Origin of the sequence: Gracilibacillus suaedae (genome assembly GCF_017599345.1) — a bacterium.
Classification (GTDB): domain Bacteria; phylum Bacillota; class Bacilli; order Bacillales; family Amphibacillaceae; genus Gracilibacillus; species Gracilibacillus suaedae.
The window spans coordinates 115343-212561 of record NZ_JAGFVL010000057.1 but is presented as its reverse complement, the minus strand read 5'-3'; the positions used below and the strand labels follow the sequence as shown (position 1 = coordinate 212561).

The 97219-nt window shown below is 38.1% G+C and carries 84 protein-coding genes, 2 pseudogenes and 2 riboswitches (1 of these 88 only partly in view); of the genes and pseudogenes, 11 read left to right on the top strand and 75 right to left on the bottom strand.

Annotated features, from left to right (window positions below):
- Window positions 1-10: 10 nt before the first annotated feature.
- The 6 genes and pseudogenes from J5J03_RS17740 to J5J03_RS17715 form a co-directional block, all read right to left on the bottom strand.
- Window positions 11-292: pseudogene (locus J5J03_RS17740) on the bottom strand (transposase); the annotation flags it as partial.
- A gap of 329 nt (window positions 293-621) precedes the next feature.
- Window positions 622-1293, bottom strand: a complete 672-nt coding sequence (locus J5J03_RS17735; RefSeq protein ID WP_208591383.1) for a deoxynucleoside kinase — start codon at window positions 1291-1293, stop codon at window positions 622-624.
- Between the two features lie 450 nt (window positions 1294-1743).
- Window positions 1744-3177 (bottom strand): DEAD/DEAH box helicase, encoded by a 1434-nt coding sequence (locus J5J03_RS17730; RefSeq protein WP_208591382.1) that lies wholly within the window; start codon window positions 3175-3177, stop codon window positions 1744-1746.
- Between the two features lie 155 nt (window positions 3178-3332).
- Window positions 3333-3533, bottom strand: coding sequence for a cold-shock protein (locus tag J5J03_RS17725; protein ID WP_208591371.1), 201 nt, complete (start codon window positions 3531-3533; stop codon window positions 3333-3335).
- A 247-nt stretch (window positions 3534-3780) separates the two neighbouring features.
- Window positions 3781-4677, bottom strand: a complete 897-nt coding sequence (locus tag J5J03_RS17720) for an alpha/beta fold hydrolase (RefSeq protein ID WP_208591369.1) — start codon at window positions 4675-4677, stop codon at window positions 3781-3783.
- A gap of 65 nt (window positions 4678-4742) precedes the next feature.
- Window positions 4743-5366 (bottom strand): TetR/AcrR family transcriptional regulator, encoded by a 624-nt coding sequence (locus J5J03_RS17715; RefSeq protein WP_208591367.1) that lies wholly within the window; start codon window positions 5364-5366, stop codon window positions 4743-4745.
- A 297-nt stretch (window positions 5367-5663) separates the two neighbouring features.
- On the opposite strand from J5J03_RS17715, the gene J5J03_RS17710 reads away from it, so the two are divergent.
- Window positions 5664-6452, top strand: coding sequence for a hypothetical protein (locus J5J03_RS17710; protein WP_208591363.1), 789 nt, complete (start codon window positions 5664-5666; stop codon window positions 6450-6452).
- Between the two features lie 5 nt (window positions 6453-6457).
- A complete protein-coding gene (locus tag J5J03_RS17705; protein ID WP_208591404.1) occupies window positions 6458-6934 on the top strand; it encodes a hypothetical protein in 477 nt (158 codons plus the stop codon).
- Window positions 6935-7040: 106 nt separating this feature from the next.
- Here J5J03_RS17705 and J5J03_RS17700 read toward each other — a convergent pair whose 3' ends face one another.
- Window positions 7041-7256, bottom strand: a complete 216-nt coding sequence (locus J5J03_RS17700) for a DUF6429 family protein (RefSeq protein ID WP_331460521.1) — start codon at window positions 7254-7256, stop codon at window positions 7041-7043.
- 248 nt (window positions 7257-7504) lie between these two features.
- Complete coding sequence (locus tag J5J03_RS17695; RefSeq protein ID WP_208591362.1) at window positions 7505-10225, bottom strand: P-loop NTPase family protein; 2721 nt, start codon at window positions 10223-10225, stop codon at window positions 7505-7507.
- Between the two features lie 538 nt (window positions 10226-10763).
- Between J5J03_RS17695 and J5J03_RS17690 the strand changes: the two genes are divergently transcribed.
- The gene (locus J5J03_RS17690) at window positions 10764-11678 is read left to right on the top strand and encodes a glycine betaine ABC transporter substrate-binding protein (protein WP_208591361.1); all 915 of its coding nucleotides are present in this window, start codon (window positions 10764-10766) and stop codon (window positions 11676-11678) included.
- 721 nt (window positions 11679-12399) lie between these two features.
- On the opposite strand, the gene betA is transcribed toward J5J03_RS17690, so the two are convergent.
- Window positions 12400-14085 (bottom strand): choline dehydrogenase, encoded by a 1686-nt coding sequence (gene betA / locus J5J03_RS17685; protein WP_208591360.1) that lies wholly within the window; start codon window positions 14083-14085, stop codon window positions 12400-12402.
- 61 nt (window positions 14086-14146) lie between these two features.
- A complete protein-coding gene (gene betB, locus J5J03_RS17680; protein WP_208591359.1) occupies window positions 14147-15613 on the bottom strand; it encodes a betaine-aldehyde dehydrogenase in 1467 nt (488 codons plus the stop codon).
- Between the two features lie 210 nt (window positions 15614-15823).
- Here betB and cudC point away from each other — a divergent pair, with 210 nt between their 5' ends.
- The gene (cudC, locus tag J5J03_RS17675; protein WP_208591358.1) at window positions 15824-16399 is read left to right on the top strand and encodes a choline uptake/conversion transcriptional regulator CudC; all 576 of its coding nucleotides are present in this window, start codon (window positions 15824-15826) and stop codon (window positions 16397-16399) included.
- Between the two features lie 746 nt (window positions 16400-17145).
- On the opposite strand, the gene J5J03_RS17670 is transcribed toward cudC, so the two are convergent.
- The 12 genes from J5J03_RS17670 to J5J03_RS17615 form a co-directional block, all read right to left on the bottom strand.
- Complete coding sequence (locus tag J5J03_RS17670; protein WP_208591356.1) at window positions 17146-18126, bottom strand: tRNA dihydrouridine synthase; 981 nt, start codon at window positions 18124-18126, stop codon at window positions 17146-17148.
- Window positions 18127-18361: 235 nt separating this feature from the next.
- The gene (gene rlmD / locus J5J03_RS17665; RefSeq protein ID WP_208591352.1) at window positions 18362-19747 is read right to left on the bottom strand and encodes a 23S rRNA (uracil(1939)-C(5))-methyltransferase RlmD; all 1386 of its coding nucleotides are present in this window, start codon (window positions 19745-19747) and stop codon (window positions 18362-18364) included.
- Between the two features lie 190 nt (window positions 19748-19937).
- The gene (locus J5J03_RS17660; RefSeq protein ID WP_208591348.1) at window positions 19938-20852 is read right to left on the bottom strand and encodes a diacylglycerol kinase; all 915 of its coding nucleotides are present in this window, start codon (window positions 20850-20852) and stop codon (window positions 19938-19940) included.
- A gap of 262 nt (window positions 20853-21114) precedes the next feature.
- The gene (gene gatB / locus J5J03_RS17655; RefSeq protein ID WP_208591346.1) at window positions 21115-22548 is read right to left on the bottom strand and encodes an Asp-tRNA(Asn)/Glu-tRNA(Gln) amidotransferase subunit GatB; all 1434 of its coding nucleotides are present in this window, start codon (window positions 22546-22548) and stop codon (window positions 21115-21117) included.
- Window positions 22548-24017, bottom strand: coding sequence for an Asp-tRNA(Asn)/Glu-tRNA(Gln) amidotransferase subunit GatA (gene gatA / locus J5J03_RS17650; protein WP_208591344.1), 1470 nt, complete (start codon window positions 24015-24017; stop codon window positions 22548-22550). Before gatA ends, gatB begins: the two co-directional genes overlap by 1 nt.
- 12 nt (window positions 24018-24029) lie before the next feature.
- The gene (gene gatC, locus J5J03_RS17645) at window positions 24030-24320 is read right to left on the bottom strand and encodes an Asp-tRNA(Asn)/Glu-tRNA(Gln) amidotransferase subunit GatC (RefSeq protein ID WP_208591343.1); all 291 of its coding nucleotides are present in this window, start codon (window positions 24318-24320) and stop codon (window positions 24030-24032) included.
- 252 nt (window positions 24321-24572) lie between these two features.
- Window positions 24573-25742 carry a CamS family sex pheromone protein gene (locus tag J5J03_RS17640; protein WP_208591340.1) on the bottom strand — a complete coding sequence of 390 codons (1170 nt, stop codon included), beginning with the start codon at window positions 25740-25742 and terminating at the stop codon, window positions 24573-24575.
- A complete protein-coding gene (gene ligA / locus J5J03_RS17635) occupies window positions 25742-27754 on the bottom strand; it encodes an NAD-dependent DNA ligase LigA (RefSeq protein WP_208591338.1) in 2013 nt (670 codons plus the stop codon). The genes J5J03_RS17640 and ligA overlap by 1 nt, the downstream gene beginning before the upstream one ends.
- Window positions 27755-27772: 18 nt before the next feature.
- Window positions 27773-30016, bottom strand: coding sequence for a DNA helicase PcrA (pcrA, locus tag J5J03_RS17630; RefSeq protein ID WP_208591336.1), 2244 nt, complete (start codon window positions 30014-30016; stop codon window positions 27773-27775).
- Between the two features lie 15 nt (window positions 30017-30031).
- Window positions 30032-30712 (bottom strand): heptaprenylglyceryl phosphate synthase, encoded by a 681-nt coding sequence (gene pcrB, locus J5J03_RS17625; protein ID WP_208591334.1) that lies wholly within the window; start codon window positions 30710-30712, stop codon window positions 30032-30034.
- A 565-nt stretch (window positions 30713-31277) separates the two neighbouring features.
- Window positions 31278-31943, bottom strand: coding sequence for an ABC transporter ATP-binding protein (locus J5J03_RS17620; protein WP_208591400.1), 666 nt, complete (start codon window positions 31941-31943; stop codon window positions 31278-31280).
- A 46-nt stretch (window positions 31944-31989) separates the two neighbouring features.
- Window positions 31990-33483, bottom strand: coding sequence for a nitrate/nitrite transporter (locus J5J03_RS17615; protein WP_208591332.1), 1494 nt, complete (start codon window positions 33481-33483; stop codon window positions 31990-31992).
- Window positions 33484-33773: 290 nt separating this feature from the next.
- Between J5J03_RS17615 and ahpC the strand changes: the two genes are divergently transcribed.
- The gene (gene ahpC / locus J5J03_RS17610; protein WP_208591329.1) at window positions 33774-34337 is read left to right on the top strand and encodes an alkyl hydroperoxide reductase subunit C; all 564 of its coding nucleotides are present in this window, start codon (window positions 33774-33776) and stop codon (window positions 34335-34337) included.
- Window positions 34338-34583: 246 nt separating this feature from the next.
- Window positions 34584-36110: an alkyl hydroperoxide reductase subunit F gene (gene ahpF, locus J5J03_RS17605; RefSeq protein ID WP_208591327.1), complete on the top strand. Its 1527-nt coding sequence runs from the start codon at window positions 34584-34586 to the stop codon at window positions 36108-36110.
- A 92-nt stretch (window positions 36111-36202) separates the two neighbouring features.
- On the opposite strand, the gene J5J03_RS17600 is transcribed toward ahpF, so the two are convergent.
- From J5J03_RS17600 to modA, 6 genes are all read right to left on the bottom strand, one after another.
- Complete coding sequence (locus tag J5J03_RS17600) at window positions 36203-37189, bottom strand: Gfo/Idh/MocA family protein (RefSeq protein ID WP_208591325.1); 987 nt, start codon at window positions 37187-37189, stop codon at window positions 36203-36205.
- A 165-nt stretch (window positions 37190-37354) separates the two neighbouring features.
- Window positions 37355-37651: a YerC/YecD family TrpR-related protein gene (locus tag J5J03_RS17595; protein WP_018932368.1), complete on the bottom strand. Its 297-nt coding sequence runs from the start codon at window positions 37649-37651 to the stop codon at window positions 37355-37357.
- A gap of 18 nt (window positions 37652-37669) precedes the next feature.
- On the bottom strand, window positions 37670-38719 hold the full coding sequence (locus J5J03_RS17590; protein ID WP_208591323.1) for a DUF3048 domain-containing protein: 1050 nt from the start codon (window positions 38717-38719) through the stop codon (window positions 37670-37672).
- Window positions 38720-38844: 125 nt separating this feature from the next.
- Window positions 38845-40587 carry an adenine deaminase C-terminal domain-containing protein gene (locus tag J5J03_RS17585; RefSeq protein ID WP_208591320.1) on the bottom strand — a complete coding sequence of 581 codons (1743 nt, stop codon included), beginning with the start codon at window positions 40585-40587 and terminating at the stop codon, window positions 38845-38847.
- Window positions 40588-40682: 95 nt separating this feature from the next.
- On the bottom strand, window positions 40683-41333 hold the full coding sequence (gene modB, locus J5J03_RS17580) for a molybdate ABC transporter permease subunit (RefSeq protein ID WP_208591318.1): 651 nt from the start codon (window positions 41331-41333) through the stop codon (window positions 40683-40685).
- A complete protein-coding gene (modA, locus tag J5J03_RS17575; RefSeq protein WP_208591311.1) occupies window positions 41308-42075 on the bottom strand; it encodes a molybdate ABC transporter substrate-binding protein in 768 nt (255 codons plus the stop codon). Before modA ends, modB begins: the two co-directional genes overlap by 26 nt.
- A 78-nt stretch (window positions 42076-42153) precedes the next feature.
- Between modA and moaC the strand changes: the two genes are divergently transcribed.
- On the top strand, window positions 42154-42639 hold the full coding sequence (moaC, locus tag J5J03_RS17570) for a cyclic pyranopterin monophosphate synthase MoaC (RefSeq protein WP_208591310.1): 486 nt from the start codon (window positions 42154-42156) through the stop codon (window positions 42637-42639).
- A 213-nt stretch (window positions 42640-42852) separates the two neighbouring features.
- Here moaC and J5J03_RS17565 read toward each other — a convergent pair whose 3' ends face one another.
- On the bottom strand, window positions 42853-43842 hold the full coding sequence (locus tag J5J03_RS17565; RefSeq protein ID WP_208591309.1) for a LacI family DNA-binding transcriptional regulator: 990 nt from the start codon (window positions 43840-43842) through the stop codon (window positions 42853-42855).
- An 83-nt stretch (window positions 43843-43925) separates the two neighbouring features.
- On the opposite strand from J5J03_RS17565, the gene J5J03_RS17560 reads away from it, so the two are divergent.
- A complete protein-coding gene (locus J5J03_RS17560) occupies window positions 43926-44762 on the top strand; it encodes an HAD-IIB family hydrolase (RefSeq protein WP_331460520.1) in 837 nt (278 codons plus the stop codon).
- 445 nt (window positions 44763-45207) lie between these two features.
- On the opposite strand, the gene J5J03_RS17555 is transcribed toward J5J03_RS17560, so the two are convergent.
- From J5J03_RS17555 to J5J03_RS17465, 19 genes are all read right to left on the bottom strand, one after another.
- Window positions 45208-45717: a MogA/MoaB family molybdenum cofactor biosynthesis protein gene (locus tag J5J03_RS17555; protein WP_208591305.1), complete on the bottom strand. Its 510-nt coding sequence runs from the start codon at window positions 45715-45717 to the stop codon at window positions 45208-45210.
- A 54-nt stretch (window positions 45718-45771) separates the two neighbouring features.
- Window positions 45772-46632, bottom strand: coding sequence for a hypothetical protein (locus J5J03_RS17550; RefSeq protein WP_208591303.1), 861 nt, complete (start codon window positions 46630-46632; stop codon window positions 45772-45774).
- Entirely contained in the window at window positions 46616-47551 is a 936-nt protein-coding gene (locus J5J03_RS17545) for a WD40/YVTN/BNR-like repeat-containing protein (RefSeq protein ID WP_208591300.1), read from the bottom strand. The genes J5J03_RS17550 and J5J03_RS17545 overlap by 17 nt, the downstream gene beginning before the upstream one ends.
- A 468-nt stretch (window positions 47552-48019) precedes the next feature.
- On the bottom strand, window positions 48020-48868 hold the full coding sequence (locus tag J5J03_RS17540; protein ID WP_208591298.1) for a VOC family protein: 849 nt from the start codon (window positions 48866-48868) through the stop codon (window positions 48020-48022).
- A 116-nt stretch (window positions 48869-48984) separates the two neighbouring features.
- Complete coding sequence (gene purD / locus J5J03_RS17535; protein WP_208591295.1) at window positions 48985-50241, bottom strand: phosphoribosylamine--glycine ligase; 1257 nt, start codon at window positions 50239-50241, stop codon at window positions 48985-48987.
- A 139-nt stretch (window positions 50242-50380) separates the two neighbouring features.
- Window positions 50381-51916, bottom strand: a complete 1536-nt coding sequence (gene purH / locus J5J03_RS17530) for a bifunctional phosphoribosylaminoimidazolecarboxamide formyltransferase/IMP cyclohydrolase (protein ID WP_208591293.1) — start codon at window positions 51914-51916, stop codon at window positions 50381-50383.
- 2 nt (window positions 51917-51918) lie between these two features.
- On the bottom strand, window positions 51919-52491 hold the full coding sequence (gene purN / locus J5J03_RS17525; RefSeq protein ID WP_208591290.1) for a phosphoribosylglycinamide formyltransferase: 573 nt from the start codon (window positions 52489-52491) through the stop codon (window positions 51919-51921).
- Entirely contained in the window at window positions 52484-53512 is a 1029-nt protein-coding gene (purM, locus tag J5J03_RS17520) for a phosphoribosylformylglycinamidine cyclo-ligase (protein ID WP_208591289.1), read from the bottom strand. Before purM ends, purN begins: the two co-directional genes overlap by 8 nt.
- Before the next feature lie 104 nt (window positions 53513-53616).
- Complete coding sequence (gene purF, locus J5J03_RS17515; protein WP_208591288.1) at window positions 53617-55029, bottom strand: amidophosphoribosyltransferase; 1413 nt, start codon at window positions 55027-55029, stop codon at window positions 53617-53619.
- Window positions 55005-57233, bottom strand: a complete 2229-nt coding sequence (purL, locus tag J5J03_RS17510; protein WP_208591286.1) for a phosphoribosylformylglycinamidine synthase subunit PurL — start codon at window positions 57231-57233, stop codon at window positions 55005-55007. Before purL ends, purF begins: the two co-directional genes overlap by 25 nt.
- The gene (gene purQ, locus J5J03_RS17505; protein WP_208591284.1) at window positions 57217-57900 is read right to left on the bottom strand and encodes a phosphoribosylformylglycinamidine synthase subunit PurQ; all 684 of its coding nucleotides are present in this window, start codon (window positions 57898-57900) and stop codon (window positions 57217-57219) included. The genes purL and purQ overlap by 17 nt, the downstream gene beginning before the upstream one ends.
- Entirely contained in the window at window positions 57897-58148 is a 252-nt protein-coding gene (gene purS, locus J5J03_RS17500; RefSeq protein WP_208591282.1) for a phosphoribosylformylglycinamidine synthase subunit PurS, read from the bottom strand. The genes purQ and purS overlap by 4 nt, the downstream gene beginning before the upstream one ends.
- Window positions 58145-58858, bottom strand: a complete 714-nt coding sequence (purC, locus tag J5J03_RS17495) for a phosphoribosylaminoimidazolesuccinocarboxamide synthase (RefSeq protein WP_208591279.1) — start codon at window positions 58856-58858, stop codon at window positions 58145-58147. Before purC ends, purS begins: the two co-directional genes overlap by 4 nt.
- 13 nt (window positions 58859-58871) lie before the next feature.
- Entirely contained in the window at window positions 58872-60167 is a 1296-nt protein-coding gene (purB, locus tag J5J03_RS17490) for an adenylosuccinate lyase (RefSeq protein ID WP_208591276.1), read from the bottom strand.
- Between the two features lie 13 nt (window positions 60168-60180).
- Complete coding sequence (gene purK, locus J5J03_RS17485) at window positions 60181-61308, bottom strand: 5-(carboxyamino)imidazole ribonucleotide synthase (RefSeq protein WP_208591274.1); 1128 nt, start codon at window positions 61306-61308, stop codon at window positions 60181-60183.
- Entirely contained in the window at window positions 61295-61786 is a 492-nt protein-coding gene (gene purE, locus J5J03_RS17480; RefSeq protein WP_208591272.1) for a 5-(carboxyamino)imidazole ribonucleotide mutase, read from the bottom strand. The genes purK and purE overlap by 14 nt, the downstream gene beginning before the upstream one ends.
- Before the next feature lie 402 nt (window positions 61787-62188).
- A riboswitch (purine riboswitch) is annotated at window positions 62189-62287 on the bottom strand.
- A 309-nt stretch (window positions 62288-62596) separates the two neighbouring features.
- A complete protein-coding gene (locus J5J03_RS17475) occupies window positions 62597-63283 on the bottom strand; it encodes a hypothetical protein (protein ID WP_208591270.1) in 687 nt (228 codons plus the stop codon).
- 123 nt (window positions 63284-63406) lie between these two features.
- On the bottom strand, window positions 63407-63571 hold the full coding sequence (locus tag J5J03_RS17470) for an NETI motif-containing protein (protein ID WP_208591268.1): 165 nt from the start codon (window positions 63569-63571) through the stop codon (window positions 63407-63409).
- Window positions 63552-64172 (bottom strand): DUF2179 domain-containing protein, encoded by a 621-nt coding sequence (locus J5J03_RS17465; protein ID WP_208591266.1) that lies wholly within the window; start codon window positions 64170-64172, stop codon window positions 63552-63554. The genes J5J03_RS17470 and J5J03_RS17465 overlap by 20 nt, the downstream gene beginning before the upstream one ends.
- A 102-nt stretch (window positions 64173-64274) precedes the next feature.
- Here J5J03_RS17465 and J5J03_RS17460 point away from each other — a divergent pair, with 102 nt between their 5' ends.
- Window positions 64275-64706 (top strand): Hsp20/alpha crystallin family protein, encoded by a 432-nt coding sequence (locus J5J03_RS17460; RefSeq protein ID WP_208591263.1) that lies wholly within the window; start codon window positions 64275-64277, stop codon window positions 64704-64706.
- A 122-nt stretch (window positions 64707-64828) separates the two neighbouring features.
- Here J5J03_RS17460 and J5J03_RS17455 read toward each other — a convergent pair whose 3' ends face one another.
- The 13 genes from J5J03_RS17455 to J5J03_RS17395 all read right to left on the bottom strand — a co-directional run bounded on the left by J5J03_RS17455 (window position 64829) and on the right by J5J03_RS17395 (window position 78745).
- The gene (locus J5J03_RS17455) at window positions 64829-65545 is read right to left on the bottom strand and encodes an ABC transporter permease (RefSeq protein WP_208591261.1); all 717 of its coding nucleotides are present in this window, start codon (window positions 65543-65545) and stop codon (window positions 64829-64831) included.
- A complete protein-coding gene (locus tag J5J03_RS17450; RefSeq protein ID WP_208591260.1) occupies window positions 65542-66462 on the bottom strand; it encodes an ABC transporter ATP-binding protein in 921 nt (306 codons plus the stop codon). The genes J5J03_RS17455 and J5J03_RS17450 overlap by 4 nt, the downstream gene beginning before the upstream one ends.
- Window positions 66463-66474: 12 nt before the next feature.
- Window positions 66475-67407: a sensor histidine kinase gene (locus J5J03_RS17445; RefSeq protein ID WP_208591259.1), complete on the bottom strand. Its 933-nt coding sequence runs from the start codon at window positions 67405-67407 to the stop codon at window positions 66475-66477.
- Complete coding sequence (locus J5J03_RS17440; RefSeq protein WP_208591258.1) at window positions 67397-68092, bottom strand: response regulator transcription factor; 696 nt, start codon at window positions 68090-68092, stop codon at window positions 67397-67399. The genes J5J03_RS17445 and J5J03_RS17440 overlap by 11 nt, the downstream gene beginning before the upstream one ends.
- A 46-nt stretch (window positions 68093-68138) precedes the next feature.
- Window positions 68139-69485: an alpha/beta hydrolase family protein gene (locus J5J03_RS17435; protein WP_208591257.1), complete on the bottom strand. Its 1347-nt coding sequence runs from the start codon at window positions 69483-69485 to the stop codon at window positions 68139-68141.
- Window positions 69486-69777: 292 nt separating this feature from the next.
- Window positions 69778-70908 carry a Gfo/Idh/MocA family protein gene (locus J5J03_RS17430; protein ID WP_231710814.1) on the bottom strand — a complete coding sequence of 377 codons (1131 nt, stop codon included), beginning with the start codon at window positions 70906-70908 and terminating at the stop codon, window positions 69778-69780.
- A 20-nt stretch (window positions 70909-70928) separates the two neighbouring features.
- Window positions 70929-71897, bottom strand: a complete 969-nt coding sequence (locus tag J5J03_RS17425; protein WP_208591255.1) for a sugar phosphate isomerase/epimerase family protein — start codon at window positions 71895-71897, stop codon at window positions 70929-70931.
- 328 nt (window positions 71898-72225) lie between these two features.
- Entirely contained in the window at window positions 72226-73323 is a 1098-nt protein-coding gene (locus J5J03_RS17420) for a Gfo/Idh/MocA family protein (RefSeq protein ID WP_208591253.1), read from the bottom strand.
- Window positions 73324-73336: 13 nt separating this feature from the next.
- On the bottom strand, window positions 73337-73987 hold the full coding sequence (locus tag J5J03_RS17415) for a ThuA domain-containing protein (RefSeq protein WP_208591250.1): 651 nt from the start codon (window positions 73985-73987) through the stop codon (window positions 73337-73339).
- Between the two features lie 2 nt (window positions 73988-73989).
- Window positions 73990-75573 (bottom strand): glycoside hydrolase family 43 protein, encoded by a 1584-nt coding sequence (locus J5J03_RS17410; protein ID WP_208591249.1) that lies wholly within the window; start codon window positions 75571-75573, stop codon window positions 73990-73992.
- Between the two features lie 10 nt (window positions 75574-75583).
- Window positions 75584-76405 carry a carbohydrate ABC transporter permease gene (locus J5J03_RS17405; RefSeq protein WP_208591248.1) on the bottom strand — a complete coding sequence of 274 codons (822 nt, stop codon included), beginning with the start codon at window positions 76403-76405 and terminating at the stop codon, window positions 75584-75586.
- Window positions 76405-77334, bottom strand: coding sequence for a carbohydrate ABC transporter permease (locus tag J5J03_RS17400; RefSeq protein WP_208591246.1), 930 nt, complete (start codon window positions 77332-77334; stop codon window positions 76405-76407). Before J5J03_RS17400 ends, J5J03_RS17405 begins: the two co-directional genes overlap by 1 nt.
- A 70-nt stretch (window positions 77335-77404) precedes the next feature.
- Window positions 77405-78745, bottom strand: a complete 1341-nt coding sequence (locus J5J03_RS17395; protein ID WP_208591244.1) for an extracellular solute-binding protein — start codon at window positions 78743-78745, stop codon at window positions 77405-77407.
- A 342-nt stretch (window positions 78746-79087) separates the two neighbouring features.
- Between J5J03_RS17395 and J5J03_RS17390 the strand changes: the two are divergent.
- Window positions 79088-81079: pseudogene (locus J5J03_RS17390) on the top strand (YjhG/YagF family D-xylonate dehydratase).
- Between the two features lie 281 nt (window positions 81080-81360).
- Here the strand turns inward: J5J03_RS17390 and gucD are convergent.
- The 13 genes from gucD to J5J03_RS17325 form a co-directional block, all read right to left on the bottom strand.
- Complete coding sequence (gene gucD / locus J5J03_RS17385) at window positions 81361-82815, bottom strand: alpha-ketoglutaric semialdehyde dehydrogenase GucD (protein WP_208591240.1); 1455 nt, start codon at window positions 82813-82815, stop codon at window positions 81361-81363.
- A complete protein-coding gene (locus J5J03_RS17380; RefSeq protein ID WP_208591239.1) occupies window positions 82812-83711 on the bottom strand; it encodes a fumarylacetoacetate hydrolase family protein in 900 nt (299 codons plus the stop codon). The genes gucD and J5J03_RS17380 overlap by 4 nt, the downstream gene beginning before the upstream one ends.
- Window positions 83712-83819: 108 nt before the next feature.
- A complete protein-coding gene (locus J5J03_RS17375; protein WP_208591237.1) occupies window positions 83820-84584 on the bottom strand; it encodes an IclR family transcriptional regulator in 765 nt (254 codons plus the stop codon).
- Window positions 84585-85094: 510 nt separating this feature from the next.
- Complete coding sequence (locus J5J03_RS17370; RefSeq protein ID WP_208591235.1) at window positions 85095-86396, bottom strand: NCS2 family permease; 1302 nt, start codon at window positions 86394-86396, stop codon at window positions 85095-85097.
- Window positions 86397-86493: 97 nt separating this feature from the next.
- Window positions 86494-86596, bottom strand: a riboswitch (purine riboswitch).
- A 71-nt stretch (window positions 86597-86667) separates the two neighbouring features.
- The gene (locus tag J5J03_RS17365; protein WP_208591233.1) at window positions 86668-87228 is read right to left on the bottom strand and encodes a DUF3267 domain-containing protein; all 561 of its coding nucleotides are present in this window, start codon (window positions 87226-87228) and stop codon (window positions 86668-86670) included.
- Window positions 87229-87515: 287 nt separating this feature from the next.
- Window positions 87516-88385 carry a metal ABC transporter permease gene (locus J5J03_RS17360; protein WP_208591231.1) on the bottom strand — a complete coding sequence of 290 codons (870 nt, stop codon included), beginning with the start codon at window positions 88383-88385 and terminating at the stop codon, window positions 87516-87518.
- Entirely contained in the window at window positions 88331-89041 is a 711-nt protein-coding gene (locus tag J5J03_RS17355) for a metal ABC transporter ATP-binding protein (protein WP_231710802.1), read from the bottom strand. The genes J5J03_RS17360 and J5J03_RS17355 overlap by 55 nt, the downstream gene beginning before the upstream one ends.
- Before the next feature lie 73 nt (window positions 89042-89114).
- Complete coding sequence (locus tag J5J03_RS17350) at window positions 89115-90749, bottom strand: metal ABC transporter solute-binding protein, Zn/Mn family (RefSeq protein ID WP_208591230.1); 1635 nt, start codon at window positions 90747-90749, stop codon at window positions 89115-89117.
- 217 nt (window positions 90750-90966) lie between these two features.
- The gene (locus tag J5J03_RS17345; RefSeq protein WP_208591226.1) at window positions 90967-91971 is read right to left on the bottom strand and encodes a ZinT family metal-binding protein; all 1005 of its coding nucleotides are present in this window, start codon (window positions 91969-91971) and stop codon (window positions 90967-90969) included.
- A 280-nt stretch (window positions 91972-92251) separates the two neighbouring features.
- Entirely contained in the window at window positions 92252-92665 is a 414-nt protein-coding gene (locus tag J5J03_RS17340) for a Fur family transcriptional regulator (protein ID WP_208591225.1), read from the bottom strand.
- A gap of 104 nt (window positions 92666-92769) precedes the next feature.
- Window positions 92770-93210 (bottom strand): Fe-S cluster assembly sulfur transfer protein SufU, encoded by a 441-nt coding sequence (gene sufU / locus J5J03_RS17335; protein WP_208591224.1) that lies wholly within the window; start codon window positions 93208-93210, stop codon window positions 92770-92772.
- 71 nt (window positions 93211-93281) lie between these two features.
- Complete coding sequence (locus tag J5J03_RS17330) at window positions 93282-93668, bottom strand: (2Fe-2S) ferredoxin domain-containing protein (RefSeq protein ID WP_208591223.1); 387 nt, start codon at window positions 93666-93668, stop codon at window positions 93282-93284.
- A 622-nt stretch (window positions 93669-94290) separates the two neighbouring features.
- Window positions 94291-95160, bottom strand: coding sequence for a LysR family transcriptional regulator (locus J5J03_RS17325; RefSeq protein ID WP_208591222.1), 870 nt, complete (start codon window positions 95158-95160; stop codon window positions 94291-94293).
- Between the two features lie 100 nt (window positions 95161-95260).
- Here J5J03_RS17325 and J5J03_RS17320 point away from each other — a divergent pair, with 100 nt between their 5' ends.
- Entirely contained in the window at window positions 95261-96424 is a 1164-nt protein-coding gene (locus J5J03_RS17320) for an MFS transporter (protein ID WP_208591221.1), read from the top strand.
- Window positions 96425-96771: 347 nt separating this feature from the next.
- Here the strand turns inward: J5J03_RS17320 and J5J03_RS17315 are convergent, their stop codons facing one another.
- Window positions 96772-97219: the final stretch of an acyltransferase family protein gene (locus tag J5J03_RS17315; RefSeq protein WP_208591219.1), read on the bottom strand. The gene runs 704 nt beyond the window's last position; 448 of the gene's 1152 nt are visible here — the last part of the coding sequence; its start codon lies beyond the right edge, outside the window — the gene reads right to left on this strand; its stop codon occupies window positions 96772-96774.

Below are 97219 nucleotides of genomic sequence, written 5' to 3'. Positions count from 1 at the left end.
ATCACATCTACTTTCGTCCCATGATCAGCGCGGCCTGCTTTAAAATATCATTTTCCATGGCCAGTTTTTGATTTTCATTACGAAGTTTGATTAACTCTTCTTGTTCTGGTGTGCGATTGTCTTTTTCTTGGAACGATCCACTTTCATGATACTGTCGAACCCACTTATCAAAGGAGGAAGGCGTCAGTTCATATTCTTTAATAATTTCTGCACGGGGTTTACCAGATGCATGCAGTTGTACCATTTGTTCCTTAAATTCTTTGGAAAAGCTTCTTCTCATTCTTCTGGTCATTTTAAAACTCCTCGGCTTTTATTTGAACCAAGTGTATCTGACCTTAACTAACTTGTCCAATCAAGTGTAACCGGTTCAAATAGCATACCACTCCATGTATGGTGCGGCATGCTATGATTAGCTATTTAAGTTTTCTCCATCAAAGGTGAACTACTTACAATCTAACCTGCATTTTTATTCAAACCCTTAAAAACTCTAGTAACAAAGCACGTGAGGTCTTTTCATTACAGGTGAAGTACTATGAAAGTGAAAAACTATACAGTAAGCCCCTTCGCACTCTCACTAACATCGTTTATATCGATAGTCACTTTATACTCATATTTTAGCTTCTATACGTTTAGTACATCTAGTTCTTTTTTAATTTGAGCTATGACATATTCACGATCGGATAGATTGTTCTCAAAATCTAATTGATCCACGTTAATTTTCAAAACAGGCGATGCGTCATATGCTTCAAAATATTCTCTATACTCTTTATTTAACCTTTCCCAATACGCATCTTCTGTATCGACTTCATAACTTCTTCCACGTTTATTAATACGACGAATCGCTTCATCTGTTGATATTTCAAGGTATATCATCAATGCCGGTGGCTCGCAGTGTTCAATCATATTTTTGAATAGGTCTAAATAAATGTTAAATTCCTCTTCAGACATTTCACCATTATCCTTTAGCATTTTGGCAAAAATAACATCTCCATAAATAGATCGATCCAGCACTGCTTTGTTCAACTTACTAGCATTTTTTATATGTTTGAAACGTTCATTCAAGAAGAATACTTGTAAAGGAAAGCTATAACGCTCACGGTCATAATAAAATCTATCTAAAATTGGATTATTCACAACAGGTTCTTCAAATGGTGTATACCCTAACTCTTCTACAACTATATCCATTAAAGTTGTTTTCCCTACACCTACTACACCATCTATCGTAATCATTTTCCATCCATCTCCTTCTGTCCTTTTTAACCTTTTTAAACAATCTTGATAAAAGCTTTTCATTCTATTTAGCCCCTTTAAAAAAATCTAGAATCCGTATTACATCGAAGCTATGTAAATAATAAAGCGAGACTATGATCAGTTTGGGTTTTGACCCCCATTGAGCACTTAAAGCTTGAAGTGAGGGCTTACAGACGTTTAGCATCGCGGTAAAATAATAGCATAAGAATATATAATTATACCGAGATTCTATTGGTTTTGATATAAACATGCTTCTAGTCTAAGTGTTGAAAAGCAACTTATATATTATAACACAGACTGTTTATGTGAAAATAACGTTTTTGAGAAAGAAAATATAGCTCGGATTGGAAGGAGAGTAGAAGATAATAAAAAGGAAAGTGCATAGAATGACTTTGCGCTTTCCTTCTCTTTATGTTATTTAACTCTCTAATAATAGAGTTAAAAGATGTAATTACGTATTAGGGTATTTCTATTTCCTCGCTTTGCTTACCTTTAACTTCTTACCTTTAACTTCTTACCTTTAACTTTGGTATGTTCCATTGCTTCCAAAACTAAAGATCCTTTGCCATTAAGAATATCAACATAGGACCAATTATCTTTAATGGAAATGATCCCGATATCATCTGCTGTGACATTTGGGATATTGGATATAGTACCAACAAGATCCACAGCCCGGATTTTCTTCTTTTTGCCACCATTAAAATGCAGCTTCATAATATCTTGGTTGATTCTAGCTGTTTTATTATTTTTCACAATCCGTCGTTCCGTCATTTTTTGATCGAAGGCTTCTTTTGCTTTCTTTACTTCCTCTTTGGAAGGTATCTCCCGTTTACGAAGCTCAAAACCGATATACCTCTCAATTGATTGCAGGTTTTTGTTTTCATAAGCAGCCACAAAGGTGATCGCTTTCCCTTTATTACCTGCACGGCCTGTTCTACCTGTTCGGTGTACATAACTTTCTCTATCGATTGGGACATCAAAGTTAATAACGAGAGACACATTATCTACATCTATGCCTCTGGCAGCTACATCTGTTGCTACAAGGTAACGAAATTCACCCAATTTGAATCCTTTCATTACCGCAAATCGTTTATCTTGCTCCAGTCCTCCATGAATCTGTTCACAAGAATAGTTAGCATGTGCTAACATACTCCACACTTCGTTTACCTTATCTTGTGTATTGCAAAAAATAATACAACTATCTGGATTTTCTACCACGGTCACATTTTTGAGAAGTGACACCTTCTGTTCTTTTTCCACTTCGATCAAACTATGGTCAATACTGCTTGTAGTGACTTCTGTAGTGATTTTTATTGTTATAGGAGATTGCATATATTGATGACAAAGCTTTTCAATTTCTTTCGGCAAGGTAGCTGAATACAACATAGTTACTCTGTTTGCTGGTACTTTTTTTATAATAGCTACTACCACATCTAAAAAGCCCATTTTCAGCATTTCATCTGCTTCATCTATTACCAGATACTTTATTTCCTCTAATTCTAATGTCTCTTTTTCAATATGATCCATTACTCTACCTGGTGTACCAACCACAACATGTGTTTTTTGTCTCAGTTCATCCTTTTGGATAGCAAACGGTTCTTTACCATATACAGCCAATGCCTTCACGCGCTTAAACCTGCCAATGTTCGTTATATCTTCACGAACTTGAGTAGCTAGCTCTCTTGTTGGAGTTAGCACCAATGCTTGTGGATTATTTTCTTCCCAGTCTATTTGCTGACAGATAGGAATAGCAAAAGCAGCAGTCTTCCCACTACCAGTTTGAGATTTCACAATTAAATCTTGATTTTCCAATACTCTTGGAATGACTTCGCTTTGTACCTTTGTAGGCGTATTGTACTTTAATACAGCTAATGCTTTTCTTATTTCCTCGCTTAATTGATAACTTTCGAAGTTTCTTTCATTCATACGTTAACCTCATTTATATTAGATTCACCCATAATATTTGTCCAAACCATTAATCATATACCACTAGAAAAAAAGGACACTTGATACGACAATATAGAAACATATTGTACTTGATTCAAAAAGAAAAAGGGCTCTGTGATAGAGCCCTTTAGTCATTATGCTTTATGAACGTTAGTAGCTTGAAGTCCACGTTGACCTTCTTCTGTATCAAACGTAACTGCTTGACCTTCTTCTAAAGTTTTAAATCCTTCACCTTGAATGGCTGAGAAATGTACGAATAAGTCTTCGCCACCTTCTACTTCGATAAAACCAAACCCTTTATCTGCATTAAACCATTTAACTGTACCTTGTTGCATATTTGTTTCCTCCTGTGTGGATATCCCCACCATTTATTACTATTATTGTTCAATTTAGATAAAAGGTGAAAAGTGTAACATTTACTCTTTTCTCTCAGACCGAGACCGAACAAAAATAAGTCTTATTTAGAATAGCAGATAATGTTTGAAATAGCAACTAATATTTGGATACAAGTTCTCTCTTCGTTGGGAAAATAGTATAACATCCCTATTGAGCAAAGAAGATCACTTAATATAAAAAATAAGTTCACTTACTCTCTGTACTGTCTACACTATCGAGTAAGTCCCAGGCCGCTTCGACCACTTCATCTGGACAATCTGTATGAATCGTGGTATGTCCGGCAGTTTTAAGTATTCGGTGCTCCCCACGCGGAATTGATTTTGCTAATTTTGTATAGATCGTATTTTTAACTTTATTGAATGGATCAATAGTATCACGGAGAAATGATTTGCTCGTGATCGGGGTCATGAATGGGTCAATTCCCATCGCCGTAAACACAATCAAAGGAATATCCGGTATGTCACCTCCTTCATAAACTTCTTTATAGAGCTCGCTGTTCAGATTTTTTCTTTCCTTAATCGTTTTCTTTAATGTCCTAAGATGATATTTAATCAGTGGCTCACGTATCGAATCTGGCCAACTAGCGAGCATCTGGTCAAATAAACTTCGAAAGGTCTGCTTGTAGGTTAGGAGTGTACGAAGAATAGGGAAAATCTGCTGAAATAAGTGGCGTTTCTTTAACTTTGGTGTATTGGTGAGAAAGTCTTCATGAGGCGGTTCTAGAAGAAGCATTCCGGCTACCTCATCTGGAAATCGTTGAGCGTATCGGCGTGCGTATATTCCACCTAATGAGTGACCAACGAACAGATAGGGAGCAGGTACATCAGCGATACGCAAGAGTTCTCGCAATTCGTCAGTGACCTCAAGTGCATTTCGAGGAAGTTTAACCCGATCACTCCAACCCGTTCCCGCTCGATCATAGATCACTGATGTTGTTCGCTGACTAATTTTATTATGGATATTTAAATAGTCAAGTCCGATCATGCCTGCTGCCGGTAAAAATACTACTGTTGGACTTCCAGTCCCTGAACATTCGAGTAACAAGCGTCGTTCTTCCACATTGTATAATCTTCCAATCGGCAACTTATCTCCCCTGTGTGTGTTTGTATAATCTTTCATCACTTTATCAATCCTCCCTTAATTAATTTCTATTTATAATAGATTTTCCTAAGTTCATTAAGGTAACCATCAAGTTCTGCAACAATATTGTCATAATCCAATTCAAAGACTTCTGAGTTTCTAATGTCCTCTACTATTTGATTTGTAAAACCAATATTTGCCCAAAAAATAAGCTGTTTGCATCTTTCAACGTCCAATCCCTCTCTGAATTTAGATTCATCAACGGTATCAAACATTGTCTCAAGACATAACAATTGTTTCTCAATAACTCTTTTTTCCAGTTCCTTATTAATTTCTTCAGACTTAGTTATAGCATTAATCTTAATAAATTCGAAAATCCAAGGATGCTTTTGCAATAATTCAATCTGGAGTAAATATGATTGCCGTAGTTTTTCGAAAATATCCTTCTCGTTAAAGTTCATTAAACTAAGGTATTCTTTATTTATCACGTCAGCACAATAATCATAAAGAAATAGAAATAGATCTTTTTTACTGTTTACATAGTGGAACATTAACCCTTTTGAAATCCCCGACTCCATTGCAATAACATTTGTCGAGGCATCATCAAATCCTTTGATAGCGAATTCTTTTAATGCTGCATTTAAAATAATATCTCTTCTTTTTGATTCCAGATTCAAAATTTTTGGAAGCATGGTAACCACCTCACTTATACATTTATCTGTTAGATCAATTTCATTATACATATATTTACCTGATAGGTCAATACAGAACAGTAGACACTACTAATGTATTTGCTAAAGAACGGAATAAAAATCGGAAGAATTCTTGAATGATACATAAAGACATGTGCCGAGGCGGCCAATAAGGCCACCATTCCAAAAAGAAGAGCGTTCAACTGTATAGTCCAAGCCCAAAGCAAATCTAAAGAGGTATACATTTTGTATTTAATGTAAATCATTGTAATGATAACTTTTTTAGGTGGATTAAAAATGCAAAACTACAATAATGACAATACAGCAAGGCGTTACAAGGCACATGTCAGCATGTTAGGAACAACACAAGTTCATCTAAGAAATCCATATATTATTGCTTGGTGGAGTGCGGCATGTCCAGGTTTCGGACATTTATTACTTTCCAAATATATACGTGGCTATTTATTGTTTATCTGGGAAGTTATCGTCAATGTCCAAACGAATCTTAACCTTGCAATGATTTATTCATTTCAAGGGAAAATTGACATGGCTAAAGAGGTTTTGGATACACGATGGCTTCTTATTTATATCCCTGTTTACCTTTTCGCCATTTGGGATAGCTATCGAACAACAATAGACCTAAATAAAGTTTACATATTGGCTGAAAGAGAAAATCATCGCTACAATTCATTTGTTTTATCACCATTAGAGATAAATTACTTAGACAAAAGAAGTCCAGTATTAGCTTTTATCTGGTCGTTATTCATGCCTGGTCTAGGGCAACTATATATTCATCGAATTTTAACAGCAGCTTTTGTTGTGATTTGGGCTGTGATCTTCTTTTATCAATCTCATGCGCTTGAAGCAGTGACATTTTTGTTTTTGGGAGAAATCCAAAATGCAACAACAGTGTTAAATCCAGAATGGTTATTATTTTTTCCGTCTCTGTATGGCTTTGCTACTTATGACTCCTATTCAGCAACAGTTGAAAACAACAAACTCTACGACAAAGAACAAAGAACATATTTAAAAGCCCAGTATCAAGACCCTGAATTCAAGATTTTAAAAGGACAAAAAGTGAAGTGATTAAAATGCAACTTTTTTCAACATTTGAAAATAATTCCTACTTGGAAATAGCTATTTCCACACTAGAGAAAAAAGGAATTATGAAAGAAAATATATATGCTATTCCTCTTGATAATCGAGAAGAAGAACGAAAATTATTTGATACACTGCATCGTTCAGACGGTACCTCTCTTATTGATATTGGTGTAGCACTTGCTACAGCCTTCTCTGTAGTTGGAGCTAGCGTTGGTTTTGAGCTAACTTTAGGGCCAATATATTGGGGATTAATTGGTGCATTTACCGGGTTTGTAGTCGGGGTTGTTATTCGTCTTTTTAGTGAGCGGGTTCTCAAAAAGAATAAAAGATTATTGAAGGGAAAACATTCAGAAATTATTGTAATAGTTGAGTGTGAAGAAACACAAGCAGAACTAGTAGAAAATATTCTTTGGAATCATTTTGCAATTGGAGTAGCAAAAGTTACCTCTGGATGGAAAGTCAAATAAATGTGTGGAGACTTATATCTGATTTGAAAAAACTATTCCATATGATTTCTCCTTTCGTCTCAAATATTAATGTTTATGCTTTTAACATTGATATAGTCGCCATTCACTATTTGAAATACTTTTTCATCAACTCTTTCGCCTCTTTTACACCCGCCTCTGTTAAATATACTGATTTTGAGCGAATACTTCCTCTGATAATATCCTCATCTGTTAACTCATTTAAAATAGTAAAATCATATCCTTTCCAAGATCTTCTCATCTCTTCTGGAATATCCTCTTCCTCCCATGAAGTTAAATATAGCAATAAAAGTGTAAGTTCCACGATTAGATATCTAGCCAGGCAATAAAGTGAGACTATGCTTTCAGCTACTTTTCGTGTACTTAGGTAATTAACTAAGTATCAAAAAGTAACTTTTTCAAATGCACCCAATGAACCACATTATTATCTAACCATGACCGACTAAATCTAAAGAATCGAATGAATCATTATAATGTAGAACCCTTGGCAAAATTAGATATTTTACCAAGGGTTCTTAAAAAGGCAATTACCAGCCACTAAGATTGTTTGGACTAACTATTTTCATAGATTCGTTCTCTTGTTGCAAACATCCATTCATATTGACGTAGCTTTAATTCAAACAAGGTAAAGGGATTGCGGTATACCTCTGGTTTTTGCTGCATATCGCTTAGGATATCTTTATTTTCTTCAATCTCATCATATGTTTCTGCTAAGACTGCATCTAATTCATCATACGGATCTGTGAAGAATATCTTAATATCCCGTTCCAAAGATTTCCCAAATATTTTGAATTGCTGCATAAATTCATCAATAAGTATTTCAGTTGTTTTGCTGTAGTCTTTCCCTTCAACATATTGTTTATATTTATCATGGACTGTTTCATTATTTTTTGATAATGCACCTACAAGCTTCCCTGCACTTCTCCATAAAAATTGTGAAATGGTAGCATTGCTTATAAAAGTCGCATTTGTCAACTGTATATTTCCTCTTGTCATCCGGTTCATATCCCGATGCCAGTCATCTAGTACCCTGCTGTCACACTCGAAATATATCTTGTCTTCACCATATAGCTGATTAAAACTCTCGCACATTTCACCTAAGTACTTCTTGCTGTCATTCAACTCCATTTCACTATTCTCAATCCATTTTTGGAGTTTTAAATATAAATCTGGTAAAACTGTTTCTTCAATATAATTATTGATTCGCTTATTTATTTCATCGTTAAGCACAATATGAATTTTTTTAAAATCACTATCTTCCTTAATCACTTCAGAACTTTGTCGAATCAATTCTGGAATCTTTATCGTCAAATCCTGTTTCCATTCTTCTATAATTTTGCTGTATGACTTTTTAATAACTTGAACCGTATTCTCTTCTATATCACTTAACTGATTTTGAGCGCCCTTAAGTTTGGTGACTATCTCTTCATTCCATTTAATGTTATCGATTAATGAATTTTCGACTTCTTCACGTTTTAAAAGCAAATACTTAATCGATTTCCTCACATAATACAGAATCTTTGTAGCACGCTCTTCCTCTAGGCTATGTCCACCCATTATTGATTTAGTAAAAGCAGAAAACTCGTTTATTTGATTATTTCTGTCTCCATATGTAGAATAAGTGAATGCTTTTGCATTTGAGAAATAAGAATCGATTCTGGATATTATTTTCTCAGTCCGTTCCATCACTTCCTGACTGTTAGTATTTCGGTCCATATTGCATAATAGAAAGTGAATAGGGAGTTCTGGTGCCTGTTCCCTGATTTGAACAGCCATATCCAGTTCATTACCTGTCAGATTGGAGTCCGCATTTAAAACAAACAATAAGCTGTCTGCTAAATACAGATAATGATTGCCATCAGTCTGCGGGGTATCAATTAAGGTAAGTTTATTTTCATTTAAAAACTGTACCGGCATCTTACAAGAAATAAATGTGTGCTCGTCTTTTGTTGCTTCTTTAAAATCGTTATGTTCAGCTATGCTTCTTTCTTCTTCATTCGTAATGGCATGAATTTTCGCATTGTCTGCATCTTTATAAAGGATGGTACCATTAGCAGGCTCTTCTGAAACCTCCTCATCAAGCAACATGTTCACAAATGACGCCTTCCCACTCGTCTCTGTCCCTGTAATCATCAGATGGTATTGATTTAAATCCTGCAGTTCGTGAACGATCCATTCGAAACGTTTATCCAATAGCAAGCCTTCACCCTCTGCCCATTTGATGATCGACTTGAAAAGCTTGAATCCATCTTCTATACCATTCTGATCACGAGCAGCCCGGCTTAACAAACTTTCCGCCTTACTAATAATAGAAGCTTCCATGTCGGATGGATACATTTCGTTCCACGCTAGTACAGCTGATGAAGCTATCGCAGCCTCTGAAGCCGTAGATACTTTCATCCAATTGGTTAAATGACTTGGAATTAAATAAGAAAATTCTCTTACCAAAAACGTACCATTCATTAATTCAAAGTATGTTTCCCTAAACTGATTAGAAAGCTTACTCCAAACACAGGAAGGTCCCGGCTCAATGTTTAGCAGTAGATCGTTGATTTCTTCCAGCCAAGGGAAATATAAATCAGTTTGTTTATAACTATTCCAAAGTGCTGTTGCTAAACTTTCAAAGCGATTCAAATCAATGTTATATAGAGTCATTAATACTTCACTAAAATAGTTTGGCTTTATTTTTGCAGTATGCCCATCTTCTACATATTCTTCTAAAACCACAAACCACGATAATGATTCTGTTCGCATTGCCTCATTAACTGCAAGCTCAACAGCATTCTCCCAATCTTGTTGGTCTTCGAAGAAAACTCGTGCCACATCAGTTACATCAGGATAGTCTGGATTTATATCCACCGCATGCTTAATCGATTCAACTGCCTTTGCATGCTTGCCGAGCTGTATGTAGAGTGAAAATAGTTGTAGAAGGACCTCTGTTTTTAGAACCTCAGAATCTGTCTCCACTGCATTATAGTAGTCCTCCGCAATGGCAAGTAAATTCATTTTAGCATGAGCATCTGCTATATTTTTCTGTGCCCAAGGCTTTAATTCATTAGAAACGTTTTCCCATTTAAAAATGGCCGCCTCATAATCTTTATACAGAAAATAAACCTCTCCCTGAGCAAAGCGGATATACGATAGATCAGGCATTTCGTTTTGCTGCTCATCTATATATAATTCACCTAAAACCTGGATTGGATCTACATTATGAATACCTTCTATAAATTTATGATAATAGGATTTACTAATTAGTTGTTTCTCCATTGTCATCCTGTTCCCCCATATTGCCTTATTTAAAACGTGCTAAATATAAAGTGAGACTTCCATCAGTGGGGGTTTTTACGGACAATTAGCACCGTGATAACCCCCCATCCTATATTCTAACAAACAAAACCCAGCACAATGTTTCAATTCATTATCATTTAGAATACAATTTTGTATCGCTCCTCAAATGAATATAATGAATCAATAAAAAGAGTTCCTAGAAGTGTTTTAATGACTTTGCTTTTAGTATGAATTGACCGAAATCACATTTTACCTCTTGAACATTTAGCTTAAACACGTTAGTATAAAGTATGTAAAGAACGTTTTAAAAAAATTTAACAAAATTTATTAAGGAGGGGTATGATTCATTTGCTATAATATCGAAAAAGTATGTATTCTTAAATAATAGTTTAAGAATACTATGACATGACTTCTCTCTCCTGAATAGGAGATAAGTTTATGTTTACTTTGTATTAAAATATTTCTTAACAATTTTTATATTTGAAATATTTTAAATAAATAGATAATAAGGGAGTTTTCAACAATGAACAAATGGAAGAAAGAGCTAAGTATTCTTTTAGCACTATTAGTGGTTGCTGTACTGACAGCATGTGGGGACACCAATGATTCATCGAACAGTGACGACCAAACAGAGGGAGACGAAGAATCACCTACAGAAGTAAATGAAGAAGAAATAACAATTGGTCAAATTAATTGGGCTGAAAATATTGCCGTAACCAATATGTGGAAAGCAATTTTAGAAGAAAAAGGGTATAACGTTAAGTTAAACGTATTAGACATGGGTGTGATGATGCAAGCATTAGAAAGTGGTGATCTGGACGCTCATTTAGAAATTTGGTTACCTGTTCAAGATGCTAATTATCTAAAGGAATATCAAGATACAGTGAATTTCTCTGAAGCTACTTGGTTTGATAATGCTAAAGTTGGACTTGTAGTTCCAGAATATGTAGAAGAAGTAAATAGTATAGAAGATTTAAATGAACACAAAGATCTGTTTGAAGGACAAATTGTTGGTTTTGACGCTGGTGCAGGTACAATGGATGTGACGAAAGAATTAATTGATGATTATAATCTTGATTTTGAATTGTTAGCAAGCTCTGAAGCTACCATGTTAGTTGAGATTAGAGAATCAGTAGAAAGTGAAGAACCAATCGTAGCACCACTGTGGACACCACACTGGGCATTCTCTAAATATGACTTAAAATTCCTAGAAGACCCACAGAACACGTACGGTGATGTTGAAAAAATTCACCATGCTACAAGAGAAGGATTTAGTGAAGATTATCCAAATGTTAGTGAATGGTTTAAAAATTGGAAGATGAATGACGAGCAAATTGGTGAATTAATTAATGATGTGGAAAATGCTGAAGAACCACTCAACGGAGCTAAAGAATGGATCGATGAAAATCAAGAATTGGTTGATGAATGGGTAGAATAAAGAAAAAGGTAAAGGAAGCTAGTCTCTCTTAATGGTGAGACTAGCTTCTTTTTTGTAGTTAAATTGGCACATTTCTCACAGACCCTACTATACCTTAATCCAAGAAGGTAGATACTCAAAAATCAAAATGCAAGCGGGACAACTGAATAAATGGACCAATAACCGCTCCTCCAGGGATATCTTGTTCTCTTCCTTGGATATAAGTCTTTATCCAAGGAAAGAGCGATACTCGCCCAAGTAAGAAAATCAGAACAAAACCCGCTCGAAAAAGTGGATCTTCAGGCCAAACAATTCCCACAGGAGTGAAAGTGAGCGGCTTACGCTAAGATCTGCTCTACAACGCTAGCATGAAGTTATACGGTTGCTTTTATAATGACAAATAGCAATTTTTCACTTTGTCCATTGTAAAACTTCTAACAAGAATTGTTGCACCTCCTCACAGCGGAGACTCCTGTGGGGATAGCACGAACCGAAAATCTACTTTGCAAAGTTAGTTGAGGCCATGCCCGTTGAAAGTAATTAGTTGGAGCGTTGCAAATATACATCAAACATTTCAAAATAACTACTTCGTTTAACCCGGTCATTACGCTAATTTTATGCTTTCTCCATATAAAAAAGAGCATTAAATTGCTTTCTTTTGCAATTTAATGCTCTACATCTATTTCCAATAAAGGGGGGAATATATTAAACATAAGTTCTTCTTATAGAAACATTACTTGTCTTAACGATTAACTGTGCCTGCATCAGCTGGATCGACACCATGACGGTAATAATCCGCATGAATCGGCTCTAGTGGCTTACGTCCAAGGATTAAGTCCGCTGCTTTTTCCGCCAACATCAATACAGGAGCATGGATATTACCATTAGTAACGTAAGGCATTGCAGATGCATCAGCCACTCTTACATTGTCAAGTCCATGGACTTTCATCGTATTCGGATCTACTACTGCCATAGGATCTGAAGCTGGCCCCATTTTTGTCGTGCAGGACGGGTGCAGCGCAGTCTCCGCATCCTTCGCCACCCAATCTAAAATCTCTTCATCTGTTTGAACAGATGGACCAGGGGAGATTTCTCCTGAATTATAAGGTGCCATTGCTGGCTGAGATAAAATATTTCGAGAAACTCGAATTGCTTCAACCCATTCACGTCGATCCTGTTCGGTTGAAAGATAGTTATAAACCATACTTGGATGGTCTTTAGGATCATTTGAACGGATCTTTAATGAGCCGCGTGCATCAGAATACATAGGTCCAACGTGTACTTGGAATCCATGATCCGTTTCTGCTTTTTGCCCATCATATCTCACTGCTACCGGAAGGAAGTGGAACATTAGATTTGGATAGTCCACATCTTCATTCGAACGGACAAATCCTCCACCTTCAAAATGATTCGTTGCTGCTGGACCTTTGCGACCGAATATCCACTGCAAGCCAACCCAAGGCATCCGCCATAACTTCAAGTTAGGCTGTTCAGATACTGGTTGCGGACAAGCGTGTTGGATATAAACTTCAAGGTGGTCCTGAAGATTTTCACCAACACCAGGAAGATTCACTTTCGGTTTGACACCGACTGAACGTAAATGTTCTGCGTCACCCACACCTGATAGTTGTAATAGTTGTGGCGTATTAATCGCACCACCGGCAAGGATTACCTCACCTGCCTTCACTTGATGCATCTTTCCATTGCGTCGATATGTCACACCCTCTGCTCGTTCACCATTTATGTCAATATTGGTAACGAAAGCACGCGTTCTTATCGTGAGATTGTTACGGTGTTTGTATGGGTGTAAATATGCACGTGAAGCAGACATCCTTCTACCTTTATACACATGCTTATCAAATGGTCCGAACCCTTCTTGTCGATAACCATTTACATCAGGTGTTCGATTGTACCCTGCTTGGACAGCTGCATCAAAAAAGGCTTGGAATAACGGATTTTTGGCAGGGCCGCGTTCCAATTTAATCGGACCATCATGGCCACGAAGGTCATCATCGGGATCTGCTGCTAAAGCATTTTCCAAACGTTTAAAATACGGAAGACAGTGTGCAAAATCCCATGTTTCCATACCAGGATCGGCTCCCCATCGTTCATAGTCCTTTGGATTACCTCGCTGATAAATCATGCCATTAATCGAACTTGAACCACCAAGCACCTTACCACGAGCATGCTTAATTCGTCGACCACCCATATAAGGTTCAGGGTCAGATTCATATTTCCAGTCGTACAAGCTTTTTCCAGATGGGAATGGCAATGCTGCTGGCATTTGAATCAATAAATCCCACGGATAGTCACTACGACCTGCTTCTAATATAAGAACATTGTATTTTCCGTCTTCACTTAGTCGATTACCAAGTACAGAACCTGCACTGCCACCGCCGATGATTACATAATCAAATCTTTCACTCATTCTAAGAACCTCCTTATTTAAATATAAAATGAGCATATTAAAACAAAATTCAGTTATAACATTATTTAAACCAATCAAGTGGCTCAGGATTGAGATTACGGTAAATATGTTTCGTTTCTGTGTACTCTTCCAATCCCATTTTGCCTAACTCACGTCCAATTCCAGACTGTTTATATCCGCCCCATGGAGCCTGTGCAAAGTATGGATGGAAATCGTTGATCCATACTGTACCCATTCGTAATGCAGACGCAACACGTTCCGCTTTATCAACGTCAGTCGTCCATACTGCACCGGCAAGGCCATAGATCGTGCCATTAGCCAGATGTACTGCTTCTTCTTCATCTTTAAAACGTTCAACCGTTAGAACAGGGCCAAATACTTCCTCCTGTACGATGCGCATATTGGAATGACAATCGATTAAAATAGTCGGCAAATAGAAGAAGCCGTTTTGCAGTTCGGGATCATCTGGACGAGAACCACCAACCAAGACTTTGGCTCCTTCTTGTTTTCCAATTTCTACGTATTTTTCAACTTTTGCTCGGTGTTCTTCTGAAATTAATGGTCCAGACTGCGTTTCCTCATTAAATCCATTTCCCAATTTAATTCGTTTAGCTCTTTCGGCAAGTGCTTCGACAAAGCGATCATGAATCGAATCTTCTACGAGTAATCTAGCCCCTGCCGAACAAACCTGACCAGCATGGAAGAAAACAGCATTTAAGGCTTGATCAAGTGCAGTGTCAAAATCAGCATCCGCAAATACAATGTTGGGATTTTTCCCTCCAAGTTCCAGTGCAATCTTCTTCACATTGCCACTTGCTGTCTGCATAATCTTCTTACCTGTATCAATTCCACCTGTAAAAGATATCAGGTCAACGTCATGGCTTTCGGCTAGTTCGTTACCAACTGTTGCACCCTTACCGAGAACAAGGTTAACTACACCATTTGGAAATCCGACTTCTTCCATTAATTCTGTCACTTTAATCGTTGTTAACGGCGTGATCTCACTTGGTTTCATTACAATCGTATTTCCTGCAGCAAGCGCAGGAGCAATTTTCCAGGCTGCTTGTAAAAGTGGATAATTCCATGGCGTGATTTGACCGCAAACTCCGACCGGTTCACGAACCACTTTACTTTGGCTATTCGGAATTGGTGAATCAATGATTTCTCCACTGTCTTTATCAGCTAAACCAGCAAAATAACGAAAAACCTCGGCGATATCTGCCATATCTGCACGGCTTTCTTCAATCGTTTTACCAGTATCTAGAGATTCAAGTTCTGCTAGTTCCTCACTATCTCTTTCTATTAATTCAGCGATTTGAAGTACTTTTTTACCTCGTTCATTAGCAGGGGTGTGCTTCCAATCCCCATGATCAAAGGCTTCACGTGCTGCAGAGATTGCTAGTTTCGCATCTTCAGCGTTCCCTTCAGCGACGGTTGCAATAATTTCCTGATTGAACGGGTTGATGATGCTCCTACTCTCTCCGGCGCGAGCCTCATTCCATCCCCCGTTGATGAACATTTTTTTCATAAATTCTCCCCCTCACATTAATTATGTTAAATTATTTTTTAACGTTTTTAACATTTTAAATATAACATAGTGTTATTTCTTTGTAAACTAGTGGCTATATTCGATTAAATAATTTTTGACATTCACACAAGATAAGTTATAGTTGAAATTAAAGTAGTTAAATTCATATTTAACCATTTGAATTTTAATAATAAGAAATGAGGGATATCATTGGAAGATGAGAAACAACAAAAGGCAGAAGCATTACTTGAAGATGCTGAGCGCTTAGTCATTGACTCGATTGCTGAAACAATGGATCTATACGGTGTCACACCATCCATCGGAAGATTATACGCAACTATGTATTTCAAGCATGATCCTTTGACTCTTGATGATATGAAAAACGACCTTGGAATGAGTAAACCGAGCATGAGTACCGCAGTCCGCAAGTTACAAGATATCAATATTGTAAAGAAAGTCTGGAGAAGAGGTTCTCGTAAGGATTTATTTATGGCAGAGAAAAATTTCTTCCAATACTTTTCCCATTTCTTTGGGGATAAATGGGAAAGGGAAGCAAAATTAAATCTCACATCTATCAATGATGCTATAGAAAAACTGCAGGAAGTACTTAATATAGAGGAAATCGATGTAGATATGAAACATCGAGCTGAACAAGATTTACAGCAACTCAAGGAATATAGGAACTATTGCCACTGGTTGGAGAGACTTGTCGATTCTGTTGAATCTGGTGAGATTTTTGAATTCTTACCGATTGAAGATACGGATAGTAATCGTGATGAGTCATAACTTAATGTTCTCAAAATGAAAAACAAGGCTAGGACATAACTAATACATTCCAAGCTAAAGACGAACGTTGACAAGAGATCTAACTTATTCAAATGTTGCTTGTTTGTTCGAAGTAGCATAATATCCTTAAACATAATTTCTAAATATATAGTGACGATAACTACCACTCCGACTACCCACTTCCCTTCCCGAGATATTGGCGATTATCCTCGGAAGAGAAGATTTTTTCCTCGGAACAGAGGTGGCCCTTCCGGGGATATCTCCTTCCCTTCCCGGGATATTGGCGATTATCCTCGGAAGGGAAGACTTTTTCCCCGGAGCAGAGGTGGCCCTTCCGGGGATATCTCCTTCCCTTCCCGGGATATTGGCGATTATCCTCGGAAGGGAAGGTTTTTTCCCCGGAACAGAGGTGGCCCTTCCGGGGATACCTCCTTTCCTTCCCAGGATATTGGCGATTATCCTCGGAAGGGAAGACTTTTCCCCTGGAGCAGAGGTGACCCTTCCGGGGATATCTCCTTCCCTTCCCGGGATATTGGCGATTATCCTCGGAAGGGAAGACTTTTTCCCTGGAGCAGAGGTCACGTTACTGCGCAGTTTATGTTTTAGCTGTTATAAAAATCATAAGCTCGCATTTAAAAAGACCCGAACTATTCCATTTGTTATGGAATTCAAGTTCGGGTCTTTATTTGATTTAGATACTTGTGTCCGAGCCTCGTTCTAACATCACCTTTGTTTTAAACCTTCTATTATTTCTCCACCCCTTCAAAATTCTTTAACTCAAATTTATCAAGCAATTCACGCACTTCGTCGGTAGACTCTGTGTCCATCAATTGATTTCTTAATTCACTCGCTCCTCTAAATCCTCGGACATATATCTTAAAAAAGCGACGAAGTGGTTTGAACAGACGTGATTCTATTTTCGAATATTTATCAAAAAGATCCAGATGTAATCTCAAAAGATCGAGCAATTCTTTACTACTCGGATCTCTTGGTTCCTTTTCAAAGGCAAATGGATTATGAAAAATACCACGTCCAATCATCACCCCATCAACACCATATTGCTCGACAAGCTTCAATCCGGTTTGACGATCCGGGATATCGCCATTGATCGTCAAGAGTGTATCTGGTGCCACTTGATCACGAAGTTTTTTAATCTCCGGAATTAATTCCCAATGAGCATCTACTTTACTCATTTCCTTTTTTGTTCGAAGATGAATGGAAAGATTAACAATGTCTTGTTTCAAGATATGTGTGAGCCAATCACGCCATTCTTCCAGGTAAGTATAACCAAGCCTTGTCTTCACACTTACAGGCAATCCTCCTGCTTTCGCTGCTTGTATGATATCTGCTGCAACTTCTGGACGACGGATGAGCCCACATCCTTTGCCACTCTTTGTGACATTAGGTGCTGGACAACCCATATTGATATCGACACCCTTAAACCCTTCTTTCGCCATACCAATGCTCATTTCCCGAAAGTATTCAGGCTTGTCCCCCCAAATATGGGCGACCATTGGCTGTTCATCCTCTGTAAATGTCAAACGCCCACGCACACTTTGTTTTCCGTCTGGATGACAATAACTTTCCGTATTGGCAAACTCGGTAAAAAACACATCCGGTCTAGCTGCTTCACTCACTACATGACGAAAAACAACATCTGTCACATCTTCCATTGGTGCTAATATAAAAAACGGCCGTGGTAATTCACGCCAAAAATTGTCTGTCATCATCAAATTCCTTTCATTATCTATTATCAGATTAAATCCTTATTCCAAAATAAAAAGTAAAAATGTTTTTACTGCTTTTATACTTATACCATGATTTAGCACTATATTTCAAACCGATTTTAATTGTAGATTTTTCACTTAGAAATGTCCATTTATTTAAATTTAATACGATAAATGCATTTATAAGGATTTCGAAAGGAAAAGACCCCAAGCAAATTGGGGTTGAACTACAACTTTAATTAGACAATTTTATTTCGAGCTTCACTACCGCTTCAATATGGGTCGTCTGCGGAAACATATCAACCGGCTGCACTTCTTTTGTCTCATATCCTCCATCCTCTAATATCCTTAAATCTCTTGCTAAAGTAGATGGATTACAAGATACATATACAATTCGCTTTGGTTTCATTTGTAACATTGCTTGCAATAATGCTTCATCACAGCCTTTTCTTGGTGGGTCCACCACAATAACATCTGGCTGCAGGCCTTGTGCTCGCCACCATGGCATTACTTTCTCTGCTTGTCCCACAAAAAATTCTGCATTATCAATATGATTTAATTTCGCATTTTCTTTTGCGTCACTTACTGCCTCCGGAACAATTTCGACACCATATACTTTTTTCGCCTTTTGTGCTAAAAATAGCGAGATTGTTCCAATGCCACAGTAAGCATCAATCACGGTTTCATTTCCTGAAAGATTGGCATATTCCAATGCTTTATCATATAATTTTTTCGTTTGTGGTGGATTTACCTGGTAAAATGACTTAGCAGAAATAGCAAATTTGATATCACCAATCTGATCATAAATATATTCTTCCCCCCATAGTACTTTCGTTTTCTTACCAAGAATAACATTAGTACGGTCAGGGTTAACATTTTGAACGATCGATTTAACATGAGGATTTGTTTCCGTTATTTCCTTAATTAATGTATCTAACCCATTTACTTTTTCTCTTCTTGTTACTAATACAACCATTGTCTGCTTTGTTTCTTGGCCAGACCTCACCATAATATGTCGTAAAATACCGCGGTTGTTTTTTTCATCATAAGCTGGAATCCCTAATCGGTTGGCAATTTCACGAATTGCCTCTACTATGCGATCATTAACTTCTTCCGTGATAATGCAACGAGCCATATCATCAATGATTTCATGACTTCTTTTTCGATAAAATCCTGTGATTAATTCACCATTCTTCGATCCTACTGGAATTTGCACCTTATTACGGTATCGCCATGGGTCATCCATACCGATTGTTGAATGAATCGGAATATCTTCAATATGTCCGATCTTTTTCAAAGCGCTTTGTACTTGATTTCGTTTCATGTCGAGTTGCATCTCATAACTCATATGCTGTAATTGACAACCACCACATTGATAATACACATTACACGGTGGTTTGACACGATCTTCACTTTCCTCTGTCACTTCGATTAATCGACCAAATCCGAAATTCTTCTTAACTTTAATAACTTTCACTTCAGCTGTTTCACCGGGTAATCCATACGGAACAAAAAGTGGATAACCATCTATCTTGCCAACTCCAGCACCTTCGTGTGTTATATCTTCAAAGGTTAACTCGATTGTTTGATTTTTCTTCACAGGCGGAGCTGTTTTTGTCATATTATCAACGTCCTTTATTTCTGTTAAACTGCCTTCTTTCAGCAGTCAACATTCTTTCTTATCATATGTTGTCCAAATTTTATCACAGCTAACGACAAATGGAAAATTCCGTGTCTAATTTGATCATTTCCTGGGAAATATTTTATCGAAAAATAAAAGGTACACTCTCCGACAGAATGTACCATTTTATCTATTCAATTTTTGCTTGTTTTTCGATAAATTCCTCGGAAACAAAAAACTCAATATGCTGATACAGGTTTTCAAATTCGCCAGGCAACAAGCCGCCGTACTCTCCATCTAAATTAAGTTGCATCTTTTCTTCTGTATGGACTTTAATTCGATTCGCTCTCGTGTAAAAGATGTTTTTGTCTTCTAAGTGTGCGCCTTTTGTCGCAAGACTGGCAATGCGAACAAATTCGGCTAGATTCGTCTTACGAAGTATGACTAAATCAAAATAACCGTCATCCATTTTAGCTTCTGGTGCAATCTTTTCAAAACCGCCTACCGAGTTTGTATTAGAGACAAGGAAAAGCATAATCTCATCGTCAAACCATTTTCCATCATACTCAATTTGAACTTTGGTTGGCTTCAAAGATGGAAGCATTTCAATGCCTTTCAAATAATAAGCGAGCTGGCCGAGCATCGTTTTTAATTTGCTCGGGACTTCATAGGTTAATTCTGTTAGTTTTCCGCCACCTGCAATGTTCATGAAGTAATGATCATTTACTTTACCGATATCAAGCATGCGAGTATGGTGCTCGAGAATCACACTAACAGCTTTCTGAATTTCACGAGGAATCCCCAATGCTCTTGCGAAATCATTGGTTGTCCCAACTGGAATAATCGCTAACTGTGGCCGATACTCCTGCTCCGCCATACCATGAATAACTTCATTAATGGTACCATCCCCACCTGCAGCAATTATCAAATCGAATTTACGATCTACTGCAATTTTCGCAGCATTCGTCGCATCACCTTCACATTTAGTCGCGTGGGCTGATGTTTCATATCCAGCTTCTTCAAAGCGCCTTAATACCTCTGGCAGCTCCTTTTTGAAAGCCTCACGACCAGACGTTGGATTATAGATAATGCGTGCACGTTTCATACTCATTCTCCTCTAAGTGTTACATTCTACCTTAATCATAATCATTTTGGATAAAAATGCAAATCTTTACTCAATGATACCATATTTATATGGCCACTTTTGACCATTTTATGGCCACTTTCAAGGGTTTTATGGTCACTTTTCGTACTTTTAAGGTCACTTTTTTGCATTTTATGGTCACTTTCGACGATTATATTGCCACTTATAAATATATCCATTAAATAGAAGGCTGTGCGCTTTAACACAGCCTTCCTCATTCATATTATCGTTTTTCGATTTCTTCTTTGATGATTTTATTTACCATTGGTGGGTTGGCTTGTCCTTTTGTTGCTTTCATAGTTTGACCAACAAGGAAACCAAGTGCTTTGTCTTTACCATTTTTGAAATCAATGATCGATTGTTCGTTTTCATCAAGAATTCCTGTGATGATCTCGCGAAGTTGACCTTCATCAGAGATTTGTACGAGCCCTTTATCTTTGACGATTTTTTCTGGGTCTCCACCATTTTCAACAAGCTCTGCGAAGACTTTTTTCGCCATTTTAGACGAGATCGTACCATCCTCGATCAGTTGAATCATTTTTGCAAGAGCTGCTGGAGTCATTTTTAAGTCATGGATTTCGACTTGTTGTTTATTCATATAAGCAGAAACTTCACCCATTAGCCAGTTCGATGCTTGCTTAACATCTGCACCTGCTTCAATCGCTTCTTCAAAGAAGTCAGACATTTCTTTCGTACTTGTTAATACGCCTGCGTCATAAACTGGCAGGTCTAACTCTTTGACATAACGTTCACGACGAGCATCTGGCAATTCAGGGATTTCGGCACGGATGCGTTCTTTCCATTCATCATCAATATAAAGTGGAACGAGATCTGGTTCAGGGAAATAACGATAGTCGTCAGAACCTTCCTTCACACGCATGAGAATCGTTTCTTTCTTTTGTTCATCGTAACGACGAGTTTCCTGAAGAATTTCTCCACCATTTAGCAGTACTTCACGCTGACGTTTTTCTTCAAATTCCAATCCTTTTTGTACAAAAGAGAAAGAGTTTAAGTTTTTCAATTCTGTTTTTGTACCGAATTCCTCTTGCCCTACTGGACGGATCGAAATGTTGGCATCACAGCGAAGGGAGCCTTCTTCCATCTTACAATCGGAAACACCAGTATATTGGATAATATTTTTTAGCTTTTCTAAATAAGCATAAGCTTCTTCCGGTGTGCGAATATCTGGTTCAGATACGATTTCTACTAGCGGTGTACCTTGACGGTTATAGTCCACTAGTGAATAACCGTCATCACCATGGGTTAATTTCCCTGCATCTTCCTCTAAATGAAGACGAGTGATGCCGATTTTTTTCTTCTCACCGTTTACCTCAATTTCAATCCAACCATTTTCACCGATTGGTTGATCAAATTGAGAAATTTGATAAGCTTTTGGGTTATCTGGATAGAAATAGTTTTTACGGTCGAACTTTGTATCTGTTGCGATATCACAATTGATTGCCATTGCAGCTTTCATCGCATAGTTTACTGCTTCTTCATTTAAAACAGGTAATACACCTGGGTATCCTAAGTCAATCGGGTTTACGTTCGCATTCGGCTCAGAACCAAATGCGTTCGGACTTGGACTGAAGATTTTGGACGCGGTTTTTAATTCGACGTGCACTTCTAAACCAATAATTGTTTCAAAATTTGTCATTACTTGTCACCCCCTAAATTAGGACGTTTCTTGTGATGATCTGTTGCTTGCTCATAAGCATATGCTGTACGATAGATGGTTGATTCATCGAAGTGTCTGCCAATGATTTGCAAACCGATTGGTAAGCCATTGCCTGAGAATCCACAAGGAATCGACATACCTGGAAGTCCAGCAAGGTTTACAGGTGTTGTTAATACATCATCTGTATACATCGTCAATGGATCATCGATTTTCTCTCCGATTTTATATGCTGGTGTTGGAGTTGTAGGTCCAATTACTACATCATACTCATCGAAGATTTTTTCGAAGTCATTTTTGATCAGTGTGCGTACCTTTTGAGCTTTTTTGTAATAAGCATCGTAGTAACCGGAGCTTAATGCAAAGGTACCTAGCATAATACGACGTTTTACTTCATCACCAAAGCCTTCTGCACGAGATTCTTTGAACATATCAATCATGTCGACGTTCTTCTCTGTTCGCTTACCATAGCGAACGCCATCGAAACGTGCTAGGTTGGCACTTGCTTCTGATGCTGCTAGTAAGTAATAGGCTGCAACCGCATATTTAGAGTGTGGTAATGAAACTTCTTCCCATGTTGCACCTAATTCTTCATATTGTTTCAACGCTGCGAGAACCGCTTCTTTTACTTCCGGGTCAACCCCTTCTTGTAAGTACTCCTTCGGCACTGCAATACGTAAGCCTTTCACATCCTCTTTAAATGCATCACTATAATTTGGAACATCTACATTAGCAGAAGTCGAATCCATGTTGTCATGACCAACAATTGCTTGTAATAAATGAGCATTGTCTTCTACTGTTCTTGTAATTGGTCCAATTTGATCAAGTGATGATGCGAACGCCACAAGGCCAAAACGGGATACTAGACCATATGTAGGTTTCATACCAACTACACCACAGAATGCAGCTGGTTGACGAATGGAACCACCTGTATCAGAGCCAAGAGAGAAAAATACTTCTCCTGCTGCTACAGCTGCTGCTGAACCGCCACTGGAACCACCTGGAACATAATCCGTATTCCATGGGTTACGAGTATTTTCATAGCTAGAATTCTCTGTTGAAGAACCCATCGCAAACTCGTCCATGTTTAATTTCCCGATGTTAACTGTATTTTCTTTATTTAATTTCTGGATAACCGTTGCATCATACAATGGGTCATTCAAGTTATCGAGAATTTGACTCGCACAAGTTGTGCGCAATCCTTTTGTTACAATATTATCTTTAATTCCGATCGGCATCCCGTATAGAATCGATGCAGCTGAATCTATCTTTTCGTCTAATTCTTTCGCTTGTTTTTTTGCTTCTTCTTCATTCAGTGTCAAAAATGCTTTGACTTGACCATCTACTTCATTTATACGATTATATGAAGCTTCAACTAGATCACTAACAGTAATTTCGTTGTTATGTAGCTTTTCTTGTAGTTCTTTTAACGTATAATCAAAAAGTGACAAAAGAAACCCTCCTTATTCAAGAATTGATGGCACACGGAATTGACCATCTTTTTGATCAGGTGCATTCTTCAATGCATCTTCTTTCTTAATCCATTCTTTCGGCTCGTCCTTACGCATCACATTCTTCAGGTCTAATACGTGAGTGGTCGGCTCCACATTATCCGTATCCAACTCGTTTAACAGCTCAGCGTAATTAATGATATCTCCTAATTGTTGAGTAAATGTTTCTACTTCTTCGTCTGTTAATGCCAGACGTGCTAGATTTGCGACATGTTTAACTTGTTCTTTTGAGATTTCTGTCATCTTGATTCACCTCCATAAATAGTTACAACTAATGCATTTATTAGTAAAATCCATAACGTTTACCACGGTGCTAAACGTTTGTAAGACCCCCACTTTAAGCTTCCAGTAACACTTGGAAGCCAAGTGGGGGTTAATAGACGCTAACACCCTGAAAAGTTTCGCTAATGATCAGTGGGAGAAAAACCCTTAATAATCATATTCTCACTTTATTTTACCATTAATCCTATCATTGAAAAACTTTTTTGAATAGGATTAACGGTATACATGGACAAACCCTTCCTCTTCCCCTGCATCTCTTACAATTAAAGCTTCTTGCTTCTCACCTGAAGTGATATTTATCTCTAATTGATAGTCGGTAGGGAAGCCTGACAAAATAAGTCCATATACATATTGCGTAAATCCAATTAATTCGGCCTTTCCATAAAATTGAACGGGAATTTCTACTGTTAATTTACGTAACTCACCATTTTGGAAAAAACCCTTTCCAATTACACTCACATAATTCGGAAAATAAGAAGCGATATCCGATTCAAAGTCCACTAAAGTGGCTCTTACATCTGGATAAGTACTTTTTCCATAATCAGATGGAAACAGGACATTCTCTTCATTTAAGTCTTGCCAACCATCAATAGATGAACTGTCACCAGCGACATTTGTTTTAGCTACAAAATTACCAGGGACAAGAGAATTTTGCGACTCTTCGCGGAAGATTGTTAACATTATCGGTACATTTTCTAAACCTTCCATCTGCCGGACTCGTTGCACCACTTGATTTGCTATTTCTTGTGCTTCTGTCATCATATCATCTTCTGAAATTTCTTCTTCATAATAGGGGGAGTATGTACCGTCATCAAATTGTGTTCTAAATCGATAAACAGATTTCATCGCAATTCCGATCGAAATCCCTGCTAACTCCACAGAATCATCTTCTGTCTTTCTTAAATAATTTTGTTCTAAAATATGTGACAGATATTTAGGATTGTCTTTTTCTTCTTCTATTAACTCCTCATCTTCTTTAGATTCATCTGCTTCTGGGTTCAATCCCTGTGGATTATCCTCTTCATCATAGCGATCTAGCCAATTATATAAAATGTCATCCGTCAAATATTGACCTTCTTGAAAATAATAAGTATCCGGATCATACACTTCCATTGAGTGACGACGTAATCCTTCCTCTAGTTCATCGATATCTAGTCGATTTGCCACTTGGTTCGTGATTACACCTCTTGCCTGACTTAAATTAGAGTCAATTAATACTCGATAATTATCCTCCAAATTATATTTGGGGACTATGGCTGTCTCTTCTAACGATTCATCGTCGATACTTTCATCAATTACGGCCTCCTCCTGCTCCCCAAAGTCAGGTGCACAACCAGCTAAAATTAATACAACGATGAAGAGGCTAGCTAGTATTTGCTTCATTATGCTTCCTCCTCTAATACTTCTTGGAGTTTTGCCTCATCCCATATTTCAACCTCTAATTTTTTCGCTTTATCTAATTTAGATCCAGCATCTTCCCCTGCAATCAGCAAATCTGTCTTTTTACTTACACTTCCTGTAACATTACCACCAAGTGCTTCAATTTGCTGCTTTGCTTCTTGCCTTGTATAAATCTCTAATTTACCAGTCAAGACAACTGTCTTACCAGAAAAAGGACTATCTGATGCCGTTTCATTTACTTTTGGCCCTTGGTAGGTGAGGTTTAAGCCTAAATCTTTCAACTCGGAAATAAGTTGTTTTACTTGGTCATCTTCAAAATAATGAACAATCGAATCCGCCATTTTATCGCCGATTTCATCAATCGCAATTAAGTCTTCAAAATTTGCTTGCTGCAGACGGTCCATTGTTTCAAAGTGTTCTGCTAAAGTTTTTGCTGCTTTGGAACCGACAAAGCGTATGCCTAGACCAAAGAGCAATCGTTCCAATGAGTTTTCTTTGGAATTTTCAATGGCAGTTAACAAGTTTTCTACTGATTTTTCACCCATACGCTCTAATTTCAGTAATTCTTCACGCTTTAACCGATAAAGGTCGGCAATGGTGTGAATATACTCAGCATGGAAAAGTTGCTCAATAACCTTTTCTCCAAGTCCATCGATATTCATCGCAAGTCTTGAAACAAAGTGAATCAAACCTTCTTTTAATTGCGCCGGACAATTTGGATTAATACACCTTAGTGCAACTTCTTCCTCTAAACGAACGAGTTCATCTCCACATGATGGGCATGCTTCCGGCATCGCAAAAGGCTCCTGTTCCTTTGTTCGCATATCATCGACTACTCGGACCACTTCAGGGATAATGTCACCAGCTTTTTTGATTACGACTGTATCCCCTATACGGATATCTTTCTCCTTGATTAAATCTTCATTATGCAATGATGCACGTTGAACAGTAGTACCAGCCACTTTAACCGGCTCTAGTATAGCTGTTGGTGTAACAACGCCGGTTCTTCCAACACTTAGTTCGATATCGGTTAGCTTCGTCACCGCTTCTTCTGCTGGGAATTTATAAGCAATTGCCCAGCGCGGACTTTTCGCAGTGAAGCCAAGCTGTTCTTGGGCTTCGAGGTTATCTACCTTTATCACAATACCATCGATATCATAGGATAGGGTCGCTCTTTTTTCTACCCATTCTTCGACATATTGAATCACTTCTTCAATACCATGACATTTTCGCCATTCTGGATTCGTTTTAAAACCTAACTCTTGTAGATAGTTAAGACGATCACTATGAGCTTCTAAGGAACCCGATTCCCACTCTCCTACCGCATATAAGAAAATATCCAAATGACGTTTGGCCGCGATTTTCGGATCAAGCTGACGCAATGAGCCTGCCGCAGCATTTCGTGGATTGGCAAAAGGCTCTTCTCCATTTTTTTCACGCGCTTCATTTAAAGAAACAAATGCTTTCTGAGGCATATATGCTTCCCCACGCACTTCAATCGGGGACTGATCCTTAATTCTAAGCGGAATACTTCTGATCGTTTTTAAGTTACTGGTAATATCCTCACCAGTAGTGCCATCACCACGGGTAGCCCCTTGGACAAAAAGACCATCCTGATAACGCAGAGAAATCGCAAGACCATCAATTTTCAATTCACAAACATACGTAACATTGTCAGTATCTAGACCTTCACGAACACGGCGGTCAAAATCTTTTAGCTCTTCTTCGTCAAAAGCATTACCTAAACTTAACATCGGGACACGATGAGTTACTTTTTTAAATTGCTCTAATGGCTCTCCACCAACACGTTGAGAAGGTGAATCAGGTGTAATCAAATCAGGGAATTCAGCTTCTATTGCTTTTAATTCCTTCATTTTCGCATCATATTCAGCATCTGAAACACTCGGGTTATCTAACACATGGTATTGGTAGTTATATTCGGTTAATTCTTCTGTTAACGCCGTTAATTTCTGACGTGCTTCTTGTTCTGTCATTGGACGAGCACCTCCTTTTTACACTTTCGTAATCGGGGCAAATTTGGCGAGTAGTCGTTTAATACCAGTTGGTGCCGGGAAAGCAATGTCTAATTCCATCGCATCACCAGAACCTTCCACTTTGACAACTGTTCCCTGTCCCCATTTTTTATGATTAGCTTTGTCACCAACATTCCAAGCTTCTTTCTCCCCGCCTGTTGTTTGATTGACATGACGCATTGGTTGACGTTTCGGTTTTTCTGGCTGCTTTTCAAAAGGTAAATCCTGGTCTTGAATCGCTATTTTCCCAAAGGAGCCAAACGTCGATTCTTGCAATTCTTCTTTTCCTTCTAATAAGTCGGCAGGGATTTCATCAATAAAACGACTTATTGGATTCATATTCGTTCGACCAAATAATGTCCGCATCTTCGCGTGGGATACGTGAAGTAGCTCTTCAGCTCTGGTTATTCCTACATAGGCGAGACGGCGTTCCTCTTGCATCTGCTCTTCGTCCATCATCGACCGGCTATGTGGAAAAACACTTTCTTCCATACCGATCAGAAAGACTACAGGGAACTCTAACCCTTTCGCTGCGTGTAAGGTCATCATCGTGACACTGTCATCTGCTGTCGGATCATCATCCATACGGTCAATATCTGAGATCAATGCTAAGTCTGTCAGGAAATTGACTAATGTTTTATCCTCATTGGTTTCCTCAAAATGTTTCGTAACGGTTTTGAATTCTTCAATGTTTTCTAAACGTGTCTCTGCTTCAATGCTGCGTTCATTCTGGAGCATTTCTTCGTAGCCCGTTTTTTCAATTACCTGTTCGACCATATCAGTTGCGGATAGAAATTCCTGCTGTTGTTCCCAGTTTTTGATCATTTGGCCAAACTCCATTAACGATTTTGCAGCTTTAGCACTGACACCGACAAAATCTACTTCCTGCACGGCTGTGTATAAGGAAATGTCATTTGCCGTAGCATAAGCCTGGAGCTTGTCTATGCTTGTTTTTCCAACACCTCGTTTTGGCACATTGACAACACGGACAAAGCTGATGTCATCATCTGGGTTGACAATCAAACGTAAGTAGGCAAGCAAATCTTTAATCTCCTTACGATCATAGAACTTCGTGCCTCCGACCATTTGATACGGAATATTGGCTTTCATAAAGGTTTCCTCAATCGCACGGGATTGAGCATTCGTCCGGTAAAGAATCGCAATATCTTTATGCTTATATTTATTTTCCTTGATTAATTCTTCAATCCGCTCGGCAACAAATAATCCTTCTTCTCGTTCTGTAGAAGCTTGGAAATAACGAATTTTGTTCCCGTCTTGGTTCTCTGTCCATAGATTTTTCGGTTTTCTGCCTGTATTATTTTCAATTACTTGATTAGCAGCCTGGAGAATCGATTTCGTTGAACGATAATTTTGCTCTAGCATAACAACACGTGCAGACGGATAATCTTTTTCAAAGGAAAGAATATTAGAAATATCTGCACCACGCCATGCATAGATTGATTGATCGGAATCCCCAACTACACAAAGGTTTTGAAAACGTGCTGCCAACTGCTTTACTAAGGAATACTGGGCATGGTTGGTATCCTGATACTCATCAACATGAATGTATTGAAAACGACGTTGATAGTATTCCAAAACCTCCGGTACTCGTTTGAAAAGGTGAATCGTCTGCATAATTAAATCATCAAAATCTAGTGCTTGATTTTTCCGTAATCGCCGCTGATATTCGGTAAATACTTCGGAAACCTGACGATCAAAAAAGTTGTTTACTGATTCTGCAAATTTTTCAGGTGTTATTAGTTCGTTTTTCGCACTACTGATCGTACCTAGGATCGCTCTTGGTTCAAATTTTTTCGCATCAATATTTTTATCCTTTACGATATTTTTGATTACCGTTAGCTGATCACTGCTATCTAAAATCGAAAAATTACGACTATAGCCAATTCTGTCAATATCTCGCCTTAGGATACGTACACACATCGAGTGGAAGGTTGATACCCACATATCCGCTCCATATGGTCCCACAAGTCCTGCAATCCTGTCTTTCATTTCACGTGCTGCTTTATTGGTAAACGTAATCGCTAAAATGTTTCTTGGTGATACTTCCTTTTCATCTAATAAATAAGCAATACGGTGGGTTAATACTCGAGTTTTCCCACTTCCGGCACCTGCCATGATTAACAAAGGTCCTTCTGTATGCTGTACAGCCTCACGCTGTTCTGTATTTAATCCTTTTAATAAGTCGTGCATCATCCGACTCATTGTAACACCGTCCTTTTACTTTGTTGCTTTAACCGTTTTTAACGCTTCCTTCGGATTATCATATAGTGCATTACCGACCACAATAAGATCGGCATATTCACTCATCTTAGCTGCTTGTTCTTTTGTTTCAATCCCACCGCCATATATTAGCTTTGTTTTATCAAGTTCTTGACTGATCGATTGAACTAGTGACGGATCACCATATGTACCACTATATTCTAAATAGAAAAAAGGCAAGCGGAATAAATGTTCTGCCATTCTTGCATAGGCTATCACTTCGTCTTGTGTCGGCAAATTGCAATCAGCATGCTGAAACACTTTTGATTCTTCATTCATAATACAGTAGCCTTCAGCAAACATCTCGTCCCAATTAATGATATCGCCATATTCGACAACTGCTTGATGCTGGATATCCATCATCCATTTTTTATCTTGCGTGTTTAACACCAGTGGCACGAAATAATAATCATAACCTGGTGTTACCGATTCAATATTCGATATTTCTAAAATAACAGGCACTGTATAACGGCGGATTCTACTCAATAATTGCAACACACCATCCAATGTTACATCGTCTGTACCTCCAACCATGATCGCATCTGTTCCTGATTCACATATTTTATCTATCATTTCTTCAGAGATCTCTTTAGCGGGATCTAGCTTGAAGACATGTTTCCATTCGTCGATATTATACACCTTATAATCCTCCAATAATGACGATTCTATATCCATTATTTCATTATAGCAAAAATATACACCTTTTTAGAATGATATAGGAAAAGAATTTAAGAAAACATCTAATCTTTTTATAGGAGTTGATAAAGTTAGAGGAAAGGTCGGAGCTACGGGGATCTTACGGACACCTTCAATTAATATATAGGAGAACTGTCCGTAAGAGGCTTTCTAATAGACAAAACTATTCACTTGCTCTTTAAAGTGTCTGTAAGATTCATTCTTATGGACACACAAGAAAAATTCAATCAAGCTTCTTCACCACGATGCTTGTTGAGTGGACATTTAGTGCGTTATTTGACTGTATAGTACTCTTTTTTTGGTCTTGACGGACATTTAGTACCTTATTCGATTACTTTTAGTAAAAATGAACTTTATTTTCGATGAATAACGGAATAGATGTCCGCTAGCATCCTAAAAACGCCGCTTTTGTCACCAATAACGGAACAAATGTCCGCACTCATACTTGGATTTCCCGGAGGTATGGTCTCGTTACTTCGTAGCATCTCGTTTGCGAAACGTGTGTATTTTAAGCAAGCTGTTTCTTCTCGTCTTTTATAACCATTCCGTCCTGCAATATGATCGTTCGTTTTGTGTAATCTATTAATTCGTCCTCATGCGTGACGAGAATAATGGTAACACCAGATTGGTTTAGTTCTTGCAAAATATCCATGATTTCAATCGTCGTTTTGGAATCTAAATTACCAGTTGGTTCATCTGCTAATAATAATTTCGGTTTATTAGCCAACGCCCTCGCAATTGCTACGCGTTGCCGTTGTCCACCTGATAGTTGGCTAGGCATATGTTGCATACGTTCCCCGAGTCCCATTCGTTCTGCCAAGGCTTTTGCACGTTGTTTACGCTCTTGTTTTTCGATATTTTGATATAACATCGGCAGCTCTATATTTTTCCATACGTTTAATCTAGGTAGTAGATGAAATGATTGAAAGATAAAACCTAAATATTGATTACGGATATCTGATAGCTGATTAACATTTAAATGCTGTACATCCTCATGATTCAACCAATATTCACCAGAAGAAGGCTGGTCCAAACAACCTAATATATTCAGTAAAGTCGATTTACCTGAACCAGAGCTTCCCATTACCGCCGTAAATTCGCCTTCTTCAATTGTTAAATCGACACTTTTTAATGCATCTACCTTTTTTATAAAAGTTGTGATACCAATGGTTATATACTTTCTGCCTTATGAGAAAAACCAGCTACCAATAGATAACTGGTCACTCATATAATTCACTAAATACCCCGACATAATTAGTTATATTATCCCCTGCATCTTTTAGTACACTAATGGACAACCATTGCGTATAGAGTTCACCGTTTTTCCGTTTATTAGTAATTTTGCCCTGCCAAATTTCTTTTTCTCTCAATCCTTGCCACATCTCATCATAAAAACCCGGATCTTGCTGTCCAGAGCTTAGAATATTGGGATTTTGACCAATTACCTCTTCTTCGCGATAACCAGTTATTCGTTCAAAGGCACGGTTTATCTTTGTAATTCTGCCATTTTCATCTGTCACTAAAATGCCTTGCCCTGCATTATTCACAATATAGTTGGACAAATTCAATTTATCGGTATAATACATCCAAATAATGATGATTAAACTCGCCAGTGCAAACTGGGATAGTGCCATAAAACCAATTGCATAGTGACCATTGATATCATAAACCAAGGTAAGAATAATCGGTGGGAAAAATCCACCTAACCCTCCCATGGCAGCCACAATACCATTGACGATGCCAGCTTGTTTAGTGAAATATAAAGGAACTAGTTTAAAAATCGTCCCATTGCCAATACCAGCAAATAGTGCCACCGATAAACTGCCAATTGTATATAGCAGTATCGTTGGTGAAAAAGATAACAGAATACCGGAAATCGTCAAGCCTGTAAAAACGAACATTAACACTTTAAATGGATTAAACTTATCCCCTAACCAGCCCCCAACAGGTCTGAGTAATGTACATAATGCAATGAAACCTGCTGTTCGTAATCCGGCATCAACTTCAGATAGTTGAAATTCCGATACTAAAAAGTTTGGTAAATAAACGGTTAAAGCAACAAAGGACCCAAATGTTAAGAAGTAAAAGAAGCTTAAAAACCATAGTTTATTATTTTTATAAACTCCTAACACCTGTTGTTTTAATGAAGTTTGAACTTTTGGTTCTTGGCGATCTCCCCATATGAAATTGAGCACCGCAAACAGTAATAAGGGAATAATAAGTGTAAATACTGCCATGCGCCAGCCAAACATACCAGCGATAATTGGTGCACCAAATGAAGTAATCGCCGTCCCAATGTTCCCAACACCATAAATACCATTCACGAATCCGTGTTTTTCTTTCGGATAATATTTCGGTAACGACGTAACCCCGACAGAAAATACCGCCCCACCAATACCAAGGAATAATCCTGATAGAATTAAATCTGTGAAACTATTTGCCATCCCTAAATAACCAACTGGCAGGATTAGAAACAGTAAACTTAACACAAATAAACCCCGTGCTCCAAAACGATTAGCATAAAAACCTAGCGGGACTCTTAACACAGAACCTAAGATAACAGGAACTGCGGTAACAAACGATATTTGTCCTGCTGTTAAGCTAATATCTTGCTTAATAAAACTCATTAGAGACGAGAGTAATACCCAGACCATAAAGCCGACGACGAGGCTAAGCGTTTGTATGGGTAGTTGCATTTTTCTCACATTTGTCATGTTCGCCCATCCTTTCCTACACTGTTTTGTTATTGTCATGATATCTACTCTATTCAATGAAGTGTGTGATCTTTTTCACATCTGCAATTAATAATTGTTAAATTGTGTATAATTCGTGAATTTTACGTTCAAAATGGTAGAATGGGTAGATTTTTTACGAATTTATGAAATAACACTTGTATCATTACACATATAAGGTAATTTATTTTATAATAATTGTTGTGTAATGAATACTTTTTTCAGAGAATAAGTATTCAAAAATAAAAAAATACACAAGGAGGACAATCATTATGTCATTAATCGGTAAAGAAGTACTACCATTTCAAGCGTCTGCATTCCGTCAAGGAGACTTTGTAGATGTAACAGAAGAAAATTTCAAAGGTCAGTGGAGCATTGTTTGCTTCTATCCTGCAGACTTTACCTTCGTCTGCCCTACAGAACTCGAAGATTTACAAGCACAATATGCTGAATTACAAAAATTAGGTGTAGAAGTATACTCTGTTTCTACGGACACTCACTTTACACATAAAGCATGGCACGAAAGCTCTGACGCAATCGGAAAAATCGAATACACAATGATTGGTGATCCTTCACACATCATCTCTCAAAACTTTGATGTACTCCGTGAAGACGCTGGTTTAGCTGATCGCGGAACTTTCATCATCGATCCTGATGGTGTCATCCAAGCAGCTGAAATCAATGCAGAAGGTATTGGCCGTGATGCTAGTACACTAATCAATAAAATTAAAGCGGCACAATACGTGCGTAACAACCCTGGTGAAGTGTGCCCAGCTAAATGGGAAGAAGGCGGCGAAACACTTAGACCAAGTATTGATCTAGTAGGGAAAATATAAGAAAAGCGCAGAGCGTCCGTATAGAAACGTAGCGACTTCAGAATCAACTGAGATAAAGGAATCACGGTGAGCCTTACGAACCGATGATGACTTTCACCTAAAGGCATAAGTGCGACTAGGCCTCTGGTTTCACCAGTCGGCAAGTCTTCTTTATCTTAGGGCGATTCGTGAAGTCGCATAGTTTCTGGGCGCTTGCGTAGACATCTCATATATTCTTTCTCAGAAATATAAGAAAAGAGGGTCAAAATGCTTGATCAAGAAATAAAATCACAGCTTAATGAATACTTGAAACTGTTGGAGAATGATATTGTCATCAAGGCAAGCGTCGGATCTGACAATGTTTCAAAAGAGGTAGACGATCTAGTAAATGAAATTGCAGGTATGTCTGATAAAATCACAATAGAAAAAGGCTCTTTTGACCGTACTCCTAGCTTTAGCATTAATCGTGCAGGCGAGGACACTGGCGTTATTTTCGCTGGTGTCCCACTTGGTCATGAGTTTACTTCTCTAGTGTTGGCATTATTACAAGTAAGTGGACGTCCACCTAAAGTGGATGATTCTATTATTGAACAAATCAAAAAACTAGAAGGTCCGCTTCACTTCGAAACATATGTAAGCTTATCATGCCAAAAGTGTCCTGATGTCGTTCAAGCACTTAACATTATGAGTGTTGTACATCCTGACATTACCCATACGATGGTGGAAGGATCTGCTTTTAAAGAAGAAGTAGATAGTAAAGACATCATGGCTGTTCCTTCCGTTTATTTAAATGGCGAACAGTTTGTTGATGGTCGACAAACAATTGAAAGCATCCTTGAAGCACTAGGAAGCAGTGCTGACATTTCCGAGCTAAATGATAAGGATCCTTATGATGTATTAGTCGTTGGTGGAGGACCTGCTGGTTCCAGTGCTGCTATTTATGCTGCTCGTAAAGGTATCCGTACTGGTATCGTGGCAGAGCGCTTTGGTGGACAAGTACAAGACACACTTGGTATTGAAAACTTCATCACCACAACTTATACAGAAGGTCCTAAGCTAGTTGCTAACATGGAGGAACACGTTCGTGATTATGATGTAGACATCATGAACTCGATGCGTGCGAAATCTTTAGAGAAAAAAGATCTCTTTGAAGTAGAACTAGAAAACGGTGCAACACTTAAAAGTAAAACCGTTGTACTTTCAACTGGTGCTCGTTGGCGTAATATCGGCGTTCCTGGCGAAGCAGAGTTCAAGAACAAAGGTGTTGCCTACTGTCCACATTGTGATGGCCCAATTTTTGAAGGAAAAGATGTTGCCGTAATCGGTGGTGGAAACTCTGGTGTCGAGGCAGCCATTGACCTTGCTGGTATTGTAAAACATGTTACCGTACTTGAATTTTTACCAGAGTTAAAGGCTGATCAGGTATTACAAGAACGTCTGCACAGCCTACCAAATGTTACAGTACTTACAAATGCAAGAACTTCTGAAATCTATGGTTCTGATAAAGTCGAAGGATTAAAATATGTAGACCGTGAATCAGAAGAAGAGAAACAAATTGAACTTGCAGGTGTCTTCATACAAATTGGTCTCGTACCAAATACAGAATGGTTAAAAGACACAGTTGAATTAAATAAATTTGGTGAAATCGTTGTGGATGATCATGGCACAACAAGTATCCCTGGAGTATTTGCAGCAGGTGACTGTACAAACAGCGCTTATAAGCAAATCATTATTTCAATGGGATCTGGTGCTACTGCGGCATTGGGCGCATTTGATCATTTAATTCGGAACTAACATAAAAGAGGCTGTCACAAGTATTCGGTGACAGCCTTTTACATTTCTTACGGACAACATGTAAAGTTCAATCCTGTTTTTGTCCGTAATATTTATTTTTTATCAGCCAAAAATACAAGGCTGATTTCTTTTCGTGCCTGATCTAGTATTCGCATCGTTGTAAGGGAATGTTCCCATGTATTGATGTCATTTTCCAGCTTTTTTTGCTCAATTGATTCGATAAATGATTTTGCTTCATAATACATCGTGTTTTCTTCTTGCCCAGCTTCTAAAATCTCTTCAGAACCATCTTTGTACACGATTTTTACATTATTCATATCAGAAAGTTTCTCAATAACAATAGATCCTTTTTCCCCTTGAATTTCGGATGGGATAGCAGAGTTCGTAATTTTAGAAAACATACAGACACCGTTCAATGAAGGATAGTCCACTGTCACGGTTCCTTCGCCGTCAACCCCCGATTCCAGCATATATGCTGTTGCTTTCACACGGTCTGGCCCGCCAAATAAAGCGACCATCGGATAAATGCAATACACGCCAATATCCATTAATGACCCGTTTGATAATTCCGGTTTAAATGCGTTTAATACAATTCCTTCTTTGTATTTATCATAACGAGAGGAATATTGACAGAAGTTCGCAACATAACGGCGAACCGGGCCAATTTTAGCTAAACTTTCTTGAATAAGCTTAAAATTAGGAGTATGTGTCGTTTTCATTGCTTCCATCAGCGTGACGTTTTGTTGTTTGGCAGTATCAATCATCGCTTGTACCTCTTGCTGATTAGAGGCAAAAGGTTTTTCAACAATAACGTGTTTACCACCTTTCATACAAGCTATCGCATGTTCACAGTGATAAGCTGTCGGCGAAGCAATATAAACGGCATCGACTTTGTCACTGTCTGCCAACTCCTGAATAGTTGTATATGTATGCTCGACATTATACTTACTCGCAAACTCTCTTGCTTTTTCTTCCGTGCGTGAATAAACAGCATTTAACTCAAAATCAGCTAATTTACTTGCTCCATCAATAAAACGATCGGTAATCCAATTCGTACCTATTACTCCAAAGCGAATCATATATATTGCCTCCATTTTGTTGTTATTTTTTCTGGACACTTCCAAAGATTATCTGGACACTATTTCACTTTTTCTGGACACTTTCCACTGTTATCTGGATACTTTCATCATTGTTCTGGACACTACCTAAAAAGAGTCCCTTCAGCTAAGAAGGCACTCCTAATTTTACTCTTTTTCCTTCAAACGATCCAACACCATACGGTATCCATCGGTGCCATAAGCAAGGCATCTCTTCACTCGAGAGATGGTTGTCGTAGATGCGCTTGATTCTTCTGCAATAGCGGTGTATGTTCTGCCTTCGTCAAGCATTTTCGCTACTTGTAATCGTTGTGCCAATGATTGAATTTCATTCATTGTTGCAATATCATCAAAAAAGCGGTAGCACTCTTCCCGGTCTTCCAGCGATAAAATAGCATCAAATAATTGATCTAATTGTTTGCCACGCAATTTATCGATTTGCATGGTATACATCTCTCCTTTTTACTCCGCTGTGTTTGAAAACTCAACACCATCAATACCAGGGCTTGTAGGAATCACATTGATCCAAGTTTGTCCTGGAACTAACGGAACAGGCTCTCCATCTTTCGTTGGGATTATTCTACCATCTTTTCTTTCCCATTGCACGTCTTGCACTTTACCTTGCTGTAGTAATAAAGCATTTCCGCCGGAACTAAAATCAATCTCACGGCGTCCTTGATCATCAATTACTTGATGAGCTGTTTCCATGATTAATACATTATCCAATTGAATAGGCGAACTGTCGGCATATTCTACTGTCTGTACACCATCACTATATCGAAAATATTTTTCTGTTGTCTCATCATATTGGTACCTTACACTATAATTACCGTAATGAAAGCTAACATCAGAAGCATCTTCACCTTCTACAGACTCGTCCTCCAAAAATGCCATCGGTTGATAATCTGCTTCAAGCGAATATCCCTGTTCCTCTGCCCGATCGTAGATACCGTCAAATAGTGTATACGAATTATGCGGCGGGTTACGATCAGTTGATCTTTCAAATAACACTTTATCATTATCATAATACATACCATTTAATCCTTGCACTGCACCTGATTGAATCATATTTTCTATATGATCTGCAGCACCATGATAAACATAAAGCGCATTATAATCGTTTGCTAGATTAAAATAGTATGGTCTTGCACTTCTAACAGGACCAACACGATCAGGTATATGACTTTGATAGAGAGCCATAAAACGAGTAACATTGCCTTCTGCCAAAATTTCAAACACCATATCTGCCTGAGAAAGGCCTGTTTGTGGTCTTGCTTTTGGGTGATTGTTGACCATAACAGCAATTAATCGATCCGTCACATCCTCCTCCGCTTCAAGCCCCGTTAGCGGGTATACATGCTCTGGTTTCTCCGGTTCTTCAGGCTCAACCGGCTCCTCTTCCACACTTTCCTCTGGTTCTTCCTGATCTTGTTCGTTTGTCGTTTCTTCATCATTAGAACATGCTACAAGTGAACATAATAAAATAATAAAAAGTACACACCATTTCTTCATCCAAAAGGCCACCTTTTCTAATCTCTAAAAATAGTTTAAACGGAATATCGGCATGCTTATTCGCTGCATGCCGATAGAACTAATTCTATTATAGAGGAAAGTTGACTAATCGCCAACCTCTTTTCTTAACGCATAATCGCTGGAAAGAGTATATCTTTCTTCTTTACATCGATTATGCCTAACGGTGTAATCCGTACAAAAGGTAAATGCATCGACGATAAGAAAAGTAAATTGTAAGGTGGATCTTCATATTGATAGCCGTGATCGATTAAAATTTCCTTTAATTGTTTATCTTCTTCTATCAGTTTTGGCATCTTGCCTTTGTACATCATGCCAGCAATTTGCAACGGTAATTCAAAAACAACTTTTCCTTCATGCACAAGGACAATTCCACCGCCAATTTCCTTCATTCTTGAAAACGCTAGTAACAGATCTGATTTACTTTTCCCGATTAACACGATATCACCGGTTAACGAATAGGAACTGGCCAATCCACCTAATGTTTTCGTAAACCCTTTTATAATGGTGTTTACTCGCCACTGTCCTTCACGGTCGATTAACATCAGGAACGATTCATCTTTTGAGTTCGTAATTTCTTCCGTATTGGCGTCAATCGTAATTGGATATGGTTTCATGATGACATCATTAACCATTTTTAAACCGACTGGCATCGAGAATTGCAAGTCTTTTTCTGTTAACTGCCAATCTAATCTAAGTTCTCCTAATCCGTATTTATCCCAATCGATTTCGATATCTTGCTCAACCAATTGTCCGTCTTTTTTCAACCACATTCCTTTAGCAATAACAGATTCCGGTGTGGCATTATTAACTTCTGATAATATATTTAAATGTGCTACTCGACCTGGTGCTATCCCACCGAGTCGTTCTTCTAAATGGAATTGCTCAGCTGCATTATATGTCCCCATCATATATGCTTCAATCTCCGGAACTCCACTATCTATTGCGATTTGAATACATTGATTAATGATACCATTCTCGTAAAAAGCAGGTGTAGAGCCGTCTGTAGTCATCGTTAGAAAATCATAAGAATGGATCCCGAGATCCTGTAATTCTCTTAACAACTTTGCCAAATCAGGGCGTACCGAAGAATTGCGCAAGCCTACGCGATACCCCATTGATAAACGGTTATATACTTCTTCTCCTGATAATGCTTCATGATCTGAGCTAACACCAAGAAGCTTTAACTTCACTAATGTATGCTCAGAAGCACCCGGGAAGTGCCCCTCAACCGGCTTGCGAAGTCTCTTTGCTTCCTGCATCCAATGGAGAATACGGTCATCATCACGCATCACTTGGGGCCATGCCGTTAATTCTCCTCCTTGCACAACTGCTTCATGCTGTAACCATGCTTGCACTTCCTCATCCTTAAAAATCTCTTGTTCCTCATTAATTTCAGACTGCGAGTCAAACCTTGCCCACCAATACATCGATACGGGGAGCTTCATGAAATCCTCTAACAATGTAAACGCTTTCTCTCTATTGGTTAAATAAAGCCATGGTAAGTTGTCATTCATCAATGTTGTTGTTCCTGTTTGGCCGGCATACATAGCTAATTCATAAGGGTTATAAAGTTGAAATGGATGTGCGTGTGGTTCAATATAACCTGGGACCACATATTTACCTGTACAATCTACTACTTCAACATCTGTTAAAGATGTAGGTAATTTTGAACCAACATATACAATCCTATCATGGTAAATCCAAATATGAGCCTCCAACCATTTTCTTAAAAAAACATTTAAGTAAAGCGCATTTTTCAGAATTAATGTTGGTGACTCTTTACCATCAATAACAGCTACTTGCTTACGAATTTCTTTATTTCTCCATCTATATAAATGATCATTCATCATAATCTCCTCAACTTCTTTTTTGATTTCCTTTTATTCTAACATGCATTGATAGCGTTTGCATTGTGTATTTTTTACAAATTTATGACTATTTTTTAGGCAGATTTACGTATAAAAAGAAGCATAACAAAGGATACGACAATAATAGATAAAACCCACGCCCATGCAAGTGTTATTTTATTGGATTCAAAGGCTACATAAATCGCCATTGGTATTGTCTGTGTTCGTCCAGGAATATTTCCGGCAAACATTAATGTAGCTCCAAATTCGCCTAATGCTCTGGCAAAGCTAAGAATCACACCTGAAAGAATAGGTCTCTTGATTAATGGTAAAGTGATATACCTAAAAACATTCCATTCGTTGGAGCCATCTACTCTTGCCGCATCTTCTATATGACGGTCCACAAATGTTAAACCTGTTTTAACAGATTGATACATAAGTGGAAAAGCAACTACTACCGCTGCGATTACTGCAGCCCAAATGGTAAACATTAGTGACTGATTAAACAATAGATTCGTTACTTTACCTAACAAACCGTTTTGACCAAATAACATGATTAAAATAAACCCGATTACTGTTGGGGGTAAAACAATTGGTAATAATAATATTGTTTCAATTAACACTTTTCCTCTAAATTTTTTCTTGGACATCACCCATGCTGCCGAAACTCCTAAAATAAAGACAACCAGTAATGCTATACTCGCAACTATTAGTGATAATTTAATCGGTTGAAAAAATGTTTCCATCTGTGTCACCATCTATTTCTTGAAATCCGTATTGTTGAAAAATGTCGAGTGCTTTTGCTGATTGTAAGTAGTTATAAAAAGCTTCTACCGCTTGAGAATCCTCGATGATACCAACTGGGTATATGATTGGTTCATGCTTTCCCAATGGCAGTGTTTCATTGATTTGCACCTTATCAGAAATTAATGCATCTGTACGATAGACAATGCCAGCATCTACATTACTAGTTTCTACATATTGCATGACTTGTCTAACATCTTTGGTAAAAATGAGTTTCTCTTTTATTTCCTGATATATCCCTTGTGCTGTCAAAGCTTGTTTTGCATAGTTGCCAGCTGGAACGGTCTCCGGTGTGCCAATCGCCATTTGATCAAATGATCCCACAGTAGTAGCTGGTTGATCACTTTGTGGCTGAATCCACACCAGTTCATTCGCTAATAAAGCACGAGCATTCTCTTCCTTGATTAATCCTGCTTGCAACACACGATCAAAATGTGGAACAGATGCCGAAAAGAAAATATCTGCTGGTGCCCCTTGGATAATTTGCTGACTCAATGAGCCTGATCCGCCCAAATTGAGCGATACATTTATATGAGGGTTTTCCTCTTCGAATTGTTGTACAATCTCTTGTAATGTGTCTGTTAAGGATGCTGCTGCCGAAATCGTTATTTCTTCCTCTTCCTGCTGGCATGCCGTTAATAGACTAAGAGCTAATAATATGTATAGTATTCGTTTCATTTTCATCGGTAACCCTTCCTGTCATGATCTTTCTATTATAACATGTTTTTTTATAGTATAATGATGGCGAAGGTTGGTGATAGCATGGCTGATTTTTCTCATATAAATAAACAAGGTAGAGCAAAAATGGTGGATATAACAGACAAACAGATAACAAGCAGAACTGCCATTGCCCGCTCAAGCATTTTGGTAAATCAAGAAATCTACACGAAAATCGTGGATCAAACTATCGGTAAAGGGGATGTCCTTTCTGTTGCACAAGTAGCAGGAATTATGGCAGCAAAGCAAACATCAACAATTATTCCGATGTGTCATCCGTTACCATTAAGCGGGGTCAACATTCATTTTGACTGGAAAAACGATGAGGATACATATGAGCTAGTGATAACAGTAGAAGCCAAGACTAAAGGAAGCACCGGGGTTGAAATGGAAGCTTTAACCGCTGCTTCTGTTACGGCATTAACGATTTATGATATGTGTAAAGCAGTTGATAAAGGTATGGTAATTGGGCAAACTTATTTAGTTGAAAAAACTGGTGGGAAAAGTGGGGTATATAGGAGAAAAGAGTAATCACTCAATATGATGTTGAGTGATTTTTGATTTCAGTTAAAATCTCGTTTTTCAACTAAAGAGTGATTCGAATGGTAAAAAGCGTAATGGGTTAAACTCCGTTACGCTTTTTACTAAACTGTTAATTGAGGTTGAAAATTAAATATTTCACCCCTAAACCGAACTCGTTACGAAAAATAGCAGTTGTTATTCCTGAGTGTATAGTGCTAAACATTAGCTAGAATTTCTATTAATAAATTCTCCATTATATACCTTTTTGATAGGGGATTGTTTTACACCACCATTAATTTTATTTACTATGTGATTTACTAAGTCATTAGACATATCCTGAATATGATTACAGATAGTGGAAATTTGTGGATTCGTAACTAGTGATATTGGGTGATTATCAAAACCAACTATTGATAAATGTTGAGGTATTTGAATGTTATTTCTAATAGCCGATCTTATTAATCCAGCGGCAACGAAGTCACTTCCAGCGATAATGCCTTCTATTTCTAAATTATCTCTAAAAAGTCTTTTACCTAATATGATTCCATCTTCTATATTGGATATGTCATTAAAAAGAAAGTCTTTGTTGTGCTTTAATCCCTTTTTATTGTGAGCTAAAATAAATCCCTTTAATCTTGCTTGTTGTAAAGGGGAAGAAATATTGTCCGAACAGAAGCCTAATTTTGTAAACCCTTTACTTAGGAGATATGATGTTGCTTTCATTGTTACCTCTTCCTCATTTAAACAAAAAACGTCAAAATAGTCTCCTCGAAAATCTTCATTACAAGCAACGATTATTTTATTTCCTGTATATTCAGCAATTTCTACCTCTGGTAATGTAGAGGAAGTTAAAATAAGGGCATCATATTCATTTTTTTGAAGTTGATTGTATACCTCTCTTTCTATATTTTTGTCTAAAAAAGTTTGATGCACGACAGTTTTAAAACCACTTTTATAACAATCAGCAGATATATAGCTAACTAATTGACTAAAATAAGGATGATTTAGATCAGGGATGAGAATAGCTATACACTTTGTTTGCTTTTGCCGAAATTGTTTAGCAAGAGAATTTGTAACATAATTATGCTCTTGCATAACTTTAATTACTTTGCTTTTTGTTTCAGTTGATACATAAGGGTGATTAGAAATTACCCTTGAAACTGTTGATTTCGAAACACCACTTAGACGAGCAATATCATATATTGTTACCATTTTGCACCTCTAAAAAAAATATTGACATGGGACCAATCCCAGCAATTATATTATAACAAAGTAAATCAATGGGGTGGTTAATAGTGAATTATAGGATTAATAAATCTTTTCCAACTTCTCATGAGGTAAATTATCTAATCTTTTTTGATTTTGATGAAACTTATTTCCCTCATGATTGTACAGATGAATTGTTGAATAATTTATATGAATTGGAGGAGTACCTTAATAATCTCGTACATAAACGATTCGTCAAAATCGGTTGGATAACTGGAAGCGACCTAAATCAAATTGTTCATAAAATGGAGCGGGCAAATATTTCTTATAGTCCCCATTTTATAGCAAGTAACTTAGGTACTGAAGTATATAATGTAAGAGAAAATGGAGAATTGCTAATTAATAAGGAATGGGAAAACAGATTAACAAAAGCTAATTTCTCAAACGACAAGGTAAAAGAACTTATTAATGAATTGGACAATGTATATAAAATTAAACTTGTAGAGCAAACTCAGTTTGGACAAAAACGTTATAAGTTTAACTACTACTATTTTGAAAAATCCAAGACGCAAAGCCAATATGATTTAAAGATAATTAGACATTTAGCTAAAATAAACGGTATAGGAATAAATATAAACCAATGCAATCCAAAAGCAGGAGACCCTGAAGGTGCATTTGATGTTGATTTTATCCCTCATAATACAGGAAAAAAAGAAGTAGTAAAGTTTATGATTAACTATTATCAAGTGCCTTTAGTTAACACAATTGCTTTTGGAGATAGTGGTAATGATATAGAGATGCTAAAAACAGTAAAGCATGGTTATTTATTGGGTAATGCCACCGAAGAAGCCAAAGGATTACACGATAAAGTAACAGTATCTCATTATTCTAGCGGGATACTAGAAGTCCTTAAAAACATTTTCTAAACCTTTGTTTAGATGATACCTAAAGTTGTTTAAGGAAATCTCAGTACAAATCGGTAAGGAAAATAAAATGGTTTGTACTTGTCACATAAATATGGGGTGTGAGAGTGGTATAAGTATGACAATTTGCAATGGGGGTAGAATGTCTAAAAGAGAATAAATTCAAAAGACTGAAGGAAACTAGCGAGTTATATTTGTTAACTTACGACAATAGCTCTGTTACACAAGCGTTACAGACAGCCAAAATACCTTATACTTGCCTAATTAGGGAATTACCACGATTTTATGATTTATTTGGGTGGTTCAAGAGCAAAAACCTTCTATCTCAACCACTCTTGACCAATAGAAAGGGCTATTGTCGCACAGTTAAGGATAACTCCCTTATCTGAATTCAAAAGGTTAGGATTGCGTTTCACTCTCAATTGGGATTTACGGACGATTAGTACCGTTAGATATCCTTATTGATCTCCCTCATCACATGTCCCAACTCAGGTATAATCAATTTTTCCATCGCTAATTTAACAGCTCCTGAGGAACCTGGCGTAGCAAAAATGGCTTTATCTCGGACTACACCTGCTGTTGCACGAGAAAGAATCGCTGCTGAACCGATATCTTCCGTGTAACTTAACATCCGGAAAATTTCTCCGAACCCAGTTATTTCTTTATCTAGCATATTCTCGATCACTTCAATAGTCACATCACGTTTGGCAATTCCTGTACCACCATTGATTAAGATTGCTTCAATGTCCTTCTGCTGAATACCTTTTTCAATCGCTTGTTGAATTTCTGTTTGTTCATCTTTGACGATATTATAAGCATTGACTTGATGATTATGTTCTTCTAAATATTGATGCATCAACTTACCACTTTTATCGGTATCTTTTGTTCTTGTATCGCTGACGGTAATGATTTTACATCTTACTATTTTAGGCGCTTCTGTTTTGTGTACTTGTGACATGCTATTAAACTCCTTTTTTATAGAAAACTGTTTCGTTCATTTTATCATAGAAAACTAGAGTAGTGGTGCCTCTCCTTGGTACTGTAATCGGATTACTTTATTATCTACAAGTTTTGCTGGGTATAGAATAATTTCACCAGTAGGAGGATCTATTGTGTTTTGATCAAAGTTAAAATCATCCCCTAATCCAATCGTCCATACAGCTTCGTTATTTTCCGTTAACACGATAGCCAATGTACCATATTGATGTACCTGTTCCCATTCAAACAGATGTTGGTCATCATGATGGACGACCATGATCCCCTCTGAACTAGCAGTTACTTCCGTATTCTCCCCTTTCCATTGTCCGTGAATTTGAGCTCCAACATAAGAATAGGATAACCCGTCATTTCGATCACCATATGTACCTACAAATTGCTGAATATGCTTCTGATTATCTTCATACGTAAAAACAGCAATATCATCCGCTAACCATTTTATCTCTCCTGCTGTAGCAATCGAACTGGGCAACGCTTCTTTCGGACGAGCTAATATCCGGTAATAACTACGATAATAGACCGCTTCATTCTTATCGGTATTTTTCTTCAACGAGAAAACTTGCTTCATATCTGGTGAAATACTTGTGATATTTTCAATCTTTTGATTGCTTTGATACATCAGATAACCATTTACACTAATGATCATTATCGTTATCACGACAAGAATACTATTTCCCATTTTCTTAAATGATAGTAGTAGCAACAGACTGATCGCTAGACTAACGGCAATGATCATATTAAAAATATAAAGTAAGCGGTTATCAATGTACTCCGCCTGATAGTATGATTGAACAATTAAACTACCTATTTGCAATACGCTTAATGAGGTAGCAATTAACAATAAGCTGATCCCGATCCACTTAGCCCATTTCTTCATTTTCTGGCACAACCTCCTCTGCAAACTGCCATGTATGTCCATTATCCGTTGAAATAAATTTTGCTCTAATCAATCCGTCTTGGTAGTAATCACCATTGGGTCCTTGATCCATTATTAAGGCAAGGTGATCCTCTTCTTTATATGGTGCTCTGGCAATGACAAAGACTCTATCATATTGAGAAGGCATATTAAATACTGCCTGTTCCCATGTTTCCCCTTGGTTATTTGTCACAAATAAATCTGGCGCCTCAGGGTTTATCGTACCGTAGGACATGAAGCCTGTCTCCTCATCAACAAACCCACCATCCGCTACTAGTCTTGTTGTATTCGGCATATTGATAGATTTCCAGCTTTCACCTTGATTAGTAGATATATATATCAATGATCTCTCCTGTGACATCGTTCGATTATTAGATAAAATAACATACCAGAATTGATCATCCATGAATTCTATTTTTCTGAACCTGATGACAGGAATCCCATTATCTACAATGCTCTCCTCCCATGTTTCCCCCTGATTCTGTGAACAGATCACTTTTATTCCACCTTCTGAATAAAGAAAAGCAGCATTGTTCTCTGTTAGAATAAAACTATTCTCGATTAACTCTGTTTCTCCGCCTTGATATTCTCCTTGGAAGAGTAGATCCTTTTCAACAGGAACAGTCGTCCATGTATTACCGTCATCATAAGTCATTTGTAATTCATCATTTTGAAGGCTATAACCTATTGTATCCTCCTCATTTACCTTGATCGGAACTAGTGGTTCCTTTTCTTCGGGTGTATTGCTTTCCTCTTGTTGTTGGTTCTGTTCAACATTATAGTAAGGTAAAGGGACTGGTTCGCGACTTTGCTCATAAAAAATGGTTAAGATAATCGTTAGAACGATCATACCACTAAGTGCTATTAATACTTTTTGCATAATGTGATCCTCCTTAATTGAATTATACAACATTTTCTTACATCTAAGGGAATCGTTAGCTATTTCTACTTATTCGAAGGCAAAAAAAATCAAAAAAAGAAAATACTGTGCTTTTATAATGAATGTGAGAGGGGGGGGAATTCCTATTGTCATACACAATACAATGAAGCTATAAAAAAACAATTGACTGGATCGAACAGCACCTTCAAGAAGAGATTCATATTGACGATGTTACCAGAGTCAGCCATTTCTCTAGGTATCGCTTTCATCGTATTTTAATGTACCTACAACACATTTAGAGATTAATGTGGTACTGCTGAGCCAACCAACCTAAACTTTGAAGAGTAAAAAAAGCTTGGTGCAGACCAAGCTTTTTTTTACTCTTCTATAGCATTATTATTTATGATGGATACTTTTCTCTGATTTACCACTCTTCTGTCCTTCATATCGCTTATGACGCCAGTTCTTTTAAGAAGTAAGAATAATCTTATTCCCAGACGGGTCTTTCGTAATAGCTTGGTTTTCTTCTTCCTTAACAGAAGCACCAATTGCCTTCAAATTTTGTACCGTATGATGGACCGCTTCTTTTGTTGGATAGGTGATCGTATAAGATTGCAAACCGACACTATTTTCTGAAGGTTGTGGGGCACCAACTCCATTCCATGTGTTCAAACCAATGTGATGATGATACTTCCCTGTTGAGATAAATAATGCTTGATTACCGAATTGGGATACCGTTTCGAAACCTAAACCTTTTTCATAAAAATGTTTGGTATTTTCCATTTCTGCAACATGCAGATGAATATGGCCCATTACAGTCTCTTTTGGTAGTCCTTGCCATCCGCCTTTTACTCCTGCTTGTAAAAGGTCTTCAAAATTCAATGGATCGACAGCCATTGCTACTTGATCACCTTGCCATGTCCAACCAGCAGGCTCTCTATCACGGTAGACTTCAATTCCGTTTCCATCTGGATCTGAGAAGTATAACGCTTCACTTACTAAATGATCAGACGACGCCAAAGGTAATCCAACATCTATACTATGAAAAACAAAGTTTGCGAGGTCCCTTCTTGTTGGTAGTAATATTGCAAAATGGTACAAACCTGTTGTTCGTGTCTGTTTCGGCTCGACATTTTCGGGTTGTTCCAAGGTAAGAATACTTATCTTACCATCTGCAGTTAGTTCAGCTGTTGTGTTGTTTATGTCTAATATATCAAACCCGATAACTTTTTGATAAAAAGCAATCGATCTATTTAAATCCTGCACTTTGATGGTGACATTACTGACAAATGTGATCGGTTTTCGATGAAAATTCATTATTTGTCTCCTTTATAGGTTATTTTATGTAAGTAATTATACTTTTGTAAGTTCTTAATATCAAGAAAAAGCTACTAATCTGACATGACTAGTAGCTTTCCCTTTTGTTCGTTATTTTATTGTTTGGAGAAGCCTATATCCTTTCGGTAGAAGAAATCATCATTTTGATCAAATCGTTCCAGGTATTGATAAATCTCTTTTTGTGCTTGCTCCGGACTGTCCTGGATCGAACCTACTAAAAGAACTCGACCACCTGTAGAGGAGAATGAGCCATCTTCTGTACGGCCTGTTCCAGCATGGATTACATAAACTTGATTATCCTCCGTAAGATCTGGGAGACTTACATTTTTAGCATATGAACCAGGATAACCCTTCGATGCAACTACTGTACCTATCGCATAGCCTTTCTTCCATTTCAACTGCGGATCCTTTCCAGCGGTTACATCCTCAATCACTTGGATCAAGTCATTTTCCAACAGTGGCAGAACAACTTGTGTTTCAGGATCACCGAATCGTGCATTAAATTCGATTACTTTAGGTCCTTCTTTCGTCTCAATCAATCCACCATAAAGAACACCGGTATAGGTGCGGCCTTCCTTTTTCATTCCTTTGGCAACAGGCTTTAAGATTTTTTCCACTGTAAACTCAATATGCTTTGGATCTAAATCCGGTACTGGTGAAAAAGCACCCATTCCACCGGTGTTGGGCCCTTCATCATTGTCATAGGCGCGTTTATGATCACGAGCAGGTACCATCGGATAGACATTTTCACCGTCAACAAAAGCAAAAAGGGAGAATTCTTTTCCTTCTAAATATTCTTCAATCACAACTCTGCTTCCAGCTTCTCCAAATTTATTGTCAATCAGCATGTTTTCAACAGCGTCTAACGCTTGTTGCTCTGTCATGGCAACGACTACACCTTTTCCGGCCGCTAGTCCATCTGCCTTAATTACAATTGGCGCACCCTCTTGTTGGATATACGCCTTTGCTTTTTCTACATCAGTAAATGTCTGATATTTCGCTGTCGGAATATCATATTGTTTCATAAATGCTTTGGCAAAGTCTTTACTTCCCTCAATAAGAGCAGCGTCTTTTTTAGGGCCAAATACTTTGAGGTTTTTGTCACGAAAAGCATCTACTACACCTTTTGTTAAGGGAACTTCAGGACCGACAATCGTCCAATCGATTTGTTCCTTTTGCGCAAATGCCACTAATTCTTCAATTGCATCATCTTTGATTGGCACACATGTTGCATCTTGAGCGATACCGCCATTTCCAGGTGCGGCGAAAATTTCTGTTACACGTTCACTACTCTTTAATTTCTTTACGATGATATGCTCGCGGCCACCGCCGCCGATTACTAATACTTTCATGGGAGGCCTCCTTTTTCTGTAAATGATTTGGGGAACATTCTCATGTGGACACTTTTTCCGGTTTTCGACTTGTTTTGTCCGTGAGAGGGCTTCAATACTGGCGAAAAAGGATTCTCAACCTATTGAGAATCCTTTTTGCTTAATGCTTGAAGTGACGCATTTTTGTGAAGACCATTGCGATACCATGTTTGTTACATTCATCAATGGAATCTTGATCACGTTTGGACCCACCTGGTTGGATAATCGCTTTAATCCCTGCTTTTGCGGCATTTTCTACAGTATCCGGCATTGGGAAGAAAGCATCTGATGCCATGACAGCACCCTGTGCTTTTGCTCCTGCTTGTTCAAATGCAATACCAGCAGCGCCTACACGATTCATTTGTCCAGCACCTACACCTAATGTTTGATCACCTTTTGCAACGACAATTGCATTTGATTTTACGTGTTTCACGATTTTCCAAGCAAAAAGAAGCTCATCGATTTCATTTGCATCCGGTTTACGATCCGTCACAACTTCTATATCTTCCGCTAACACTTTTCCGTTATCACGATCTTGTACGAGAAGACCCCCGATGACACTGACTACTTTTTTCGTATCATTCTCATTTACTTGCATTGGTGTTTCTAGTAAGCGAATGTTCTTTTTCACCGTTAAGATTTCGATCGCTTTCTCAGAGAAACTTGGCGCGATTACGATTTCTAGGAAAATTTCTTTCAATTGGTTGGCGGTTGCTTCATCCACTTCACGGTTTAATGCTACGATTCCACCGAATATGGATACTGGATCAGCAGCATACGCTTTTTTAAATGCTGCTGAGATGGAATCACCAACACCTACACCACATGGATTCATATGTTTTACCGCTACCGCTGCCGGTTGCTCAGGGAATTCAAGGACAACTTCTAAAGCTGCATTTGCATCCTGGATGTTGTTATAGGATAATTCTTTACCATGTAATTGCTTCGCATTGGCAATGGACGCACCTTTAACATTTCCTTCTTTATAAAATGCTGCTTTTTGGTGTGGGTTTTCACCATAGCGAAGAGATTGAACTTTTTCGAAAGTTTGGGTAAATGTTTCCGGGTCTTCTTCACCTGTAATATCGACAAAATAGTTCGCAATCATGGCATCATAGTTTGCGGTATGACGGAATACTTTTGCTGCTAATTGTTTACGGAACTCAACTGTTCCACCATTATTCCCTAAATTCTCTAGTACTCCATCATAATCAGACGGATCCACTACTACCGTGACATCACGGAAATTTTTCGATGCGGATCGAAGCATTGTCGGGCCACCTATATCAATATTTTCAATCGCGTCTTCTTCTGTTACCCCTTCTTTTGCGATTGTTTCTTTAAATGGATAAAGATTGACAACGACAACATCGATCGGTGCGATATCACGTTCTTCCAATTGCTTGACATGAGAATCTTGGTCACGACGTGCAAGAAGCCCTGCATGGATATATGGATGTAAGGTTTTAACACGACCATCCAAGATTTCATCAAAATTGGTGATTTCCGAAACACCTTTTGCAGGCAGACCAGCATCTTGTAACGCTCGTAATGTACCACCTGTTGAGATTAATTCGTAGCCTAATTTGTCTAGCCCTTTAGCAAAAGGTACTAAATTACTTTTGTCAGACACACTTAGTAAAGCACGTTTTTTCAACGTTATTCTCCTCTCGTGATCAGTTTTTGAATCGTAGCTGGGTAAAGTTGATGTTCTACTTGTTGAATGGCTTTTTGCAATTCTTCTCTGGTCATGCCATCTTCAACATCCACTGCTTGTTGTGCGATAATCTTTCCCGTATCCATACCTGAATCGACGTAATGAACCGTAACGCCTGACACTTTCACACCCGCATCAAATGCTTGTCCGATTGCGTCCAGTCCAGGAAAAGAAGGTAAAAGTGATGGATGGATATTGATGATCTTTCCTTCAAAAGGTTGTAACAACGTATCACCAATCAAGCGCATGTAACCTGCAAGGATGACCCAATCGATCTTTTCTGTTTGGAGCACTTCTACAATTTTCGCTTCGAACATCTGCTTATTCCGATATTGTTTTGAATCAAACACAAAAGCAGGTGTTCCATTTTGTTTTGCCTTCTCGACTACTTTTGCATTCGGTTTATCACAAACTAGTAAGGATACTTCTGCTTCAAGTGTACCATTTTCCGTCGCCTCGATAATAGCATCGTAATTACTGCCAGTCCCTGATGCAAACACTGCTAATCTAGTCATTAGAGAATGTCACCCCAGTTTCTTCTGTCACCTCACCGATAATAGCTGCTTGTTCACCAATATCTTCTAATAATTGCAGCGCCATATCTGCTTCATGTGCTTCAACGATAACCGCCATGCCGATACCCATATTAAAAACACCGTACATTTCTTCTTCTTTTAAATCTGCTTGTTTTTGTAAATAATCAAATATAGCCGGTTTTTGCCATGAGTCTTTTTTAATTCTTACACCTAGATGTTCTGGAATAGCACGTGGTAAATTCTCATAGAAGCCACCACCAGTAATATGACTGATTCCTTTAATGGTGAGGTCTAATTTTAATTGTTGGATTGCTTTCGTGTAAATTTTTGTAGGCTCTAAAAGTGCTTCACCTAATGTTCTATTCAATTCCGATACTTGATCTTGGTAATTTAATCCTTTATTATCGATAATCTTACGGACTAAGGAAAAACCGTTGGAGTGTACACCAGATGAAGCTATACCAATGACTTTATCACCAGCTTCTATCTTTTCCCCCGTAATAATTTGTTTTTTATCCGCAATCCCAACCACGAAGCCGGCGAGATCATATTCATCCTCATCATACATCCCTGGCATTTCTGCAGTTTCGCCACCGATTAGTGCAGTACCCGCTTGGACACAACCATCTGTTATCCCTTTTACAATTTGCTCGATTTTATCCGGCTGGTTCTTACCACAAGCAATATAATCTAAGAAAAAGAGAGGATCGGCACCTTGAGCAACAATATCATTGACACACATAGCTACAAGATCGACGCCAACCGTGTCATGTTTATCCAACGTAAAGGCAAGCTTCAGTTTTGTTCCGACACCATCTGTTCCAGAAACTAAGACTGGTTTTTCATATGAGAATTTACTTAAGTCAAACAGGCCGGCGAAAGCACCGACTCCTCCGATCACTTCAGGGCGATTCGTCTTTGCGATATGTTTTTTCATTAAATCAACTGCTTTATATCCTGCGTTCACATCCACGCCTGCATCTTTATAAATATCACTCATTCTTATAGACTCCTTTTTGGTGCGGAATTTTTATGGCCACTTTTGGTGATTTTATGGCCACTTTCAAGCTTTTTATGGCCACTTTTTCTCGTTTTATGGCCACTTTAATCTTTATAAGCAGGAATTACTGTATCTGGGTAAATCTCAGTTGGATAATTTCCAGTAAAGCATGCTTGGCAAACACCATGTTGCATACGATCACGATCTTCTACAATCGAAGCTTCTAATCCTTCCGTTGATAAAAAAGATAACGTGTCTGCACCGATGATTTCACGCATTTCTTCGATCGAATTATTCGCTGCGATTAACTCCCCTTTTGTTGATGTATCAATCCCATAGTAACATGGGTTTTGTATCGGAGGGGACGCTATACGAACATGAACCTCTGTTGCACCTGCTTCTTTTAACAGGCGTACAATACGGCGACTAGTAGTACCACGAACAATGGAATCATCTACCATCACGACACGTTTACCTTCTACAATCCCACGAACAGCGGATAACTTCATTTTGACTCCTTGCTCGCGTAGCTCTTGTGAAGGCTGGATAAACGTTCTGCCAACATAGCGGTTTTTAATTAAACCTAACTCATAAGGAATGCCGGTTGCTTCAGAAAAACCGATTGCTGCTGATATACTAGAATCTGGTACACCAGTTACAACATCCGCTTCAATCGGTGCTTCATTTGCTAATTGTTTTCCCATTGTTTTACGACTAGCATGAACATTTTTCTCATTCAAATCACTATCAGGGCGAGAAAAGTAGACATATTCCATTGAGCAAAGTGTACGTTGTAATGGTGATGTAAATTCTTTCGTTCGAAAGCCATCTTCATCAATGATTATCAATTCACCAGGACGTACTTCACGCTCATAAGTTGCACCAATTAGATCAAATGCGCAAGTCTCAGAAGCTATGACATATGCATCGCCTAAACGTCCGATCGATAATGGGCGTAAACCGCGTGGATCTAATCCAACAAACATCTGATCCTCTGTCAAAATCGAAAAAGCATATGCTCCCTTAATCATCCCTAATGCAGAAGCGATGGCGTCTTCTAACGGAAGATGACCACTCCGCTTAATCAAGTGTGCGATCACTTCAGTATCAGAAGTTGTTTGTAAAATACTCCCCTGTGCTTCTAGTTGACTTTTCAGTTGATGGGCATTTACTAGATTACCATTGTGTGCTAGTGCCATACTTGTCGTTTGCGAGCGGAAGACTAATGGTTGAACATTTTCGAAACCACCGCCACCTTGTGTTGCATAACGAACATGACCGATTGCTGCATGGCCTTGTAAACGAGAAAATTGATCTTCTGAAAAGACGTCATTGACAAGACCAACGCCTTTATGGACATTTAATTTTTCACCATCTGTCGTGACAATTCCTGCACCTTCTTGGCCACGATGCTGGAGCGCATGGAGCCCGTAATATGTCATTTCGGCTGCTTTCTCATGTCCCCAGATCGCAAATACACCACATTCTTCGTTTAAGCCTTTGATTTCAGCAAGCACGGGATAGCTCCTTTCCACAGCTGTTGTAAAGTTGTTACATCTTCTGTGATTGCTTCTTTCTCACCATTGCGCACAACTAATTGATTGGTCGCTGTTACCGTTCCTACTAATTGCGCATCTTCTACTTTCGCTTCAAATGCCTCGCGATCTTTCTCCGGAACTGTTACAACAAAACGTGATTGTGATTCACTGAAAAGTGCTGCTGTAAGGTCACCTGCTAATTGAACGTCTGCACCTAATTCTTTATCATTAAATAGACTTTCTGCTAAAGCTACACCAAGTCCACCTTCTGCAATGTCATGAGCAGATGAAATAAGACCTGCGCGAATTGCTACTAACAATTGCTCTTGATGTTTGGTTTCGATATCTAAGTCAATCGCTGGTGCTTTACCAAAGTATTTACCTTCCAACAGGTTTTGCAGTTCACTACCTCCGAACTCTGCTTCTGTTTCACCAATTACATAAATCAAGTCACCTTCATGTTGGAAGTGAGACGGTGTAATATGGTCAAGGGATTCGTGTAATCCAACCATACCTACAACTGGTGTTGGGAAGATTGCCTGACCGTTAGACTCGTTATAAAGCGAAACATTACCACTGATAACCGGTGTGTTCAGTCTAAGACTGGCTGCGCTCATTCCTTCTACACTTTTCTCCATTTGCCAGAAGTTTTCTGGCTTGTCTGGATTACCGAAGTTCAAACCATCAGTAAGTGCTAGTGGCTTCGCACCAGAGGCAACGATATTTCGTGCTGCTTCTGCTACAGCAATTTTACCGCCTGTTTCCGGATCTAAATGAATGTAACGAGAATTACAGTCAGTAGTCATAGCGATTGCTTTGTCATATCCACGAACACGTACAACTGCTGCGTCAGAACCTGGTGAAAAAACCGTATTCGCCTGTACCATTGAATCATATTGATCATAGACATATTCTTTACTTGCGATCGTTGGTTGTTGTAATAACTGCTTTAATGTCTCAGCATGATCTTTGACCTCTGGTTGATATGCAGGCATTCTTTGATATTCTTCGTAAAAGCTTGGTACTTTTGATTCTTTATGGAAAATCGGTGCATCTTCTGCCAAATTGTCGACAGGAATGTCTGCCACGACTTCTCCTTTATGCAATAAGCGAAACATGTTATCGTCTGTAACCTTACCTACTGCTACAGCTTCTAATCCGTATTTCTTGAAGATGTCGACAATTTCCTGCTCTTGACCTTTTTTTACACATAACAGCATACGTTCTTGTGATTCTGACAACATCATTTCATATGCCGTCATGTTTTCCTCACGTTGCGGGATCAGGTCTAAGTTCATTTCCATCCCCATTCCAGCTTTACTTGCCATTTCACTAGCGGATGATGTCAGACCAGCTGCCCCCATATCTTGAATTCCCACTAATGCATCAGAATGAATCACTTCTAAGCATGCTTCAATTAGTAATTTTTCCATAAAAGGGTCACCGACTTGAACGTTGGAACGTTTGCTTTCAGAGTCTTCCGATAAATCTTCTGATGCAAATGTAGCACCATGGATACCATCACGACCTGTTTTCGAACCAACATACATGATCGTGTTACCAAGCCCTGCTGCGATTCCTTTTTGAATATCTTTTGTATCAATTAGGCCAACACACATTGCATTAACGAGTGGGTTACCTTCATAGCAATCATCAAATTGTACTTCTCCCCCAACAGTAGGTACTCCTACACAGTTGCCGTAGCCAGCGATACCGTGCACAACTTCATCAAAGAGATATTTGACACGACCCGTGTTAAGATTACCAAAACGTAGTGAGTTCAAAGACGCAATCGGGCGAGCACCCATCGAGAAAACGTCACGGATAATACCACCGACACCTGTTGCCGCCCCTTGATACGGCTCTACTGCTGAAGGGTGGTTATGGCTTTCAACTTTAAATACGACACCTTGACCATCACCAATATCAACAACACCGGCACCCTCACCAGGACCTTGCACGACTTGCGGTCCTTCTGTCGGAAATTTCTTTAATAAGGGTTTAGAAGTTTTATAACTGCAGTGTTCTGACCACATGACGGAGAAAATACCAATCTCGGTAAAATTCGGGCGACGACCCATAATGTCTTTTATCATGTCATACTCTTTATCTGTTAACCCCATTTCTTGATAGACTTTATCTTGTTCTATCATTTCAGGAGTAATCTCAGGCGCCTGCAACATAACGTTCCCTCCAGTTTTCCAGCATTGATTGGAATAGTTTTAATCCATCATCACTATTTAGAATAGCTTCTACCGCACGTTCCGGGTGAGGCATCATTCCTAGGACATTTCCTTGTTCATTGATGATTCCGGCAATATCTGCGACAGAACCATTTGGGTTATTTTCATATGTGAATACAATCTGATTATTTTCTTTTAATCTAGCAAGCGTCGCATCGTCACAATAATAGTTTCCATCATGATGTGCGATCGGAATCGATACGACCTCGCCTTTTTGATATTTCGAAGTAAAAAGGCTGTCATTGTTTTCCACAATTAAGTTTTCAAAATGACACATGAATTTCAGATTCTTATTGCGTAGCATCGCACCTGGCAATAAACCTGATTCTAGTAAAATTTGAAAGCCGTTGCAAACGCCAAGGATCGGGACACCTTTATCTGCTTGTTCTCGTAATTGCACGACGATATCGGATGTAGACGCGATTGCTCCAGAACGAAGATAGTCACCGTATGAAAATCCACCAGGGATTAAAATAGCATCATAGCCTTCCAAATTTGCTTCCTGGTACCAAAGCATATCAGCGTCTTCGCCCAGGGCATCCTTGGCTGCATAGTACATATCGCGGTCACAGTTGGAGCCAGGGAAGACAATCACAGCAAATTTCACTGGACTACCCCCTCTTCTACTGTAAATTTATAATTCTCGATAACTGGATTTGCGAGTAGCTTGTTACACATTGCTTCAATCTCTGCTTCGATATTTGCATCATCATTAACGGTTAATTCCAAATACTTTCCTACACGAACCTCTTTGACATTGTTATAGCCTAATGTATTTAAAGATCCTTGTACTGCTTTACCTTGTGGGTCTAATACACCTTCTTTTAATGTAATGTGTACCTTTACTAGTTTCATTGTTTTGCCTCCAGTCTCGATAATATATTGTCATATACAGTAACTAAATCACCTAAGTCTTCACGAAATACGTCTTTGTCCATCTTCTCACCTGTTGCGATATCCCATAGTCTACAAGTGTCAGGACTTACTTCGTCAGACAAGACAATCTCACCACTCGCATTGCGACCGAATTCCAATTTGAAATCGACAAGCTGTAAATTAATTTCTTTGAAGAAAGCTTGCAATTGTTCGTTTACTTGAAGTGCCATATCTTTAATTTTTATCAGGTCTGCTTCAGTTACATCTGTTAAAAGTAATGCATGATCATCATTGATTAACGGATCACCAAGTTCATCCTTTTTATAAAAAAGTTCCACTAACGGTGGATCAAAAATAGTTTTCTCCTCAATTCCTGTACGGCGGACGATGCTTCCCGCTGCAACATTACGAACGACAACCTCAAGCGGAATAATCGTTGTCTTTTCTACTAATTGTTCTGTCTCATTTAACGTTTCTTTAAAGTGACTAGTGATCCCCTGCACTCGGAGATATTCAAACACTTTAGCAGAAATCAAGTTATTATAACGACCTTTCCCTTGAAATTCTGCCTTTTTCTCGCCGTTAAAGGCTGTTGCATCATTTTTATAAGAAAGGACTAATAAATTCGGATTATCCGCTACTGTAAATACTTGCTTTGCTTTTCCTTCATATAACAGCTTGTCTTTCATTGGATTCAACTCCTTATGCCAGGCTTATTTTTTTGAAAATTTGATCAACATTTTTCAAGTGATACGTATAGTCAAAGCAATCGTCTATTTGTTCTTTTGATAATGTACTAGTGATACGCTCTTCTTGTTCGATCAGCGTGCGGAATGGTGTGGCTGTCTCCCAAGCCTTCATCGCATTCGGCTGAACCATATCATATGCTTCCTCACGACTCATGCCTTGATCAATAAGTGAAAGCAATACACGTTGGGAGAAAATAACCCCATACGTACGGTCGATATTTCGTTTCATGTTTTCCGGGAATACCGTTAAGTTTTTCACGATATTGCCAAATCGGTTGAGCATATAATTCAATGCAATCGTCGCATCTGGTAAAATAACGCGTTCTGCAGAAGAGTGAGAAATATCACGTTCATGCCATAAGGATACATTCTCATAAGAAGTTGTCATGTATCCACGAATAACACGAGCCATCCCTGTCATATTTTCAGAACCGATTGGATTACGTTTATGCGGCATTGCGGATGAACCTTTTTGACCTTTCGCAAAAAATTCTTCCACTTCTCTTGTTTCTGTTTTCTGTAAACCACGGATTTCCGTTGCGAATTTTTCGATCGAACTAGCGATTAATGCCAATGTCGACATATAGTGAGCGTGGCGGTCACGCTGTAATGTTTGGGTCGATACTGGTGCCGGCTGCAGCCCTAATTGTTCACAAACATATTTTTCAACGAACGGATCGATATTCGCATAGGTACCAACCGCTCCTGACAGTTTTCCTGTTTCGATCACTTTTGCTGCTGCATCAAAACGTTCGAGGTTACGTTTCATTTCTTCATACCATAGCGCCATTTTCAAACCGAAAGTTGTCGGTTCTGCATGAACTCCGTGTGTCCGCCCCATCATAACGGTATTTTTATGCTCGATTGCTTTATCTTTTAAAATGTCAATGAAGTTAACAATGTCACGACGAATGATTTGATTCGCTTGTTTTAATAAATATGATAGTGCCGTATCTACAACATCCGTTGAAGTAAGACCGTAGTGTACCCATTTCTTCTCATCACCTAATGTCTCACTAACAGCACGGGTGAATGCTACCACATCATGGCGAGTCTCTTGTTCAATTTCAAAAATCCGTTCGATATCAAAAGAAGCATTTTCTCTAATTTTTTTGACATCTTCTTTTGGTATAATGCCCAATTCACTCCATGCCTCACATGCTAATATTTCCACTTCAAGCCATGCTTTAAAGCGATTCTCATCTGTCCAGATATTTCCCATTTCTTCTCTTGTATAACGTTCGATCATAAAATGTTTCCTCCTAGTTTTCGATTATCTTTTTTTCCACTAGTTCATTATATATGATTAAAGGATTGTCCCCAATAAAAGTTACATGCCCCATTTTACGCAATGGCTTGTTTTCTGCTTTTCCATACATATGAATGTGTGCATGTGGATTGTCATTTAATTGAGTGAAAAATGGTTCTACATCTTTTCCAAGCAAGTTAACCATTACAGCACCGCCATGAGAGTGAATTGGTATCAATGGTAATCCGCAAATTGCACGAACATGCTGCTCAAATTGTGAGACATCACATGCCTCGATCGTGAAATGTCCTGAATTATGTGGTCTAGGTGCCAATTCATTTATTAAGATATCTTCCCCACATACGAACATTTCGATCGCGAACGTTCCGACAACACCTATCGTTTCTGCGATTGCTTTCGCTGCTTGACGTGCTTTCTCTGCAATTTTTTCGGAAACTCGACCAGGTGCAATTGTTGCATGTAAAATATGATCCCGGTGAATGTTTTCTGCTACTGGAAAATAAGTGATCTCGCCTGATTGTGACCTTGTAAAAACAATCGAGATTTCTTTATCAAAAGGTACCCACTTTTCTACGATTAAACGATCTGCCTGTTGTAACATTTCAACTGCTGTTTCGATGTCTGCTGGATTAGAAAGTTTCACTTGACCCTTACCGTCATATCCTCCTCGGCATGTTTTAACAACAGAAGGATAACCAATTTGTTCAACTGCTGTCTGTAATTCTTCGGTGGTTGTGACAATCGCAAAATCGGCTACTGGCTGATTACTGTCGACCATTGCTTTCTTCTCTAATTCACGGTCTTGGGTAACCTTCAGTGAGTTGGCACCTTGTGGAAGAATAGCTGCATCTTCTAAAATTTGGGCTGCTGTTAAATCTACATTTTCAAATTCGTATGTCACGACATCACTTTTCTCTGCTAGTTGTTTAACTGCAGCTAGATCGTCATATGCTGCAACAATTTGTTCGTCAGCAACTTGTGCTGTCGGGCAACCTGGAGTAGGATCGAGTACGATAACGTGATATCCCATATGCTTGGCTACTGTTGTCATCATTCGTCCTAGTTGTCCCCCACCGATAATTCCGATAGTAGATCCGAATAACAATTTATTGGTCTGCAAGATTGTCCCTCATTTCTGCTACTTTTTCTTTTAGTTGATTTTGATGGTTGGCTAGTCGTGATGCTGTCTCTTGGTCAGTTGTACCGATAATTTGAGCTGCGAGGATGCCTGCATTCTTGGCTCCTGCTTTTCCAATTGCGACGGTTGCAACTGGTACACCGCCTGGCATTTGTACGATGGAATAGAGTGAATCGACACCACTTAGTGTGCTTGTTTTAACTGGTACACCGATAACGGGCAGGGTTGTTTTAGATGCGACCATGCCTGGTAAATGCGCTGCGCCGCCAGCTCCTGCGATGATTACTTTCAAGCCTCTGTCACGTGCTGTTTCGGCATATTCAAACATGTCTTCTGGCGTTCTATGCGCGGAAATCACTTCTTTCTCATAACTAACTCCTAGTTCTTCCAACGCCTCACAAGTATGCTTCATCGTTTCCCAATCCGATATGCTCCCCATAATAACACCAACTTGTGACATACAATCCCCTCTTCCTTCTATATAATATCTGTTTGAACCTTGTATATAGTATATACTGCGAATTAATATGAACTTTGATACGCTCTTGCACATTTGGCCTCGGACGGACATTTATTCCGCTATTTGTGACAAAAATGCCCTTTTCAGGCTATCGGCGGACATCTATTCCGCTATTCATCGAAAATACCGTTTATTTAAACAGAAAGGAACTAAATAAGGGATTAAATGTCCGCTAACACTGAAAAACGGGTGTTATTCCAACAAATAACGCACTAAATGTCCGCTTCGTCCATGACAATTCATTAATAATTGGATACAAAAAAACCTATCCATTTCTCTATCAGGAGAGAAGATGAATAGGTGGTAATTCCATTACTATCCTGATGATTTTTCTCGATAAAATCATCGGTCATCTTCCCTCATAGTCCATCATTTACGGTGATGGGTAGAAACTTTTGAGCCATATTCTCAAATTATATGAGGTAGTTACTTTGTTAGGTTTTTTTACTACACTGTTATGATAACAAGAGCACTCGAATCCTGTCAACAAAAAATCGAACATTAAAATAGTAGTTTATGCCAACGTTCGGTTTTTGGAAAGTTAAAAGTCTGAACTATATCCAATAGGAATCGAAGAATAGCTATACCAGTTTACAAACTAAAAAACAAGAGCTTGCTGACCATCTTAGCCATACAAGCTCCTGTGTGCTAATAATCTGTAAGACCGCCACTTCAAGCTTCAAGTAACACGAAGAATAACTGACGCTAATGCTCGGTGGGAGTCCAACCCCCACTGAGCATAGTCTCACTTTATATCGTCCATTGATCATTTACCAATGCTACAAGTTTCCATTTACCTTGTTCATTTGACTCAAAAACCACATACAAACTGCTCCAGTCTAACTCTTCCTGACCTTCTTTATAAAATTCTACATGATGTGACTGTGGAAAGAATTCTTTAATATTATTAATCATATTTCCACGGCTATCCGTGTTATCAAACGTTACCTGATCCGGGTTAACGTAATCAGCCTGATAAACATATTCTTCATGATATTCAACTGGGGTCAACTCAATAGGAAATCCACTACCGTCTTCCACGCCCCATACATACTCTTCTGTATCTTCTTTGAATGCAGCTACTTCACTTGGCTCAAATACCAGATCATCTTCACTCACATTAACATATGGAGAATATAAAAGTCCCTTCTCCTCGTGTACATAGTTTGCAAGCTCTTCAAAGTTTTGATCTGCTAATAATTCTATAATTTGATTTGCTTGCTCCTTTAATTTCGTTTCAACATCTTCTTCTTTCTCTTTACCTTTCTTATTAAAAAAAACCGGAACAGCTTCTTGCTTGTGATGCTTAGTTAACATCCTTGTTTCAACTGCACTTACCGTATTTTCGTCTGCAGAATTAAGAATACCCGTGTCATTCAAAGTCATTATTGTTACTAAAAGAAAAACACCAGCTATCCCCCATCTAAAAAGTTTCATAATCATCCTCCTTTAAATAGTTGGGTATACATACAAAATTATTATTTGCAAGAGGTTGATTATTATCATCAGAAAATTAAAAGGTACAAAAATAAGCGAACAAATCGTGTATAGAAATGTCTCTTAATGTTCGTGTTTTACTAATTTTGCATCAAATACTATCTTTCTGCCATTAAGAACAGGTTGACCATTTTCTTCTATGAAAACTGGTTCCTCCACACGCCTTGTTGGTTGATATCCTTCCTGCTTTATTCTTGCTAAGCACTCATCAATTGTCTCGTTCTCCATCACTTCGAACTTCTTCTTGGTTTGCTTCTTGTTGCTGCTGTTCTTCTGCTTTTTTGACACTTTTTCGAATCCTCCCTTTCTTCACTTGTTTTACCCAGAACCCTCCATGAATTTGTTTCGGTTCGTAGGCAATAATAAAGGCTTTGGGATCAATAGATTTAATCGTTTCGTATAAATGCAATTCGTATTTTCTCGGTGACAGAATTTGCATGGATAACCGGTCACCGTCCATACCGTATGCATACCAGCTCGTTACTCCATAGCCTTTGTCCCTTAATTGCTTTGTGAATGAAATATCTGGATCTGAAGAAATCACATTAACCGTGATATATCCAAGCGCTAATTTTTCTTCTATTTTTGAACCAATGACTACACCAAGTCCGTACCCCAATCCGTAAGCCACTAGATTTTGAATTTCTCCTAAGTTATCTAACACGATACCGAGACCTAGCGTATAGATCATTATTTCGAATATACTCATTGTTCCAGCAATATATCGTCTACCTTTCAGCATAAGAATTACTCTTAGTGTGGATAACGATACATAGACAATATTAATGATCATAATAATAGCAATCATCATAAACGCATTTTCAAGCATTTTAACACACCTCCGCTAATGCACAACGATTTGTCAAAGTCATATCTTATAACATAGCGAAACCATTTTATCACAGCAAAAAGAGAAAGGGGAGAGGTAATTTTGGATCCGTTTCAACATATGCATGATTGGAAAAATAACTTAGACCAATTTTTCGGCGGCAATTTCTGGGACGACTTTGAACATATGATTAAACCACCAATCCCAGCAGTTAATATGTACGAATTAGACAATGAAGTAATCGTTTATGTTAATTTGCCCGGAATAAAAGATCGTAAACAAGTGAAAGTATTCGTTGATTATGATGTATTAGAATTAAAGGGAACACTTTTCCCTGTTAAACAAGCAGGAAAATTAATAACACAGGAGATCTTACATGGAGAATTCTCGAGAAAGGTTGACTTACCTTTTCCAGTAAGGGAAGATCGTATTACGGCGACATTGAAACAAGGTTTAATGACGATCCACCTTCACCGTCTTGTAAATAATAAAAAGAAAAAGCATGCCATTGACATTGAGGAATTTGAGGAGTAACCATAAAACAATGATTGGAAAGATTCCAATTTGTGAACTTATCAGGATGTCGGTTAACCCTTATTCGAAGTAGAGGTTTAGGACGTATCGTGACAAATTCCATTTTCGATATAAGTTAATCCCTAAACAATATCTCTTTGACTAGTTCTATAAATAAAGCGACAAACAACTGCTACTCCTGCTACAACTAAAATTATAGAGATTAGTGGTCTCGATCCATAGACCTCCACGTTGTTTGGAGCATGTATCGGTAAATAAACATTAAATGCTAATACAACTGCTGCTACCATTGTCGCTATTACTGACTTACGCACCATGCCAAAGAATAATGGAATGAAACCGATAATTGCTGTCACCATAGCTTGGATAAAGACTTCTAAATACAACCTCAACGACAAAAACGACGTAATCTGCTCTGTAATAATTGGAGAATACAAATTTGCCATATAAATTAAGCTAAACGAAACAACGATCGTAGCTAGGAAGAAAATGGTTGTCAAGACACCTACAAGAAGTATCTTTGATAAAAGCAGCTTCCAACGTGGGAGGGGATATAGAAAGAGAACTGTTATCGTTTTACTCTTGTATTCATTGATAATAAGATCCACCATAAAAATTGCGGCTACAATCGTAGTCGAAATTCTTACAATCGTTAGGATAAATCGATAGATAAAGTGATAATCTGGATAATTCGGATAGACTGCTTGTAAATCGGTAGGATTAATCTCCTGTACTATCAGCCAAACAAGGGAAGAGATGGCAAAATTAATTATCACAAATCCGAACAAATAAGACTTCCAGTGAAGTTTTTTTATATCCATCTTAAGTAATTGAATCATATATCATCTCCTCCCTTATATGTTTGTAAAATATAGTCTTCTAATGTATCTTGCGTTTCTTTTATTTCGTGTATCGCTATACCATGCGTGACTAGCATTTTCACAATTTCGTGTGTCGGGATGGTTGATGCATAGATACGGATGGTGGAATCACTAATCACTCGATAATTAGAAAGTTGAAGTTCGTTTTCCAATAAGTGAGCCACTTGGCTGCTGGAATCTATTGTCAATTCCGTATACCTAAAATAATCTTCTTTGATATCGCGCACCGATACTTCCTCCGTCAACTTGCCATCACGTAGCACACCCACCGTATCAGCTAACTGCTCTAATTCTTCCATATGGTGACTCGAAATGATTACCGTTATGCCATATTGTTGATTAAGATTCCAAATAATTTGGCGTAGCATTTTTATTCCCATTGGATCCATATTGTTGGAAGGTTCATCGAGAATGAGCAATTTAGGCTTCAAAGCTATCGCTCTAACCAGACCTAACCTTTGCTTTACACCAGCTGAATAGTTTCGAACTGGCTTTTGGACTTGATCTTCTATCTCAACTCGATGGATGGTTTCTGTAATAAGTTGTTGATCATAAAAACCCATGTAATCCAAATGCATCTGCAGATTTTCAAGCCCCGTGCGATTCTCATAAAAAACAGGTTCTCCAATCATGCTACCAATTTGTTGCAAATATGAATAGGAGCTATTCGTAATCCGTTCACCAAAAATTTCTATTTCTCCATGGCTCGGCTTCCATAGACCAATGAGTAGTTGGAATAGCGATGTTTTACCTGCCCCATTCGGACCTACTAGGCCATAAATTTCTCCTTGTCTCACATGCATGTTAACTTCTGAAATAATCGTTTGTTTATGCATCTGCTTGCTGAGTTTTTCCGTCTTCACTATATAAGACATATCACCATCTCCTTAACTACTTTGACATCGCTGCAACTTCACTGTGATACTTGTCTTAACAAAGGGAGTACTAATTATCTCAATGTCTCCATACATCTTTTTGACTAGCTGCTTAGTGATAGCCAGACCTAATCCCGAACTTTGGTTATCCTTGTTCTCCATCTTATCTTTTGTATACAGCCGTTCAAATACAAGCTCTTTATATGGTTCACTGATTCCCTGACCGCGATCCCATATTTCGATATAGACAAATTGTTCATCCGCTCGAAGCTTCATACCAATTACTTTTCCTTCGTCACCGTAACGAATCGCATTGGATAATAAATTTTGTAAAACTCGATCGAGAGCTTCTTTATTAGCTAAAGCATAAACAGGTTGATCTAGTAACTGGAGATCCATGCTCAGCCCTTTTCCTTCGACTTGTTGATAGAAGCTAAGAACATTCTCCTTACACAATTCCAACAGGTCTAATTGTGAAAGAGTAACATCAACATCATCTGACTCTAAACGCACTAATTCAAAGAAACGATTGATACGTTGTACAATTTCTTGTGCTTTATCATGAATAAGTGACAGATATCTTGTTTTTTCTTTAGGATCCATAGCAGGGTCTTGTAAAAGGCTTTCCGTTAGTCCCAGAACAACAGTAAGTGGTGTCCGCAAATCATGTGAGATGTTAGTTATCATTTTCTTCATTGCTAGTTCTTTCTGTGAAAAGGTAATCGAGGATTCCTGTATCACCTGGAGCAAACGATTGATTTCAACCAACAGCAACTTCAAAGCCGAGTCATTCGTAAAATGATATAAGTTATGAGCCGATGGTTGATTCACCAAATCTGCCAATCGGCCTACGATATCACGTAGTTCTCGCGCGTGACGTATACGAGAATAAATGATATACGCAATCAACAAACAGATGATAACGACTAGCACACTAATTGCCATCTTGATCTCCCCACTTATAACCGATGCCCCAAATTGTTTTCACATATAACGGTGATGAGGGATTATCTTCAATCTTCTCTCTCAGTCTGCTTATATGCACATTAATAATATTCGCATCTTCATAGTAATCTTCTTTCCAAACACGCCTGTAGATTTCTTCTTTGGTGAAAATCTTATTACGCTGCCCTATCAATAACTGCAAAATTTTGAATTCCTTCAAAGTCAGTTGAATCGATTGATTGTTTTTCATTACGGAATACGTATCCGGTAAAATCTCCAGTCCTTCCACTTTTGTCACTTGATCGTTTTGCTCTGTTTGATAGCCTGCTCGGCGCAAAAGTGCCTTCAATCTGGCCAATAGCTCGGTCATCGAGAATGGCTTGGCTAAATAATCATCTGCACCAAAGCCAAGCCCTAATGCCTTATCTAAATCAGATCCCTTCGCTGAAAGTATCATAATCGGTACTAAACTATGGGTTCTAATTACCTTTAAACATTCTATTCCATCCTTTTTCGGAAGCATCAAGTCTAGTATAAGTAAGTCGAACGATTCCTGCTGAACGGTTTCAATAGCAGTCTCTCCATCATACACACAGACAATGGTATACCCTTCTTCACTTAAAAAGTTATCAACCATTTCACTAATATTCGCATCATCTTCAATAAGTAATATTCGTTGTGACATGTTGGCATCACATCCTTATCCATCATATATGGACTCATTATATCATTTATTGTAGATGCTTATTAAAGAAGCGAAGGGATTTCTCATTAACTTGCTTATGAACCTCTTGCGGATCACCTTGTGGCGCTAAAAGTAGTGGTGCATAAAGCGGTAGATCAGAGAAGCTAATATGTGAAGTATGCTCAAACACCTCGGATTCGGCACCAGCTGCTAGCATAAGCTCCCTACGCTTTTCTATTTCTTCCCTGTTTGTTCGATGCCATTCTTTCGTATGTCCTGACAGTTCCATGACTTCCTCTTCACTATATTCATCCAGGGTTTGATAAAATGATTCTGAATCAAGCGATGAGTCTGCAGCCATAAGCATAAGCGGTTTGTCAAGCTCGACCGGGAAATCTTCCATTCCAAAAATTCCCCCATCCATATTAATAGCTGCCTTCACTCTGTCATCGTTCAATAACATATAAATTGCAGTAGAACCACCATAAGAATGACCTATCATACCAATTCGGTCCAAGTCCATTGCATTATTAAACCGCTCACTTTGATTTAATATCTTTAGTTGATCAATCACAAATTTACTATTAGATGCCCATCGATCCATATGTGGATCCAGTTCAGAAGCTCCAGCTCCAACTAAATTTAGGTATTGATTCTCCATAACTTTCCCATCCGGAAAAACAGTCGCTGCTGCATAATTAGGCTGATCAACCGCAATGACAATGTAACCATGACTCGCTAACTCTTCTACTTGAAACGTATTCTGATTTCGTATTCCGCCCAATCCATGAGAAAATAACAACACTGGATAAGATGCTTGTGTCGAGGAAATATCAGCGTCTAAGTAGGCATGAGTCTGAATTCCACCTAAATGACGTAATGCAAAATCAGGAAAACCTACCATAGCGGATAGGCCAGCCGTTACTTCGGGGCCATCTAGAATATATGTTGCCCTTTGCTGATTATTTATTGGTTCTGCTGGATACCAAGCTTGAACCATCAACTCATTATCCTCTTCTTGTAAGTGCAATACACTTGTCCCCACCTCTTCTTCTCCTGTCGGCTTAGCAAAAGTAAACACAGGTAACAAGGATGGAAGTACAAATGATATCACGCTATACAATAACGCTAACCCGACGGATAGAACCTGTTTCCATCTTTTGGACTTACGAGTTGCCTTTCTATTCTGATAAATCATACACAAAAGGGTCAACACAGGCATACAGTAAGCCGGAATCATTTGCCACCTTGCGCTTAGCACCACTTGAATGATGGTTAGCAAGGAAATGATAGAAAAGAGTCCCACCTTTTTTTTGGTTATAGATCTAGTTACTAACGCCCACCAAAGCATACCTACATTCAAAACTAACACGACGATTTCAAAACTATTCATCTCAAGCTCATCCTTTCCATTTCTTGTAGAGATAGTGTAGCAAGGAGAACTTTCTCATTTATTAAGCAAATCTTACTTATTTCTTAAGAATGGCAGGTTTGTGGACAAGTAGCACAGTGATAAAGTGAGACTTGTAGAGAAGAGTTGTAGACGAAGCATATAAGGAAGCCGGTAAATTTTCTGTACCTGATTGTTTGCTAGTCTCTAATTACTTAATGCGAAATTTGATAATGGCCCAAACTATAAAAAAACAGGAGAAACATTTGTTGCGTTTCTCCTGCTTTTTTTCCTTTTATTCAATAGATACCCATGATTTGGTTTCTGCTGATTGCTCTACTGCTTCCAAGACAATCTGGTTCTTCACACCGTCATCAAAGTTGGGAACGGGTTGATAATCTTCCGCAATACCACGTAAAAATTCATCAATTAAATGGATAAACGTGTGTTCATATCCAATAATATGCCCTGGAGGCCAATATGCTCCAACATATGGATGAACTTCTTCGGTACAATTGATCAACCGAAAGCCTTGGGTCCCTTCTTCATCATCGGCAAAATAGACTTCTAAATTATTCATGTTTTCCATATCCCAACGGATCGAGCCTTTTTCACCGTTGATTTCGAATTTGTTTTTGTTGCGGTTTCCGCCAGCAAATCGAGTTGCTTCAAACGTACCTAATGCGCCATTTTCAAAACGTGCAAGAAAGGCAGTGGCATCATCAACGGTTACTTCACCCATTTCATTTGCATCACCTTTGGCATTAAGTCCGCCTGTCATCTCACCGACCGGACGTTGTTTAATGAATGTTTTCATAATTCCAGTAACTTCCGCGAATTCGCCAATCAAGAAGCGAGCAAGGTCAATACTATGAGCACCGATATCGCCTAACGCACCAGATCCGGATACTTCTTTTTTCAGCCTCCATACCAATGGAAAATTCGGATCCATAATAAAGTCTTGTAAATAGTTGGCTCGATAATGATAGACTCGGCCTATTTTACCGTCTTCCATTAATTTTTTGGCATATTGAACAGCTGGTGCAAAGCGATAATTATGGCAAATCATATGTTTTACACTATTTTCTTTAACCGCTTGAAGCATTTCTTTTGCTTCCTCTACAGTTAGTGCTAGTGGTTTTTCGGTAATAATATGTTTCCCTGCTTTGGCTGCAGCAATCGCAATTTCAGCATGGGTATGGTTCGGTGTTACGATATCGATCACATCAATATCGTCTCGATCGATTACCTTCTTCCAATCTGTTTCATAGCTTTCCCATCCCATTTTCTCTTGAGCTTCTTTGACCGCTTCCACATTCCTACCAGCAATCACTTTTAACTCCGGTACTAGCGGATTATCAAAGTAAAAGGGAAGATCACGATAAGCATGGCTATGTGCTTTACCCATAAACTGATAACCAATCATCCCGATTCTTACTTTTTGATTTACGCCCACCACATTTCACCAACCTTTTCTTTAATTAAAGCATTTTTCAGAACTGCTACTGCTTTTTGGAATCCTTCCTCAACAGACATTAAACTGTCTTCATGCTCAATACTTACTGCTCCTTGATAGCCTACTAATTGTAGAGCACTAATCATTCTTTTCCATTCTTCCTCACCATGACCATAACCAACAGTACGGAAAATCCAAGAACGATTTAGCTCGTCACTATATGGTTTTGTGTCTAACACACCATTTGCTGCTGTGTTTTGTGGATCAACCGCGGTATCTTTCGCATGGAAGTGGAACAACGCATCATGCTCTCCAAGCTCTTTAATGTTAGCGACAGGGTCCATCTGCTGCCAGTACAAATGACTAGGGTCAAAGTTGACACCGATATTTTTCCCACATGCATCACGAAGCTTCAAAGCGGTTTCATTATTAAACACGACAAATCCCGGATGAGGCTCAATGGCGATACGGACATTGTGTTCTGCGGCAAAGTCATTTTGCTCTTTCCAGTAAGGAATGACTTTTTCTTGCCATTGCCATTCTAATACTTCTGGATGATCTTCTGGCCAAGCGGCCGTCACCCATACTGGATATTGAGAATACTCGGATTCCCCTGGGCATCCGGAAAAGGTAACTACCGTGTCGACACCGATCTTCTCGGCTAATAACACTGTCTCTTCAAACTGTTGATGGTGCTGACCGGAGATATTTTGATTAGGATGTAATGGATTACCGTGACAACTAAGTGCACTAATTTCGATATTTCTTTCAGTAAAAGCTTGCTGAAATGCCGCTAATTTTGCTTCATCCGCTAAAAGCTCTGTCGGATTACAATGGGCATTCCCCGGATATCCTCCTGTTCCTATTTCAACAGCTTCCAAACCTGCGTCCTTTACCTGATCAAGCGCTTCTTCTAACGATTTATCACCAAACAAAACAGCAAATACACCTAACTTCATTCCATTCACCTCATTTAGAATTTTTTTTAACCGGACAAAAGCCCGATAGATAACTATTGCAAACTAATGAAAATTTGTGTCTCGGCGCTAACGTATGTTGTGCGGACATTTAGTGCGTTATTTATCAGAATAATTGTCTATTTTCGGTGTTGGCGGACATTTAATTCCTTATTTGGTACCTTTCGTTAAAAATTAGCATAAAATTCGATGAATAGCGGAATAGATGTCCGCAGATAGCCTAAAAACGCCATTTTTGTCACAGATAGCGGAACAAATGTCCTCGTTCTGTCCAGGTCCACGTTTTTTGCAATGTTTACCTTTTACATGCTTATTTTTTGTTGAAAAATGTTTCATCAATGCCTATTGGTAATGGTTCGGGTTGTTTACAACTGCTTGTTAATACATAATGTTTATTGTCCCGTGATGCGTCATGAACCCCGTGCATAATATCGAGTACATGAAATGCTAGCTGTCCGTCTGTTCTAGATGTTCGCTTATTCTCAATGGCATCAACCATATCTGCGACACCCAATCCACGGCTATTATCACTAAAACCATGTGTCAGAGGTACTTCTGACCATTCTTTATGCTCTTTTCTTCTTACATAAACAGGGCCACCAAAATTATTCGGATCCGGGACAGAAATCGTACCTTCCGTACCGTAAATTTCAATTTTCGGAAGCTGATGGTGCCAAGTATCAAAGCTTGTAATAATAGAAGCAACTGCTCCAGATTCAAAATCAAGTACACCGTTAATCTGAGTCGGAACTTCTACTTGAATTTTTTTACCGTAATTCGGTTCACTTGTGATCATTCTTTCCTTATAAGTCATTTGAGCAGATCCAGTAATACGGGATACCGGTCCCATCAAATTGATAAGAGCCGTTAAATAGTATGGTCCCATATCAAACATTGGTCCTCCACCTTCCTGATAATAGAAGGTAGCGTCTGGATGCCAGCTTTCATGACCCGGAATCATCATAAATGCTGTGCCAGAGATTGGCTTTCCAATCCAACCATCATCGATCAATTTACGAGACGTTTGAATACCAGCACCTAAAAAGGTATCTGGGGCATTACCGATATATAATCCTTTCTCCTGTGCCACTTCTAACATCCGCTTACCGTCTTCTCGGCTAACTGCTAACGGCTTTTCACCATAAACATGCTTGCCATTTTCTAATGCTTGAATCGCTATTTCTGCATGAACTGCTGGAATTGTTAAATTAATAACTAACTCAATATCTGGATCCGCTATCAATTCTTCTGTTGTATAAGCCTTAGTAATACCGAATTCCTGGGCACGTTCCTCTGCACGTTCTTTTACAATATCTGCAACTGCTTCGATCTCGTAATTGCCAAACCTTGCTGCGTTCTGTAAATAAATACGACTGATATTCCCGCAACCTATAATTCCAACCTTCATGTTGACTCCCCCTTTATCTGCTTGCCCAAGTCATTCCGTTTCTCATTAATTTCATTACTTCTGGCATACGGACAATTTCAGCTACATGACCTAACCCACAGTAATACACTTTGCCTTCTCCCCATTTTTTCGTCCAGACCACCGGCATATCTACTTCACCATTGGTCTGGTAAGGTCCTTCTGCTACTGGAAAGCGCGTTGTTGCATGCACTTTCACAGCAGGGTCAACATGCATATAATATTGTTCCGATACAACGGTAAAATCCTCCATCCCTTCTGTTAACGGGTGATCTGGATCTACAATATGTACTTGATAGGAAACCCCGTCATTACCCGGATGTGCTACCCATTGGCCACCGACCATAAATTGATAGTCTACTTCCCAGCGGAATGAATCTCCCATACCACCATGTAAACCGGCTAAACCTGTACCTTGAGCCACTGCGTCTAATAGAGGTTGCAGTTGTTCTTTTTCGATTGTACCTTGTGTCCAGTTCGGAACAATTAAGTCATACTGGGTTAAATCATCTTCCTGTAATGTCGTTAAGGTATCCGTTATGTTAACTTCGAACCCTTCTTCCTCGAGAATTCCGCCTAATATATCTGCTACTTCTTTTGGTTCATGACCTTCCCAGCCACCTTGAAAAATGAGTGCTTTCTTCATGACTATCCCTCCATTAGTAATCTTTTATAGTGAAAATAATCGAAATCTGCATGTTTGCGCTGACCACTTAAATCTTGTGCGGCCACTCCAACAAATGTTCCCGTAAAACGAATGTATTCTGCGTCATCATCGGAAAGATGCCCAATATCTATTTGTTCTCCGATCGTTTGCCAGTTTCCTTCTTTTGTCGTGTAAAAGAATTGTAAAAGGTGGCGATGAATCTCTGCTTTTAAATATATTTCCGTATTTTCTGGTAATGCGACATCTTTGTCGAGCAGTTCATCATACTCACCATACTTCGTTTCGATGATACCTAAACATTTACCATGCTCCTCATGCTCTGTTACTCGTAAATAGACATGATCATTGGTATCATAGTAAATCATTAATCCTGCCATTTGTTGAAAATGATCTGGATGGAAGTCAATTTTGGTTTCGACCTCTACATCGAAATGTTTCAACCTTCTCATCAACATACTTTGTCGATGGAACGAACTTACTGATTCTTCACCAAACAAACGTAAATAACTAGGTCTGTCTGTTAAGTTAAACCAATCTCCATCAAAGGTCCGTCTCAATGCATTCCAATATTTTAGGAGCTTGTTATCATTAAAATCATCGTAGTCTGGTAGTTTTTCCACTTCAAATTCTGGTAGATTAGGAGCTTCGACTGTAGTGCTCGGATTTGGTCCATCTACAACTCTAATCCAGCCATCATCTGTCCAATAGCATTTCTGTATCGCTGTTTCTCTCCCTAATATGCACTTGTCGTCTATAACAGGACGTCCACATAAATGGGCAATATACCAATCACCATTTTGTGTCTCTACAAAACAACCATGCCCCGCTTTCTGGAGTTGATTGTCTTGCGATTTATCAGAAGTTAGAATCGGATTCGTTGGATCCACTTCATATGGACCATCAATTGATTTGGAACGTGCTACTGTTGCTGCATGGGTATACCATGTCCCGCCTTCAGCAGTTAACAAATAATAGTAGCCATTTCGTTTATATAAATGAGGGGCCTCTGTTAATCCTAGTTCCGTACCTCTGAAAATATTCTTAATTGGGCCTATTAATTTTTGTTCAGCAGGTGAATACTCCTGTAAGGCAATACCTGCAAAAGAATTCGTTCCTTTGCGATGATCCCAAATCATATTGACGAGCCACTTCCTACCATCTTCATCATGAAAAAGGGAAGGATCAAATCCACTACTGTTAAGATAAACAGGCTCCGACCATGGCCCTTCGATATTCTCGGCTGTTACTAAATAATTATGGGTGTCTTTAAATGCACCTTGTCTGCTTTTGACATCCGTGTAGATTAAGTAAAAAACACCATAGGAATAAGATAAGCACGGTGCCCAAACGCCACCTGAATTAACATTACCTAACATATTTAACTGTGATTCTCTTGTTAACGGATAACCTGTTAACTCCCAATTTACTAGGTCTTTAGAGTGATAGATTTGTACACCTGGAAACCACTCAAAGGTGGAAACGGCAATATAATAATCATCTCCCACTCTTACAATTGATGGATCAGGATGATAGCCAGGTAACACCGGATTTGTTATCGTTTTCATTTTTGCCTCCTTAGCCTTTCACAGAACCTGCTGCAAGTCCTGTTACTATTTTCTCCTGTGCTATAAAGTATACCAATAAAAGGGGTAAACTTCCAAGTGTAAGGGCTGCCATAATACCAGGAATGTTGACAGAAAACTCACCGTAAAATTCCCGCAAACCAATTGGGAGTGTAGCATTTTGAGTAGAGTTTGTTAACACTAACGCAAAAATAAATTCATTCCAGATGTGGATAAAATTATAGATTGCAACTGTCGCCACAGCTGGTGTCAACAAAGGGAAAATAATACTCCAAAACAGTCGCAAATGACTACAACCATCCATTTTAGCCGATTCTTCGAGTTCCTTTGGAATATCTCTCATAAATTGTGTAAAAATTACAATGGAAATTGGCAGTGCAAACGCAATATAGGGTCCGATCAAGCCAAACAGGGAATCGTATAATCCCATTTTGTTCGTTAAGATAAAAATCGGTACAAGTGTCGTATGAATCGGGATCATCATCCCCACCATAAACAAAATAAATATCGGCCGATTCAAACGGAATTTCAACCTTGCTAATGGGTAACTGGCCATCGCTGCAATGAGAATCACAATAATAACGGAAACAACCGAAACAACTAAACTATTAGCAAAATATCCAAAAAACTGCAGTTCCGCTAACAGTTTGTAATTATCTAACGAAAAACTTTCAGGAAAAGACCATGGTGAAGTCATAAACTCCATTTGACCTTTAAACGATGTTAAAAACATGATTAAAAAAGGAAGCCCTGTTACAATGAATAAAAAGAGCGCCAATAAATATAATGGAATACCTTTTATCGCTTTCAACATTATCCATTCCCCCTTGTTGATCTATCACCTAATAAAATAAAAACTGTTACAATGAAGGCAATGATAAACATCGAGAAGGAGATACTACTACCATAACCCATATTAAAATTCGTAAAGGTTTGCTTATACATATAAGTTGCCATTAACTCCGTTGAATTGTTTGGTCCTCCACCTGTCATAACATAAATCAGGTCAAAGTATTTTAATGAACCTATGACAGATAAAATCGCAGAAGTGATGATAATCGGTTTTAATAAGGGCAATGTAATACTTTTAAACCTTTGCCATCCGCTCGCACCATCAATATCCGCTGCTTCATACAATTCTTCTGGTATACCAACCATTGTTGCTCTAAAAAGAATCATATAAAATGGAGCAAACTGCCAACATACAGTTGCAATAACTGCCCAAATAGCAGTACTCTCTTTACCAATCCATGCCGTTTGCAAGGATTCTAAGCCGATTCCTTCTAAAATGGCATTTAACAAACCATAGTTACCTTCGTAAATAAAGATGAACAAGATACCAATCGCAACTGTTGACATTAAAAATGGCATAAAATATACCGAGCGGAATAATCTCATACCTTTAATTGGGCTAAAAAGTAAAAGCGCCATGATTAAACCAACCGGCAACTGCGTTAATAGCGAAGCAATAACTAACAAGAAGTTATTTTGAATGGAGGTCCAAAATACATCGTCCTGAAATAACTGTATATAATTATCTAATCCTACAAAAACCATATTAGCATCGATACCTGTCCAGTCAAACGTGCTATAATAGAATGTCATAAATATTGAGTAAATGACATAGACACCATAAATAATAAATGCTGGTGCAATAAAACCGATAATCACCCATGTATCCTTGTTCTTCTTCTTTTTGCGAACATGTACTGTATCTAGACTAATTTCTTGCAATCTACTCATATCATCACCACCTGGTTTTAATAATTAGAGAACTACATTAAAACCGTGGTTAATGTAGTTCTCCATATAACTATTCTTTTAATACCTCTTTTGCCGTTGCTTCCACTTCAGCCATTGCCTGTTCTGGTTCCATTGACAAACCAAATAAAGCTTGGGTGGTATCTAGATGTACCTGTGCTAATTCTGGCGGCAATGTTTGATCATAATAGGTTTGCATTGCTTGTGAACTTTCTAATACTTCACTCATTTCTTTGATATAAGGATCTTCATACTCCACACCATTCACAGCTGAAATAGACCCTGCGTTATTAGACATATCTGTTGCAGTTTCAAGACTTGCTAGTTCATTGACCAATTCAGCAGCTAATTCAGAATGTTCAGTCTGTTGCGCTACAGAAAAAACAGGGGATACACCACCTACTACATGGTTTTTCTCACCATCTCCGCCTTCAATGGAAGGGAATAAGAAAAACCCTAATTTATCTTCAAACTCCGGCATTTCATCACGTACATTATTCACTAACCAACCACCCATTGTCATCATTGCTGCACTTTCTGTGTAAAGCATTTGGCGAGATTGTCCAGTATCATAGTTCATCCCATTTACACCTTCCGGAAATGCACCCATTTCTACTAATTCTTGAACTTTTTTTCCTGCTTCTACATATGCCGTATCATCAAAATTACGTCCTGTGCGTTCAAATGCTTCATTAAATAGCTCCGGTCCACCAATTCGCTCCGCTAGATACATTAAATAGAAAGAACCTGTCCATTTCGTTTGATTTGCCAAGGCGAATGGTGTTATATCATTATCCGTTAATGTTTCAACAATTTCTAATAAGTCATTATATGTCTCTGGTTCTTCTAACCCATATTCTTCAAATATGTCTTTATTGTAGAAAACTGGTACGACATCCATACTCACCGGTGCTCCGTAAACCTTACCATCAAAAGTTGAAACTGACAAAGCAGCTTCGTTATAGAGACTTTCATCAACTGAATCCGTAATATTCATCACTTGATCAGAATCTACGAACTGTTTCAGCCAACCACCTCCCCAAGAATGGAAAACATCCGGTGGATTACCTCCCCCCATCGCTACACTTAACTGGGATTTATATGGATCATTTTCTTGTTGGGAAACATCTACTGAAACATTTGGATTATTTTTTTCGAAACGTTCAACCGCTTCTTCAATAGATTCTTTGGAAGGACCCGTTTCAATATGCCATAAAGTTAATGTTGTCTGATCTCCGTCACTCTCCGCATTCTCACTGCTATTTTCTTTATCCGTCTCTCCTGTAGCATCATCTGCTGTGCCTTCTGTATTGGTTGAATCAGATGGACCACAACCAGCAACAACTAAAAGTATTAGAATCAGCATGAACCAACAAATTTTCTTATTGAACATAAATACAACCCCTTCCTTTTTGTCAACGCTTACATTTTAGGGTTAAACCTTTATCAAAACCTCCTTTTTTTACATTTTTATCATGAATAAGTTTATTTAATTAATAAACTTATTAACTAAAACTGTATTATTATAAAACCTTGTTTTTTATTATAAAACGATTAAATTTATGGTCATTATAACTAGTGATTTTTTGTTTGTCAACAAATTATTGTAATCGTTATGAATCTGACGTAGTTTTATAATATAAAACTACTTTTTATATTATTGACATAAGTCTTTAATCCTTCTATACTTAAATTAACGTTTTTGAAAACGCTTCAAAAGGAGAGATGTTTTGTTATGGGCAAAATAAATCAGTTAATGGATCACCCTGAAGATATTTATGATATTAAAACCGTTTCAAGAGGACCGATCGGCAAATTACCTCTAACTGATCACATGCTGAGAAAATCTCCAAGTGGAAATTTATTTGGACTCTCACAAAATGTAGGTATGGGATGGAGTCCAAATAGGTTAGATGGGAAACAAGTATTATTGTTAAGTACACAAGGTGGTTTAAAGGATGCAAACGGTAATCCATTAGCTTTAGGATATCATACAGGTCATTGGGAGGTAGACATTTTAATGAAAGAAGCAGCCAATGAAGTCAGTCAACATGCAGGTATCCCTTTCGCTGCATATGTTAGTGACCCATGTGATGGAAGATCCCAAGGAACAGCGGGAATGTTCGATTCCTTTCCTTATCGTAATGATGCCGCCATGGTTTACCGCCGCTTAATCCGTTCGTTACCAACTCGAGATGCCGTTCTTGGTATAGCTACATGTGATAAAGGTCTGCCAGCCATGACCATTGCTTTAGCATCGATGCAAGATCTGCCTACGGTTGTTATTCCAGGCGGTGTCACGTTACCACCGCTATATGGTGAAGATGCTGGGAAAGTACAAACTATAGGCGCAAGATATGCTAATGATGAATTATCATTAGAAGAAGCTGCTGAATTAGGCTGTATGGCTTGTGCGACTCCAGGTGGCGGATGTCAGTTCCTTGGAACAGCCGCTACAGCACAAGTAATTGCCGAAGCATTAGGTATGACAGTTCCTCATGCTGCACTAGCACCGTCTGGACAGAAAGTATGGAAAGAGATGGCTCGTCAATCAGCAAGATCCCTTATTGCGATGGAAGACGAACAACTGACAACAAAAAATATCGTGACAGATGATGCCATTCATAATGCAATGGTGGTACACGCTGCTTTTGGTGGATCTACCAATCTATTACTACATATCCCCGCAATTGCCCATGCAGCAAAATGTAAAACACCAGCATTGGAAGATTGGCACCGCATTAACAAAGAAACTCCTCGTCTTGTGAGTGTATTACCAAATGGTCCAACACCACATCCTACCATTCGCGCCTTTCTTGCAGGAGGGGTTCCTGAAGTCATGTTACACCTTCGTCATCTAGGTTTGTTACGTGAACATGTTATGACGGTTACTGGTCATACACTGCAGGAAAATTTGGATTGGTGAGAACAATCTGAACGCCGACAAAGAATGAAAGAAAAGTTAAAAGAAGCTGACCAAATTGATGCGGATGAAGTCATTATGTCAAAAGAAAAAGCAATACAACGCGGATTAACCTCTACTGTCACCTTCCCTACCGGCAACATTGCACCTGAGGGAGCCGTTATTAAATCTACGTCTATTGACTCATCAAGATTAGATGAACATCAAGTATATTACCATAAAGGCGAAGCAAAAGTTTTTACTAGTGAGGCAAGTGCTATCGAAGCAATCAAGACACAACAAATTGAAAAAGACGATATCATGGTCCTTACCGGTTGCGGTCCATTAGGTACAGGTATGGAAGAAACATATCAGGTTACCTCTGCGTTAAAACACTTATCTTATGGTAAGTATGTCACTTTAATTACCGATGCTCGTTTTTCGGGTGTATCAACAGGCGCTTGTATAGGGCATGTCGGTCCAGAAGGGTTGGCAGACGGTCCTATCGGCAAATTACAAGATGGTGACTTAATAGAAGTTCGAATCGATGCCAAAAATCTTGAAGGATCAATTAACTTTATCGGCAGCTCAGAACAAGAGGTTTCTCCTGTAGAAGGTGCTGACATCCTTGCTTCTAGAGAAAGGAATGCTGATATTAAACCATCGGACAAATTACCTGATGATACCCGTCTTTGGGCTGCTTTACAGAAAGTGAGCGGCGGAACTTGGAAAGGTAGTGTCTATGATGTCGATCGGATTATTGAGGTGTTGGAGGCTGGGGAGAAAGTGTTAGAAAAAGAGAAAGAAGTTCACACCAGTCACTAGGCAGACGCACTCTCACCACACATAAGAAAAGCGCAGAGTGCCCGTTTAAAACAAGAGCGGCTGGATCGAAGCAATTGAAATAAAGAAATTACAGTGAGTTTACGAACCGAGGATGACTTTTCGTAGGGCGCTTTCGGGAAGTCGCCTAGTTTCTGGGTACTTCGCGGACGAGGCTCACCATGCCCATATTTATTCACATAGCCAAATTTTATCATTCCTATACCATGAAAAGCAGAAACTCAGCTCATTGAGTTTCTGCTTTCTCTAAGTGGATTTAGATTTTATCCTTTAAGAAAAACCGTTTTTGTAGTTGTAAAGAACTCTTTTGCTGCTTGACCTTGTTCTCGCGAATAAGAGCTGGATGCCTTCATTCCTCCAAATGGTGCCTGTAATTCTACACCTGCTGTTTCCGAATTAATACGGACTAGTCCTGCTTCAATATCATCGATAAAGGATAGAATATGATCAATGTTTTTGGTGAAGATAGATGCACTTAGTCCATATTCCACATCATTAGCTAATTCAATTGCTTCTTCAACTGTATCTACTTTCATTAAAGCTAGAACAGGTCCAAAGATCTCTTCTTGAGCAATGGTCATATCAGTAGTAACACCATCAAAAATAGTCGGTTCAATATAGTAACCATCTTTCAGGCTTCCTTCTGTTAATTGATTACCACCAAGTACTAATGTTGCCCCTTCTTCTTGGCCTTTGGCAATATAATGCTTGACGGTGTTAAACTGTCCTTCACTTGCACATGGTCCCATCCAGGTTGATGCGTCCATTCCATCACCTACTGTAATTACTTGCGCCTTTTCGATTAAGCGTTGTTTGAATTGCTCATAGATACTGGATTGAACAATGACACGACTACTACAAGTACACTTCTGTCCCGTAGATTTCAGACCACCACTAAGTGTCGCATCTACTGCTGCTTCAACATCTGCATCTTCTGTTATGATTATTGGGTTTTTACCACCCATCTCAAGTTGATATTTACCACCACGAGCTGCAACAATTTTGCCAATATTTTTCCCTACATTATTAGAGCCTGTAAACGTAACAGCATTAACATCGGTATGCTCCGCTAAGCCTTGACCGATAACAGAGCCACTTCCTGTTATAAAATTAACAACTCCGTCTGGAAAACCTGCCTTATCAAAGCATTCGATTACCTTTGCAGCAGTTACTGCTCCTTCTGTGGCTGGTTTTAAGATAACGGTATTACCGTAAATTAAAGCAGGTGCCATTTTCCATATTGGGATTGCTACTGGGAAATTCCACGGTGTAATCACACCAACTACTCCAATAGGTACACGTTTACTAAACATTAGCGCACTTGCATCTGTGGATGGTATGACATCTCCATCAGAACGCATCCCTTCCCCTGCATAATATTTCAAGATTTGAATGCCTCGAGTCGTTTCTCCTTTTGCTTCCGGCAAGGATTTCCCCATTTCTTTCGTCATGGTTGTGGCGATCTCTTCCAAATTTTCCTCTAACATTGCTGCCGCTTTATATAAATAATTTCCTCTTTCAGCTCCTGCTACTTTTCGCCATGCTTTTTGAGCATTTTTGGCTTGTGCTACTGCCTGATCCAATTCAAAATTTGTCGAATTTTGCATACTTCCGACTACTTCATTTTTATTGGCTGGGTTGTAGCTTTCCAACACTTCACCGGACACCGTTTCTTTCCATTCTCCACCAATATAATTCAAAAATGCTTTACCACTCATATTAGACTCTCCTTTTTGTTAATATTGCTGACTAATTTAACTGGATTTCGTAATACACCAATCGATTCAATTTCAATTTCGATGACATCTCCCTCCTGTAACGTGAAGCTGTCATCTGGAATGATACATGTTCCCGTAAGCAAAGTTGTTCCATCTACAATGTCATTATCCTTTATTAAATAGGAAACTAATTCGTTATAAGTCCTTTTCAACATAGAGGTATTGGCGGAACCTTTCGATATTACTTCACCATTGCGTTGAATGCGGCATTCAATTTCTAGACTATAAGGATTCTCTATTGTATCCGCTAACAATATTGCTGGACCAATGGAACAAGAGTGTTTCCACATCTTAGCCTGTGGTAAATAAAGTGGGTTCTCTCCCTCGATGTCACGGCAACTCATATCATTTCCAATTGTATAGCCTAAAATTTCTCCATCTGCTTTTACCACTAAAGCTAATTCAGGCTCTGGTATTTGCCAAGTGGAATCTGTTCTAATTCCGACAGGTTCTTCTGGACCTATTAATCTACGTGCCGTAGATTTTAAGAAGATTTCAGGTCTCTCGGCATCGTACACCTTATCATAAAATGAATTGGTTTGAACTTTGGCTTCTCTGTTTCTTGCTTCCTTACTTTTTAAGTAGGTTACGCCTGCAGCCCATACTTCATCTGATAAAACAGGTGCTAATAACTCTAAGTCAAAGAAATCTAGTGAGATTGGTTGCTTATTTATGATTTCCTCTTCAATCATTTGACTGCAACTTTTGTTAGCTTTATCAGCTTTTCGTATCAAATCTTGAAATGAACCTTCAGATAATTCAAAAATATCATTGTCATAAGTAACCGCGGCTAACTTTGCTACACTAGCATTTTTTTTGAATCGGATAACCTTCATTTTATTTTCCTCCTATATAGTAATTAAATAACAACCATTACCCATCTCTCTTTGGTTTTACAATATAAAACTGGGTTCTTAAATATAGTTATTAAAAAATTTATCTGTCTACAGATAAATTTTTCTATTACCTAACGCTCGAGAAATTTCAGAACATGTTTGTTTTAACGTAGTGACAATTTCCTGTTCTAATGTTGGGGTAATCGTCTGTTTTGTAGTAGAAATACTAATAGCAGCGACCACATTATTGGTATGATCAAATATAGGTACTGCAATACAGTAAATACCAGGTTCATTTTCCTCATTATCTACCGAATAACCTTGCGTCCTTACTTTTGTTAATTCATCTAGGTATACTTGTTTATCTGTAATCGTGTTAGTCGTTTGGGCAAAGAACTCATAATCTTGTAAAAGTTCATCTATTTCCCCTTGTTGTCTAAAGGCCATTAAAGATTTTCCAACAGCACTACTATGAATGGGTACCCGCTTCCCAATTCGGGAATAAACTACTGCAGAAGCACCTTCGACCTTATCAATATAGACACCATACATACCTTCTAGGATAACTAAGTGTGTTGTTTGGCCGGTTGTAACAGATAAATCGATCAGGTATTTTCGGGCTATCTCTCTTATGTCCATACTATTTAACATGAACTGGCCACGTTCCAGGAGTTTCAATCCTAAGCTATATTTGCCATTATCCGCATCCTGTTTAATATAGTTATGCTCTTTTAATGTTTTTAATAACGAATGTGTTGTACTTTTGTTTAAGTCTAATTTTCTACTGATTTCTGTAATTTTCATTTCACTGTATTGTTCATTAAATAAATCAAGGATTTTTAATGCTCTATCGACAGACTGTATGATTGGCATATTTATGTAACCTCTTTCATCATTTGCTTTCTTAAGATTATATCATATTAGTTTTATATATTCAAAAGTGTTTTTAAATAATTGAACTTACTTATACCAACCTATTATAAACGGTGGTAGTCTATTAAACTATTATCTATTTATACTTTTTTCGTCCAAAAGAAGCTCATCCAATATATTGGTCCATATCATTTTTATTTTTTCAAATAGTTGTTGGGGGGATTCCAACAATTGACATTAAAATTTATACAAATATAAGCTTCTATTTCTTTCTCTTACATTCTGTCTTATTGGAATGAATTTGTATTTGCTAATTTTTTTATCTATTGTAATCCAATCATAAATATTGCGACTTTTACACAATGTTCAGGCAATAAGAAATAGGTAAAGTAGTGAAGCACAAACAACTAATTTGGATAGAAACAGTTTTGAGGGATAATAGCGGAAATTCACTCTAAATGATGTACTAACTAATAAAGGCTCTAGCAAATGCTAGAGCCTGCTATCCATTTAATTTAGAAATGCCAAATACAAGACGAAGATAACAAATAGGAACCACATCACTGGGTGAATTTCTTTTGCTTTACCTTTAGCTACTTTTGTAATCGGGTAGAAAATGAAACCTACCGCGATACCTGTTGCGATACTGTATGTCAATGGCATGGTTATAACTGTTAAAAACGCTGGTACAGCCACATCAAATTCATCCCACGGAATGTCTTTTAAGGATGATGCCATTAATACGCCTACAATAATTAATGCTGGTGCTGTCACCGCAGAAGTAACTACTCCTAATAGTGGTGAAAAGAATAACGCTAAAATGAACAATAATGCTGTTATAACTGATGCGAAACCGGAACGTCCGCCCGCACCAACACCTGTTGCAGATTCTACATAAGAAGTGGTTGTTGATGTTCCTAGAGTAGCACCCACTACAGTAGCAGCTGAATCTGAGAATAGCGCTTTTCCTGCTCTTGGTAGTTTATTATCCTTTAATAAACCTGCTTTCGAGGCAACTGCAACCAACGTACCTGCCGTGTCAAAAAAGTCTACGAATAAGAATGTTAAAATTACGACTAGCATTTCTAAGGTAAATACTTCCCCTAAATGAGCAAATGCAGCACCGAGAGTCGGAGCTATACTAGGTACAGGAGCAACAATTCCATCAGGAGTGGGTACCTGACTAAAGATCATCCCTACAATGGCTGTGATGATCATACCGTAAAATACTCCACCTTTTAACCCTAAAGCAAGTAAGATAACCGTGATAATAACACCAAAAACAGCTAATAATGTCGGACCTGCCGTAAGATCACCTAATGCAACCATTGTTGATGGGTCCGCAATGATAATTTCTGAATTTTGAAAACCAATAAATGCAATAAACAAACCAATACCTGCACCTACTGCCATCTTTAAAACAGGAGGAATCGCATTAATGACTTTTTCACGAATACCTGTAAGTGTCAATATAATAAAGATAATACCTGATACAAAAACACCTGCTAATGCTGTTTCCCATGGAATTCCATGACCTAAAACAACTGTATAGGTAAAAAATGCGTTCAATCCCATCCCAGGTGCAAGTGCAATGGGGTATTTTGCAAAAACACCCATAATTAACGTACCAATTGCTGCTGCTAGAGCTGTCGCAACGAATACAGCATCTCTATCCATCCCAGTTCCATCTGCAGCTAACATATCAGGGTTAACAAATAAAATATAGGCCATAGCTAAGAAGGTAGTAATACCTGCTACTGTTTCCGTACGATAGTTTGTCCCCAATTGATCAAACTCAAAATACTTTCTCACTTTATCTTTCCTCCTTTTGGTTCATTGGCCAAATAAAAAAACACTCTTAAAAATTCCAAGAGTGCTTTTACAATTCGGCGTAGTCTAAATAAAAAAATATATCCTACATCCTCCTCGTAGTCAGAGCAATTTACGGTGCTCTGGTAGAAACTCTTGGGCCATATTCCCAACATTATACGACGAATGATTATGGTTGATATGAAATTGCATTAATATATTACTATATTACTAGGCTGTTTTGATTTAGTCAAGACTAAATCCGAATATTCGTTTATTTTTCTATAGTATTGTTCGCTTTTACTTTCTCGAATATTTTTATACCTTCTGCAGTATCTTCTATCAGAACCGGGCGATTTTTGTTTCGCCATAACTTATAACAATAATAAAAATCCCCTACACAACCAGATGTATGTATCGCAAACAGGATAAAGATTGGCATACGATGGATCGGAAAAATAAGTGATAAACAGATCAGTAAACTAATGATAACAAAGGGCATGATGGCAATCATCGCAAATTGTTGTTTTGTATATTTCGTGCCAGGATTAGCTGCATAAAGCATACCACTTTTAAAGCCATATTTTACTTTGGCTTCTGGAGCAAACACTTTAAAAAAGATGCCGTGAATCCATTCATGCAAACAAAAGGTAATGATTAGACAAATAAAAAAGATGAAGAAGCCTAAACCAGTAAAAGAAATAGACCCTTCTGATGAGAAGAATAAACCAACAACTAATAATAACAGGAACAACATAATAGACCATACATTTAGCCAAATAACAAGCTTTCGATTCACCATGATGTTGATTTCATCGATCAACTTTAGGTTCATTTATATTCCACCTTTTTTCCTTTATTTTAGCATAAATTGAAATAGAAAATCCTAGGTCTTTGCAATTTTAATGTTTTAAGAAAAGGTAAATGTTTCCATTTCATCTCGCATTTCTTCTGATTCATAGCTCTGCGCGGTAAAGTTGGATTAACTGGAGTATGTATTTATGGAAATGTTGAGTTTACCCTGAACAAAAATCCGCCTGTGAAGTCGTTCTGTTGGTCAGAGCCATTGAATACGATGTTTTATACTTTCCTTACAAGCAAGAAAAAAGTCGCAACATTTTTTTAATGTCGCGACTTCTTTTCAATACTCATAATATTACTTTTCTTAAAAGGACTTTCAAATTTTACGTGACGTAATAAATTCTTAATCAGTGCTGTGATAACAAAAATCACAATTAAAATTAATGTGATCGTAGCTCCCGGGGGAGTACCTACTTCATAGGAAGCGACTAAACCACTTAACATCCCAATTAGTGCAATAACTATTCCAATTAAAATAACACCATTGAAACTTTTACTTAAGCGCATTGAGATGGCAGCGGGAAGAACGATGACGGCTGAAACTAGTAAAGCCCCAACGATAGGCATAATCACAGCAATGGTTACTCCTGTTAATACATTAAATAAAACAGACATCGTTTTAATAGGTAAACCTGCGGTGAAAGCTGTTTCTTCATCAAATGTCAAAATATACATAGGCTTTCGAAAAACTAAATATAGCAGCCCAATAATAAGGGTTAATATTAATAACATCCATACTTGCTGATCACTTATGGTGACAATGGAACCAAATAAAAATTGATTCATACTTAAAGTTGCCCCGCCTTCATTTAATCCCATCAGGACTAATGCTAGAGCCATTCCGGCTGACATCAAAATCGCAATAGAAACCTCCGAATAGGTGCGATACACCGCACGCAAATATTCTAGCACTATTGCAATCATCGCCACCACTAAAATGTTGGTCCACGTCGGATTGACACCGATTAACAAGCCAAGTGCTACACCTGCTAAGGAGACATGTGATAAAGTATCTGCCATTAGAGACTGTCTACGTAAAATTAAAAACAACCCTAATACAGGTGCAATTAATGATATTAGGAGTGAGGCTTGGAAAGCTCTTTGCATGAATCCATGGAAAAACATCTCCAAGGTGAGTCCTCCTTCCTCACTAGCTCAATATGTTTATCAGCGTAATGTCGAATTTCTTCATGATCGTGGGTAACCATTAAAATTCCCTTACCATGTTCACTGCTATTGTGCTTCAATAATTCATAGAATTCTTCACGAGAATTCACATCCATTCCCGTTGTAGGCTCATCCAACACAAACAAATCAGGATCTGTTGCAAATACACGCGCGAGAGAAATCCGCTGCTTTTGTCCACCAGATAACTCCCCTATTTTATTATGACGCATGTCCCACATTCCTACTGATTCAAGTGAACGTCTAACATGGTCTCTGTCTTCTTTATCTAAACGTTTAAACCATTTGCCCCTTTGATAGCGACCAGATTGCACAAGTTCCAGTACAGTACTTGGAAACCCCGCATTAAAGGATGCAACTTGCTGGGAAACATATCCGACAACTAGTTTCTCACCAAAACGATTTTTGGAAGCAATTCGGACACTACCTTTCGACGGCTTAAGTAAGCCCAAAATATTGCGCAATAGTGTCGTTTTTGCTGCACCATTTTCCCCTGTTAGCATTACAAAATCTTCTGCATCTACTTCAAATGAAATATTCTCTAACACTGGTTCCTCTTCATACTGAAAGGCTAGGTTCTTCACTTCAATATAATGCACCATTAAGCGACCTTTCTTTTATTATATTCTTTCGACTTATGATTTAAGAAGCCTATGTTTCCGATCTTTACTCCAATTATTGAACACTTAACTGTAAAGCTTCCAAATTCTGACGCATCGCATCCACGTATCCTAGATCCTCTGCTTGTAATTCTTCAGACAATACTTCTAAATCATACAAAGCTGCTGTCTCTGTCCCTGTTTCAGTAGCGACAGTTTCTGCTATTGCTGAATTAGCTCCCTGTTGATAATAAATAACTGGAACATCATGTTCTTGCACTAGGTCTGCAATCTCAGCAATACGCGATGGACTTGGTTCTACTTCTGTGGATAAACCACCAATAGCGATTTGCTCTAAATTGTAACGTTGTGCTAGGTATCCAAATGCTTGATGTTGTACGACAAAATCACGATCCTCTGCCTCTTCAAGAGCAGTTTGATATTCCTTATCTAATGCTTGCAGCTCTTCATTAAAGGCTTCCGCATTTTCCTCATAAATTTCTTTCCCGTCAGGATCTGCTTCAATTAGCGCGTCACGAATAACATTCACTTGCTCTTGTGCCAATACTGGGTCTAACCAAATATGTGGATCGTGTGATTCATGATCATCAATCAAAACGGACACCGGCTCTGATTTCGCATACGTATTATGATCGTTGTCATAAAGTATCGCTTGAACTTCGAAACTTTCTCCAGTCGTTTCATACTCAAAATGATCGGTTTGTTGACCAGATACAACTTCCCATTCCTCTTCTTCACTTTCACGTGTAAACCAGTGCCAATGATCATACTCTACATCTTCATCGACCTGTGCAACAAGTGTAACTACATCTCCTGTATGATAGTGATCCGCCAAGCCGGCGATTTCAATGGTATCACTTCCATGTTCATTATCTTGACCAGATTCCTCATCATGAGCATGTTCCTCTTCTTGACCATGTTCGTGGTCATGCCCTTCTTCTTCACCATGGTTATGATCGTGTTCTTCTTCGCCATCTTCGTGATCGTGTCCATCATGATCATCAATGACAATTTCTACTGGTTCTGATTCTGCACATTCATTATGTTCGTCATCGAAAAGTACCGCTCGGAGTTCAAAACTTTCTCCTGAGGCTTCATATTCAAATTCAGGTCCTCCTTGATCCGGAACAGTTGCCCATTCCTCATCAGCACTTTCCCTTGTATACCAGTGCCAGTGATCATATTCTACATCTTCATCTAAATCCGCTGTTAATTCGATCATGTCACCAGTATGATAATGATCCGCAACACCTTGAATGTTTATACTTCCAGCAGCTTCTTGATTTTCCTCGCCCTCATGATCATGGCCTGAGCTTTCAGTATTAACTAAATCCACACCATCTGCTGTACGAGCAATTACAAGATCATCGTTCTCTACTGTATTTAATAAACTCTCTACCCAATGTTCCATTTCTTCACTGCTATATACAAATGCATCTGCTTCATTAACACCTGCTACATCTTGTGCGCTTGGTTCATAGTGGTGCGCATCTTCTCCGGCAGAGACAATCAGTGATACATCTGCTCGATCCCCCGCTACTTGTTGAGTAAATTCATACATTGGATAAAACGATGTGACAACCGATAACTTTTCATTTGCAGTGCTTTCATCCTCATTTTGATTACATCCCAAGAGAGTAGCACCCATAATGAAACTAAATAAAACGGTGACTAACCAATTTCTTTTCATTATCATTCTCCTTACATTACTTTATACGTAATGATTACGATTTAAACGCTAAAAAAATACCTTTTTTATATTCGGTCCCCACTTTGTTATTCTTTTTTAAGTAAAACTTCCTTCAGCAAGGATTTGTTCATCGCTTAAGGTTAGAGAAAATCTTACAAGGATATTTGCACCTATTATTCTCACATTTTCTTAACGACAATTAACACCGTTCAAATAATTAATGTGCTAGCATTTCCTGAACGATTCCATCCTTATCTAAATCGGAAGGATAATACGTTGGCCAATTCGTAACTTCCTCTAACAGTTCTTCACGATCATCTCCCCAATATAAGTGAAAATGATGAGAATCAACCGGGAATATATTATGATCACTAAACTGAATGTACTGAGGCATTTCATCTGATCCATCCACTAATTCAAATATAAATCGAACCCCTCTATTACCTGCTTCATAAGTGAGAATCTCGTAACCATCTGATTCGTATTCTCCTGAAGATTCATTCCCATTTTCAAAAAAGGTTACCTGACCATCCTCAATAATAATGCGCTCGACATCAGTTTCGTAACCAACAGTGTAGTACTCTTTGTACTCTTCTGCTGTCATATCACCATCTTCTGCTTTATGTTCAAACACTTCGTCTAAATCTCCAGATAAAAGATATGGATAAACCGATTGCCAATCTCCTTCCCAATCAGACAATTCACGATCTTCTACTTGACTATCTTCAAAATAACCTTCATAGATTTGTTGGCTTGCTTCATCATGTCCATGATGATCATCAATGATAACTTCAACTGGTGCGGACTGAACACTAGGCTCGTGATCATCGTCGAATAAAACAGCTTTAATTTCTAAGCCGTTTACTGTCGCTTCTCCTGTAAACGTTTCTGTCTCTTGTCCTGAAACAACTTCCCATTCAGCGTCTTCACTTTCTCTACTATACCAGTGCCAATGATCGAACTCTGAATCTTCCTCTAATACTGCAGTTAGCTCAATTGTATCTCCTGTATGATAGTGGTCGGCAACTCCTTTGATTTCAATGCCTTCTGGTGCTTCAATATTTTCTTCTTCATCTTCATGATGATCATGTTCCTCATCTGTATGTACTTCTTGTTCTCCTTCCTCTGTTCCATCTACTTGCTCACCTTCTGAACCTTGACAAGCTGTTAGGTAGAAACTAATTAACAATAAGATTGATAAACTAGTAAGTAATCTTTTCATTTTTTCTTTCCTCTCCTATACATATATTTGGTAAATCGTAATGATTACGTTTTTGAATAATAACACTTGCTACTCTTCTCTGTCAAGAATTTTAGACCTAAAAAAATTAAGACATTCCAATTTCAATGATGTTTTTATACATTTTTTTACATAAAGTGAGACTATGATCAAGTTGTTAGCGTCTGTTGTCACTAAACTTATCCTTGTGTTACTTGAATCTTGAAGTGAGGGTTTTATAGACATTTAGCACCGTGATAAAAATTTCTATTAAAATATGAAACTATAAGGATCTACATTCATCACAATAACCATAAATCTCAAATTTATGGTGTGTAATTGTAAACCCTTCTGGAGTATCCGTGATAGCATCCATTGGACACATTTCTATTTTTTCCACTGCACCGCAATCGGTACAAATAATATGATGATGATGGTCAGATGAACATTTAAAGCGATAATGTTTCTCTCCACTTAGTTCGGTTGACTCTATAATATCCAGTTCTTCAAATATTTTTATATTACGGTATATCGTATCTACACTTAAATAGGGATAATCCTCAACAATTAACTTAAAGATACCTTTGGCAGATAAATATCGATTTTCTTTAATGAATATTTTTAGCATTCTTTCTCTTTTTCTTGTATTTTTATATCCTTTCTTTTCCAGCCTATTCAATGCAACAGTAATATTCATTAAAAATCTCCTCCTTACTATTAACCTGCTTATCGGAAACTTTAACTTTTCAACACATTCTGTAAATTGTATTAAAAGCTAGTAGATTAACCTTAATGGAATAACTAGAATGTAGTGTACTCTTTTGTGTTTTTTAATGCTTTATCTAAAGCTTGCCAAGTCATTAATGCGCAATTATGTCTTGCTTTTAACGGATGGACTCCTTGCAACGATAAACTATCACCCAAATCAATCTTTTCTGGTTCTTCTCCATGTCGGATTAAATCTTCAAATCCTTTCCTTAGAGAAGCAACTTCTTTTAATGGTTTATTTTCGATCAATTCGGTCATCATAGATGCAGAAGCCATGCTAATACTACAACCTTCGCCAAGAAACGCTGCTCTCCTTACACGGGCATCTTCAAGATCCAAAAACAAAGTCATAACATCGCCACAAGTCGGATTTTTATAATGAACTCTTACAATATTTTCACCTTTTAATTCTTCAAAATTTCTCTTATATTTATAATGGTCCATAATCACTGTTCGGTACAAGTTATCAAGCATTGTGAACTCTCCCTTCATTGTGAGTGTCCAATCAGCTTTCTTTATTTCACTGAAAGCAAATTATTAGCCTTTCATTTTGATACTCTAAGCACTCGTTCTTTGTCTTTAGAAACTCCTGTAGATATACCTGGCGTACGTTCGAAACATTGGCCTCGAAAGATATGGCTTACTTTTTCTGTATAATTCTCATCGACAAGAAGTGAATTAATAAAGTGGGGCGAATCCTTTGGTTGCAAATCCTTGTACCATGTTCCTTTTGGATAGTCGATAACAACACACTTATCTTGGCATCTTCCATTACACCTTGTTCGTGTTGTATGAATGGTATCATCTAGATCTCGGTCTGCAATTTCTTTTCGAAGGGTTTGTGTTAATTCCTCTGCTCCATTCTGATTACAAGTACTACCGTTGCAGATAAAGAGATGATGCTTCGTATTTCTCAAATCCCATGTTGTCATTACAAAAACCTCCAAACATTATCATTAATTTCATCTGGTTATAGACTTAACCGTTTTATGGAATTTGTAGTCTGTTTACAACATTATTAATCTCGCTTTACTTTTAGCTCCTTGCTCTTAGCAACACATTGTTCATATATGTTATTTATACTCACTGAAAGCACTCCTTTATATGAAGCATAAATTCTACTATCCAGAATAAATCCATTAGACCTCGGGCGTAAATAGTAATGGTTACGATTTATAAAATGTATGATCTTATGATTACCTTTTTTATAAAAATTATTTACTAATCTTGCACAAGCTAGATTAGTAAATAATTTCCGAATATCCTTTCCGATAGTAATGATTGAATTATGTAGATAGTGTCTGTTAATTTATACATTTCAGTTCCAAATTCGGTAAGCGTAAAATAATCCACACCAAAGAATAGATGTAGACTATTTTACACTTACTTTTATAATATACTAATCAACAAAAACAGATTTAATTGTTGATCTCTACCAAATATAACAACCTCCAAAAAGTTTGTCACAATAATATAGGCATATATCAAAAAAACAAATCCAATGAATAAAGCCATTCTTATTTGTAAAAATATCCACTAGGTAAACGACACAGCTTATTCAAAAACATCTTTTGCCACATGAAGGAATTCCTTTACTGCGGGAGAAGAATTCTCAATAGATTGACAAGCAAGTGCCACTTCACGGTTGTTTTTAATATTTAGTTTACTAATTTTTATGTTTTTCTGCGTCTTTAAAAATAATTCTGGACCAATAGTAACACCGAGTCCTTCTTGCACCATATTGGCAATCGTTGTACAGTCACGCACTTCAAAACGGATAGAAGGTTTCATTTGTGCATCTTCAAATAACTCTTCTACGTGAGATTGGTACATTCCTGTCGGCATAATAAAAGACTGATCCATTAAATCCTTCATACTCACTGTTTCCTTGGTATGGAATTGATGATCTGGATGATAAGCTACCACCATATTGTCTTTAATTAAAGGTACCAAATCGAAATCTGGGTTTGATTTTCCTTTTACAACAAATCCAATATCGATAATACCTGAACTCAGCCACTCTATTATTTCTTCATAGGTTCCTTCGTAAAACTTGAATTCGATTCTAGGATATTTCTTCTGGAACTTGGATAGCAATTTAGGTAATAAGCAGGAAGAAGCACTTGCAAACGTACCAATACGAATGATTCCGGTCTCTAAATTAGTTGCTAAGGCAATTTCTTGATTAATACTCTCCATTCTTTTCAATATTTCTCTCATATGAGGAAGGACTTTTTGCCCAACTTCTGTCAGTGTTATTCCTTTTCTACGGTCACGTATTAACAGGGGGACAGCTAATTCAGATTCTAAACTAGCTACAGCATGACTTACTGCTGATTGCGTCATATTTAACTTTTCAGCTGTTGCAGTAAAGCTCCCCAGCTCAACTACTTTTGCAATAATTTCAAAACGAACAATAGTCATGAGTTTTTACTCATCTCCCACATTAAAAATATCAATTTTACTTATATTAACACAGTCCTTACAATAAAGACAGTGTTCAAATCAAGGGGGAATATACAAAATGAAAAATCACATAAATCAATTTATTATTATCCTTTTAGCTTTAGGGGCTTTTGTAACAGGAACAGCAGAGTTTGTTGTTTCTGGAATTTTAGAACTAATTTCTTTTGAATTGGACGTTCCTATTTCATTAGCTGGTCAGTTGATTACAATTTATTCTTTATCTTATGCCATCGGAGCACTAGTCTTGGTTATGTTAACTTCTAAATTTGATCGTAAGAAAGTGCTTTTATATGCCATCGTTCTATTTATTCTAGGAAATCTAGTTGCATTTTTTAGCTATAATTTTGTCTTTCTTATGTTATCCAGAGTTATTATGGCGTTGAGTGGAGGACTATATATAGTTGTTGCCACCAATTATGCTGCTCAAATTGCAGTTCCTGAAAAAAGAGGTAGCGCGATGGCAACAGTAATTACAGGTTTTACTGTTTCATTAGTACTTGGAGTGCCTACCGGGACATTTTTAGCCGGATATTTTGATTGGCATTACATTTTCCTAATTATTGCTCTTGGCACAGTTTTATTGTTGATAGGACTTTATAAATTATTACCGGCGATAGAAGGAAATCAACCACTTCCGTTTAAACATCAGTTACAAATTTTGAAAGATACACGAGTTCTCACTGGTTTAATGACAACGATTTTTTGGATTTTAGGATATACCATGGTGTTTGCCTATATTGCTCCATTGTTAAATCATACGGCTGGCTTTTCTATAGAGATGACAAGTATTGCATTATTTGTTTTAGGCTCTTTTGCTTTTATTGGCTCACGTTTTGGAGGCTATGCCGTAGATAGATGGGGGCCAAATCGAACGATATCTATCAGCCTATCCGTTCATATCGCTGCTTTACTTTTGTTAACATTCACACAGAACACTACTCTTGGTGTATTTATCACATTAGCTGTTTGGGGAGTAGCCACATGGACGACAACGCCAGCAAAGCAATTTTATTTAGTCTCCCTAAAGCCACAGTCATCTGAAACAGTGTTGAGTTTCAATACCGCATTAATGAATGTCGGAATGATGTTGGGATCTGCATTGGGTGGAATAATTATTCAGTATACAAGTATCGTTCATTTAAGTTGGATTGGTGGATTATCGGTAGTGGTCGCTCTTATTTCAATTAAATGTTCTTTCTCTTTACATGAAGAGAATAAGTAATCCTATAACCACGTAAGAATTTTCAAGCAAGTTTAGTGGTATGGGATATAGTAGTGAATCGCTGAGGCAGCACTTATAACAGACTTGTACCATGAAAAGTTTCAAGATTATTATTAACCTGAAATCCTTATCTACAGTCTTGATTTTCAATGTTTCACAGACTTAGAAAACGAGAATCGAACAGAAGATAAAACTTGATTCTTTTTTTAAATCTCCCAGTTAAAAGTATTAATGTTAAAAAACCTGTTAGTCAATATCCTGGGTGGATTGTACATGAGACTAACAGGTTTCAATCAGGTATTCGTTAACAATGTTCAGTTTGAAAGAGTCCTTGCACAGGAGTATTATTATTTTTTACTGGTAGCGTATTCTGTACTTCTGAAGCGCCCAACTCTCCTCCATATACTTCCTACTTTTCCGTAACGGATTGGTTGCTCGATAAATCGCCAAGAAATCGATGCGACCAAAAGAGTAATTCCAATTTGTATCAAAATATGAAATATGGAATTTTCCCCACCTGACATCGGGAAGAACAAAACTAAAACTGGGTAATGCCAAATATAAATTCCATATGAACGAACACCGAGCCATCGTAACAGCTTAAACCCCAAAATGCGACTAATCCTAGTTGATGGATGAACCGCTGCAGCTACAACTACAGCTGAAGCAATACACTGAAGCACCATCCCGCCACGGTAAAGAAAAGCTTCATACTGATTGGTCTGCCAAATCATCCAAAATAAAATAACAAAACTAATTGCTCCAATTATATCCAAGAAAATACGCAGACCTTTG

Bases quoted from the DNA above. Each gene is read 5' to 3' on its own strand.
- J5J03_RS17440 (WP_208591258.1), bottom strand. From the start codon at position 68,092: ATGTCACAACGAATATTACTTATTGAAGATGATGCGAATATTAGTGAA.
- J5J03_RS17330 (WP_208591223.1), bottom strand. From the start codon at position 93,668: ATGACAACATGGGATTTGAGAAATACGAAGCATCATCTCTTTATCTGC.
- J5J03_RS17710 (WP_208591363.1), top strand. From the start codon at position 5,664: ATGCAAAACTACAATAATGACAATACAGCAAGGCGTTACAAGGCACAT.
- sufU (WP_208591224.1), bottom strand. From the start codon at position 93,210: ATGCTTGATAACTTGTACCGAACAGTGATTATGGACCATTATAAATAT.
- J5J03_RS17410 (WP_208591249.1), bottom strand. From the start codon at position 75,573: ATGAAAACGATAACAAATCCGGTGTTACCTGGCTATCATCCTGATCCA.
- J5J03_RS17405 (WP_208591248.1), bottom strand. From the start codon at position 76,405: ATGTTGAAAGCGATAAAAGGTATTCCATTATATTTATTGGCGCTCTTT.
- purD (WP_208591295.1), bottom strand. From the start codon at position 50,241: ATGAAAGTATTAGTAATCGGCGGCGGTGGCCGCGAGCATATCATCGTA.
- J5J03_RS17715 (WP_208591367.1), bottom strand. From the start codon at position 5,366: ATGCTTCCAAAAATTTTGAATCTGGAATCAAAAAGAAGAGATATTATT.
- J5J03_RS17600 (WP_208591325.1), bottom strand. From the start codon at position 37,189: ATGATTCGCTTTGGAGTAATAGGTACGAATTGGATTACCGATCGTTTT.
- J5J03_RS17420 (WP_208591253.1), bottom strand. From the start codon at position 73,323: ATGAAGGTTGGAATTATAGGTTGCGGGAATATCAGTCGTATTTATTTA.
- J5J03_RS17415 (WP_208591250.1), bottom strand. From the start codon at position 73,987: ATGAAGAAAGCACTCATTTTTCAAGGTGGCTGGGAAGGTCATGAACCA.
- modA (WP_208591311.1), bottom strand. From the start codon at position 42,075: ATGAAAATGAAACGAATACTATACATATTATTAGCTCTTAGTCTATTA.
- J5J03_RS17425 (WP_208591255.1), bottom strand. From the start codon at position 71,897: ATGAAGTTAGGTGTATTTGCTGTTTTGTTTGGTGATAAATCGTTAGAA.
- ahpC (WP_208591329.1), top strand. From the start codon at position 33,774: ATGTCATTAATCGGTAAAGAAGTACTACCATTTCAAGCGTCTGCATTC.
- J5J03_RS17435 (WP_208591257.1), bottom strand. From the start codon at position 69,485: ATGAATAGTTTTGAAATCGTCGTGTTAGTTTTGAATGTAGGTATGCTT.
- J5J03_RS17590 (WP_208591323.1), bottom strand. From the start codon at position 38,719: ATGAAGAAATGGTGTGTACTTTTTATTATTTTATTATGTTCACTTGTA.
- J5J03_RS17325 (WP_208591222.1), bottom strand. From the start codon at position 95,160: ATGACTATTGTTCGTTTTGAAATTATTGCAAAAGTAGTTGAGCTGGGG.
- ahpF (WP_208591327.1), top strand. From the start codon at position 34,584: ATGCTTGATCAAGAAATAAAATCACAGCTTAATGAATACTTGAAACTG.
- J5J03_RS17545 (WP_208591300.1), bottom strand. From the start codon at position 47,551: ATGCAAAAAGTATTAATAGCACTTAGTGGTATGATCGTTCTAACGATT.
- pcrA (WP_208591336.1), bottom strand. From the start codon at position 30,016: ATGAGTCGGATGATGCACGACTTATTAAAAGGATTAAATACAGAACAG.
- moaC (WP_208591310.1), top strand. From the start codon at position 42,154: ATGGCTGATTTTTCTCATATAAATAAACAAGGTAGAGCAAAAATGGTG.
- rlmD (WP_208591352.1), bottom strand. From the start codon at position 19,747: ATGACAAAAACAGCTCCGCCTGTGAAGAAAAATCAAACAATCGAGTTA.
- J5J03_RS17475 (WP_208591270.1), bottom strand. From the start codon at position 63,283: ATGAAACTTTTTAGATGGGGGATAGCTGGTGTTTTTCTTTTAGTAACA.
- J5J03_RS17340 (WP_208591225.1), bottom strand. From the start codon at position 92,665: ATGAATATTACTGTTGCATTGAATAGGCTGGAAAAGAAAGGATATAAA.
- J5J03_RS17695 (WP_208591362.1), bottom strand. From the start codon at position 10,225: ATGACAATGGAGAAACAACTAATTAGTAAATCCTATTATCATAAATTT.
- betB (WP_208591359.1), bottom strand. From the start codon at position 15,613: ATGAAAAAAATGTTCATCAACGGGGGATGGAATGAGGCTCGCGCCGGA.
- purM (WP_208591289.1), bottom strand. From the start codon at position 53,512: ATGAGTGATATTTATAAAGATGCAGGCGTGGATGTGAACGCAGGATAT.
- J5J03_RS17690 (WP_208591361.1), top strand. From the start codon at position 10,764: ATGAACAAATGGAAGAAAGAGCTAAGTATTCTTTTAGCACTATTAGTG.
- J5J03_RS17555 (WP_208591305.1), bottom strand. From the start codon at position 45,717: ATGTCACAAGTACACAAAACAGAAGCGCCTAAAATAGTAAGATGTAAA.
- gatB (WP_208591346.1), bottom strand. From the start codon at position 22,548: ATGACAAATTTTGAAACAATTATTGGTTTAGAAGTGCACGTCGAATTA.
- J5J03_RS17640 (WP_208591340.1), bottom strand. From the start codon at position 25,742: ATGAAGCAAATACTAGCTAGCCTCTTCATCGTTGTATTAATTTTAGCT.
- J5J03_RS17320 (WP_208591221.1), top strand. From the start codon at position 95,261: ATGAAAAATCACATAAATCAATTTATTATTATCCTTTTAGCTTTAGGG.
- J5J03_RS17595 (WP_018932368.1), bottom strand. From the start codon at position 37,651: ATGCAAATCGATAAATTGCGTGGCAAACAATTAGATCAATTATTTGAT.
- J5J03_RS17395 (WP_208591244.1), bottom strand. From the start codon at position 78,745: ATGTTCAATAAGAAAATTTGTTGGTTCATGCTGATTCTAATACTTTTA.
- purL (WP_208591286.1), bottom strand. From the start codon at position 57,233: ATGTTGCAGGCGCCTGAGATTACTCCTGAAATGATAGAACAAGATAAA.
- J5J03_RS17550 (WP_208591303.1), bottom strand. From the start codon at position 46,632: ATGAAGAAATGGGCTAAGTGGATCGGGATCAGCTTATTGTTAATTGCT.
- purC (WP_208591279.1), bottom strand. From the start codon at position 58,858: ATGAAAGACAAGCTGTTATATGAAGGAAAAGCAAAGCAAGTATTTACA.
- J5J03_RS17470 (WP_208591268.1), bottom strand. From the start codon at position 63,571: ATGGAGAACGAGACAATTGATGAGTGCTTAGCAAGAATAAAGCAGGAA.
- J5J03_RS17345 (WP_208591226.1), bottom strand. From the start codon at position 91,971: ATGAAAAGATTACTTACTAGTTTATCAATCTTATTGTTAATTAGTTTC.
- J5J03_RS17725 (WP_208591371.1), bottom strand. From the start codon at position 3,533: ATGCAACAAGGTACAGTTAAATGGTTTAATGCAGATAAAGGGTTTGGT.
- J5J03_RS17375 (WP_208591237.1), bottom strand. From the start codon at position 84,584: ATGCCAATCATACAGTCTGTCGATAGAGCATTAAAAATCCTTGATTTA.
- purB (WP_208591276.1), bottom strand. From the start codon at position 60,167: ATGATCGAACGTTATACAAGAGAAGAAATGGGAAATATCTGGACAGAT.
- J5J03_RS17670 (WP_208591356.1), bottom strand. From the start codon at position 18,126: ATGACAGACAATTTTTGGCGTGAATTACCACGGCCGTTTTTTATATTA.
- J5J03_RS17615 (WP_208591332.1), bottom strand. From the start codon at position 33,483: ATGACAAATGTGAGAAAAATGCAACTACCCATACAAACGCTTAGCCTC.
- J5J03_RS17445 (WP_208591259.1), bottom strand. From the start codon at position 67,407: ATGGCAATTAGTGTGCTAGTCGTTATCATCTGTTTGTTGATTGCGTAT.
- J5J03_RS17365 (WP_208591233.1), bottom strand. From the start codon at position 87,228: ATGAACCTAAAGTTGATCGATGAAATCAACATCATGGTGAATCGAAAG.
- gatC (WP_208591343.1), bottom strand. From the start codon at position 24,320: ATGACAGAAATCTCAAAAGAACAAGTTAAACATGTCGCAAATCTAGCA.
- J5J03_RS17705 (WP_208591404.1), top strand. From the start codon at position 6,458: ATGCAACTTTTTTCAACATTTGAAAATAATTCCTACTTGGAAATAGCT.
- J5J03_RS17540 (WP_208591298.1), bottom strand. From the start codon at position 48,868: ATGAATTTTCATCGAAAACCGATCACATTTGTCAGTAATGTCACCATC.
- J5J03_RS17455 (WP_208591261.1), bottom strand. From the start codon at position 65,545: ATGATTCAATTACTTAAGATGGATATAAAAAAACTTCACTGGAAGTCT.
- J5J03_RS17660 (WP_208591348.1), bottom strand. From the start codon at position 20,852: ATGAAACGTGCACGCATTATCTATAATCCAACGTCTGGTCGTGAGGCT.
- J5J03_RS17585 (WP_208591320.1), bottom strand. From the start codon at position 40,587: ATGAATGATCATTTATATAGATGGAGAAATAAAGAAATTCGTAAGCAA.
- purE (WP_208591272.1), bottom strand. From the start codon at position 61,786: ATGTCACAAGTTGGTGTTATTATGGGGAGCATATCGGATTGGGAAACG.
- J5J03_RS17735 (WP_208591383.1), bottom strand. From the start codon at position 1,293: ATGAAAAGCTTTTATCAAGATTGTTTAAAAAGGTTAAAAAGGACAGAA.
- J5J03_RS17355 (WP_231710802.1), bottom strand. From the start codon at position 89,041: ATGGTGCATTATATTGAAGTGAAGAACCTAGCCTTTCAGTATGAAGAG.
- J5J03_RS17380 (WP_208591239.1), bottom strand. From the start codon at position 83,711: ATGAAGGTTATCCGATTCAAAAAAAATGCTAGTGTAGCAAAGTTAGCC.
- J5J03_RS17350 (WP_208591230.1), bottom strand. From the start codon at position 90,749: ATGAAAAGAAATTGGTTAGTCACCGTTTTATTTAGTTTCATTATGGGT.
- J5J03_RS17730 (WP_208591382.1), bottom strand. From the start codon at position 3,177: ATGAATGAAAGAAACTTCGAAAGTTATCAATTAAGCGAGGAAATAAGA.
- J5J03_RS17450 (WP_208591260.1), bottom strand. From the start codon at position 66,462: ATGTCTTATATAGTGAAGACGGAAAAACTCAGCAAGCAGATGCATAAA.
- purS (WP_208591282.1), bottom strand. From the start codon at position 58,148: ATGAAACTAGTAAAGGTACACATTACATTAAAAGAAGGTGTATTAGAC.
- J5J03_RS17565 (WP_208591309.1), bottom strand. From the start codon at position 43,842: ATGGTAACAATATATGATATTGCTCGTCTAAGTGGTGTTTCGAAATCA.
- betA (WP_208591360.1), bottom strand. From the start codon at position 14,085: ATGAGTGAAAGATTTGATTATGTAATCATCGGCGGTGGCAGTGCAGGT.
- ligA (WP_208591338.1), bottom strand. From the start codon at position 27,754: ATGACAGAACAAGAAGCACGTCAGAAATTAACGGCGTTAACAGAAGAA.
- J5J03_RS17400 (WP_208591246.1), bottom strand. From the start codon at position 77,334: ATGAGTAGATTGCAAGAAATTAGTCTAGATACAGTACATGTTCGCAAA.
- modB (WP_208591318.1), bottom strand. From the start codon at position 41,333: ATGGAAACATTTTTTCAACCGATTAAATTATCACTAATAGTTGCGAGT.
- J5J03_RS17465 (WP_208591266.1), bottom strand. From the start codon at position 64,172: ATGCTTGAAAATGCGTTTATGATGATTGCTATTATTATGATCATTAAT.
- purN (WP_208591290.1), bottom strand. From the start codon at position 52,491: ATGACTAGATTAGCAGTGTTTGCATCAGGGACTGGCAGTAATTACGAT.
- gucD (WP_208591240.1), bottom strand. From the start codon at position 82,815: ATGAGTGGTAAAGCATTTTTGAATTATATTGGTGGAGAATGGAAAGAA.
- J5J03_RS17430 (WP_231710814.1), bottom strand. From the start codon at position 70,908: ATGATTGGTTATCAGTTTATGGGTAAAGCACATAGCCATGCTTATCGT.